Source organism: Pirellula sp. SH-Sr6A (genome assembly GCF_001610875.1).
Classification (GTDB): Bacteria; Planctomycetota; Planctomycetia; order Pirellulales; family Pirellulaceae; genus JBKCUI01.
The window spans coordinates 4,775,006-4,890,348 of record NZ_CP011272.1 but is presented as its reverse complement, the minus strand read 5'-3'; the positions used below and the strand labels follow the sequence as shown (position 1 = coordinate 4,890,348).

Sequence of the window (115,343 nt, the reverse complement as noted above, 5' to 3'; positions counted from 1 at the left end):
GGCGGACGAAATTAGGTCTCTTTCGGTCACGCTGATACGTTGCGTACCATCCGTTTTGGCAAGCGTGACGCAACAGGACCAATCGCATAAGATTGATTCAACTCAAGCCAAAGAGAGGGGGTGATCCGAATCTATGAACGGGTACTAACTCTCACACAAAGGAGCAAGCCATGCCGGTAAATACGTTTGCACTCCACAGCAACTTCAACGGAAATCAAGTTGCTGCAAGCGGTGCACTGATTGAAAACTTCCGTGAATGGATTCGCGGATTGAACATCCCATTGCCGCCCAAGGCTGACCTGTTGAAACAAGTCGCTGAGGCATACGACGCTTACGTTGCACCGATCGACATCCCAGGTGTTCCAAATCTTGTGGAGCCTTGGTTGGATTCGGCACTCAAAGCAATTGTTCTTCAACAGGTCAGCCGAATCTATGACAACTTCGCAGCAAACTAACGTCTGGGATTTCGCTACCAGGACGGGCCAGACGATCGCCCTTGCGACGGTCGTCTGTGTCCTGGGCTGGTTGTATCTCGGAAAGCCTTCCACGGATGACGGAAAGCAAGACGACAAGCCAGTCGTTCTTGAGCCAATCTCAAAGATCCTCGCGAAGTGCTACGAGGCTGATCGAGTATCGAAGATTGCGATACTCAAAGGCATCACTGCCAACACTTTTGCAGACGATCAAGCGAAGCTGGAATGGATCAACAGAGAAAGCGAAACGAAGCGAATTGCTGACTTTCAGGCATATGTTGATCGTTTATCCGAAGCGATCGACACTGGCAAAACGGAAGAACTCGCAAAAGCACTGGAGGCTGGCAAGTGAGCGACTTTAGCGGCTACCCAATTGAACAAGAGGACCGTGCGTTCCTTTCGTCGCTTCCAAATGCAGAAGGAAACGTTCCACTGTTTGGATCATACGAAGAGCAGCGTTTAGACCCTCGCGAATTGATCCCTGTTGAGAACCAAGGCTCTGTTGGGTCGTGTCAAGGACACGCATTATCGAGCTGTATGGAATGGTGTTACGTCATTGCGACCAACGGCCAACGGCAACAGCTCTCGCGTGCGATGGGTTATTACGAGACGCAACGCATTGATGGCATCAACGGAGACCGTGGAAGCACCATTAGCGGCGGCGTAAAGTTGGCGAAGAACGTCGGGCTCTGTGAAGAGCCATTGTGGCCATACACCGGACGCTACCAGCCAACTAGACCGGGCAATTGGCAAGCGATTACAGAGAACGCAGCCAAGTACAAGATCGGGCGCGCGGTGCAGATTCGGACCTACGACGACTTTCGCGCCTTCTCTGGTTCCCTGCAAGGCGGAATCCACATAGGTATTGCCTGGGGTAACTCGATGAGTAAAGCTGTTGTGGAATCCTTCTCTCCTGGAATGGGTGGGCACGCGATAGCTGGGTTGTGCTTGTCGGATCGAGTGGACTCACAAGGGAGGCCTTATGCGTGGATTATGAATTCATGGGGTCAGAACGTTGGCTCGCGTGAGCATCCAGGGTGGCATGAATGGAGTCCGAACGCTATCAGCCAAATGCTTCGTCATCAATGGACGGAAATGATTGGCATCTCCGACATGCCCGCCGCGAAACCTCGCAAGTTTTCAATTGAGGACTGGAAGTCGAAACTGAGGGTTTAACTATGTTCCATCGATCAATGATGTTTGGAATCTATGCGGTCGTGGCGGCTGTTGTGCTTGGATGTCCAGCACCTAAGCCGATCGTGTTAAAGCCAATTCCTGCAGTGGAGGCGGCGATGATTGCGAAGCCAATGCAGTCGGAATCGATCCAGGAAGTGAAAGCCGTGGAGCCCACAATAATCGTGCACTCCGCATCGTTTGACTGTCCTGCATGCGACCGGTGGGTTCGAGTCGAATTACCAGTGTGGAAAACGATCGGGTGGAAAATCCCTGATCCGTTGAAGGATGCGATCGCAGGAAAACGTTATCCGTGGTTCGAGCTCATAGATGGAGACGGTCTCCGCTTCGAAGTCAACACGTATCTGACTAAGAACTCGTATGAAGAAGCCCGGAAGAAAGCACTGGGAAGTAAGTGAGGTCTGAGTGCATGGAATCACCACAGAGGAAATCATTTTCCACTCGCTTGTCTGGGGCATCGGCTTTGCGGCGTCGTTGGGTAGGAGCAGCCGTAAGCGCGGCCGTGTCTCTATCTGGGACGTCGTTAATACTGGTTGCACAAGCGGGTTTATCGCTTTCGGGATTGTTACTCTTTTTTTCGGTAGTGCTACTCGTAGTGGCTCCTTTAATTGGCCTGCACTTGGTCTGGCGGCATTGGTAGGCGCTGTTGGAGAAGAGAGAGACAAGTTTGGGAAGATGGCTTTGACTCGCGCATGGGAAGCTGGCCGAGTCTTCTTCTCGCAGTCAAGCCAGGCGAAGAGCGAAGACGACGGGAGAAAAGGCCAATGACAGACCGCAAAGTCCACGCACAGAAAAAGCCGCTGACAGATGCGGATCTGCAAGCCGCACTTGCAGAATACTCGACAACTTCACAGATTGTTGCTGCATTTGCTCCCATCGTTCACAGCCATCCGATTTCCGATGTTACGAATCTTCAAACGGCACTAGACGGGAAGCAACCGAGCGACGCCGACCTATCAGCGATTGCTGCATTGTCGGGTACAGGCTTCGCGCAGCGTACTGGCTCAAATTCCTGGGCTTTGATTACGACCGTTCCACAAACGAACTTGAACAACACATTCTCTCAGCCTCAGACTGTCCAGAAGTCGCTATCAGTAATATCTGAAGGCTCCAACTTTCAGGGCATCCGAGTGTCGGATGCAACGGCTACGCTTGGGAAAATTGGCCAAGTCATCATGGGATACCCAGGCTACTACGACAATGATCTATTGATTCTGTATGATGGCCAACCCGCAATGTCTTGCAATTCCGGCGCTGTGGTGGCATACAAGAATCTTCGTGTGCAGTCGTCCGGCACATCATCGACCATCGACATGGGGAATAACGCGAACAATGCTCTCGTTTTTAGTACTACCGGGGCGCCAGGTCTCCGTATTAGTGCTTTGACGCAACTTGCCTTCGCGATCAATTTCTCGAATCAGATCACGCTAACCGCATCCGCATTTACGATCACCCCAGCGACCACCGTAAATGGAACATTGGCATGCGGAGCAACATTCTCCGTAGGGACTTACACCGTGGCAACGCTCCCAAACGCCTCCTCTAACGCAGGAAGAGAAGCACAGGTTACTGATAGCAGCGTTACTACGTACAGAAGCAACGTTGCAGGCGGCGGAACTTCTCGGGTGAAGGTATTCTCAAACGGGCTGAATTGGTTGGTTAACTAATGACTACAACACCATACGAATTATTGGCACGATTTAATGCAGATGGAACCATCGCGGGCGTTCATGTTCGCCACCTGCTGACAGTCGGAGAGAAAGCGATTGAGCTTGATCCCGTACCTCTATCCGACACTTCCGATCCTGCCTTCACACAGTTCGCAGAAGCGTTTGCAGCGGCGGCGGTCGCAGAGAGGGACGCATTGCAGGCACAACTCGCGACAGCACAAGCTCGCATTGCAGAGCTAGAGGAAGCATTGCCGTGGAATCCCAGGATCATGGAAGCCAAAGCGTTTGTCGCTCGCATCACAGCGAGTGAGATGCTTACACTGGCTGGCTCGCAAGACGAAACCGTCCAGGGGATAGTCGGTATGCTCACGCAGTGGGTAGCAAATGATTGGCCGATCATTCTGGATTCGCCGGAGATGCAGCAAGCAATCGGCTACTTAGGGCAAGCAGGGATTGTGACATCGGATAGAGTCGCGGAGTTGCTGCGCGATTGCGTGCGGTCTGAAGCTCACGTTGCGGACGGGCAATAGCGGATTGTTCATCCTCACTTGATTTTTGACAGCCTGTCACAGACAAGACGATGCACCGAACACGTCCGCAATTGACTCGCACCCCTCTTTTGTGGGTGCTGGAATCTTTTTCTAAAAAGTGTGCGCATAGTTCTTTACTCTTGCCGATAGTGTGTGTATAATTACAGCATCACCGCAACGGACACCAACCAGGAGACGGCAAAATGATTACTGAAGTGCACAGCGTTACAGCGGAGTATCTTGGACAAGTTGATTTGGGTGCACCGTGCTTTGCGGTCAAAATTGTCGACATCAAGCCAAACGCAACTGTACACAACAAAGTTCTTTTTCGGTCGCGAGTTGCTGGTTCTTTCCAAATCGGGAAGAATTACGAGGTAGAGGCCGTCATAAGCCAAGAGTCGAAGGAAAGTCCAAGGATTTACGAAGTGTTGAAGGTTGCGTAGTGACGAACGAGAGAAAGAACATAACCCAACCACCAGATTGGTGGAGGGTTTTTGAAGAGGAAGCACAAAAGGCAGGTGTAAGCCTATCCGAATGGATTGGCGAGGCGTGCGTGGAGAGGCTTCCGTGGAAGATTCGAAAGAAGCTGAGCGAGCGTCCGCCAGCTAATAGACCGAAGAAATCAGAATAGCGGATGGTTTAGCCGCAAGGGGAGGGGTGATGATGGCTTTTGGTATGCGAGAAGAAGACGGGAAAACGATAGTGCAGGTCAAGGTGCCGGTTTGCGTGAACCTGCAATTGCTCGAAGAGGATGCCGAGCGAATGACGCAGGACGAGCTATGTGGATTGGTAGATGGTGTCATTGACCAGTACAGTTCGGAAAACAACATTATGGAGTCAAGGTTGCGCCCGCGTGGCTGGATGCAGGCTGTGACTGTCCGGTACGAAATAACGCGACATTGGGACGATCTTCCGGTCGACGAAATGGAGCTTATGAGCGTCGATGTCGGTCTTTTTGAAAAGACCGGATTGGAAGACGACGAATAAGACAGATGTTTTGATCAATGCGGGAAGAAAAGGGAAAAGAGGTTTTTATGCGATTAGCTAACGATCCGCCGAATAGCAGCCGGAAGGTTGTTTTGCGATTTGAAGATAATGGTGAGCAAGACTGCTTTGGTTTTTATTGTGCTGAAACAAATGCTTGGTACAAGACGGACACGAAAGATAGGTGTCATCCGTCGCATTGGTGCGAGGCTTCGTTTGCGATTTATCAGGTTGTTGAAGACACAGGACGAGTTGTCTTCGACGAATGCACAATGGAAGAAGCATTGCACTTTGCAGACGCGATCAAAAGACGATGCAAAACGCAAATTGTAGCGATGGTTTAGAAGTGCGGAGTAGCCAGCCGCTAGTGGAAATACCAAATGTGAGAGAGGGCAACGGTGAGCACGCAAGTGAGCCCCTTTTCAGCGACGAGACCGATAAGTTGCTGACGGAGCTGGGATCGGAACGCAGCGATCGCAGATGACGAAAAATGGTTATTGGGAGGCACGAAACAACCGACGATTCGGGGCCGCATTGCGATGTAAAGCAATGCGGTACAGGTCGAGGATGCCAAATGGTTTCGGAGGCGTGACAGGTCGGAGAGACGGCCAAACGGATCGGCGGCGTGAAAACTGGAGGCATCTGGTGATTAGCGTAGGGAGTCCTAGTTTGGCGGGGAGTTGATCGCTCCGTCGAATGAAGCAGGTTCGAATCCTGCCCGATCCACTTACAATTCGATGCACCGACAACAGAGGCTTTAGCAGCCGCAGGGATTCGAAACATGTCCGCAAATACCGAAGAAAAAGTACACGTCGAATGCGAAAAGAAAACTGTGCTGGAAGTACGAGTTCGACGCCCGCTAGGTGTTGCTAGGGTGGTACTGGACGGATTGATGCCTACCAGGGAGGGAGAGTCTGGAGGTCGCGTCTTTGTGGATAGTGAATACGGCGACTGGTCTTACGCTTGGTACTCCATCGGTAAGCAATCTCTTGCCAAGTTCTTAGCTACTTGCGACTACGACTACATAGGTCGCAAGTTTCTTGGTGGGAAGTTCTATGTCCGAGACGACGAAGGAACAGTGAGCGAACTTCGCAAAGTTGTCTTACAGATGCGGCGGCAAGGCGATCTGTCAAAAGACAAGTCGCGGCATGAATGGGAGTTGATCGAGCAACTCGAAGATGGGTACATCGACTGGCGTGGATACGTTGACGAAAGCAATTTGTGTGAGGCGTGGGAGTACGGAGTAACAAAACCAGATCCGCAATTCATGGCGTTTTGGAATCAGCTTTGGGTTCCGCATATTGTTCCGGCTTTGCTGGACATAGATGCCAAATAGCAAGTCATTGCGGCACATTCAGAATTTTGGAAGTGATGGAGGGAAAGTACACATGAAGATGTTGTCGAGCATTAAAAATCCTCGCAAATTGAAGAAGCGATGGAAAAAATTAGTAACAAAAAGCTGCTTAAATAATCTTGGGGAGCAACGTCAGCAATTTATGAGTTGGCGTCTTCGTTGGAATCCACCGAGTGGTTGGATCGTGTCAGTCGTGGCGAATCGACGACAATTCGATAGGATGCAAAAATGTTTGGTTAGTGCGGCCTAGATAACGGCAAGGGGAAACGAATGTCAGAATTGAACGACACTAGCAAGTATCAAGTAACTCTCACCGGAAGGGAAATTTACTGGCTTACTCGCTTAGCAAACGAGGAGCTTGTTCGAATGCAAAATCTTTCTGTGGAGGACGGGAACCCTATGCTAGACGCTAAGCGCCACAGGAGGTGGGGACCGATTTCTGATGTGTTCATAAAACTAAGCCAGATTAGTGAAGTTGATGAAGTAAAGGGGGAGTGATGGCGTCTAACTACTTGGTTATGGCGAATTCTGCACAAGGATCCGTTCCCTTACGCATCTTCAAGTTCTACGTCGATGCAAAAAGATACGCAGAAAACGCATGGGACTTCGATGCTTCAGACGCAACAGAAGAGACCTACCGCGACGCTTACGAGGCATGTCGTGACATTAGGGCTTCTGTAGTCACGTGTATCAAAGGAATCGACATCCTGCGTTTCGACGATGGAATCGTTTCTTCATGTTGCTGGAGCACTGGAATGCACTTGCGTACGTCGAAAGAATCAACAGCGGTCCCAACCACCGCATCGGAGGAATGATGGATGCCGTGTTGCATAACATCACGCTCAAGTCAGCTAACTTTCGCATTCCTGATGGTGAATACGAAGGTATATGGGGAGGTTATGGAGTTGAGTTCAGGACTGATGTAGGGATTTTTGCAGCGCGATGCAACATGGGAGTCAGAGGAAACGCTGTCCCCTGTGTCGTGTCGGTGATTGACGGAAAGTTTTCAGTAAGAGTCAAAAAAGAATAGCGGTCTTGAACAACGCATCAATTAACAACGTGCACCGAAGTGTGCCGCAATTGGGGAGAGGTTAAATGGGCAGAATACATGTGCTGGATGAAGGATATGTTGAGCTGGTTGAGGGCTGGGGAAGTGATGAATCAATCATCGAAGCAGCTCGAATGTCTACCGGCAAAGGGTTCAACGGGTGGGGGACTGAAGAAAAGCCAGGCGATGAAAAGCTGTTGGCGTTTCTCTACAACAACAAGCACGCAACACCTTTCGAAATGGGCGGTGTAGTGATTGAAGTGAAAGCACCCATTTTTGTGTTCCGTGAATGGCATCGACACAGAACGCAATCCTACAACGAGATGTCCGCAAGATACATTCCGCTCCTAGATGAGAACTATGTTCCGTCACTTGAACGGGTAATGGTCGGAGCCAACACAGCAACTTCCAATAAACAGGCCCAAGGCAACGGGAAGCCATTGACCGCCGAAGATGCTGCTCAGTGGGTTTACGAACTTCAAGCTTTGTATGATCAAGCCCAAATTGTCTATCAGCTAGGGATCAATCTTGGCGTTCCAAAGGAACTTGCGAGGCTCCCTGTCCCGGTCGCTCGTTACTCACGGATGCGAGCATGCGCCAATCTTCGAAACTGGCTTGCTTTCCTCACTCTTCGCCAAGCTCCCGCAGCTCAGTGGGAGATTCGAGAATACGCCAATGCTGTCGGTGAAATCATTGCAGATCGTTTCCCAAGAACTTGGGAGTTGTTCACAAAGGAGAAGCAAGTTGTCTCAAGCAAATAGCATTCAGCACGGCGGAGATCATTACAAGAAGAAGTCGATCGAGCCCTGGGATTTCATCGCTGCCAATGACATTGGATTCCTAGATGGTAATGCAATCAAGTACTTGACTCGATGGAAGGACAAGAACGGAATCGAGGACTTGAGAAAAGCTCGTCACTACATCGACAAGCTAATTGAGATCGAGGAATCGAAACAACAATAGCGGCTGTTAAGACGGCAAGGGAGAAATGATGAGAGATGACAATGCGGCGAAGATCGTAGAGCAACTCGACAAGTGCCAGCCGTGCACTGATGACACTCTCTACCTTCCGGTTGAGTGCGTCGGTGAGATTATTCGGCTTGCTTTGTCGATGCGATCCAGGATCGACGAGCTTGAATCAACTCGCGAAATGGAACAGATAAAGCCGCGTCGCGGAAGAGTGACAGAAGATGGACTGTTGCTGTTGAACGAAGACAAAGACTAGCGGCTGTTAAGACGGCAAGGGAGATGAAATGCAATTAGCGTTTGAAGTAATGATTGTTGCATGTGGTTGTTTGGCAGCGTGGGGAATGTGGAAGGACAGGAATAATGACATCGTTTTGTAGAAAAGCATTTCGACGCTTCTGGCTGTTTGTGCGAATCGTCTGGAGAGAGTCTCCAGCGGGTGGATTGATGGATATTCGAACTGCATGGCGAGTCGCGACGATCATACACGGATAAGCACTAGCGGTTGTGAGATCCGCAATGGAGAAAGCATGAAAGTTGATGTCGACGTATTGGACTTTGTGCGTTGCGAGCTTGCGCAAGGTAGCTGTCCAAAGTGCCACGCTGTACACGATCCGGTTTTGATGCAACGAAGCTGGATGATTCCCGGTGAGCCTCGCGTGTTCGGGATCAAGTGCCCAACGTGCGGATTCCACGTCACAAACGAAGAGATTGCCAGGATAGAGCAAATGATAGCGCCCTTGGTCGCCAATGCTGTCAAGTCATTTGAAGAATGGAGAGCATTTAATGAGTGAGCCTATCAGCATTAGCGGCGTCAACAAAAAGGTAGGACGATGAGCCATACACCACGAATCGAAACCAGAGTCGTCGAAGAGTTCGATCTTTACTGGGTATACAGTTCTGTGAATGGTTGGTGTACTCAATGGCCTGTTCAATCGCCCACAAAAGAGGATGGTGAAGTTCTCGCGGCACAACTTCGAAACCTCATTAGGTCCGTCTATCGTCAAGCCTACAACGACGGCATCGCCGCTTGCCAGGAACAAATCAAGAATGCACTGGGGGTAAAATGAGTTGCAAAAAAAACGCAGCAAGCAATCCGCCTCTCTATCGAGGCTTTGCGTTCGTGGATTCGAGCGGTATCGATTTGAATTCGATCGCAAAAACGGAAGATGAGGTTAAGTGGAACATGCTCGAATCAAGCATGGGTTGGAGATTCGGGCATCCAGATCGGTATTGCAGGGACACAGAATGGGAAAGGCTGTTGACGTATGGAAAGGTTGTCTCGGTAACGGTGAGCGTAAATGAGTAGCTTCAACTGCGAACACTGCGGTGCACCATGCTTAGACTCGCCAGCGGGCTATACCACTGGCTGCGAGCATTACCCGCCAGACGTGCCGAAGATACCCGACATTGTTCGGCAATGCCTCGTTGAGTGGATGGTGCAAACGGTCCAAGAGATTAGCGAAGATGGTTGGGCTGCTGGATGGTACAGCGGAATCGAGCATTTGGCTTGGGATGCTATGCAGGGAAAAGAGATCGATGGTTTGCAGTGGTGCAGCACAAAGCGAGCGTTACGCAAACTAAAGGCAGTATCGGACTATCTAGGTGTGTGGGTGCATTGGGATAAGGAAGTTGGCGAGCCGAGAGCGATTCCGGTTTGGGTGTGGGTCAAGATCCACGAAGCAAAGGGAGGGCGGATCGATGACTGAGCAAGTGCCGAAGATCAAGCCGCTAGTGTGGGTGGATGTTTGTAGCGGACGTAACTCAGTGCATAACGCAACAACCCCATTTGGACTGATCAACCTACATGGCTACGAAGATGGTGCTTTTCTGTTAGTTGATCCTTTTGATTGTGACGATACGGATTTCAAGTCAGTTCTTGAAGCCAAGGCGTGGTGTCAAGCCGAATACGAGCGACGGGTGCGAGAATGTCTGGAGTGAAGATCAAGCCATTGGCATGGGTCAAAGGAAACCCAAACATAAGCGAATGGACAGCGGAAACGCCACTCGGCAAGTTTCGCGTCATAAAGCGATACCAAGACAAGTCTGCCATAGTGTACATGGCACCTTTCGACTGTGGCGTTTGCCCCGATTTTTTAGACATAGAGGACGCCAAGGCATGGTGCCAAGCGGAGTACGAAAGGCGGGTCAGGGAGTGCTTGGAATGAGTGCTCACACAACTTGGACATCGGTACACCCGCCAAAGCTCGTTTTCCTAGTTCAGTGGGACCATATCGAGGGAGAGTACAACGGCAAGCCAGACATTCGACGCATGCAAGTATGGTGTGATGAGAAGTCGCTGGACGTGGAGGTTAAGCATCTCGAACGGCGGAAGGTCAAGTACACGGTCACGAAGTATCTGGCGGAGCGAGAGGAGAACGTGCGGCCATGAAAAAGACCGACGACGAAAGCAAATTATTCACGATACGCAAACGCTTGGAAATGTTGAGCCAACACATGACTATTGTTGCCAACGCGATGGTAGCAGAAATCGGCGACGACGAAGCCAAGCAGCACGCGGAAGAACTCGCTGGAGCTGCTCAAATGGTTTGGCAATGGTCGGTAAAGTTACAGGAGAACGTGCAGAAATGAAAAGCGATTACACTGAATTGGTCAAAGCAAAAACACGCGAAATGCTCGCGAATTCAAAGCACGCTAGATGGGATGCTATATGTAACTACAGCATCAGAACCGCCCAACTCGCATCAGACATGCACAAACTTTTGCGTCATTGCGAACTAAACGGATTTGATCACGGAGCATCAGACGCTTTGGACTATATGGAAAGCCAATTGCGGCAATGTTTCGTCGAGACGTTTGGAATTGAACCGTTTGAACAAGTTCGGAGCAAATGAACGAAGAAACTAAAAAACGCATCATTGAAAAGCTGGAAGAGTGCGATTGCTTCGCTCCCCTAGATTGTGGCTACATTCACTTTTGGCCTGCGTCCGGTGGTGTCGCGATGAGTGCGGCAGTGTTGAGATTCATTGCGGACGAACTTGACCGACGAAACGCGGATTGGGATAAGCAGTTCCGCGTGCAATCCGAGGAAGAAGTGTTCGCGGAAATTACAGAGGACCAAATGTCGTCTGTTTTGAAATCATTGCGGACCAAATAACCGCTAGGGAGAAAAGATGGTGACTACAAGGCAAAAAACGAACGTCGTCGCAAGAATTAGCGAAACAGGCGTCCAGTGCGTGAAGAAGATTCCAGTTATTGAAAAGACGTACTGCGTTCCGCATGAGATTGCGAACAAAGTGAGAATGTCGCTTTTGGATATGAATGAAACAGTCAACAGCCGAAAGCAAGGTAAACACAGTCGAGAGTCATGTTTCTTGACATTTCTTTGGATTGATTTTAAGCATGACGGAACAGCCGAAGTGGTCGTGTCATTTGAAAAGAAAGGAAAGCATCGATCTTTCATTGACTTTCACACCGGAAAGCAAATCCGGCTTGCAATGTACCGAACGACGGATCACAGCAAGGTTTTGCGAATGCTTACGAAGTACGACTTGACCAAATAACCGCCATGATACGCAACGTACCATCCATTCCACAAACCATTGGTTGATACCAAGCAATCCCGTAGAATCGATTGTGAATCATTCTACGCGAGGGAACCTTGGCAACCATTATCAGCACAACGCACACGACAGGAGCGACGGTTTACGCCTTTCCAGGCTCGCAAGCGAACTTTGCGAACTGGGCATCTCTGCGCGTGCTTGCAACGGAAACAGTAGGTGAGTTTGAAGCCAGTGTTGACGATGACACTTATGGTCCTGTTTGGTACTTTTTCGAAGGGTCCACAGCGCCAACTTCTTTCGATGACCATATTGCATCAGTCAATTTGCAATGGGAAATCGATTTGCTTGAACTTCTGAGCAAGACCACTAACGGCGTTACTACATCGGCCGCTGTCGCAACGGATGGAACCATTGCCAAGATTATCATCGGTGATGATTACCTGTTAGCCAACGGCAGAGGGTTCGAATGGACAGTGGACGAGGTGACTGGATTCGTAGCAGGTAGCTGCACCTGCACATTCGGAGGTAAGTACAAAGACAATACTTGGCTTGTCACCGGCACCGTGGTCGACAACGAAGATGGTACGTGGACTCTTCGATTTAATCTTGAAGACACGGACACTGCGAACTTGGAGCCTGGGCAATATCGATGGAGCGTTGGAGTTCAATACAACGGCACAGTGATTACACGTGTTATGTCCGATTGCACGACGGCGCTAGTGGAGAAGCAGACGTGATAGCACAATCAAACAAGGGGGCACTCCCCCCCATAGTCAACGGGTCCTTCCTGGACCCTAAAAAGCCTTGCGGCGGAACCTTCGCCCAAAAAAGTTACAAAAACTCCGTCCGTCCGGTACTTGGCGGTTTGGGGTAGGGGGAAATGGTAGACATTAACACCGTTGCCGATGTTCGGCTGGCAGGTAGGGCTATCAACGACGAATGGCCGGTAACTCCAGAGATTCGAAAGAAGGTTATCGATCGGCTGGTGTACTTGCAGGAGTTTGGCGAGAAGCATTCAGTGCAGGTGGCTGCCGCAAAAGCTTTGCAATCTGCTGATCAAATCAACATCAAAAAGCGTGCGGAAGAACAGAGGAGATTGGACGCTGAGCACACAAGGAAACTTCAACTACTCGACGCTGCCGTCAAGCTCGGACTTGTTAAACCTGTCGGTCCAGGAATTGGAAGCATGGATTCGCAACCATCCGGACGCGAAGTCGGATGATGTTGTTGAGTTAGTCGAGCCTAAGAAGTGGGACGAAAAAGCATACGACCGCGAGCGCAAGGCAAAGCAGCGTGCAGCAGGTCGGGAGGTTTACATTCCGGTCCCAGCGGACTACGAACGCCGCTTGGCGTGCTTAGAAGATCCTGAGCTATTGCTTACCACGTACTTCCCAAGAACGTACAGCGAAGCGTTTACCAGCGACCGTAGGGATATGCTTTGGTCTATTTGGAACGCTGCACGCTTTGGAGGCGACCAAGCGATTGCTGCACCTCGCGGCGAGGGAAAGACGACGCTGGCAATGGATGGTGCGTATTGCTTGATGCTCAAGAGTCTTTCGCCTTTCCCAGTTGTCATCGGAAAAAATCAAGACGCATCGACAAAGGACCTTCGAGAACTGGTCGACCGGATCGCTGACTCCGATGATTTTGCAGCCGACTTTCCAGAGATCGCAGCTCCGATTCTTGCGATAGGTGCTGCCACTGCCAACGCACGATTGCAGACGGTCGGAGGTGAGTACATTCGAATGGTAATCTCTGACAAGTTCTTTTGCTTGCCGACTATTCCCAAGAGATTGCTACCACACTGGCCGGACCATATGGAATCACTTGCCAACGGCCAGGTGATGGGGGCGGTCGGGATAGAAGGCAAGATTCGCGGCATGAAGTTCCGGTCGCGTCGTCCTACGGTCGGGATTATCGATGATGTTGAGGACAAAGATTCGGTTCGTTCCGATGAACAGATCGCCAAGATTGAATCCATCATCGAAGAGGATATTGGTGGGATGGGGGCTTCTGCGGAACGTATCGCACGGGTCTACCTTTGCACAACGCTAAACAGAAAGTGCAACGCATACAAGTACACAGACCGCAAGCAAAAGCCGTCGTTCAACGGTCGCCGCTATCGCAAAATGATTAAGCCACCAGACCGCATCGATTTGGTTGAGCAGTACATCGACATGCGGCAGCAACGTAAAGCGGATGACCCGCAAGCAAGAGAAGCGTTTCGTTTTTGGCGGGACAATCAAAAGGAGATCGAGCACGGTTGCGAAATATCGAACCCGTATAGCTACTCCAAAAAGATTCACGCGGATGGCGAGCCAATGGAGCTTTCCGCCATACAGAGCTATTACAACCGCGTCGCGGACTTCGGTAAGAAAGCAGTAGCGACAGAGATTGACAACGACCCACCGGAAGAAGCGGGACCAGTCGGAAACGGTCTTACTCCCGAAACCGTAGCATCGCGAATGAACGGTTTGTCTAAGCGGCAACTACCTGCGAACACGCAATGCGTGACAGCGGCAATCGACCTTGGCAAGTATTACTGCCATTGGGTTATCTGCGCGTGGTGGCATGGTGCAGGAGGTTGCGTTGTTGATTACGGCTTCAAGTCTGTTCTTGGGACCGACCGCACGCAGGATCGCTACGGCGCGGAGCCGCATATTCTCGCTGCACTTCTTGATTGGCGTGAGGAGTTGCAACAGAAAGCGTTCGTTGACGCTACAGGCGTTCCACGAAGGATAGACCACGTTTTGGTTGACTCCGGAACGTTTACCAATTGCGCTTACGAGTTCTGCCGACAGGTGCGAGGAATCTTCCATCCATCGAAGGGGATTGGAAGCTACAAGAAGAAGAAGGCGGAGACGAACAGGATTTTCGTTGGCGAGAACTTGCACGCAGAGTTTTTGCCAGCGCAGCGGGTTGCGTTGTACGAACTTGACACGGACTACTGGAAGCAGTGGGTACACGAACGGTTCCTTACTCCGCCATTCGATGAAAACCTAATGCTTCGACGCGGTTCGCTATCGCTTTATCAATCCGACAGTCGCCACTCTCTTTATTCGCAACACATTACAGCGGAAGAGTTGGTTACTGAGTTCGTCGAGGGTAAGGGAACCAAGACGTATTGGAATAGCAAGCGAGACGATAACCATTGGCTAGATGCGACTTACATGGCGGCGGCTGCTTCGGAAATCTACGGTATCAAGTTGCTGGCACCATCAGAACAGGAAGTAACGGCGATGGTGAAGGGACCGGAGAAGCCAAGACAGCAGCGGCAAGACACGCACAGGCAGAACAAGAACTTCCGAACACGTCCGGGCGGCTGGATACCTAAGAGGAGATACTAGCGATATGGTGGCGACAATGACAAGGAAGCAACGGCGGCAAATGGAAACAAAAGAGCAAGAGACCGAGCAAACTCAACCTGTAACCCAAGAACAACCAAAGGCACGGCAGAAGTTTGTTCCGCAAGATTGCTCGATGTGCGTTGCACTGCGGGAAGATCCAGAGACTAGCTATTCATTCGTCTACCACACTGCGGGAAACCTTCGCTATTGCAAATGCGGCAATTGTGGTCACACATGGAAGCAAAAAGTCTAACCCGTTTACCAGCTAGCTGGTAAATACGCTATTGCGATGCGTGACCAATCGATATGGCTAGCCTACCGTTGTAGGCATGGCTTTAGACGTCGCAAATCTTCTTAACCAGGTCGAGACAGCAATAGAGCAGTTGCTTACGGGCAACGTGCAGTCTTACGCTATTGGTTCTCGCAACGTTACTAAGCTCGACCTAGATTCTCTGTTTGAGCAACGCCGTATGTTGCAGACTGAACTGGCTAGGCAGTCTGGCGGGGGGATGTTCACGCTTGCGAAGATCGGGCGACCTCGATGAACGTCCTAGATCGCATTATCGGTTACGTTTCTCCAACGGCAGGTCTCAGACGCGCACAAGCTCGAAAAGTATTGCAGCGAAGCTACGCTGGCGCGGAATCGAACCGTCTAACATCAGGCACCAAACCAAAGAACCAATCAGCCGACCAAGAACTGATGGGTCCGTATGGTGCTGACGCCATGCGTGCTTGGGCTCGCTCGATGGTTCGAAATAATGCTTACGCATGGAACGTTGTTGATACCATTGTTTCAAACGTCATCGGTGACGGAATCACGCTCCAAAGCGTGTACGAAACCAAGGATGGCGAAGACGTAGAAGACGTTAACGAGTCGCGGGAAAAGCTATGGGCTGAATGGTGCGAAGTCGCAGACATCAACGGGCAGTTGACCTTTGCGGAAATCCAGGTAATCGCACAGCGAGAGATTGTCGAGGCTGGCGAAGTTCTCATTCGGAAGATTCGGACTCCCGGCAAAGAGTATCGCGGAATTACCCGCCCTGTTCCGTTGGCATTGGAGTTGATCGAAGCCGACCGTCTATCCTTAGAGCGCGACACGTACAAGTCGTCGATGGCGCGTGCGGAAGGAAACCGAGTAGTACGTGGAATCGAGGTTGATCAGAAAGGTAGACCTGTAGCGTACTGGATCTACCAGCAACACCCGAACAGCCCGTACAGCGTTGGTAACCAAGTTCCTGAGCGAGTTCCAGCGGATGAAGTGATTCATCTTTTCCGACTGGACAGAATCGGTCAAACTCGCGGCGTTAGTTGGTTTGCTCCTGTGATGTCTCCAATGCGAGACCTGGGAATCTACATCGACAACGAACTGCAAGCATCTGCTGTCGCGTCTTGCTTTGGAGTAGTGGTTAAGACAAACACTCCGAGCCGTGGATTACAGAATCCCACTGGCGATGAGTCGACGGACAACAACGGAAACACGCTTGAATATCTTGAGCCAGGGATGGTAACAAGGATCGGCGTTGAAGAGTCCATCGAAGTTATCAACCCATCGCGACCTAACAGCGCAGCGGAGCCGTGGATTTCTCTGATGCTTCGCGGTATTGCTGCTGGCACTGGCACCAATTACGAAGCGGTTGCAAAAGACTTCTCGAACACTTCGTACAGTTCCAGCCGAACTAGCAAGCTGGAAGATCGCACTCGATACAAGCGATGGCAAAACTACATGGTTTGGCATCTTTGCCAACCAGTCTGGGACGAGTTCTGCAACAAGGCTGCCGTTGTGAACGCAGAGAACTTTCCTACGTCATCCGAACTACTAGAAGACCGCCGTGGTGTTGCTCCAGTTGAATGGCAATTGCCTGAGCAAGAATGGGTCGATCCGGCAGCAGAGCAAACAGCCGCGCAGCAATCCATCGATCGTTACATGTCGACTTACCAAGACGAGCTTGGCTCGCGTGGTCGGTCCTGGCGTGCGACCTTCTACCAAGCGAGCAAGGAAAAGAAACTTCGCATGAAGCTCGGTTTGCTGACTTCGGAGGAGCAGACCGCGCAGATGATGGCCGCTCAAACCGGAGCATCGGGGCCAGCGGATGAAGTGCGAGCAGAAGAAGACGCAGAGGGAGCGACCGGCGAATGGATGGGACTCTCTCGCTTGCAATGGAACAGAAACCGCAAGGCCCTCCAAGATGTGCTCAATGGCCTCTCGGACGGATCAATGTCTCCAGCCCTTGCGAGAGCACAACTCAGCATGATCGGACTGACGGAAAAGAACATCGAGGCGATCGTCGCAGATGCCTCGGATGGAACGGTAGACAACCCAATTCCTGCGGAGGATGTCGCCAGTGAATAAATCCGCATTGATCAAAAGACGCAAAGACTTGGACGCGAGAAAGCCTGTTGTGTTCGCCGGTGGCTCTGTCATCAAGAGGCAGTTCCAGTCACTCACCGATGGTCTCGCCGTGATCGCCACGGAGAACCCTGTTGAGCATTTGCATCCAGAAAACAAGAAGCCGATCGTCCATGTCCTTGAAATGGCTGGTTGCGAGATGCGGCCAGGGAATCACTCGATCCCGATCGTTGACTCGCACGACGATACGACCGTTCACAACGTCTTCGGATCGCTCAAAGATATTTCGATCGTAGGGTCTGAGTTCCAAGCGCGTCCACTATTCGCGAGCGATCCAGAGTCGCAAAAGATCGCGACGCGATACGAAGAGGGACACCTTACCGACTTCTCGATTACCGCCGAGACGCTGGAAGCCTTTGAGCTTTCTCCTGGGCGTACTTACACGACACAAGCGGGCACTCTTGTTGAAGGCCCTGCGATCATCGTTTCCCGTTGGCGACCAATGAACGCAACGTTATGCGTTACAGGCGCTGACAACTATTCCTATGTCAAACGGTCTTTTGCAGACCAAAGGAGAGAACTTATGGACGGTAGCCAGATGGCGAAGTTGTCCTCTATGGGTCTGCCAGAAGGCGTTACCGACCCAACCGAAATCCTTTCTTGGTTGATGACCAAGATGGAGATGGAACCAGTTGAACAGGCTGCACCTGTTGAAAACATGTCGACGGAAAACCCTGTAGTAGAAAACATGCAGCAAGCAGAGGCTGCACCTGCCGAATCGCCTGTTGCACCTGTTGAGAAGGTCGAGAACAGCATGGGAAATCAGAAAATCGAACGCAGCAAGCAAGACGCAGAGTTGCAAATCAAACGTGCACTCGATGCCGATGCTGCACGCCGAAAAGAAATTCAAGCCGCCGTCAAGCTCGCAAGGATTGAGCGTTCCTTTGCAGACGAGCTTTGCGATGGCTTTGTAAGTGTTTCTGACGCTCGAAAAAGGATCATTGAACGTATGGCAACTGAACCATTAGGAACGTCGGTCGGTGCTGACGTTCGGATCACTGAGAGCGCAGACGACAAGTTCGCCAGTGCCGTAAGTGCCGGGATCATCATGCGAAGCCATAACAAGGCTTCCAAGAAGTTGAAACTGGAAGGAGGTCAAGATTTCGTCAACAAGCCATTGGACGAAATCGCACGCGAATGTTTGCTTCGAAGCGGAGCAAAGATCGAGCGAATGTCGAGGAAGGATGTTGTTCTGGCCGCGATGGGTAACCCTCGCGTTCTCAAGAATCACAACATCCTGATGCGGTCCGCGTACCACACCACTGGCAGCTTCCCGAACATCCTCTTGGATGCAATCAATAAGTCGCTTCTGGCTGAGTACGAAGAAGCACCATACACCTGGAGCATGTGGGCGCGTCAAGCTGCTTCTGTTCCAGACTTGAAGACTATTTACCGTACTCGGATAAGCGAATTCCCGAACCTGGAAATGGTTCCGGAAAACGCGAAGTACCCAGAAAACCGAATGAGCGATTCGAAAGAGTCGTACCAGATCAGCAAGTACGGTGCAGAGTTTACGGTCTCTTGGGAAACAATCATCAATGATGATTTGGACGCCATCAGCCGAACGACCGCGAAAATGGGTGTTGCTGCACGACGCACGCAAAACGCGTTGGTCTATAGCGTTCTGACCTCGAACCCAACAATGGGCGACGGTAACGCACTGTTCAGCTCCAGCCATGCTTCTGGCGATAACACGTCTGGAAGTGCAGCGGCTCCAGCCGTGGCGACACTCAACGCAGGGTTCCTCAAAATGCGAAAGCAAACTGGTCTCAACACCAGTGCTATTCTCAACATCGAGCCTCGCTACTTGATTGTGCCGGTCAACTACGAAGCGACAGCAATGCAGCTTCTTGGCTCGTTCTCCGACCCTGTTGTAGGTGGTAGTGCTGCTGGTAACAGCAATACGCTGAACATCTACGGACCAGGCGGACAACGTAAGAACCTAACGCTTGTTGCCGAGCCTCTTTTGGACGCTGCAAGCTCCACGAATTGGTACTTGGCTGCCGATCCTTCGCAGGTCGATACCGTCGAAATCACCTTCCTGCAAGGTGAGGAAAGCCCAGTGATCGACACAGAGGAAGACTTCGACACCGACACCTACAAGTACAGGATTCGCCAGACGATGGGTGCGAAGGCGATCGATTGGCGTGGGTTGTTCCGCAACTCTGCGTGACCTGTCTAGTGGCAAAAAATAACCTCGCTGCATAGGTGGCGAGGTCTTTCCGATACAAAACAAAATCCGACAAGGAACAAAAACAAATGGCTGGTATTAAAGATTTCCAGGAATGGAGCGACGATTTCAACGGAACTGTCGCTACGTTCCCAACTTCGGCAGATCCTGCATCTCCGTGGCTCGTTGATGACGTTTCGTCGTCTGGAACCCCAACCTACACCAAGGGTACTTCGGAAGCCGTTCTTACTCTCGTTAGTACGAACGAAGCCGAAGTGGTTGCCCTTCACTTTGGGGACGCACTTGACTTCGACATCGATCTGATTCAGTCAATCGAGATGCGCGTCAAGATTGGCGCAGCGACTTTCACCAGCGGTTCCATTCTTACTTTTGGTCTTGGATCTGCTAGAAGCGACACGGCAAACGATGTTGCTGCCAACGCTTGGTTTCGCATGGAAGGTGCAAACAGCACAACCGTTGTTTACTGCGAGACCGACGATGGAACTCGCGACGTTGACGACATCTCCAGCGGAGTTACTCTCGGAACCACGTACAAGCGGTTCTATATCGACTTCACAGGTGGAAAGTCGAGCGTCAAGTTCTACATCGACGGTGCTCGCGTTGCAGCTTCGCAGGTCTTTGACATGTCTGGTTACTCTGCTGGATTGCAACCGATCATTCAGTTGCAGAAAGCAGCAAACACAAACGTGGACTCCGTGACGATTGATTACGTGTCAGTCATTTGCAAGCGATCCTAGTCTCCATGACGCTCCATGACGTGATGCAAGAAGATGCGGTTGCAGTTTTCTGCAACCTAGACGACTTCGCCGAAACTCTTGTTTATCACAAGAGAGACGGCGGGGCTCGTACTATTCGCGCAGTCGTGGACCGTCAGAGCTATGCGGGAGTCAATGAAGACGGTGGCGCTTACGTTCTTCCGTTGTTCGAGATCCATGTCGCCAATAACGCGGAGACTGGTATCACTTCGGAGGAGCTTAACCTAGGCGGAGACTTTTTCGAGTTCTCCGACCGAATCGGAAAAGATCCTGCTAGACGCGCGATCGTTCGTCTTGTCTCGCATGACGAAGGGATGCTGATACTGGAATGTCGATAGGTCAAACAACCGTTGTCGAGAGCATTGCGGAAACGCTTTACCTGCGTCTAACGCCGATGGTAAACAACACGATCTATAACACGAAGGTCAGAGAGGTCATTCGTCCGAGACGACTAGAGGACCGAACGATTAAGGACCGTCAGATCGTTATGACTGACGCCTCGCACGATCGAGTTCCCGAACTGGACCACGAAGGCAATCCACCGGCACAGGCTTGGCGAATCACTTTCAACCTTTACCTCCATGTGCAAAACGACGAAAGCAAGTGTGAACCAATCGATAAGGTCATTCACACGTTTGCAGCAGACGTCAAAAAAGCGGTCTGCGCAGTCGATAGCCGTTGGCACACATTCGGCGATAAGGCAATCGATGCAACATGGCAAAGCATGGAAGCAATCCAAGCAGACGGTTCCTTTGATGGGGTCAACCTGCCAATCTCGATTACCTATCGAGTTTCCGAAAACGACCCATATCAAGTGAGGTCTTAGTATGGAAATCAAGATCGATGAAGGCTCCGTTCAGAGGTTGCGGGACTTGTTCGGCAACCTAGGAAAGGACATGCGAAAGGAAGTCCACAAGGCGATCAACCAGACCGCTAAGCAGGTGCGGATACAGGCTTCACGTGCACTAAGAAAAGAACTCGCTGTTCCGTCGAAGATCCTGAAAAAGGCGATCAAGTCGAGACGGGAAGCGAGCGTGGATAGCTTGCGTGCAACGATTCTTTTGCTGTATGGGTTTCCGATACCGCTCAAATACTTTGGGGCGCGAAAGGTGAACACGCGAAAAGGCGGAGTCAGTTTCCGAATCGATCCAAAGTTCAACAGCCGTTCGGTTCAGCGAGACTTGTTCATCGTCGACAAGTACAAGGGCCACGTTTTCAAGCGTGAAGGAAAGCCTAGAGGCAGGATCATTCGAATGAATGGACCAGCTCCTGGAGACAGATACGAAAAAGCAGGAATTCCAGCGCTCGCCGAGCGAGTCGCAAGGGAAGAACTGCCAAAGCAAATTCAAAGACGAATCAGATTCCTGATTCTCAAATCACAAGGCAAACTTCGCGGAAACCAACAAGGGAACTAGATAGATGCCAAGGCTAAAAATGAAAAGGGTTTTTGCTGCGAAGATCGAGACAGCAGCAGGCACCGCAGAATCGCTAACCACGTCAGACGCACAGTTCAATGCCTACAACATTGAATCTCCGCAGCCGAACTTTGACGTGCAATCTCGACCCGGGCAAGGTGCATTTGGCAAGAGAGCCTCAGTCGTCGCTGGGAAGATTGGCGTTATCAGCTTCGTCCACGATTGGGAATGGGACGGAACTTCGACTCTGCCTAAATGGGTTGATACCCTCTTTCCTGCGTGTGGGTTGGTTAAGTCCACACTGACATTCACACCACGAACGGAAGCTCCAGGGGCGAACGTCAAGACGCTTACCATTGCGACATACATCGATGGCAAGCTGAAGAAACTTCGAGGCGCATCGGGTACCGCTGTGACGGAATTCCCAACGAACAAGACTCCATTCACAACGTTCACATTCACTGGAATTTGGGTTCCTGTTGAGGACGAGGCATTGATTGCCCCGACGTACCCGACCGTTTCCAAGATGTTCTACAAGAACAGCACGACGACCTTGGATGGCGTTGCGTTGTGCTCTTCAAGCCTGAGCCTGGATTTCGGCAACACAGTCACTCCGCACGAATGCCAAGCCGATGTAGAGGGGTACGCATACGGACTCATCCTAGACCGAACGCCAGTCCTCTCCGGAGATCCAGAAGCCGTGCTCGTTGCGACGCAAGACCGCTACGGCATGTTCGAGTCGATGGCAGAGGAAGCGTTCTCTATGACCATCCCAGGCCCAACGACAAGCTACGTGACCATCGCGGCTCCCAAAGCACAGATCGTGAGCATCCAAGAAGGTGACCGAGGAGGTGTTGAAACCGATGACATACAGCTTCAGTTCAACCAAAACGGCTCGACTCCTGACCAAGAATTTTCAATCGTCTTCACTCCAGCAGCGTAACTATGATTCTAGATCCAACAGAAACCCAGCGCATTTGTCTCCCAGAACACGACCATCTCCCAAAGAGTCAAAAGCCTTTGTTTCTAGCAAAGGCAAAAACGTGTCGGGGACAAGTAGAGCTTGGAAAAGAAATCGACGAACTTTCAGAGATTCTCCGAAGCAGCGATCTGGCGACATGGACAAAAGCATGTGCTGAATGCTTTCTGCGTCATGTTAGCGGGTGGGAAAACGTTGGTGATAAACCGTTAACGCTGGATAACGTATTAGACACGCTTAACACAACGGACATTCGAAACGTACTTGGACGATTGCTGTATAGCGGGTTCGTTTCGGTGGAAGAAAAAAAAAGCTAAGGATCGCGGCGATGATTCGTCGCGGGAGGCTTTGTAGTTTATGCACTCGCACGGAATGCAAAAGCAAAGGAACCCCCGATTCACCAATCGAAATCGAATGCGGTTCGTGTGACGGTCAAGGATGCGACAGTTGCCAAGACGGGTTTGTATCAATTGATGGTTGTCCTGGTGAAATGTGCAGTGACGTTGCGATGGCTGTAAGGCTTGCAGGTCTGTTCGAAAAAGGAATACCGCCAGTATTAGGCGGATCGCTGGACCAATCGGCTTGGTTCCTGGACGCGGTATCAGTTTTCAAAAACGAAGAAGCAGCATTGAGGGCAGAAGACTATGACGACTGAAAGCGTAGGGATTCTGATTTCTGCCGAAGACAAAGCTACCGCAGAACTAAAGAAAGTCGAAAAGGAGTTTGAGAAGTTCCTTAAAATTCGAGACAAGGAACTGGAGGCATTGAAGCTTGAACGTATCGCACTTGAGCAAGGCGAGGAAGCTGCTTATTCGTACAAGCTGCAGCTACAGGGACTGGACGAAGCTACTGCCAATTTGATCGCAAAAGAAAAGGCTCACGTCGAACAACTCAAGAAAATCAAGGCTGAGCAAGACAAAGCCAGCCAGGGACCCACAGGAGCCAAAGGAACAAAGGCAACTGTAGAGTTTCTCGGGTCTGTATCATCACTCGCAGGAGCCGGTCAGGTTGGATCTGTAGCAGGTCAGGTTGGAAGCCTGACAGAGAAGATAAGCCAGTTTTCAGAGGTGTCTAAGCTAGGAGGAGCTGGAGCTTTGGCGTTCAAAGCTGGACTGGTTTCTGCGGCGGCAGCAATAGGATTCGGAATAGGAAAAGCTATTGGAGACCTTGTATTCGAAACTGAAAAGTGGAATAAGGCACTCGAAGATTCCATTGCGTTACAGGACAAGCTTAATCAAAAGCAAAGGATGTTTGCATCCGATAGATTTTCGAGAGATATGCAAGACATCGCTCATATTGAAGATCCGGCTGCGCAGGAGGAAGCCCAGCTCAAGCTGATAGAAAGGTTAGATGACCAAGCTCTGGCGATTGGAAAGACAATCGCCAAAATGGACGAACAAAAGAAAGCGATCAGCACATTTGACGAGGATGGAAATATCTTCTCTTTTGCTACCGGCAAGAGTGCAGCGGAACTGCAGCGAGAAGAAATTGAAAGGAATATTGCGTCGCAAAAGGAATCTTTACAGTTGATTCGTGACCAGCAGATAGAGGTTCAGAAAAACATCGAGTCGCAAAAAGAAGCGAACCGAATCGCTGACGAAAAGGCCGCAAAACTAGAAGAAGAGAAAAGGATTCTTGAGGACCAGAGGAAGCAGCAGGAGTTTGAGCGACAGCAAGAAGAGGCAAGGAAAAGAGCTGCTGACGAAGAGTTCAATCAAACAATGCGACTTGAAGAGAAAACAATTTCTCTGAACAGAGCTTTGGAGATAAGGAGGATCGCACTCGAAGACGGTGCAGAGGCAGCCAGGAGGCAAGCCCTAGAGTTCGAAGGTCTTGACGCAGCCGATGCTGCTCGCATAGCAGCACGCGAACAGGAGCTTCAACGCATGGAGCAACAGAAGCAACAAGTCGTAAAGGAACAGGTTACAGCTAGCGGTCCGCTCCAAGCTGTCCAGTCTCGCACTCTCCTTCGAGGAGGTGGCGAAGGCTTCCAAGTCAAGATAGCTGATAGCACCAAAAAGGCGGCGGACATCCTAGCCGAAATGCGAAAGCTGCAAGCCGACTTGATTGAAGCCACCAAGCAGAACAAGCCAGTCCCCGTTAATCTGGAGCAACGCTAATGGTATCGTCAAAGATTCAAAGCGTTACAGAGGGATGGAGCCGTGGGCCGAGCAATCTTGCGCACACGGATAACTTCCGCAAGACTGAGCTTACGCTGTCACGGCGGCTGCACATCATCACGGATTTCGACGCTACAGACTTGGACGTCTACAGCATCAGCGAGATGCCAAACCGAGGAGATCCATTTCCAGGTACTACGTTTGCGTTTTTCGAGAAGGCAAACCTGGAGAAAGTTTCTCCGATCTACTACCGGATGGACCTGGAGTACCGAGGCGAGTTTGGGGCGCAGAATCCTAGCAATCCAGCGGAAAACCATCCTGTTTTCACTCCTCCGGTTATTGATCTGAATGACGAGGAGTCGGAAGAGGAGATTGACGAGGACTTCTATGGCAACCCGTTAATCAACGCTAACGGGGAAATCATCGAAGGCGTTACGCGACCATTCACCGATCAGGTTTACACTGTCAGTAGGAACCTGTTTACTTTCAGTTCCTACGCACAGGCTTTGTACCGCAACGCAACCAACTCAGACACTTTCCTAGACTGGCCGCCTGGAACGGTCAGGGTAAAGTCGCTGACTGCTAGAGAAGTTTCGCAAGCACCGTACAAGTACTTCCAGGTGCAAGCCCAGTTTGTTTGCCGGAGACCTTACCGAACCATACCAGCCAAGGCATGGTGGAAGCGAGTGAGGCACGAAGGGTATCAAGAGAGAATCGGGGATGTTCCCATTACGTTTTCCGGTGGTGGTGGAACTGGAGCGACTGCGGTGGCGATCGTAAACCCAAGTGAAGGAATCGAGTCTATTCACGTCCTCAATGGTGGGACCGGTTACACGTCCGCGCCTACAGTGGCAATCGGTGGAACAGGAACAGGAGCAACCGCTACCGCTACCGTCACTGATGGAATTGTGACCAGCGTTACCGTTACAGCAGACGGAAGCGGATACAAGTCGAAGATCGTTCGTGCGCTAGACGACAGAGGCGATCCAACAAGCAAGCCAGTTCTTCTCAAACCAGACGGAACGAGACAGCGAGACGTGACGGCAGCGTTTTGGATTGAGATTCCTATATATGGCAGCTTACCATTTAATGCGTTAGGACTACTTTAATAATGGCTGACGAAATCACAACAACATTTTCGCTCACCTACGCAAAAGGTGAATCACGCCTAAGCATCCCAGGAAAGCAACTGCAAGTTGACTCTGCAAGCTATCCAAAGATCAGCAACACGCAAACGGTTGGTACTACGCACGAAGCGTTGGTTCTCGGAGACGTAACGAACTGCGGAGCTGCGTACTTCGTCAATACGGACCCGACCAACTATGTCGACATTGGAGTGGATGTTGGCGGGACTTTCTACGGACTTATTCGTCTGATGCCTGGGGACTTTGCATTCGCTCCACGGCTAGCGACGAACGCTCCATACGCAAAGGCGAATACGGCTTCCGTATCTCTCGACTATACCATTTTCAGTCAGTAGATTCGATGTCTGCGATCACTCTAAAAGAAGCTACCTTCAAGCGAATCATGGATGCAGTCCAGTTCGTAGAGCGTTCGCGAATGGAATCGCCCAATCAGTTTCGCAGCAGTGAAGCCAAGACCTATTTCCGAAACGATACCGGACAAGTTATTCCTGCTTACGGCATCATCCAGGCATCTGGAACAGCAAAGGTAAGCAATGTCAACTATGTTACGGTTGAGAGACCTTTTGACTACGCAGCGGCTCAGTCAATCTATCTAGTCAACGGTCCGCAGGAAGTGAAGGTGGACGGATACGGAACAACGCAACCCGGACCGTACTACAAGATCCTATCCGATGGAGGGACATATTCCGCAGGTGACCGGATCGGATGGAAAGCAAGTTCTTTCGAAGCAACGAACGGTTGCCTTTTCAGCGTCATCGGAACCGATCCTATCGAAGATGATATTGTCCTTTGTTGCCGAGACGACTCATGCGCGTACGGAAAGACATCAGCGTCTATCACGGCTGGCAGTAGCGGTAACGTTTTGATTTGGAAAGCAAACGGAAGCGGTAATTGGTCTGCTGGTTCGAAGACCCATACGGCATACGCACTGGTCAGCAACATAGCCAGCGGAGAGGATGTTATTCTCTTCCCCGTAAACGGCAGGTGGCTGGCGACGGAGATTTGCTAATGGGGAAGATTGGTAAATGCTGCTGCGCGACTACTTGCGAAACCGCATGTCCAGTGCACTCGGCGAAAACATCCTACACAGCGACTACTACCGGGCTTGTTGTTCCGTTTGAGGTTACTCTGGATCAGAGTACCAACCCAACACAAAAGTGCTTTTTTGCTGGGACTGCTTGCCACCGAACTAGCTGGACTGAGAAGAGCACGCACGAAACGGGGTCGAGTTCCTGGGGACCGTTTACATGGCCGTTTCTTACTCCGCAGTACACGATCGTTTTGAGTACATCCGCCACAAACTGCGACGTTGGGTTTCCTAGTTCTCACCCAACGCAAAGACGTTGGCAATCATCAGTTTTGACGAACCAAAAGTTCAGGCTGATCCAGCAGGATAGATACCAGCTATCTATCGACATCATCAACTACGGACCACTTAACCAACTTGCTCTGACAGCCACCTTCAACTTTCGATTCTGTTCAACATGGCAAGCGATGATCGGACTGGCTGCGCGATGGAGATACAGCGATACGCGATGGGATGATCCCACGTTTGACTGGGTGGTAACAAACGGGTCGGACAATGTAGACACCATTCCTTCCTCGCCTTCGTTTCCTTCCGTTCCATATCGTCAGGATGTTATCGGATATGTTCCGGACTTGTCGACATGCAACTGGGACTATGCCACAGACGATTACCTAGTGTCGTGGCCGCAAAAGGAAGTTGGTAGATGGGACAAAATAAACAATGACGGAGGTCCGTGCGAGCTTGATGTCGGTGGAGATGTCGCAGTAAACGTCATCGAGCCTGGATGGGAAACGAGGCTATTCGGGACACCTCCGTCTATATGCGGGGCTATTGCTGGACTTGGGTACAACGCATCGTACACATACGAATCAGACCCGTTTCCGTGCGATGCGATCCCGTCAAGCATCCAGATGAAGAAGTACCCGTCGTACACCGATGTAACCGGCTACACGGACACGTTTACTACCCCTATCGGAGGTTGCGGAACGTGGACAACCGTGCGTGACTACATCACGATTCCAAAGGATTTCTATGTCGCATTGTCGTAACGGGTTTCCCCAGTGCCCTGGATGCAGCATGCCTCTTTTGCTTTGCTTGTGCGGGCAAGCGGCGGAGATCATCGCGCAGATGGAAGAGGATGCCAATACGCTCGCTGAGCTTGGCAGCAGGTTGTGGGCTGAACTTTTCCAATCCGTCTCCACCATCCATGATTTGGAAGCATGGGAAAAGCGAGTTCCAAACTACGACTGCACTTGCCAGTCGTTCTATCTGCACTGGAAGTCGAAGAACCAGCCAGCGGAAGTGAATGGCGAGATCCCGTTCGAATGGAAATGGTCTCTCAAATCGGCAGTCAATCGAAAGCTCGGTCACGCTGACTTGACGCTGGAAGAAGCTAGGCAGTTCTGGTCTAGCGTTTCATCTGCTCGATAGCAACGGCGACTATCGCCACCGCGCAGCCGATTAGCAAGAGTGCGAAACCGAACAGGAAGCGATCAAGTGGTTTCATTTGGCGTTGGTGAACTTAGACGCACCGTAGGCAAAGACGCCGAGTGACAGAATCGCCAATCCTCCGAATCCGTATGTAGCCAGATCTTGTATCAAGTCGGAGTTTGGGTTTCCTTCCATCTGCGAAAAAGTTCTCGCTGCCATGATGCAGAATCCACCGCAAAGCAATCCGCCAACGACGCAGTATCCAGCCGTAATCTTACTCACTCTTCAACTCCTAGGATTCGGGTACTTTTCCAGAATCCTAGTTCGGCTGAGTTCTCGCCGCAACGGGGCGCTATGGAATCGCTTTTTGCCGCCACTGGGAAACGAGCTGGCATGTGGGGGTGTCTGGAGCTATCCGCGGGTCGATGTATCGCTTGGTGGTCCTCGGGCTCGAGTGGTCCATTGCCGCGGTCGGATCACCCCCTTGAGCCTTTACCGCGGATGCGCTGGTGCGTCGCATCGAGTGCAGCTTGTTCTTTGGTCCGTCAGGTAGTCCAGCAAGCTCGAGAATCTTCGAAAATCGTTTGTAAATGTAGGTGCTCGAGCGGTCCCACGGAAAGGCGAGAGGCTCCCGGTGAGAACGCAATACCGCGGTGACGGTCGCCAGTGCCTCCGGTGTCAGCGGGTAGATTCGGTCTCGAGTCTTGCCTTTGCGATTTTCCGCGGGCACGAACACGTAGGAACCGCGAAGATGCTCTCGAGCCATTACCCGGATTGCCCCAGAACGCTCGCCGGTCTCGAGCAAAACAGAAAGAAATCCTGTCCACCACAACTTCGCAGGCACCCCGCTGATGTCGTACTCGAGCTTCTGCACCGCGGAGAATATCCGCTCGAGATCGTCTTGCATCCACCCCATCGGGATCCGCTCTGGCTCTTTCAGAGGTCGCACGTTCGGCCATACATCAACGAACCGGTTCCTGTGGGCGAACCTCCATAACGCGGTGAGCTGTGCTAGATCCTTGTTTCCTGAAGCGATCGACAGCCCTCGCTGGACCACCGCGTAGATGTGCTCCTCAACGGAATCATCGTTAAAGTCCGCAAGGGTCGCACGATGCCCAAGCGTTTTTTCGAAAGCTGCGATTGAGTGTTTGTACAACCGCAGCGTGTGTGGTGATGCTAGTCGTAGTCTCTTTTTGGCGTAAACGTCCAGTAGTTCGGTTAGGAGCATGATTTTTCCTTTCGGGTACGGTGACCCGCAAAACTAGCCCCCGAAAGTGGGGGTGTCAAAAAAATGCTTCCTTTCTTGGAAATTGTGTCCATTCGCGGCGCTTTTGTTTGCTGCGTGTCTCTTGGAGGTGACGCAGATTGGGCGAATCCCTTGTCCTCCGCTTGAAAAGCCAGTGAAAACACTGGCTTTTTTCGTGTGCGTCAGGCATGACGCGGAGCGTCATTGACTGACGCTCGCAACTGGCAAGCGAAAGTGAACCAGGAAGTAACTTGTCGGGTGCAAGTCCCGATGGAGGCCTTGATGACAGGAACTCCTAGTCGACTGCAAGGGTGTCAGGGGCAACTCTGAATCTGAAGGAAGCAGCAGGCAAACTCTCGGTTCGAGGTACACGAACCGTATACGAGGCGACGACCCGGTGGGCGAGAAGGCACGAAGATTCAAAGCCCAATGTCATTCGGACCGAGTCGGCGTATATGCGGCGAATATACGAGAGGAAAGTTACGCGTCTTACCCTGAGAGATCTACGGGGATGCTGCAAAGCTAGTTGCCTCGCAAGAGGTTACGATGTCACCGTAGAAGTCAGCAGAGGCCATAGTAGTCGGAGGCTTTAGCTGACGAAGGGCCGAACAAGTTTAACCGTTTGGTGCAAAGTATTCGTGATGTGAGGTAGACGCAGAGATGACGGCTGAGAAGCCTGAGCGGCGAACAAGAGTATGCGGCGGAACCGCTGAGGGTAATTCGTACGCGCGTCAAACACTTCCGGCATGCAATGAGAACACTGAACATTCAGTCACCGTCACGATGGAGGAGGTGCTAAGCCGCAGCAATATGTTGCAGGCGTTGAGCCGTGTTGTCGGTAATAAAGGAGCCGCAGGCGTTGATGGGGTGACCGTCGATGAACTGCCAGGCTACTGCCGAGAGCATTGGGAACGCCACCGGGAAGAACTGTTCAGCGGAACGTATCGTCCGAGCCCTGTGCGAAAGGTAGAAATACCTAAACCCGGTGGCAAAGGGATGCGCATGCTGGGCATACCGACAGTGCTAGATCGCTTGATCCAGCAAGCTTTACTGCAAGTGCTCACGAGGCTCTACGATCCAATGTTTTCGGATTCTAGCTTTGGGTTTCGCCCAGGCCGGAGTACGCATCAGGCGTTGGATCGTGCCAAGGAACACATTGCTTCAGGGCATCGCTGGGTTGTCGACATGGACTTGGAAAAGTTCTTCGATCGCGTCAATCACGACATCCTGATGAGTCGCCTTGCACGTCAGATCCAAGACAAACGCATCCTGAAACTGATCCGCTTGTATCTGCAAGCTGGCATCATGGAAGGCGGCATCGTGAGTCCACGCAGCGAGGGAACGCCGCAAGGCGGTCCCTTATCACCGCTTCTGTCCAACGTCCTGCTCGATGAGCTGGACAAGGAGCTGGAACGCCGAGGCCACAAATTCGTTCGCTACGCTGATGACTGTAACATTTACGTTCGCAGTCACCGCGCCGGTGAGCGAGTGCTTAATGGTGTCGAACGCTTCCTGAGCGAGAAACTGCGACTGACAGTGAATCGAGCCAAGAGTGCCGTGGACCGCCCCTGGAACCGCAAGTTCCTGGGCTATACGTTCACGCACCATCACCAACCGAAGTTTAAGGTGTCTCCTGAATCGGTCAAACGCTTCAAGGGTCGCCTACGCGAGGAACTCCGCAAGGCACGAGGTCGCAATGTGCGTACGGTGCTTGCTCAGTTGCAGCCGGTCCTGATCGGTTGGGTGTCGTACTACCGGAAGAGTGAAGTGAAGAAAACGTTCGAGGAACTTGATAGCTGGTTACGCAGGAAGTTACGCGCCATCTACTGGCGCCAATGGAAGCGTCCGCCCAAACGAGCCCGCGAACTGACTCGCCTTGGCATTGACCGCGTGCGAGCGTGGGTCTGTGCTGGCAATGGTCATGGCCCCTGGTGGAATGCTGGCGCTAGCCACATGAATCAGGCCCTGCCTACTCGCCACCTCACGCAACTTGGGCTGATAAGCCTCGTCCAGAAAGGCACTGAGCTGAATCGTCGTTAGACCTGAACCGCCGTATACGGAACCGTACGTACGGTGGTGTGGGAGGACGGCGGGAGTAATCCCGCCTCCTACCCGATTTTCATTTAGAAGGGGCGCGCCACGGCGCCACGCTCGCGAAGGGAAATACCTGAGGTTTGGGTTGGCAGGTGCCTGGATCGCGTGTTTTTCCAGTTCCCTGGGTGCTGCTCGTTCTCCCTGTCTTAATCTGCCTCCTCCCGTCGCGGGCTTTGCGCCGTGGCGCGTATTTTCTTCGGTTCGGAGTGGAAAAGGGGCGCGCCACGGCGCCACGCTCGCGAAGGGAAATACCTGAGGTTTGGGTTGGCAGGTGCCTAGATCGAGTGTTTTGCCGACTCCCAGGGTGCTGCTCGTTCTCCCTGTCCTAATCTGCCCCCTCCCGTCGCGGGCTTTGCGCCGTGGCACGCATTTTCTTCGGTTTTGGAGTGGAAAAGGGGCGCGCCAAGGCGCCACGCTCGCGAAGGGAAATACCTGAGGTTTGGGTTGGCAGGTGGCTGGATCGCGTGTTTTTCTAGTTCCCTAGGTGCTGCTCGCTCTCCCTGTCCTAATCTTCCCCGCCCGTCGCGGGCTTTGCGCCGTGGCGCGCATTTTCTTCGGTTTTGGCGCGGAGAAGGGGGAGGTGTTACATCTCTCCTAATTTCGACAATCGCTAATCCTTAGCTCGTTTCTTCGCCCCACGCGATCGGAACGACTTGCGCAACTAGAACGAGTGGCGCGACTCGGCGTATGAGTATCAACAATCCACTCAGTTCCCGTTCGATCTTGGCTACCTCTCGAACCGAAAACGAAAGAGGACCGGTGTCACCCCAAGCGACAGGATTGTTGCAGGCGTCATCGGTGTTCATGGATCGAACGACACCTTGCCTTCTGGTCGGGGTGGTTACTGAGGGAATGAGTATGAGACGAGAGACAACTCGCGGCGGAAGGGGATGGATCTATGCGATTCTCGTTGCGATTTGCCTGTTGTTATTGTTCTACGTAGGCGGGATCGTCGCGCAGCGTCGCGGCGTCTCCTATCGGGACCCGCGTACGACAGTGCTCACGGTTTCGACGATGCCAAAATCGCCGAAGCGAATCGCCACGGACAATATTCCGTTGGAAATTGAGCCTCTCGAACAGGTGCTCGCCTCTCAGGCTTGGACCGACTACCGTCGAGAATACACCCATTCGATCGCATTGCTTGAGCCACCCGCCGGCGTACGGCTTATGGCGCCTGTTCGCCATCCGAGCGAAGATTTGCTCCCATCGCCGAGTTATGGTAGAGATCCCGTGCAAATCGCCACCGACGCCGCCCAAGATGTCGAGGTCCGCACCTCCCTCGTTTCCACGGCACGCGACAACTGGTCCGTATCCATTCACCGCGTTCCCCCATCTGTCGAACATATCGATGCACCGTCCGGCCGAAGGACTTGGCCGCAATCTCCGCAACTTCGAAATCTGCTCCTCGAAACCTTCACCGTCGTGGAAGCCGAGCAGTCGAACGAAGCTCGCGTCGCCTTGAATCAGATTGCCGAAGCGCTCGAAGCATTGGCCGAAGTTGAAATCAAAGACGGGCGTTCGCGAGGGCATCTCGAGTTCTTGCGAGACTGCGGACTTCGCTGTTCCGAGATTTCCAATCAAGTCGCTGCGGAGAATGGGCTGCTTTCCAGTGCGCTCCTCCGCGTGGCCTACGCGATCGAACGGCGGGCTTCGATTTGGATGGCGGTACATGATTGTGTCGCGCGAGGAGAACAACTTGTGTCGCTCCGACAGCACGAAGTCAGTTCGCAATCGGTCCAAGAGAGAATTGCAACGCTCGAGTCCGTCCTCCAACGAACGGGTGACGCGGCAAATTGGAAACAGTATTTGCTGTTGGATCGTGTGCGCGACATGGCTACCGCTGGAATACGCGGAGATGATGAGCAAGTCACGTTGGCGCGAGAGTTTTTGGCACGCGTATTGAATCCGAATACCATGGACGAGCAGCGGGCGATCCTCACGTCACCCGAAGTGCATGATTTGGCCGACTTGATGCACCCGCTTACGATCCGACCCGTCGATTACGTTCGGTTGATGCAAGACGTAGAGACTTTGGAAGCCGATCCGACACACCGTAGCAGCCTGAGCTTGGCCGAGGCCATCCAGTCGCTTCGGTTCTCCGAGCATCCCGAGCAAGCCGCGATCAGTCACGCTCTGGCAGCGCATTATCGGAACGCGAACATCCGAATCGCCGTCTCCGAAGAATTCGCGAATCGGATGCTGCCGAAGCAGTCGTTCACCCAGAAGCCAGTCAGGCAGACCATACTCGGCGCTGACACACGTGGGGCGAGCCAGATTTCGACGAAGCTGCGAGTCGATTTTGTTGAAGATCCTTCGGCTTGGAAAGTTGCCCTGCAATTGGACGGCGACATTTCTAGCAACACCCGCTCCAGTCGAAATGGTGCGACCTTCTACAACACTTCCCTCGCGAACGTGCAGTCGTCACGCGAAATTCGAATCCACTCGGCCGGTTTCCAAGTGGACGGAAAACCTGCGAGCGTTAAGTCGAATGATTCCCTGAAGAAGTTCTCCACCGAGTGGGATAACCTACCCATCTTGGGAGATGTTGTTCGCAATATCGCCCACCAGGAATTCGTGGAATCTCGCCCGATCGCCACGCGGATCATGCAGAGCACCATCGCCAAAGAGACAGACCGCGAGTTTGACAAGCAACTCAACAGCAAACTGCAGGAGTCCCAAGCCCAGCTCGAGACTCGGCTCTTTGGTCCGCTACAGGTATTGAGTTTGCAACCGATGATTATGGACATGCAGTCGACCGATAGCAGATTGATCGTTCGATACCGCGTCGCAAGCGAGCATCAGATCGGTGCGCACACCGCCCGACCTATCGCTCCCGCTGACAGTTTGATTTCTATGCAAGTCCATCAGTCAGCATTCAACAATGTGGCGAGTCAGATTGCCACGGCTGACCGGGATTGGACCGCCCAGGATTTATCCGATCAGATCGCAGAACTCCTTCAGCAACCGCGATATGTTATCGATTCGGAGCAAGCCAAGGACGTTCGTATTCGATTCCATGCTAACAATCCCATCACAGTTGAATTCGAGCACAACAAACTGTGGTTGAGCCTTCGCATCGACTCTTTGGAAGAACCCGGCCGAATCCATCTTAAGAACTTTATCGTGCGGGCGTCCTACGCACCGAAGATCAGTGGATTGAACGCGGAGCTGGAGCGAGATGGTGTCATCAGCATCGATGGCCACAAGCTCGCGTCCCGCGATCGATTGGCGTTGCGAGTCATCTTCGACCGCATCTTGTCGAATCGGCAATCGGTGCCCATGGTGGCCGAGTCGCTGCTTCGCGACGAACGGGTGGCTGGGTTGGCGGTTTCCCAGTTCGAGATGCGCGATGGATGGCTAGCCATTGCGATCAGCGAGGAACAATCTCCCCACGTCGCGGTCTTGCAGCAGGCGATGTTGTCGCGCTAAGCTAGCTTTCCAGATTGCGCAGATTCACTTGAATCCCTCTGGGAGACCTGTTATTTGTCGGGCGAAGAGACTTGCTCGGGCGAACTCGACCGACCGGGCGAAAAAGGTGCTCGCGCGTTCACAAGTCTTCAGAGGAACGGAATCCCTGGATTTGAACTGTTGGGGCCAAATCTTATCGACGCTCTCACCTCCAACCTCGCCCCTTGGCCGAGGGGGGAGGCGGTGCGCCCTGACGTTGTGCTTGGGTGGGGTTGTCGTCTTGACGTCGATGGGTTGCCGATCGCTTCGGGATCGTTCGGCAAACCAGAAGCTGGTCCAGGCCCGTCAATTATCGCTGCGGGGTACCGATGCGATTCAACGGCAGCGGTACCAGGATGCCGAGTTGCTGTTCTCGGAGGCGCTCAAGCAGTCGACGCTCGACGAAAGGGCCCACTGGGGATACGCGTCCACATTGTGGGAGCGAGGGGACAAAGCAAAAGCGATTCAGCATATGGAGGAGTCTCTTCGCTTGTCCGGAAGCAATCCCGAATACGCCGTCAAGCTCGGAGAAATGTACCTGGAGGTTGGAGACCATCTAAAAGCCAGGAGCACCGCGGAGTCGGTGTTGGCCGCCAATCGCAACCACTCGGCCGCTTGGGCGTTGTTGGGAGACACGCACACTGCAGAAAAAAGATGGGCGACCGCGATGGAGTGTTATCACCATGCGTTGCTGATCCAGGCGGACTATCCCAAAGTGCAGTTGGCCTTGGCCGAGGTCTATCGCAATATTGGAAAGCCCGAACGATCGCTTGCCGTTCTCGATCGGATGGTCGATTTGCACGACACAGCAAGACACGACCCAGTAGCCCTTCTCCATCGCGGTCTGGCTCTTTCGGATCTCCAACGTCACGAGGAGGCGTCGGATGCTTTGGCCAAGGCCTCGGAACGATTGCCGCCTCAGGAGGTGGACAAGCACTTGCAAATCGTGCGCGCTCAGCATCGGATCGGCGAGCTGGTTTCGGCTCGGCTCACACTCGGTCGGATTCGCGAGAATCACGCATCCAATGCGGAGGTGCAGCGGTTGCAGTCCATGCTCGATATGTCGTTCGCGCACTTGAGCGACCCCGTTCGACCGTTGCAGGAGCCGAGTATGGAATCGGTTTCGCCGGGCATCATTCTCGCGCAGCCGGGGATGATTGCCTCGCAATCGATGGGGGCTCCCACCTACGCATCCGAGCCACCCCTTCTCGCACAGCCAGTCGGAACGCAAGACTCCTGGCTTCGTCGTTAGACTCTCCTAGAACGTTCGGTTAGGATAGAAAGATCGACGTTTCTTCCTTGCTCTAAAGCGACACCCGTGGACAAAACAGCAGAATCTCTCTCATCCCTTCTTCAAGGTATGTTTCGGCCCGAGATCCAAGCCATGAGCCCCTACATACCGGGGGAGCAACCGCAAACGGGGAAGGCGATCAAACTCAATACCAACGAGAATCCCTATCCTCCTTCGCATCGCGTGCTCGAAGCGATCCAGTCCGCGGCAGGGCGGCTCGAACGCTATCCCGATCCCTTGGGAACCGCATTCCGGCGGGCGGCGGCCGACGTTCACGGAATCGACCCGGACATGATCCTTTGCGGCAATGGGAGCGACGATTGTTTGACCGTGCTGACGCGTGCGTTCGTTGGCTCCTCCGATAAACTAAGACTCCCTTACCCGAGCTACATCCTCTACCGCACTTTGGCGGAACTCCAAGCGGCTCAATTCGAAGAAGTCCCTTTCGCGGAAGACTTTCAGCTGAGCGACGCATTCAAAACGGTAGCACCCGACGTCAAGCTTATTTACCTTCCCAATCCGAATAGCCCTACTGGAACCATGGTGGATCACGAGTCGATCCTGGATCTAGTGGATCGGGCACCTTGCCCCGTGGTTATCGATGAAGCGTACGTCGATTTTGCTCCGACCCATGCGATCGGATTGGTACATCGAAATCCCAAGATCATCGTAACGCGAACCTTGAGCAAATCGTATGCGCTGGCAGGGCTTCGATTCGGTTACCTCATCGCGCATCCCGAGATTGTTGCCTCGCTGAGAAAAGTAAAGGATTCGTACAATACGGATATGCTCTCCTTGGCGGGCGCGACCGCCGCAATATCGGATCAAGCTTGGTTGCGCGACAACGTCGCAAAGATTTGTGGCACCCGAGGCAGGATGGAAACGGAACTGCGAGCGATGGGGTTCGATGTCTTGCCATCGCATGCAAACTTCGTATGGTGCACGCGTTCGGATCGACCCGTGAAGCCGATCTACGAAGCGCTCAAGCAGCGAGGGATCTTGGTCCGGTACATGAACTATCCAGGATGGAGCGATGGATTACGAATGAGTGTTGGCACCGATGAACAAATCGATGCACTGTTTGTTGTCTTGAAGGATCTCTTAAAATCCGGTTAGGCGACTATCGCTAGAAGAGACGGTAGACAGATCGAGCGAACCCTCGGCTTAGGTCGGGCAGTTCGTCTCAAGCAGAGGAACTGACCCAGTTGGGAGCAGGTTCCAGGATGGGCAGGCATGCTGCAAGCGAGGGTTGCTTCAATCCCCACACCGCAACCGCAGTCCGATCGGGTTGTTTGGTTTTGCGAAGTATGTTGCGCATGTGCTCTTTAGTTGTTTCGATACCAATTCCGAGGGTCAAGCTGACCTCGCGATTGCTAAGTCCCAATCCGAGCAACGCAACGATCTGTGTTTCTCGCTTTGTCAAGAAAGGGAACTTGGGAATCGCTGGCCACTCGGTGCGGGTCATGGAGGAACGAAACTGCACCAAAACCGATCGCTCAGGTGGGCGTCCCTGTTCGAGAGATTGCAGCGACTCAATGAATTCGGATCCCGGACTATCGCGGAAGACGACATCGTAGCACTCGTAGGCGACAGCGCGCGCCACGAGGGTCGACGAACGGTATTCGGCGAAAAGGAGCATTCGCAAATCCTTCATCTGGCACCGAATGTCGAACGCGTCCGCCATGAAATCGACATTTTCCAAGCGAGAGTCGGCGACAAGAACGTCGAAATGTTCCTCTGCCAATGCTTGTCGGAGTTCTGTTCGCGAGGAGACAAACCGGTCGATGCGGCAGTGAGAGTGTTGCCGGCATAGCGAATCGATACCACGCTGCGCGATAGCGCTACTGTCCGCACAAAGAATTCGAAAGGGCATGCAACGTCGATATAGCGATTAGCGTCTAGAGGAGGATCCGCCCCTGGTTCGATGCCGTCGTGGATCCACGGCGCGGGCGGAAGATCGATTTCCAGACCGCGAACCGAAGCCGGTCGAATGGAATGATACCATAGACGCGGAAAATCATCGCGCATTTGGTTCGCACTATTCCCTCTCGAACATTCGAGAACCAAAAGAAAAAGGGCCTGCCCCGACTGTCTATTCGACAACCGAGGCAGGCCCTTTTCTAACCGTGAAAGGTGGGCCTAACCTTGTAGAAAGGTCTGTCCGCTGCGTTTGATCGAGTCAAACTTGGACGCCGCTAAGATCACGGTACCTCCATGTTCAGGAATCCGAACCGGGTCAACTCTCCCAGTCCAGACCGTATCCCGGTTCCACCGGGACCCCTTTGAGCATCTGCTCATGATCTTCTTCAGATGCACATGCCGTGCCAAGTTCGACGGCCGACCGAGATTCTCCTACTCCTGTTGCTCCAGTGCTACACTGGGTTTGTCCAGGGCGCCCAAACCTCCCAACCGGACCGGATCCTCGACCAGGGGTTTCCAAATAGCGTGCTCCGTTTGTAAAAATTGCAATGCTGGCATTGCAACAATTACAATCTCGCCGCGAATTGCTCCCCCAGACTGACCTACCATGGCCCTCTTTGACAAAACCATGACACCAAAACGACAGCTCCACCAGACCGTCTACTGCTGGGCAATCAGCTTGTTCGTCACCCAGATCGCTCTCTGCCAAGAGCCCGCGGCGACGGAGACAACTCCACCAGCGGCCTCCGAAGTCGATGAATCGAAGTTCCTCACCAAGACACGGCAATTGACCCTCGACGGTCTCCGTTCTGGAGAGGGATACTTCAGTCAAGATGGCCGTTGGATGGTCTTTCAGAGCGAGCGAGAAAAAGAAAATCCGTTCTACCAAATCTATTTGATGGATCGCGAAACAGGGGATGTGGAAAGGGTCTCGCCTGGATTCGGAAAGACGACCTGTGCGTGGATTCATCCCGATGGCGAACGCGTTTTGTTCGCATCCACTCAGTTCGACCCCAATTCGCTGCAGAAGCAAAAGGATGAGTTGGAGTTTCGAGCTTCGGGACAAACGAGGCGTTACAGTTGGGACTACGATCCCGCGTTCGAGTTGGTGGAGTGGAACAGGAAGACCGGTGCCTACAAGCAACTGACCGATGCGACGGGGTACGACGCGGAGGCCTCCTACTCCCCGGATGGTTCGTTGATTGCGTTCAGTTCCAACCGCCGCGCCTTCGAAGGTGCATTGACCGATCGAGAAAAAGCGATCTTCGCCAATGATCCCTCCGCTGCATTGGATCTTTATGTCATGAAGAGCGATGGGTCCGATGTCCGTCGGATCACCGACGTGTTTGGCTACGACGGAGGTCCCTTCTTCTCCCCCGACGGCAAGCGGATTTGTTGGCGTCGATTCTCCGAAGACGGAGCGACCGCCGAGATCTACTCGGCGAACGTCGACGGGACCGACATCCAACGGCTTACCACACTGGGGGCGATGAGCTGGGCTCCCTTCTACCATCCTTCCGGCGAATACTTGATCTTCACGACAAACCTTCAAGGCTTCGCCAACTTTGAACTCTATATCGTCGATGCAGCGGGTAAGCAGGCTCCGCAACGAATCACTTCCACCGATGGATTTGACGGTCTGCCTGTATTCACCCCGGACGGCAAGCAGATCGCATGGACATCCAATCGCTCCAGCGATAAGAGGTCTCAAATCTACATTGCGGATTGGAATCACGATGCCGCTCGCAAAGCCATGGGGCTGGATAAATCGAACGTCCTACCTGGAAACGAACTGGCTGAGCCAACCCCGATCCAACTGGATTCGGTTCGGACTGCTGCACGAGAAGCGGCGGGAGCAACGGAAATCGATTATCGCGCACAAGACGTCGCCAGGCATGTGGATTTTCTTTGTCGGCCCGAACTCGGAGGTCGTTTGACGGGTACGCAAGGCGAGAGGCTCGCGACGGCGTACGTGGCTAGCTATCTCGATTCTCTCGGTCTCGCACCCGGTGGGGCCAAGGGGGATTTCTTTCAAGAGTTTCCGTTTACGGCCGGGGTTGAATTGGCGCAATCCAATGCGCTCCAATCCGGCTCGACCAACTGGAAATTGAACGAAGACTGGCGGCCCTTGGTCTTTTCGAAGAGCACACAGATCGAGCCTACGGAAGTAATCTTCGCCGGATATGGGATCGTAGCACCTCGCGATGGGGAACAAGCCGAGTACGACTCCTATGTCCATCTCGACGTCGAGAACAAATGGGTCATGGTCCTTCGTCAAATGCCGAGCGATATCACACCAGAACGCCGCCAGCATCTCGCTCGCTATAGCTCTCTTCGATTCAAAGCGATGGCGGCGCGCGATCGAGGAGCCAAGGGAATTATTGTCGTGAGCGGACCCAATAGTGGCGTTCGCCAACAGCTCGTACCCCTTCAAGTCGATGGCAGTTTGTCCGGTACGAGCATCGCCGCCATCAGCGTAACCGATGCCGTTGCGGAAAAATGGTTCGAAAAGAGCGAGGACAAGTTGCTTGATCTGCAAAAGGAATTGGATCGAGGAGAGATGATGATGGGATTCGCTCTTCCCGAAGTTCTCGTGAGTTGTACGATCGAGATCCAACAGGTCAAACGCACGGGCCGAAATGCCTTGGGACTTCTTATGGCAGGGGATGCCCCGGCGAAAAGCATCGTGATAGTCGGCGCACACATCGACCACCTTGGCGTCGGCTCGAGTGGCTCCAGCTTGGCCCTCGATAACGAGAAAGGTGGCATGCATCGCGGAGCCGATGACAATGCTTCGGGTGTAGCGGCCATGCTCGAAATCGCGCAGTCGATGGTCACCCAAAAGAAGTCAGGCAAACTCAAACTTGAGCACGATGTCCTCTTCGCAGCATGGTCGGGGGAAGAGATGGGGCTGCTCGGTTCAGCCTACTTCTCCGATCACTTCTTTGAACTCTATCCACACATGACCGAGTCGGGGGCTGGCAAGCTCTATCCAGCGGTGATTGCATGCTTCAATCTCGATATGGTGGGTCGGCTTCGCGATAACTTGGTCCTGCAAGGAATCGGATCGTCCGATTTGTGGCCGAAAGAAATTGAAAAACGCAATGCGGTCGTCGGCCTCCCACTGACGCTGCAAAACGACAGCTACCTCCCAACGGACGCGAGCACCTTCTTCCTCGATGGTGTGCCCATCCTTTCTGCGTTCACCGGGTCGCACAGCGAGTACCATACGCCACGCGATACGCCGGAGCTTCTTAATTACGAAGGAGCTGCGTCGACCGCCAAGTTGATGGGTCTCATCGCACGCTCGGTAGCTACACAAGTCGATGCACCGAAGTACCAGGAGCAGGCCGCGCCGGAAAACCAAGGCGCCCGCGCGGTGATGACGGCGTATTTGGGAACCATTCCCGACTACGCGCAAGGGGACATCAAGGGGGTCATGCTTTCAGGGGTCGCCAAGGACGGTCCTGCTTCCAAAGCGGGCGTTCAAGGAAAGGATATCATCGTCGAACTGGCTGGACGCAAGGTCGAGAATATCTACGACTACACCTATGCCATCGAAGCGATCAAGGCGGGGCAAGAAACCGAGATCCTCGTGAAGCGAGGGGAGCAAACGCTCCGTTTGAAGGTAACACCGCAATCTCGTCAGTAAGTATTCCGACTGGCGACTTGTCTGTTCGCGTGGCAGGCTCTTATGGCGTGCTGGTATCGATGGACACTCGGCACGCCGACAGAAAGAGCAAAAACCATCCGATCAGGAACATCATTCCGCCCATGGGAACGATGCTCCAGTGTCCGATGGTATCGGCGAGAGCGATGGCATACAGACCTCCGCTAAAAAAGAGGATGCCTGCCAAGAACATCCCGCATGCAGCGCGGGCCAAGGAGGATCGAGCGGGCAATGGAGAGAGCCCGATCGCAAGTATGGCCAAGGCATGAGCGATCTGGTAACGGACGCCGATCTCGCATTGATCTAGTTTCTTCGCCACGATATCCGGTTCAAAGCCTTGCGATTGGAGTTGATCCGGAAGGCCGTGCGCGCCGAGAGCGCCGATCGCCACTGCGATGAAACCGAAGCAAGCGGCGAGGATAACAATCCACTTTGGACCTGTCATGGTGCGTTCTTTCAATCCAATCCGAGCGACAGGCCGTCGTTTCGGCTCTCGGTCGCCCCTTGAAGTGTCCCTTTTTCGTGATCGATCAAGATTCCTTGATAGCCACCCATCGAGGTACGGCTTAACTCCACGTTATGTCCCATCGCTCGGAGTTTGTCGATCGTCTCTGCGGGAAGGCCCGATTCGACATGCACGGTTCCCCCTTTGGGTTCTTCCGGGGTACCTGTTGGGGTCGCGCTCCCCTCGTGACGGATGCGCGAGGCGTCCCCCGCCATTTGAATGTTCATTCCAAAATCGATCCAATTCACAAGAACTTGCGTTTGTCCCTGCGGTTGCATGTCGCCCCCCATCACACCAAAGACAAAGATTGGTTTGCTTTCAGTGGTGACCATGGATGGGATGATGGTGTGGAAGGGACGTTTGCCCGGTTCCAATCGGTTGGCATGATCGGCGGAGAGGGAGAAGAGATTACCTCGATTTTGCAATGCGAAACCGAGTTCACCTGGAACCATTTGGCTTCCGAATCCATGGTAGTTGCTTTGGATCAGCGAACAGCAGTTGCGATCGCTATCGACCACACAAAGGTAAACGGTATCCCCGTCTCGGAGTTTCGGATCCCCAGCTGGAACCTGCATCGCTGCATGTTGGAGATCGATACGGGCCGCTTGCTTTTCCGCATAAGTGTCCGAATTCAATGCGTCGACCGGTACCTTTTCAAACGCCATGTCAGCGTAGAACTTGGCGCGGTCCGCATACGCTAATTTCTTTGCTTCGATGAACAAGTGGCTGTACTGGGGTGAGCCCCAGCCCATCTGCTTGATATCGAATCGCTTGAGAACGTTAAGGATCTGAAGAACCGACAGGCCCTGCCCGTTGGGTGGAATCTGCCAAACGTCGTAGCCGCGATAGTTTGTCGAGACCGGTTGGACCCATTCGTTGGTATGTTGGGTGAAATCTTCTTTGGCAAAGTATCCGCCTTGTTCCCGGCTGTATTGGACGATTTGGTCGGCAATCGAGCCTGTGTAATAGCTCATCCAACCCTCCGACGCGAGCTTGCGATAGCTGGCGGCGAGTCGGGGGTTGCGAAAGACTTCACCCACTTCGGGGGCTTTCCCGTCGGCGCGGAGATAGGTCGCTGCGGAGGAATCGTGTTTTTTCAAGTTAGAAACGGCGCGGGACCAGTACCCTCCAATCACCGGCGAGACGGCGAAGCCCTCTTCTGCCAAGTGGATGGCAGGTGCGAGGACATCGGCGATGGGGAGTTTGCCGAAGCGTTGATGCAGATCGCTCCATCCCGCCACACAACCGGGAACACTCCACGAAAGAGGGCCGTAGAGAGGGATCTCCTTCAAGTTCTTCGAACGAAAAACGTCTCGATCCAGTCCCTGGGGGCTCCGGCCGCTCGCATTGAGTCCGTGCACGGAACCGGAGCGGGAGTCCCAGACAATCGAATAAAGATCTCCGCCGATTCCGCAGCTCATCGGTTCGACGACTCCGAGAACGGCATTGGCTGCGATCGCGGCATCTACGGCACTACCACCGCGTCGCAGGATTTCAATGGCCGCCTGGGTTGCCCGTGGATCGCTCGTACAGGCCATCCCTTTTTTGGCGGTGACTACCGATCGGCTCTGGTGAATCGGCCCAAAAGGACGGTCATATGTTCCAATAACCGCGGGGACCGATTCGGAGCGAGGGGTCTGTGCCACAAGTCCTGGGGGCGCGAAAAGCCAACCTGAAAGCACGAGCGATAGCAAGCGGAACTTCATATGGATCATCCTCCAACATTTGAAGACATGTCGAATCCTACCGGCGGCCGGGGTGCGTCTGGACAGCCCGGTCAATCCGTTTAAGAATACTCGCTTCTCCGCGTACCAATCTCCTAAGAAACGGGAATCCGATGGCAAAAAAGAGTATCTCCGCAGTAGACTGCAAAGGCAAAGTCGTTTTGATGCGAGTCGATTTCAACGTCCCGCAGGACGATTCGGGAGCTATTACGGATGATCGCCGGATCCGTATGGCGCTGCCGTCGATCGAATCGGTTGTCCATCGAGGTGGCAAGCTCGTGTTGATGAGCCACTTGGGGCGCCCCAAAGGAAAGGGACCCGAGCCTGAATTCACGTTAAAGCCAGCGGCCGATCGCTTGGCAGAAATGCTCGGAAAGCCGGTTGTCTTTGCGGGCGATACAGTTGGCCCGGAAGCGGAAGCGGCCATTTCCAACATGAAGGATGGAGATGTCGTCTGCTTGGAAAACGTCCGTTTCAATCCAGGTGAAAAGACCGGCGATCCGGAGTTCGCTGGAAGACTAGCCGGCTGGGCCGATATCTATTGCAATGACGCGTTTGGCACTTGCCATCGTGAAGAGGCATCGATGGTCGCGGTCCCTCTAGCCATGGGAAGCAAGCCGAAGGTGGTTGGATTCTTGGTCGAAAAAGAAATCAAATATCTGAGCGACACAATCGCAAATCCCGCTCGTCCTTTCGTCGCGATTCTCGGCGGAGCGAAGGTAAGCGATAAGATCAACGTCATTAGCAACTTGCTCGGCGTCTGCGACAAAGTCATCATCGGTGGTGCGATGGCTTACACGTTCTCGCTCGCACAAGGTGGAGCGACCGGCAAGAGCTTGGTAGAAAAAGATAAGGTCGAGTTGGCCAAAGAATTGATCGCCAAAGGTGGGAATAAGTTGGTTCTTCCCGTCGATACCCACTGCGGTGATGATTTCAATAGTCAGTGCAATAAGCAAGTCGTCGAGGCGGGAAAGATTCCCGATGGATGGGAAGGGCTCGATATCGGTCCTAAGTCTGCCGAGATGTTTGCTGCGATCGTTCGCTCCGCAAAAACAGTCGTGTGGAACGGACCGATGGGCGTATTCGAAATGCCTCCTTTCGATCAAGGAACGGTGGCCGTGGCCAAGGCGGTTGCCGATAGCGACGCAGTGAGCATCATCGGCGGAGGGGACAGCGCTGCGGCCATCGAGCAGCTTGGATTCGCAGACACGGTGACGCACGTCAGCACCGGCGGTGGCGCGAGCCTTCAAATGCTTGAAGGTGAGAAGTTCAAGGCGGTTGAAATCCTGGATGAAGCCTAATCGCCATACGGATGAATGGCCTAGTGTCCGCGTAACTCGCGCGGACACTCCTCTGGCTCTGCTCGACCGCTTGTGCGCTGTGTCGTACTGGCGGTTTGCGGACCTCCGAGGAAGACGGGCACAGTTAGCGCAACGTGGTGAGTACGTTCCATGCACCCGGTGGAGCTCAACGCTCTCGATCAACGATTCGCGGTATAGAGTTCCGCGTAGGCGAGCGACCATTGCTCGACGAGTTCTTTGAATTTGTCCAGGTCTACTTCTCCGAGCGGTTGATAGAAGCTGCGGGTAAGAAGCTCTCGATTAGCGATTGTCCCTTTGGCTTGCAAGTCCAGCACGTAGAACTCGTTCAGGGGACGCACTGCCATCTCAAATCTGCTATAGCGATTTTCTCTCTGGCCTTTGCGCAAAACCAAATCGTCTCGCATGCAGGCGGCGCCCCAGCCGGACTCTCCGAAGACGGTTTGGAATCGGAATCCAGGGAAGAGATCGATCACCTTGCGCATCACCTGTTCGATCCGTTCGGAGAGAACCAGACGATACTTGCTGTGCAGACCCTTTAAGACCTCTTGTTCGGCCTTCTTTCGATCCGCTTCGCTCATCGATTGGCTCGCGCGGTTGGCACCGCGCGCTGCGGCTTGTTTGAGTCGCTCCTCAAAATCGCTCATGATTGCACTCAGGGTTAGGCAACAGGGCCGTTGGGTGCATCGCTCGATTGCGTCGACTCGCTCGAAGGTTGACTTGGAGTCGCGCTGGAGTCAGGAGCCGTGGAGGCGGGCGGCGTCGGCTCGGTTCCTTTTTGCTCTGGTACGATCTCGGACTCCGGCTTGGACTTCTTCATGAACTGCATCAAATCGGAGAACGAACGCAGCGGCTCCTTGCCTTGTTGCATCGCATCGGTGATCGGCGTGACAGGCTTTGGAGGATCGACTCGCTGTGCCCGCCTCGGTGCAGAGTTTTGTTCGTAATCGCGATCGCGGCCACGACCTCGATCGTTTCGATTGCGATCGTTACCTCCGCGTGGAGCGCCTCCGGTGCCTCGATCGTTGCGACCGCCTCCTCTGGGGCTGCCACGATCGCCTGCGGGTCGGTCCCCGCGGCCTCGTTCTCCACCCTCGGCGCGTGGCGCGTCGGAGCGAGCACGATTGTCCCCGCGATTCGGCGTACCTCGGCGTTCACCCCGTCCCTCTTCGGCTCGGCCTTGCGATCCTGCTTGCTCACGGCGCGAAGGTGTACCGGGTGGGATGGCCGTTAATGCGACCCGCTTTCGTTTTTCGTCGATGCTCAGCACCCAGACGGTGAGCAAGTCACCCATTTGGACATACTGATGTGGATCCTCGACGTAGTTCGGAGTGATCCGACTGATATGAATCAATCCGCTGCAATCGGGGCCCAGATCGACGAATACGCCGAAGTCGGTCACGCCAACCACGAGCGCTTGAACCATATCCCCTGGCTTGAGAGTGTCCAGCTTCGGGAATTTGCTGACGAGTGGTACCGGGAAGGTGTACTCTCGATCGTCTTCGAACGGTGAGTGCAAGGAATGCGCCACCCTTCGCATCTTTTCTCGCCCGACTTGCCAGCTGCGAGCCAACCGTTCGATGTCGATCGCGAGCGTTTCGCGAACGCGAGGGGATGACTCGATCGGCGGCATGGCGACCGCAGGTCCGGCTGGAGCTGTGTTGGATTCGTCGTTCGAACCGGCAGGTGCCGCCGACTCGGTATCGACGGCTTCGGTGGGAGCCGAGCCAACGGTGGACGCATCGGCAGCGTCCAATTCTTGAGCTTCGTCGGAGGCCCCGTTGGAATCCGCGGTTTCGCTGGGAGCTTCGGAAACGGCAGCCGTTGTGGAATCACCTTCGCTGCTTGTTTCCTCGGATGCGGAGGTATTCGCCTCCTCCGAGTGCTCTCCAGAATCCGGATTCGCTTCCATTCCGAACGGTTCGGGTTCGGCATCGAGCGATGCTCCGAATTCGGCCTGCTGTTTGGCGAATGCCTCGTCTGCGGCCGCGGATGCTTCCGCGATGGCTTGGTAGTTCGGTTTAACCCAACCTTCCGGTGCTGCAGGGGGAGCCGGCAAACTCGCATGCTCCATCAACCGTTCCGCAAGTCGGTAGTCGTCGGGGTGGATCGTTGTGGCGTCCAATGTCTTATCGCTTCCGTACACACGCAGGAAGCCAATTGCCTGGCGAGCCTGCATGTCGGTCAGATGCTCTTTGAGTACTGCCAAGAGCGATTCGCGATTGGTGATTCGATCTTCGCGGCAAGCAGCCGAAACCGCTTTGGCCGCAGCCAAATTCATCCCCGGCGCCCGTTGGAGTACTTCTGGTTCCGTGGTGAATATGTCCAGACCGGATCGCGAAATAGCCGAAGAGACCGCATCGCGGAGAGCCAATTCTAATTCGGATTGAGGTAGTTCTCGCTGGTAGGACCCCAGTCGCAATCGCGAAGGGTCCACCTTGAGAACCTGTTGCAACGGATCTTGCAAACGTCGAGCTAACCACACCGCAGCGCGGTGACGGCGGGAGATGCTAGGAAGCTCTACCAAGCAAATGCGCGAGTTGCAGTAGCCATCGGCGCCGGCTCGATCGACCATGGTCCAATACAGCGACCCTTCGCTCGATTGCCGTAACAACTCTGCAATAGGCTGGATCAAATAGCGGCGGGCGGGACCATTCGACAGGGATATCAGGGTCACCCGATGCTCGTGCACCCATTGTCCGAGTGTGACAACGTTTTGTGCCACAATATCCGCACGGTTGCTGTTGCAAGGAATCTCGCCGGTGAAAACGATCTGTCCTTCCGCATCGACGATTGCTGCGGCAGCCATCTTGGGACCGACTGCATCGATCATCAAGATTCGGTGCCCGCGAATGGGGCGTTGCAGCAACGAGGATTCCAGGTGGGCGACCGCAGATTCCGTTAGTTCCTCATTCGCATACTCTTCCAGGATCGCCATGACATCTTGATGCACCCGAGGCAACAAGAACGTATGCAGGGCGGACTCGGCGACTTCTAAGAGGAAGCTGTGCATCGGATGCCGTCCGGGACAAAGCGCCTCGCGGCACATTTGAACCAGCGGTTTCTTGTCGTAATCGATATTCAGCTGGATGATTTGGGAACGCAATCCGCGCGCCAGCATCAAGATCTGATACGGAGTGATATTGCCGACAGGTTTCTTGAGTCGAGCGTAGGACTCGAGGATGCTCCGAAGCCAACGCCGACGTCGTTGTCGAGGAGAAAGCTGCTTTTCGGAAAGACTCTTGGTCTTGATCGGCTTGGAGGGTTTCTTGCCCTGATTGAAGTCGGCGATCAAGGGAGCGACCGACGAATCGAGGGAAGGCTCGAGATCGGCGGTCTCGTTTTCGGCGGACGCCGCCTCCGCCCCGTCCGAATTCTCTGCGTGGGATTTTTCAGACGCTTGGAGTTGCTCCGTTGTGGATTCCGGAGCTGTCTCGTTGCTCGAGGCATCGGTACCGGAGGCATCGGAGATTGAAGTCCCGGCACCTGCTGTACTGGTACTCGCCGGTCCGGTGCTCATGGCTTCGGCTGGAACGGAGCCATGGTCTTCGGATGCTTCGAGGCGCTTTTCCGCGTCGCTTCCCTTGGGAGGCTCTGGCAGAACCTTGACCGACGCGCCGCCTTTGCGAAGAACATACTGTTGCAGTTCTCGCATGAGCCGAAGGTCCTCGCTCAGCAGGTGGGTCATCCAGAGCTTGGTTTGCTCAATGATCTCCGCGGTTTGTTCGGCGGGAATCGATGCGGTCTGCGCCACCCAGGCCTGAAAGTCGGCAGGAGGCTCGGACTGCATCGTCAAAATGGCCTGCCCGACCAGTTGGGCGGCGGGGCATTTCTCTGCGATGCTGCGGGCATTCTTCCGAGCGCGAATATGACGGATGGTCGTGTCGATCTCGGCAATCGAACTCGCCTTGTTAACAACCTCGGCGATGGTTTCGCTCCAAAGCGAATCCTTTTCCAAGGCCGCGATGACCTTGCTCCGATGGTTTTCAAGCCGTTCAAATTGTTGCAACGTTCGCTTCAAGGTCGATAGCGTTCGTTCATCCATGTTCCCCAACTCATCGGGACGATAGTTCGCCAAATAGTTGGGTTCGTAGCCTTGAAGGAGCAATTCGCTAGGGAAACGAAGTTGTTCTTCCGGACGGCGCACGCGGCGCGCGATCTCTTGGAGGTGTTTCATATGTCGTAGTCAATTGACGTTATCTCGAATTGCCGCAATGATTTGCGGCAAAAGTGCACGGTGGGAATCTATGGGAGTTCCACCGGCTTGTCAAGCTTTCTAAGGGATTGTGGAAGAATCGATGCCGGTTGCGACCCCTGCGTTAAATTCAGCCCTCGCAACAATTTGCCCTCACGAGAACCCTGGATCGGGTTTATCTTAGATTCGTTCGAATTTCATCCGCCGGCCGATTCTTTCGGCCCACCCTCAACATTTCCTTGTCCTATGTCTCAAACTTGGTCGCCGACCTCGTGGAAGAATTTTCCGGCCGCACAACAACCGCTTTATCCTGATTCGGGTCAACTTTCTGCGGTTGTGAAGCAAATCAAAACCTTGCCACCCTTGGTGACCAGTTGGGAGATCGATCGTCTTCACCAAGACATCGCCTTGGCACAGCGTGGGCAAGCTTGGCTTTTGCAAGGGGGGGACTGCGCGGAAACGTTCGAGCAATGCCAAACCGAGCCGATTGCCAGCAAACTCAAGTTGCTGTTGCAGATGAGCTTGGCCATCGTTTTTGGGGCTCGCAAGAGGATCATTCGGGTCGGACGGATGGCAGGGCAATACGCCAAGCCTCGCTCGAGCGATACCGAGTCCCAGGGGGGCGTCACACTTCCGTGTTATCGCGGCGATATTGTTAATGGATACTCGTTCACGCCGGAAGCGAGGATACCTGACCCGCTGAGGCTGCTTCGCGGATACGAGCGTTCGGCGTTGACCCTCAATTTTGTCCGAGCGCTGAGCGAAGGTGGTTTTGCGGATTTGCATCATCCAGAGAACTGGAATCTTCTTTTTGTCAACACGGCGAAGGGAGAGGCTGCGGAGCGGTACAAAGAGTTGGTTCGCTCCCTCGGGGACTCCATCCGCTTCATGGAAACCATCCTGCATGAATCGACCCCGGAGTTGAAGCGAGTGGATTTCTACACCTCGCACGAGGCGCTTCATCTGGATTACGAAACCGCGTTGACTCGGGAAAGTGTGCGTGGCATCGGTTTTTACAATATGGGGACCCACTTTCCATGGATCGGAGAGCGCACACGACAGCTGGGCGGCGCCCACCTGGAATATTTCCGCGGTATTCGAAATCCCGTTGCGGTGAAAATCGGAGGATCGATCCAACCGGAAGAGCTGATCGAGATGATCGACAAGCTTAACCCGGAAAACAAACCGGGGCGCCTTACCTTGATCCACCGCATGGGTAGGAACAAAATTGAATCCCAACTCCCACCGCTGATCGATGCGGTGCTTCGGGAACAAAAAACCGTTCTTTGGGTGTGCGATCCGATGCACGGTAATACCGTGAGCACCGCCGGCGGTCGCAAGACCCGTCGCTTCGACGACATTGTGGATGAACTGCGTCTTTCGTTTGCAATCCACCGAGCTTGCGGCTCCACGCTGGGAGGCGCTCACTTGGAGCTGACCGGCGAAGATGTCACCGAATGCGTCGGAGGTTCACGCGGGCTGACAGAATCCGATCTCGAGTCGGCATACCAAACTCAACTCGATCCGCGATTGAACTACGAGCAAGCTCTCGAGATCGCCTTCGAAATCTCCAACCAACTTTCGCAGCAGCGGTTCTGATCCCTCCAGGAACCAGCGCGGAACGATAACCCAACCTCTCTGGAACCCTCGCGATGCCAACCAAATCCCCTTCTTCGTCCCAGTCGAACTCTTCTCGCAAGACAAACGGGGTTTCTACCTTTTTGCGATGGGGGATCGTTTCCGGGGGGGGAGTGGGGCTAGGTTTGATCGCCTACTTTGCTTTTCCATCGCGGATGGGCCCTGAACAAGGTGATGCACCGAACGAAGGCGGGGGGAGCAAAATGGTGCGCCAGCGAGACCAACTAGAGGCCATACAAGCCGCCTCCTTTTTTCCTACGATTGAGAATGCGGACCCAGCTCCCGATACTGCTCCCACGGGGATGCGTTGGATACCAGGGGGCGAGTTCTCCATGGGGTGTGAATCCAAGAACGAATCGCTTTGTGGAACGCCTGGGACCACGATGGACACGGTCCCCATCCACCGCGTCTATGTCGATGGATTTTGGATGGATGAAACGGAAGTGACCAACGCGCAGTTTCGCGCCTTCGTCGACGCGACCGGTTACGTCACCATTGCAGAACGAAAGCCAACGCCCGAGGAACTGCCGGGAGTCCCGGAGGAGTTGCTCGTCGCGGGTTCTGCGGTCTTTCAGCCCACGGACGGGACCGTTCCTTTGGACCAATTCCTGCAGTGGTGGAAATATGTTCCCGGCGCTTGCTGGAAGCATCCCCTTGGGCCGGAGTCCAACCTCGATGGGCTCGACGCGTATCCAGTCGTGCATATCGCGTTCGAAGATGCCGAGGCCTATGCGAAATGGGCTGGAAAGCGACTCCCTACCGAAGCGGAGTGGGAGTTCGCCGCGCGCGGTGGAAAAGCAGGTGATCTGTATCCGTGGGGAAACGCGGCGCGCGTCCAAGATCGCTACTTCGCGAACTACTACCAAGGCGCGTTTCCCGTTCGGGACGGTGATGCCGCTTCAGATGGCTTTGCTGGAATCGCGCCGGTCAAGCAATACGAGCCGAACGCATACGGCCTGTACGACATGAGCGGGAACGTATGGGAATGGATTGGCGATTGGTACCGCGAGGATTACTACAGCACTCTCAAGGCGACCGGGAAGGTCGCCGTGAACCCATTGGGTCCTGAAGACTCGTTTGACCCGCAGGAACCCGGCCAACAGAAACGCGTTCATCGGGGTGGCTCGTTCTTGTGCAGCGATTCTTACTGCAATCGCTATCTGCTAGGTACGCGAGGAAAAGGAGAAATCCGCTCGACTAGCAATCACGTCGGATTCCGATGCGTCCAAGTGCCGAACAAATGATGGGACGGTGAATTGGGTGAGAAAGGGGCGGGGGGACGAGGTTGACAAGGTTGACAAGGTTGACGGGGTGGAACAACGGGGGTTAGGCAGGGAGAGTCCCTTTGCAGGTTGGGAATTGAGAGCAGCCCCAAAAGGGACCTCGCGATGAATTTCTTCGCCTCATGGGTCGGGTGCAATTCGGACACTGCGGGGGGGCGTTCCCGCCATGTTGGCCATCGCGTGCCGCGATACGACGCGCCGTCAGTCGCTCCTGGAACCCTCCCGACTTCTCAAAGGCTTTGCCCTGCGACTCGATCTGGCTCTTCAGCATATTGAGAGCTCGGCCAATAATGACGAGCATGGCATTTGCAACAACCACCGGATCGTTGGAGTCGAGCCAGTCTGCATACTTTCGTCGTTGTAGCCGGGCATGTTTCGCCGATTCGTGAACGACATCTTTCGCGAAAACGGGATCGTCTAACGAAATCGCGTTGATCGCCTTCGCATCAGACGTGTAAGCCGACCATGGGAGATCCCCGTGATCAAGAATAAATATCTCAAAGTCGCCCCGTAACTCGCTAAGGCTGGCTCGAGCGACATCGGTGAGCTTCATTTCCGTATCTTTTGATGTCGAGGACCTTTCAGATCCCTCGATTATATTCTGGCGGCCGCTTCGAGCGGCCTGCGTCATTTGATCGTACTGTCTGCCTTTGGGATCATAAAACTTCGCTTCCAATTCCCGGTAATCATGCGAGAAGAACCGCCGACAGAATCGAAGCGTCTCCAATTGAATAATGGTCGCGAGCGTAAATGTATGCAGTCGGCGAAAGCCGCCATGCGGATCCAACAATTCGGGCATAGTTGGTGGTCTCCTTCGACCAATACATTACATCGCTATTTCCCGTCTGTCACCCCCGTCACCCCCGTCACCCTCGTCAACCTCGTCACCCCCGTCACCCCCGTCAACCTTGTCCCACCACCCACCACCGCCATCCTCATTTCCCACCTAACGTTTCGATTGTGGATCTGGGCGTTTGGCAGCTCGTCCGTTGGGTTTGCTGGGATCGTAGGCGGGATTGGGAATCGAATGCTTTGCACCAACACCCTTCTGCCACATGCGCAATTCCTGCAGCATCTGGGCCGCTTTCACGGGCTCCTGCCCCGCGAGATCGACTTGCTCCCCGATGTCTTTCGAAAGATCAAACAACTCGGTGCGCCCGTCTTCGAACCACTCGATGAGCTTCCAGTTTTCATGGCGCATGGCTGCACCCGGTGCACCTCCTTGATTGCCATAATGCGGGTAATGCCAATAGAGCGAGCGCTTCGGCATCGTCTCGCCACGGAACAAGGGGACGAGACTGGAGCCATCGAGAATCTGGTTCTCTTCGGGCTGGGCTCCGGCGACCTCCAACAAAGTGGGCAAAAAGTCCGGGCTGCTCACCGGGGTTGTGTTCACACTCCCCGGTTGAATCCTCGTAGGCCAGCGGATCAATAACGGTTCACGGATACCACCTTCATAGAGCCAGCCCTTCCCTCCTCGGAGCGGGGAGTTGGAGGTAGGCCACCCCTCACTCGTCGAGAGTCCCCCGTTATCACTGGTGAAGATGACGAGCGTATTGTCTCGCAAACCCAACTCATCGAGTTTGGTCAGAACCTTGCCGACAGCTTGGTCCATCGCTTCGACCATCGCGGCATAGACCGCATGGTCTTGAACCAACCGGACATCTCTCTCGAATTCGCGGCCCCACTTTTCCTCAAGCCCCAGTCGTTTGCGTTTGTCTTCGTACTTTGTTTTGAGATCCTCCCGAGCCATCAAAGGGGTATGGACCGAATAGAAGGAGAAGTACGCCAAGAAGGGGCGGTCTTTGTTGGCCTCGATGAAGCTCGCCGTCTCCGTCGCCAACCGATCTGGCAAATGCTCCCCCTCAGGCCCATCGGACAATCGAGGATTACCATAGGGTGAAAAATACTTGTTGCCCCCGTAGGGCCCCCCTCGATCGATGCCACCGCGATTGATATCGAAGCCTTGGTCTTCCGGCCACCAGCCTTCAGGACCTAAATGCCACTTGCCGGCGAAGAAGGTAGCATAGCCAGCTCCCTTCAGCGATTTTGCCAATGTGGGTGATGAGAGATCCAGACGATCCGAATAAGGTGCAGGGAGTTGTTTCGTGTTGCGTTTCCAATCGTTGGGGCGCAACGGAGCCCCAATGTAATCGGTAATCCCGGTGCGCTGAGGCCATTGACCGGTCAAGATGCTGGCGCGCGTCGGCGAACAAACGGGGCAAGCTGCATAAGCGTCCGTGAAGAGCATCCCTTCCTTGGCCAAACGATCTAGATGAGGCGTTTCGTAAAACGTGCTACCGTAACATCCGAGATCCCGCTGACCTAAATCGTCCACCAGGAAAAAGACGATATTCGGCTTGTCGGCAACTGGCTCGGCGGCATGGATCGATGTTATCGAGCAAACCAATGCACCGATGAAGACGAAGAAGCGATTCATGATGAACTTCACAGAGAGGGAGGTGCTATCCAAGTAGGGGAATGCCGGATCCGCGAGTCAGGCACTACCGGAGTGCTGGTCCAGACGTTTGTCCAAATCTACTGCACGATCCATATGTTACGAAATTCGACGGGGTTACCGTGTTCCTGGAGGAAAATGGGGCCGAGAGGTCCTGTCAAGGGAGCGGTTTCAGGTGCCGAAGTCGTGAAATCCTTTTTCAACTCCACATCGTCGTGGATGATGACCCCGTTGAGACGCACGGTGATGCGTGGCCATGCCGTCCGCTTACCCGATGCATCCCATTTCGAGGCTTGAAAATCCACGTCGTACGTTTGCCAAGCCAACGGGGGGAAGCACATGTTCCATCGCGGTTTCGCAATGGAATAGATACCGCCGCACTCGTTGTCCTGAGGTTCAAGACCAAACGAATCCAGAATCTGAGTCTCCCAACGACCGCTGTGGTAGACGCCGCTATTTCCCCGCTTCTGACCGCGAGCAAACGGCTTGTACGGAGTCCGAAACTCAAGGTGCAGATGGTAGTTTCCAAATGTCCTTTTCGTCGTTGTTCCCGTGGCATGGAGCAAACCATTCTTCATTTGGCCACCCAACCATGCGTCTGTCGATGTGCCGTCGAACAACACGACTGCGTCGGGAGGTGGCGCTTTGCCTAGTGTCGGACTGCTTCGCTCCACTCGCGCGAGGGAATGTTCGACGCCATTTGGGGGCGTCACGAGCCATTGTTTGCCATTCCATTTCAGGGTAAACCCACTGATGGAATCCAATCGCCGCAATTCGTTTCCGTCAATTTGTACGGAGAGTTTGATTCGATCTTTGCCTGGCTCCCATCCCGCGCTGGGGAGTCCACCCGGCAGAACATGAACATCAAACTTTCCGTCCCCGAGCGCTACGACTTGAGCTCCCATCGCATCGCTTGCGTATTCTCCTTGAACACGGAAGTCAGGGTCCTCTTTCCAAGCGACAACAGGATCTGTCCAGACTTTATCTTCACCCAAAACAAATGCGTTGAGCGAACCAAACCACGACACCAGGAGAGGAAAGACGATGAGGGAATTCGAGATCGGTTTCATAGAGAGGTCGCATCGCGTGGTGAAGGGAGGAACGGGAGTGCGTGAATCGCAGGGGTTAGGACCAAAGTTGTTCGCCATACTGCCACCCCGCGCGGGCTGGTTCTTTAACGAACGCATTCAACTCGGGATGATTCGTGATTTTCCCTGATTTTGCGTCCCACTCGATGCGAGTATTGAACCGTTGGGCGAGCACTCCAAGTAGGACGATCTCCGTGAGTTTGGCGCCATAAGAAAAATGAGAACCTGGCTCGGGGCCTTCCCCTTTGATCGCTCTTAGCCATTCGCGAAACGGTCCTCCTGCGACTCGAGCAATCGTCGACGTGGGTGGGTTCTTTAACCAAGTTTGATGCAGTTCTTCGTCGGCGAGGGTCGGCACTCCTGCATGGGTTCCGCACCCTAATAATCCCTTGCTTCCCACCATCCAGCAGGCCTGTCCCTTGTGGGTTGCATTCTCCGCCCCGAACTTGTCGATTCGCCCCACATTCTTCCAATCTTGAGGCCCGTCAAACCAATCGAGTGTTACCGGACCGCGCCGATCCTTGGCGGGGAAATGGAAACGAATATGACTTCCCGATGGGATCACTCCGTCGAGCGAATCCTTTCGATCTAAACACTCGACTGCGGTTGGAGGGTCCAAGTCGAGGGCCCATACGGGCGTGTCGAGTGTATGGCAGCCCCAATCGCCGAGCATGCCGAGACCGAAGTCATAAAACGATCGCCACTTCAGTGGGTGGTACTCACTGCTGAAGGGACGCTCTGCGACGGGGCCTAACCACAAATCCCAAGCAAGCCCCTTGGGAATGGGTGCCGACGGAGGGGGCATCGTCGAAGGGTTTGCAAAGTGCTGACCACCCATTTGCGGGCCGCTGTTGCGACAAAAGACTTGGGAGACTTCACCAATAAGTCCGGCGCGGTACGCCTCCACCGACTGACGAATTCCATCCCCTGCATGTCCTTGATTCCCCATCTGAGTTACGACTTGGTAACGTTCTTTTGCCTTGACCAAAGTACGGGCTTGCCAAATGTTGTGCGTGAGGGGTTTTTGCGTGTAGACATGAATCCCCCGTTCCATCGCTGCCAACGTTGCGGGAAAATGCGTATGGTCGGGCGTCGATACGACGACCGCATCGATCTCCTTCCCCATCTTGTCGAACATGACCCGAAAGTCTTCAAAGAAAGGTTGTGTGGTACGCCAACTTTTTAAATTCTCGGCGCAATGATCGCTGTCCACATCGCAAAACGCGACCAAGTTCTCGTCGCTGCAGCCTTGTTTGTAAGGTTGTTGTGCGATCCAGCCTCCTGAACCTATGAAGGCCACATTCACTTTGCTATTCGCGGATTTCCCTTCCTTACCACTAGCAAAAGTTGGAAATACAGCGCTCGCAGCACAGGCAGACGCCGTCCCTGACAAAAAATTTCTTCGTTTCATGACTCGTTGTCGCTGGCAGGTAGGAGAGGTGAGATTCGCAGTGGAAACACAGCTTATAGGAGCGACATGACGTTTTCTTGCACGTTCTCGAAGCGTGTCCCGTCAAAACGCGCATAATGCTCTCTTCACGCTCTTGGTGTGTTCCTCGGTCCGATCGAGAGAAGTCCAACGCGAAACGGTACTGCACGGGGGATTCCGGCAGCGCAATAGGGAACAGCATGCTGGGAGGATGATAGAATGCCAGGCTCGGAAACGAGGAACAAACGACGAGTTGTTACGGCAAGTGTGGGGCAGTGATGAAGAGAACGGTCAAGCTATGGCTCGCATTGATTGTGTTCGCAGCGTTCTCTTACAACATCGCCATAGCAACGGAATTACAGCATCCGAACATCGTATTGATCCTGGCTGATGATCTGGGATACGGCGACGTGCAATGCCTCAATCCGCAGAGAGGAAAGATCCAAACACCCAACTTGGATCGCCTCGCTACACAAGGAATGGTATTCACCGATGCGCACAGCGGATCATCCGTCTGCACGCCAACACGCTACGGGCTCCTGACGGGTAGGTATGCTTGGCGCACGCGATTGCAGAAAGGTGTACTCGACGGAGGAAATGACGAACCTCTTATTGCAGAAGACCGATTCACCTTGGGGGCAATGTTAAGTGGCCATGGATACGTTGCCGCATGCATCGGCAAATGGCACTTGGGTTTTCAGTCCGACGCCCGAACGGTCCAAGGAGGGAAGGCGATGGGACAAAACGGACTCCCTGTGGGAGCGAAGATTCTAGGTGGTCCCATCACACGAGGCTTCGATACATTCTGGGGCTGTTCCAACGCGAGAACGATGTCGTCCCTGATCGAGGGTGATCGTGTTATCGAGATGATCGAGACGGTCGATATGTTGCCACGATTGGGACAGCGAGCGGTCCAATTCATCGAATCGCACATCGCGTCTTCGAGCAAGGAGTCGCCATTTTTCCTTTATCTTCCTCTCACCTCGCCCCATACACCCATCGTACCAAGCGATCGTTGGCGAGGTAAAAGTGGTTTGGGTGACTACGGGGACTTTGTCATGCAAACCGATGCCATCGTAGCTGATGTGCTCAAGGCACTGGATGAGCAAGGGATCGCGGACAATACGCTTGTGCTGTTCTCTTCGGATAACGGTTGCTCTCCCGCAGCGGATACCGAAAAGTTGGAGGCGGCAGGGCACTTCGCCAGCGAGCGCTATCGAGGGTACAAGGCGGATATCTGGGATGGAGGGCATCGCGTTCCGCTATTCGTTCGCTGGCCAGGCAAAGTGAAGCCAGGAACACAAAGCGATCAACTGATTTGCCTTACCGACGTAATCGCGACATGTGCAGAAATCATTGGGCATAAGCTGCCTGATACCGCCGGTGAGGATAGCGTAAGTTTCTTACCAACACTGCTTGGTAAGGAAACGCCAGTGGTTCGGGAATCGATCGTCCACCATAGCATTCAAGGGAAATTTGCAATCCGCGATAAGCGTTGGAAGTTGTGTTTGTGCAACGGGAGCGGTGGTTGGTCGAAAGGGAAAACCACCTCTCCACAACTCTACGATATGCAAACCGATCCAGAGGAATCCAATAACATGGCTCAGCACGAACCCGATGTGGTTGCGAGATTGTCGGAGTTGTTAAAACGCTTCATCGAGCGTGGTCGCAGTACGCCAGGGACGGAGCAAGCCAACGATGTCAAGGTGAACGCCCCCTATGGAACGCTCGATTAGATATGCAGATTGCCGTTCGGATTTCATCTCACGATTGATTCCTTCCCAATATCCCTCCCAACTCCATAAAGTAGAGATCCAATACGATGAGACTTTTCCTCTCCTTCCTGGTGCTCTTGATTGCATGTTGCACAACGGCTGTCGCCGGCGATGCGAAGCGTCCGAATATTCTTTTCATCCTCGTCGATGATCAGTCCCCATGGGATCTCCAATGCTACAACCAGGGTTCAGCGCTGGATTCACCGAACATCGATCGGCTCGCACGCGAGGGGATCGTTCTCGACGGTGCCTACCACATGGGAGCGAACATGGGAGCCGTTTGTACCCCATCACGCCACATGATCATGAGCGGGCGCAAGGTTTGGCATTTGCCAACTGCTCCGCAGGCCGTGCAAAAAGGACTTTGTCCTCCCGATTTGGAACAGCAGACCATTCCCGCCGTCTTCAACCGCAACGGATATGCGACCATGCGGACATGCAAACAAGGGAACAGCTACGAGGCAGCCAACAAACTCTTCACCGTGCGTCACGATGCCACCAAGCGAGGTGGAACACCCGAGACGGGTAGCGCTTGGCACGGCGATAGAGTGATGGACTATCTCACCGAGCGCGAATCGACCAAGGAGACGAAGCCCTTTTTGATCTACTACGGTTTCTCGCACCCACACGATGAACGAGATGGTACACCGAAGTTGCTGGCCAAATATGGAGCGACCAATCACACAGATAAATCCACGCCGCCACCTGCGAACCCCAAACAACCAAAGCTTCCACCAAACTATCTGCCCGCTCATCCCTTTCCACATGGCCATCCCAAATTGCGTGACGAGGTTGCCGTGAGTGGCGTATGGGAGCGACGCGACGAGCAGACGATCCGCAATGAACTGGGACGCGAATTCGCTTGCAGTGAAAACATCGATATCCAGATTGGACGTGTTTTATCCAAGCTCGAAGCGATGGGTGAACTCGACAATACCTATGTCATCTATACCGCAGATCACGGTATGGCCATCGGTCGGCATGGCTTGCAAGGAAAACAAAATCTCTACGAACATACTTGGCGAGTCCCTCTCATCGTAAAGGGACCGGGGATCCAAGCTGGCAGCCGCGCCGAAGGAAACGTTTACCTGCACGATGTGCTTGCGACCCTTTGCGACTTGGCAGGCATTCCCGCTCCCCAAACCAACGAAGGCACGAGCTTCAAGCCCGTGCTTCTAGGACAACAAAAAACCATTCGCGATACGCTTTATGGTGTTTACTGCGGTGGAACCAAGCCTGGAATGCGAGCGGTCAAGAAAGGGGACTGGAAACTGATTCAATACGACGTTTTGAACGGTAAAGTCAGAGAGTCTCAGCTCTTTCATCTGAAAGATAACCCGCAGGAGTTCCTCATCGAGCATCACGATCCCAAAGTGAAGACGCTGACGGGGGCGAATCCGTTGCCTCATCAAGTGAATCTCGCTTCGGATCCAAAATACGCCGACAAGCTAGCAGAAATGCAATCGCTGCTCCTCGACGAGATGCGGCGACTGAACGATCCTTGGCGACTCTGGAATCAACCGGATGATGGGATTACCTCGCGATGAAAAAGGACCTTGCTGGTCTGGTTTTTTACTTGGTAGTGTTTTCGCTATCGATCCTTGGAATTCAAAGTTGTACCAGCTATGAACCACCGCACTATCTCGCTAACCGAGCGATATTAGAGCGAAAGGACTGGCCGGAATTTCTCCAAGAGTTGAATAGTCAGGATCTCGATACGACGGCGTTTGCTACGCAGCTGACAGTGTATGCGATCTATCACGATGAGTATGTTTTTCAATGCGACGACTGCGATGCCTTTTTTGAATTGATCAAGGATCGTTGGAAACTCGAGAGGATTGATAAGAACTTGCTGTATGTCCACCGTTTCCAGACCAGAATCCCCAAGGAATGTCTTTCCGATGACAATGAATACTTTGCAAATCCAAATCGTCGCGAAGGAGATAAGGGGATGCAGATCGTGATTTGTCGCTCACCAAGCCGTGGAACGCTCGCAGGTCATTACTACTACAATTTCTGAGAGTCGCTTGGTTGTGTTTTCAGCATGAAAGTTAGGGGGCTGTGAATGAGATCGGTCATGTTGAGTTGCTTGTTCGCAGTGTTGTGTCTTCTTTCCTTCGGCGGGCGGATTTACAGCGCTGATCGCCCCAACGTCTTATTCATCGCAATCGATGACTTACGATGCGATCTTGGATCGATGGATGTTCCTTACGCAAAGACACCGCAGCTCGATGCGTTTGCGCAGACGGCAAGGGTTTTTACTCGGCACTATGTTCAAGTGCCAACGTGCGGCGCCTCGCGATGCGCACTGCTTCGAGGGCGATATCCGACCGTCCCTTCCCAGATCAACAATGGTGGGATTGCTCAGACTCACAAGGAGTGGGGGCATCAAAGTTTGCCGACCACCTTTCGCAGAGCAGGGTACAAGACATTAGCACTGGGCAAGATCACGCATCACCCCGGTGGACGAACCGGAAAAGAATGGCGAGATGGTCCGGAAGAGCTCCCAGGAGCTTGGGATCACGCTTGGATCCCAGATGGACCATGGGAGAGCCCGGAAGCCATCATGCACGGATATGCCGATGGCGCGCGACGCCGACCAGGTAAGTCTTTGCCTTGGGAATCCCAGGACGGTCCAGATGAATCCTACCCAGATGCTTGGGTGGCAAAGGAAGCGATCCAAACGCTCGAGGATCTATCCAAACAACAGGAGCCATGGTTCTTTGGAGTCGGTTTTTTTAAACCTCATTTGCCATTCGCTGCACCGAAGCGTTGGTACGATCTCCATGCCGATGGCATACCCGATTTGAATCCATTGGCAGCAATGAAGCCGAAATGGCCTTCGACGTGGCATAAGAGCGGGGAGCTGCGAGGCAATTATGGGCACGAGCCAGGTCGCGATCCTGACACCGATGCCGAATATGCGAGGCTGCTACGACGCGCCTACGCAGCTTGCGTGAGTTACATGGATGCCCAAGTAGGGAAGGTGTTAAAAGAACTGGAGCGATTGGGACTCGATGACAACACCATTGTCGTGATCTGGAGCGATCATGGATTTCTGTTGGGTGAACACGCTATTTGGGGGAAGCATTGTCTTTACGAAAACGCCTTGCGATCCCCACTTATGATTCGTCATCCTGACATCAAGCAACCGGGGAAGCATTGCGACGCGATTGTCGAGACAATCGATGTGTTCCCGACCTTAACGGAACTTTGCAGTTTGGAGGCTCCAGCCACTCTCGACGGTCGCAGTTTGGTGCCGCAGCTTGCAGATCCAAGCATGAAGACGACCAAGCCTGCTGTCGGATTTTGGGGTGGTGGACAGCGCACTGTTCGAACGGATCGATGGCGAATGATCGTAAGCAAGCCCAACGGAGAAAAGGCTCCACAAGTGGAACTGTTCGACTACGAAACGGATCCGGAAGAAACGAACAACCATGCAGACGCTAACCCCGCTGTTGTTGCAGAACTTCTTCAACTTCTCAGCCAAGCTCCTTAGAGCCTATCCTTCGTGATAGCTGCTTTGACTACAATCGTTCAGCGTTTGTATTGCAGCCAAGTGACTTGGTCTCAAATCATTTCCTAAAGTGCAGTTAGCTCAACATGCTTACACATATACGCCTTGGCGTTGCCAAGTGCGAATGCCTGTCTTAGCCCCGGTAGGGACGGCAGAGAATAGCCCAGCCTTTCAAGGCTGGGTGGGCCCGCGTCGCCCAAGTCCCGGTAGGGACGAAAGAAATCCCATCGCGATAGACGGGTGTCGCGATGAATTGCGTGTTACCGATTCGTTAACATGAACTGCCCATTCCATCGACCGCGTTCGCAACAGGTACCGTATCGAGGCGATGGCATTGCTACGCGGTAGTGCATTATTATTCGTCCGAATACACAACGCGTTCTTTCGTCCCTGCCGGGACTGAAGAGCCTTTGGGATCCTTACCCAGCACTGAAGTGCTGGGCTATTGTCTGCCGTCCCTATCGGGACTGAGAGCCTGTCCGAAACCTCATTGCACTGGGGGTCCCCGCATGTACGGTTGCACATCAACCCAGGGGAAACCGCAGAATTGGGGAAAGCGGTCAGAGAACAAACAGGGGCATTGCTAGAATGAAATGTTCAGCGTCTTGAGAAAGCAGGAACACTAATCTCCACTGATTCACACTAATCAAAATCCGCGACAACCTTGTTGATATTCCTTATTAGTGTTGATTAGCGACGATTAGTGTTCTGCTCCCATGCAATCCGAGGAGTTGATTGGTCGCGAAGCCATGGGTTGTCGATCACATGTCCGGCAGCACACGATTACCTGGAAACCACTGTGAGATGACGAAAGAATTGCCTGGTTCCTTCCAAGCTATCCTGTAATTGTCCAGGATGCGGATCTCGGGAAAGTCGTTATCGTCGTGATTTACCTGAGGATGTTAAAGACTTTCAAGGACTAGTCTTCCCCACCGGGCAAGTACCTATCCCGGTGGGCAACACTCGCGGCCCCCAGTATTGGTGCATTCCACGAGCAATTGAATCTTGATCGGTTCCTAGTCAAACTCTCGAGCTTGGCTCGAAATGGATACGCAATCACACCTTGGCGTTGCCAAGTGCGAATGTCTGTCTTAGTCCCGGTAGGGACGGCAGAGAATAGCCCAGCCTTTCAAGGCTGGGTGGGCCCGCGTCGCCCAAGTCCCGGTAGGGACGAAAGAAATCCCAACGAGGCAAACGGGTGTCGCGATGAATTGCGTGTTATCGATTCGTTAACATGACCTGCCCATTCCATCGACCGCGTTTGCAACAGGGACCGGATCGAGACGGTGGCATTGCTACGCGGTAGTACATTATTACTCGTCCGAACACACAACGCGTTCTTTCGTCCCTGCCGGGACTGAAGAGCCTTTGGGATCCTTACCCAGCCCTGAATTGCTGGGCTAGTGTCTGCCGTCCCTATCGGGACTAAGAGCCTGTCCGAAACCTCATAACACTGGGAGTCCCCGCATGTACGGTTGCTCATCAACCCAGGGGAAACCGCAGAAATGGGTCAAGCGGTCAGAGAACAAACATGGACATTGCTAGAATGTGAATTTCAGCGTCTTGAGAACGCAGGAACACTAATTTCCACTCATTCGCACTAATCAAAACCAAGACAATCCTGTTGCCTTTTTTTAGTGTTGATTAGCGACGATTAGTGTTCTGCTCTCATGTAATCCGAGGAGTGGATTGGTCGCGAAGTCATAGGTTATCGACCACATGTCCGGCAGCACACGATTGCCTGGAAATCAATGTGAGATGTCGAAAGAATTGCCTGGTTCCTTCCTCGCTAACCTGTAATTGTCCAGGATGGGGATCTCGGGAAAGTCGTTGTCGTCGTGCTCTACCTGAGGATGTTAAAGACTTTTAAGCGCGATTTCCTAACCCAGCACTGAAGTGCTGGGTTAGTGTCTGTCGTCCCTATCGGGACTTCTTACATCTGGGGAACTCAAAACCCACCGTTGAAACGCTCGGCTATTCTCTGCCGTCACCGTCCAGAACTAAAACCAGACTTCTCGTCTAGTAGTTTTCTCGCTTCGAAGAATCGACGTTTTTTATCTTCCGCTTGGAGGGCTTGAACAAGCTCACGAGACTCTTTGGGGCTGATCACGCCAGGTGTTGTCGTTTTCTTTCCGGTATAGATCTCGACCATATCGGCGAGCGAGAATGAATCGTTGCGCTGTGTATCGAAGGGGAGTCCCGCATTCTCCGACGACTTCAAATTCTCCAATGGATTGCGAGCCCACGCGTAGCGGAAGTAAATCGGTTCGGGAACCAGTTCGCTGGAAAGGACGATAGTGGAACGCTCCCAATTCGGTTCTCCCTTCCCTTCGTTCTTGTCCAACCACACCGCCTTGGCAGGCTGAAAGCGACCATCCTTACCGGCGATCGCGAACCCTTGAATCGGACCATCGTGAAAGGGGATCGCCCAAGTATCGAGCTTCAAGGTTATCTTCCCCGGCTCAATCTTGCACTCCTGCAATTGCGGTGGAAGCCATCGTATCGACTTGCCGTACTGCGTCGCTAACGCCCATTTCGCAATCCGCTCGCCGACCGGAACTTTGATCTGTGGATGGTACCAAGCGCGATGTTGATCGAAGCTACTGGCATACCCAATATTCTTGTCACCCTGGTCGCGAAGCTTGAGGAAGGTTTGGTAGTGGACTTCGCGAATGTAGACACCTTCATCCACCATAGGTGGTAGAAAGTTCTCTAGTGTTTGCGGCTGATCTTGCGTTTCCTGGGTAATGATACCGAACGGCATGTTGGGATCATTCAATACGGAACGCCATGCCTTGATCATTTCAGGAAAGACAGCGGCATACAGTTTGTGTCCGTTGGGTTGCAAAGCGTCGTTGTAGCCTTGATGCCAAATGGCCCCTTTGACGGGCAGTCCTGCGATGGTCGAAATCGTACCCGCAAAAAGATTCCCCGGTCGATTCATGTCGACTGCTGGGCCCGGAAGCAACTCATTCGGCCGTTTGCGATTCTTGGGGATAGGTTTCCCCTGCGCTTTTAAGTTCGCTTCCCGTTCATCAAATTGCTTGATCCGTCGTTCCAGATCCTTCTGCGGATCGAACTCAGCCACTCGCGTGTCCCAATCCAACAAGGTGCTTTGCAGTTCAGGCGAATTGATCTTCGTCAGTACCTCAATCGGTGTCCAAGCTGCCAGAGTGGTACCTCCTCGAGAGACATCCATGATCCCGATCGGTACCCGGGTCGCCATGTGGATCCGACGACCAAACACGTATCCGATTCCAGACATGTCGCGCACAGACTCAGGGGTACATACATCCCAATATCCTTGTCGAAAGTGCTGGCTGAAGAAGTCATTCCATTGGTACTGACGTGGAAAAGATGTCTTCGTTTCTGGTCCGTTCAATTGGGGGACTGTGAAGAGTCGAATCTGGTCGAAGTTGGCAGAGAGGATTTCGAGCGGTCCCTCCTCCACTTTATGGAGTTCGAACTCCATATTGCTTTGGCCACCGAGAAGCCAGACATCACCGACGAGAATATTGGTCAGTTCGATCTTTGCATCTTTGCCCTGGACCACGATCGATCGTGGATTGGTGCTGGCTGGCATGGGAGAGAACTCCACTTTCCAAGTCCGGTCGGCCGCTGCCTTGATCACCCGCGACTCCTCGCCCAAGGTCACAGTGACTTGTTCGCCAGGTGAAGCCCATCCCCAAACGGGAATCGGCCTATCTCGTTGAACCACCATGTTGGATTGAAAGAGGTTGTGAACACAAAGGCCATCGGAAATGTCCGGCGTATCGATTCGGTCTTCACCTGGAACCAATGGATTCTCATCGATTGCCTTGGTCGACACGAGGACGTTTCGCTTTGCAGGTACTTCGTTGACCGTATAAAAGGCGTTGCGGTGCAGCAGTTCTTCGCTGTCTCGCGAACGCAATCGGACCAAGTCGAACTCGTACACAAACCCCTGCTCCAGTTCTTCCAGCGAGATCTTGGCAGAAAGACCATCGGGTGCGAGCACGACCTTCTTGACTGCAGGAGACTTTTTCTCGATCTCCGGTCCTCCATAGGCTCCATGGTAAGGATGGGTGAAGGCCGAAATAGAATACGATGCTGGAGAACTGCCAGTCACGGGTTCGACAGGCTTCGTAAATGTGATTTGAAAGCCATCCGGTTCGATGGTAATGCGGTTGATCTCGAACGGCATTTTGCCGCTCCATTCCACACGTTCGAGCGCAAACGGCTTAATGCCTCGCACGGGCCACCCGCGATTGGTTCCCCCGGAAACCAGATTTCCTTCCGGCGTAAACTCCACATTGAGAATGCCGGTCGAGATTCCTTCGCGAAACGGATAGCAAGCTCCTTGCCAAACGCCGTTCACCTGCTCGGTGGTCGCACGCATCAAGATGGATTGCGTGTAATCACCGAGGAACATTTGGTTCTCAAAAGGACCAAACTTCCCACCGGTTCGATCGACGCTGAATGCCGTGATCGATCGACCCATTCGTACGTACGGAAAGATGACAGCGTAGGGCGTTAGTTGCTTGATCCGTTTCTTTTCCAAGACAATTCGGCTTCCCGGTTTCGGCATCTCCGGAATCGGCCCTAACTCGGGCGAGTAGGGATACCAATGGAAGCTAGCGGGGTGCCCGTGGAAGCTTTGCGGAGCAACCGCCTTCAAGCTACAGGAGCAGTTCCAAGGTCCTTGGCTTTCCACGTAGAAGAGTGCGTCATGTTCATCGAACCCAATACCACCAGGGCTACGAAGCCCGCTTGCAAACGCGGTCGTCTTGCCATCGGGCGCTACCTTCATGATGAATCCACGATTCCAAGCGTGGGAATGATAGGACGCCGATAGCCCCAGCGCCACAAACTGATTCCCCTCACGATCCACCTGGGAGCCAAATGCGTACTCGTGATAATTCGCATATCCCCAATCGTCCGACAAAGTCTCGAACCGATCGGCAACGCCATCTCCGTTTGTGTCGCGAACTCGAGTCAACTCGCAACTTTGTGTTACTCGAAGGGAATCCTTTTCCCAAGCGAGTCCAAAGATCTCGTCTAGCCCAGTCGCGAAGCGATGATAGGTTGGATTGGGCTTTTTGGCGTCGATCCCGTCCAGAAAGTAAATCTCTCCATGACGAGTTCCTACCGCTATTCGACCATCGGGAAGAGTAGCAAAAGCGCCGGCTTCAATGACCGCATCTTTGGGCATTGGAATGTTAACGATGGGATAGTACTCGCGCTCTCGCTCTTCGGTTCCCCAGCGTTCGCCGACATCCTCTGCCAGGAGAGAGTGCGGCATGAATATACAAACTATGAATACGGCCAAGGGGATGATTGGAGCGAACCAACAACAAGCATTGGCGATCCAGCATTTACTTTTTGATCGGTTCATACTGAATCTCCAGTGTTGACTTGCCTTGTGGGATTTTCAATCGAAGCAACAGTTCTTGACGCGAGAGCTGGCTTGAGTCACCTCTCATCACTGTTTCGACCTCCGGTATGGTGATTCGGATTTGTTCATTTCGAAACACAGAATCCGACTCCCGTTCGAGGGGACCTGCCCATACCCGGAACCAAATGGTTTGGGGACTCTCCGATTCAAATTGCATGACTCGGTGGAGGACGAGTTTGTCTTCGTTCGAGATAGCATGAGAGCGATCGTCGATGCGGATATTCCCGCTTCGATACTGAAACGTTGGTATAAAAGCTTCGTCGAGAAAATAACCGCGGAATTGGTAACCGACATTTTTCGGGTAGAGAGGATCCGGGTTCGTTGGTGTTTCTTTGCTCATCAACGGCAGCGACGGCCAAGACGCTTTCGCATCGGAAAGAGATGCAAACGAAACATCTTGCGCGAATGCAATCGGTTCGCTTGCTGGATTGAAGTCACCAGAACCTTGTCCACTCCAGTTCACGTTCACGAAGTCACCAGTCCAGATGGCGGATAGCGTCCCGGTTTCTGCATTGAATGCGTAGTGGATTTTCTCCGGTAGCCCGACTGCAATACCCCGAAAGCCCGCAATTCGGCTTCGTCCTCGGTGAATCTGCGCGACATCGTTGACTTGCAGCTTCGTGTTCTGCGCTCGCACTCCACTCGGGTCGGCAGCGGATGTACCCAGGGAAAGGTAATACCAGATTGCCTCGATCTGTCGGTCGGTGTCTCCATCCAAAATATGGGTGTAGATCGCTTTCCCATCAGGCCAAGCGGTAGGCATAACCGTGCGAGGTCGAAAGGATCCTGGATTCTTTACATACCGATAAAACCACTCTGGCTGCAGACGCTCGTAACTGGTCAACAGATCGATCCCTTGATTGACATTGGCGGCTTTACCGTTGAATCGGTGGCAGGCAACGCAATTGGCTCCCTTGTCTCCCAGCAGTTCGCACCCTGCAGCCCGGACGATTTTTTCCTTTTCCCGCTCCGATTCCTCGCGGTTCTCCGGCTTCGGTATTTTCAGTTCCGGGCCATCCAACATATCGACTCGCCGGAAAAGACCAGGCAGGTGAGAGAGATTGCGATCTCCGTACTGTGGCATTCGAGTGCTCATGTAGGAACGAACGCTTTCGCCGTCGAAGAGAACCTTCTTCATCCACGCTGGTTGAAGCTTGGCTCCTACCAAGGTAAGAGGTGGTGGAATGCGTCCATCGTCCCCTAAATTCAGTTCACTCCCTTTGAAGAATCCATTGTGCGCATCGTGAACACCGCCGTAGCCATCGCGAACATGGCAATCGATGCAGCGGAATGCAGTGAGATTCTTTGCGATCGCAATCTGCTCCGTATCGACTGGCCCTTTATCGCGAAGTGCCGCCACCATCGCAGTCCGTTGTTCGGATGTCAGGCCGAATAGAGGAATCTGTTTCATTGTACTTCCATCACGGCTTGTCGATAAACATCCTTCCGATAGATCGGCCGACTGGAGCGATCCCACTAAATCACTGGGTTCCATGTTTGGCAAAGCATGGCATGCCGTGCAACGGAGGGACTGGAAGTATTCCTTCCCTGCGGTGACGAGGGATGCAGAGGGTACCAACAACGCATCCGATTCCTCCTTTTCAGCGGTGAGATAACTCGCGATCGCCATCGCCTCGTCTTCGGTCAGCTTCATGTCAGGCATGCGGCCCGAGCTTCGGACGAGCAAGGGCTGAAACAGAAATGCTTGCAGCGATTTCAAACTGTATTTCTGGGCGACATGCCCGAGCGGGAACGCATTGGGTTTGATCTTTTTCCTTGCTGCGAGCACTGGATCTTCTTCCTCGTCTTCCTCTTCCTCCGGGAGATTGCGATTTGGGTTCTCCGCAAGTTCGGCATCTTGAGGGCCATGGCATGCGACACACCCAACGGAATGGAAGAGCGATTTGCCGGATTCCTTGTCCGGATTTGCGGTCGAGGCCTTAGCGGCTATGGGTTTGGATTGAGCGACCAGAAAATGGGTGAGCGCTTCCGCAATTTTTCGTCGATCCGATTCTGGTTTCGACGCCAGCAGATCCGGCATCGTCGTCCCAGGATGTGCCGATCGAGGTGACTCCAAAAAGCGACGCAGATACTCGGGTCGGATCCGGCCTCCGACTTGCGATAAGTCCGGGGCGGTCTTCTCCGGTAGTGAACTATCCGGTGCACCCGAGTGGCAAGCGGCACAGCGGAGTTCGGAAATCAGAACACTTCCCGCTTGGGATTGGGTTAAGGGATGGTGCCCCGGCAGCGAAGGGTCCCCTGCCCGTACCAAGGCGCTCATGCATGCGTAGGTGCACGCGATCCACATCCAAAGTCTCATGATGGTTGCTTGACGTATTTGTTAGAGATCATGGAATTGGAATCTTTACTTGTAATAGGAAACGGGGCGAGGTTGCACGCCCAACTCTTTGTAATTGAATCCGCTCTCCAGGGGCTGGTAGGAACCTACGATGTCGACGCTGCGAGTCGCGGAAATGGAATTTTCCATTTGGAGTCCCCAGTAGATTGCATTGACGATCAAGCGGCGAAGTCCGTCATTTTTCAAGTCCATGCCGCTCCCCATGGTGCAATGGAAAACCCTCGCATTGTTTCCCGTGCTCGTCTTCCAGGGTTTAACCCATGCGACGGGAAGAGGTTCTAGTTTCTCATTGGGAGCGTCTTCGGGTTTGCGGCCCATCAAGGGTTGTCCCCAAACGAGAGCTGAGCAAGCTGTGGGCAGGCTCGTTCCTTCTTTGTAGGTGCGGTAAACATCCGAATCCCCCCAAATTTCTGAGACACCCGTGAGAATGGGATGTTGCGAGTGGTCTTTATCGAAGAAGCCACGCGTGGAGTCGGCATGCCATCGTCCATGGTGATTGAGAAAGGTACCACCGAGGATATCCTCTCCCCATCGGACTTGCTTTCCATCGATCTTGTAAGGGAGTGGACCGCGAAATCCGTGATTGGCCGTACGCAATGCGATGAATGGTTTTCCCGAATCAACATACTCAACGATATGCTGAAGCTCGCTTGGCGGTAGTGTTAGGAGTCGAGTGAAGAAGATAACTAGATCCGCGGTCGCTAGGTGTTCCAAGCCAGGGATGCGATGTTCCTGGAAACCGGACTCTTTTCCTTTTTCGGGATAGACAGGCAAGGTCGGGTCGACTTCACCGCGATCATTGACTCCAAAGAGTACGGTGCAGTCGAAACCGTGATGCGAAGAAAGGATCTTCGCCAGCATCGGCATGGACTGCTCGCATCGGTACTCTTGCTCCGCTGCAATAAGCACGATGCGTTTTCCCTTGCCTGGGCCATTGGAACCCGGATAGGTTAGCCAAAGATCGGAATCGGTGGCTGGTTGCGCGGACGCGAGCGTGGGAAGAAGCAGGCATGTAATAAGGCTGCAGGCATGGACGAACGAAGGGGTTTTCATCGGATGAAGAGTGTGAGTGATGGGTTACGGCGAACTGGGAGAGGCGGCGCGAACCCCCCAGAGATTCTCGAGTAACGAGTACATGGCGGGGTCATGCTTTTGAAGTTCCTCTCGCGTGAACGGGAAGAAGTCATTGCGAGAAAAATAGGCTTCGGTGGTTTCGGCAAAGTACTCCATGGCGTTGTTCATTCCGTACGCGCGTTCGAACGTGTTGGGAGAATCATTCCCGAAGGATCGCTCAACGCGTTCGTAGATACCGAGCTTCTTGGCATGCAGGAATGCATTTTGGATCTCTTCGTTTTGAAATCCCTTTGGAAGGAATCGAAAGTGATACGCATGCGCCAGTTCGTGCAAGGCAAAGTTTGGCATTCGCTTCATCTCTGCTTCGAAGTTCTGGACACCCGAAAACTCGACTCCAAGCGCCATCGCGGGATCCCGACCGTTCTCTCGCAGCCAGCTTGCTCCGGGGTGGAATTCCGCACCGCTCCGGCCGGGTTTGTAGGAGGGGGAAATATATAGCGGTACTTTTTTCAACTCGACGACGGCAGGGGGCGGGAGGTCTCGAACGATTTCGTCCAGCATCTTTTTCAGGCCCGCGAGTGCCTTCTCGGTGGCATTGGCTTCGGACTCCAGCAATCGTTTGGCAACGTGAACTTTCCAACCCGCGACGTCACGCGTCTCTCGTTCGATGGTACCCGACGTGGCAGGATTCGCTGGAAGCTGGGACGAACTAAGCCCAGCTGCGCAGGCGAGCATCAGGTAAAAGGCAGCGCATCGAATGGAAAATCGGATCATGGAGCATCCCGTGTTCTGGTATTTCGGCTCGCGTGGGAAGCTTGACTAGCAATCATCCATCGCGTGAGATTATCTTACTTGGACGCTCCGGCGGGCTCTTGGACTGCTGCGCGTCAAGCTTTGTTAAAACGCGCACAATCGCGAAAGCAATTCGGCCACATCGTTACCTGGGTTGCGACACCCAGGCTACGCGTTGTTGCTGCGTTGAAAATTCCGTGCCTGCTTTGGGCAGTTCCTCCGGATTCGCCCGTACAAAATCGCCCGTACAAAATAGACAGTGCAAAACCTGACCATGCGATCGACTATCGTGAAAGCGAATACAGGGCAAACGAATACCCCTCTATCGAACACCGTTCCATCCAATCCGTTTTCCACTCGTTGCTTTCAGCCGGGAGTCATCCCTTATCATTTCGGCGCTCGAGGATCGTTGGGAGAGCTCATGCGTCGAGCGGATCAGCCAGGCTATTGTTGGCTGATTGTCGGGCCGCATGGGACTGGAAAATCGACGTTGCTGCATCAGTTGCATCGGGAGGCTGTGGAGAGTATACGCTCGGACACGGCGGTGCTTCATTGTTTGCGAGGGCGCCGAGCCACGACCTATCGAGAAACGCAGGATTGGCCATTGGTCGGGAGTGCCGAGTGGATGTTCGTGGATGGATTCGAACAGTTACCCTTGTGGCGTCGCATTCGGATGGTTGCGCAAGTTCGTCGACGCGGGGTCCGTTGTATTGCGACCTCTCATCGGATGCATTTCGGGTTTCAGTCATTATGGAATACGGTGGTTGATCCTACGGTGGAGCACTATGTGCTCACACAATTGCTTTCCGAACATCCCAGAGCGACTCTCGAGGCTGCTCTTTCGTCGGAGGAGTGGAGGGAGTCGCGACTTCGGCATGGGCCGAATGTGCGCGAGTCTTTGTTCGATATGTACGATTGGTGGCAAAAACATGAAACTGGTTATTCAGAACGCACGAGTGATCCTTCGCGATCGAATTCTTGACAACGCGGCTGTCGTTTGCGATGGAGGGCGCATCACCGCTGTTCTCGGTGAAGGCGACGGAGTTGTACCTTCGACGGATGGCAAACGCATCGATTTGGGGGGGCGTTACCTTTCCCCGGGGTTCATCGATATCCATGTGCATGGGGGATTGGGTGCGGATTTCATGGATGGTAGTCAGGAAGCGATTGAGCTATCATGCTCTGCTCACCTTCAGCACGGTGTGACCACTCTGTTTCCCACCACGACGACAGCCAGTGACGAACAAATATTGCGCACGATCGATGCCGTGAAGGGGGCGAGGGAAACGCCCACAGGCAAATGGCCATTGCCTAGGATCGAAGGCATTCATCTTTATGGTCCCTATTTTGCGACCGAGAAGTCGGGTTGCCACAACAAGGAAGCGTGTCGAGTTCCGATGCCTGCTGAGTTCGAACGCTATTTTCAAACCGGGCTCATTCGCATTGCGACCTGCGCGGCGGAGTTGGAGGGTTCGGGAGCTTTTTATCGAGCGGCGAGAGATAGGGGGTGCTTGGTGACTTGCGGACACTCCAACTCGAGTTGGAGCGAGATGGAGCAGGCCTTTGAATCAGGCATGCGGCATGTCGATCACTTTTGGTGTGCGATGAGTTCGGTGCAGTCGGTTCGCGCAAGGCTGGGAACGCCGATGCAAGGGAGCATGTTGGAGTTCGTTTTGGGGACGCCGGAGATGAGTACCGAGGTGATTGCCGACGGTTGGCATTTGAGCCCCGAGTTGTTGCGGTTTGCTTGGAGAATGAAAGGGGTGGACCGACTCTGCTTGGTGAGCGATTGCAACCGCGCGCTCGATATGCCTCCCGGGCGATATTTGTTTGGAGATGCTGAGGATGGTGGTTGGATTCTCAGCGACGGGATGGTGGGGAGAGGGCTCGACGGCGGGTTGGCCAGCTCGGTAGTGGCCCTCGACAACATGGTTCGCCACATGCATACCGCAGTGGGTGTCCCTTTGGTGGACGCCGTTCGCATGGCGTCCCTTACCCCTGCCGAAAGGACTGGAATTGCCGAGGAGGTGGGGGAGATCGCGGCAGGAAAGCGAGCAGATTTTGTTGTTTTGACGAACCAATTGCAGGTCGATCAGGTCCTGGTCGGTGGAAAGATTGCCCTGACAAATTAGCGGTGGTTTGCTAAATTCAGGGGCTAGGCATTTCCTCGTACCTTTTCGACTGGAATCGATTTTCCCATGGCCCTTCAAATCTATATCAACGGCAAGTTCTATGACAAAGAAGACGCAAAGATTAGCGTCTACGACCATGGTCTCTTGTACGGTGACGGTGTGTTTGAGGGGATGCGTAGTTATTCGGGGAAGGTCTTTCGACTGCGGGAACATTTAGACCGCTTATACGAGTCCGCTCGCGCGATCTGTTTGGAGATCCCCATTTCGAAAGAGGAGATGGAAAAGGCGACCTACGCGACGCTGCAGAAAAACAATCTTGTCGATGCCTACATTCGGTTGGTGGTGACACGCGGTGCGGGATCACTCGGATTGGACCCCAACAAGACCAGCGATCCTCAAGTCATCATCATTGCGGACTCCATCTCCCTCTATCCCGCGGAGTTCTATGAGAATGGTTTGAAGATCATCACCGCTTCCACCATCCGCAATCACCCTGCCGCATTGAGCCCACGCATCAAGTCCCTCAATTACTTGAACAATATCATGGCCAAGATCGAGGGATTGCAAGCGGGGTGCATCGAAGCCCTCATGCTGAATCACAAAGGGGAAGTGGCGGAGTGCACGGGCGATAACATTTTCATTGTGAAAAAGGGAGTGTTGATGACGCCACCGAAGGATGCAGGGATTCTCGAGGGGATCACGCGGAACGCCATTCTCGATCTTGCAAAGGAGCTTGGAATCGTCGCGTTCGAGCAAACAATGACCCGCCATGATCTCTTCGTAGCGGACGAGTGTTTCCTAACCGGGAGCGCCGCCGAAGTGATTCCGGTTGTCACGATCGATGGCAGACCGGTTGGGACCGGAGCGGTGGGAGTTGTGACGAAGCGACTCCTTGACGCATTCAAAAAATTAGTACACGGCAAGTAACCGATCCCAGGGAGGCACCGATTAGGCCTTCGTTCTGGAAAGAGAAGGCTGATATCAATGGATGACACGACGACGGGTGGATCCCGAACGAAGGTACGGACCGAAAACAGGTTCTCCACGCAGCAGTGGGGAATTCTCTTAGTTCTCGCTGCCATTCAGTTTACACACATCCTGGACTTCGTGATTGTGATGCCCCTCGGCGACCAGTTGCGACGGCAGTTGCATATCAATCCGCAGCAGTTTGGGATGATTGTGTCCGCGTACGGAATCGCAGCGATGGTAACTGGAATCTTGAGTTCCGCCATCGTGGATTCCTTTGATCGAAAGCGAGTACTCGTCGTCTCGTTTGGCTGCTTCGTCGCGGCGACGTTCTATTGCGGGTTAGCGCCCGGGTACGAGCATCTTCTCGCAGCGCGCAGTTTGACCGGAATGTTCGGAGGTCTCGCTGCCTCCAGCGTGATGGCGATCATCGGGGATGTATTCGCGGATCGTCAGCGTGGCAAGGCGATCGGTGTGGTGACTTCCTCGTTTGCCGTCGCATCGATCGTTGGTTTGCCGATCGGATTGGGGCTGGCCATTTTCTTTCGACAATGGAATGCACCCTTCTTAGGGATCGGTGCGCTAGCGGTTATCGTCTGGGTGGTGGCATGGGTTTTTCTCCCGTCGTTAACATCCCATCGCACCGAAGTCCGGCATGCGCCTCTTTCGCAGTTTGTAAAAGTTGTTAGGGAGCCGAACCATGCTTGGGCTTTCGCGATGATGCTTACAACGGTGCTCGGCACGTTTACAATTGTTCCGTTTATTGCACCATACCTGCAGGCGAATTGCGGTCGGACGGCCGAAGATCTGCCCATCATTTATTCCGTGGCCGGCATGTTTACGTTGGTGTCGCTCAACATCATTGGTTGGGCGACGGACCGATTCGGCGCCAAACCATTGTTTTTGTTTTGTGCGATCGGCGCGGTTTTCATGACGTTGATGATCACCCACCTCCCTCGTGTTTCGCTGGTGGGAGCGGTGGCCGCGACGAGTTGCTTTATGGTGCTCGCGAGCGGCCGGAGTGTCCCCGCCCAAGCGATGATGCTGCAAGCTTCGAATCCCAAACTGCGAGGTGCCTTTATGAACCTCAATTCGGCCGTAACGCATTTCGGGACTGCGATCGGGCCGGCCATCACGGGCTCTATCGTGGGGGAGGCTACCGAGGGAGGACCATTGACCCATTTCGGTTTGGCTGGCGGCATCGCCGCGATGTTTGGATGCGCTGCCGTCGCATTCTCATTCCGGCTCAAACGGTTCTCCGAGCCAGTAGAAATCGCGAGTCAACCGTTTCCCGCCGAAATCAAACCCCTACCCGAATAATAATGCGCCCACCGAATGGCTCGATATTCGAAGTCTTCTTGAGGTCCAACTCGGAATTGAACTTGCACAATTCCGTTTCATAACACAAATTTCCTATAGCCCTTTCCTACGCTCTACCCACGCACTGCGACCAGTCGTATTGCGCCCATTCGTATTGTGCCCACACGCATTGTTCGTTGAGTTGCAACCACGACCTGAAGGCGCCGGAGGAGAAAAACGGTGAACGGATTGGAACGGATCGCTTTGGAATTCGGGCGACAAAAAGAACTTGCAGCTCGCACGGTCGAACAGGACGACGAGTTGGATAATGGCGAGCTGGCTTTGGCCGCAACGGTGTACGCCACCCCGTCAGATCGTCGAATGTTCGACACATTTGGAATTCCCAAGGATTGGCCTTGGTCTCTGGATGCCTGGGAACCTACCCCCAACGACCGAATCGCGGAGCTTGCCAAAGCAGGGGCGCTGATCGCAGCGGAAATGGACCGCATTTTGCGTGCCCGTGGAGAGTCCTAGGCCTGGGAGGCGGCTGCGAAACGCCTCATCAGCCTTGCCCGTCGCTTGCCTGGGACCGAACCGGCTCGCTACATGGCGCCTTCTGAAGTACGCCGTCTAAGACTCCACAAAGACTCGAATCCAATGAGTCCCAGTACGCCGCACAGAAGCCATCGCCAGCTGCTCTGGCTCGATTCCAGTTCCACGGCTCGCAATTGTCTTTGAAGCCCCTCGTTTCGCTCTCCATCCCCCGGCTCCGACAGTGGAACGCCGGTCTGCGCTATGCGTTGTAGGTCGTGTTGTGCAACTTCGGATTCGGATTCGGCGATGTTCACCGCGATCTCGCTTTGACTCTCCCCAGGACCCACGAGGCGAAACAGACCTGGCTCCTTGGGGAACCACTCGACCTCGCTGTTGGATCGCGGCACTTCGGTGCTACCGTTTGTCACATTCTCCAGTATCGTTTCGGCTGGGACACGGATCGATTCACCTACCCGCATTTGATTCGCATAGCTCGCGACTGGGAGCGAAGCTTCGATGCGGTTCACGATGATCGGCACGAATTTGCTCGATAAAGCTAATTGGCTTTCGATTGGCTGCCAGCCAGTAGCAAAAATGGTCCAGCTTCCTGCTCCGACTTTCTGTTCGAATACGGCGGGCATGCGATTGTCGAACGAAGCCAGAACTTGCCACTTGTCAGGTTCTGAAAGCTCGACATCGCGATGTCTCCAGATACGGATCTTGGTAAAGTCATTGAACTTGGGATCTGACAGCGATCGAAAAAGATAACTTGAAAACTGAATTCTTTCGAGCATCGCGTACTGCTTCACATTCGCCTCGGTGATCTGGCCAATGTTCGCACCAAATACTTGCTGATAGATGCCCCCCAAGTCGTTAGCGGACTCGGTTGCAGGTTGGTCCCAAACCCAAACCACATGCCCTCCCGATTCCGCGAATGCCCTCAACTTCTTCAGGTCTTGAACACTTGTCTGCGCCGAAGCAAACGCCAGAACGGTATCCTTCCACTGCTCTTCGTCGACCCCATCGGTCGAGATGACCTGTTTCAAAATGACGTCGTACTTGGCATTTCCTAAGGGAACTTGCTGGAGAAAGAAACCCAACGACTCGATCGGCTCGCTTCGAGATGGCTCGATGGCGAGGACAGACTTCGCAATCCTCTTCTTAGGCGCGAAATAAAATCGATTGTCAAATGGGACGCTGTCCCCTTGAAGCTCCAGGCAGACGGCGTTTTCTGGTATGGAGTTCAGTCTTACGATTTGCGATTTCCCGCGTAGCACTGTCGACTCGAGCGGTGGGCTTCCCGCGAGGAGTTTGGATTGGGAATCGAGCCACATCAATTGGAACCGTTCGTTCTCGCTGTCGCGCCCGTTTGCGACCCGGGCTCGAAATGTGGCCGCGTTTGCCCCGGGAATGAGGGAAGCGACTTCGGACAGCTCTGGATCTGATTTCGCTTCGTCCTCAAGCAGAATCGCTCGCGCGTTGCTGGCTTGCTTCGGGCTCTGCGGAAGGATCACCGGATGAAATTGCGCGCCGGCCGGCCAAGCGATCGAGGCGAGTTCGTCGAGCTTCATCGACTGTTGAAAGTCGGAGATGACTACGAGATCGATCCGCTCGGGGGGAGATTCCGAGTCTTCGTCGCTATCGACCTGCGAAGCGTCGAGCGCGGATTGGATCGCTTGCCCAAGTCGTGCGGTAAACCAAGTCGGTTGAAGGCGATCGATCGCTTGGAGTGCCAAGGGCTGGCGCTGTCCCTCACGGGTGTCCATTGACTCGCTTACGGAAACGAGTGGCTCGGTTCGTTCGTGAAAAGCATAGACTGCGACGACATCGCCCGGAGCGGATTTGCGAATCCACTCCGAGGCTCTTGCTTTGGCTTCACTCCACATCCCATCCCGGCGCATGCTGGCGCTGGCATCGACGAGGATCACGCGTCTTACGCCAGACTGCAACGCATTGCCCGCTGTAGGGGTATCCCAATACGGGCGTGAGAACGCCGCAGCCACCAGAAGCAATGCGGCGGCTCGCAATAGAAGGAGCACCCAATGGTCGATGCGGGAGCTTCGCGTCAAGCGTGGAGGAGCGGGGGCCAGAAACATCAAGCTGCTGAAGGTGACTTTTTCCTTCGGTCGCCTTCGGACCAAATGAAAGATAACAGGAGCGACCACCGCCAATGCCGCCAGTGCATAAAGAGGGGAGAGGAAGTTCATCGGCTTCCTCCACGCGAGGCCACCGCGCGCGAGGGGATCGCTCCACCACCGCCTGCTCTCTGTTGTCGTTGGAGCAATTCCCACAGCGCCAGTTCAATCGACTCCTCTGTTTCGAGCGAGTACCACCCGATTCCCAACGTACCCGCCATCTCGCCCCATTGCTTTTGATGCTGCTCGAATCGGGCGGCGTACTGCTTTTGGGCTTGAGCCGCGTCGACGAAGATCTCACGGCCCGATTCCAGGTCCTGCACCATCACGGGTTTATCGAACGACCATCGCTTTTCGGAGGGATCCAGCGTTTGCAGTAGCACGATCTCATGGCGCCGCGCTCCGAGGAATCCCAAGGCTTGTCGGAGAGGTTCAGGGGGGACCAAAAAATCGGAGATGATGACGATGAGGCTTCGGTGGCGAACAATCTCCGCCAGATGCTTCAGGGGTGCCTCCAAGTCGGTCGCAGCTCCTGCCGATTCGCGGCTGAGCATGGTCAGAATGCGTTTCAATTGCCCGGTGCGGTAGCGCGCTGGGAGCACATCTGCAATGGTTTGATCGAAGGTGATCAACCCGACGGCATCGCGCTGCTGATTCCAATAATAGGCCAGGGTGGCCGCTAGCGTTCGTGCGTAATCGAGTTTGGAATAGCCCACCGTTCCATGACGCATCGAATGGCTTTGATCGACGACCAAGTAACAACGTCGATTGGTCTCGTCTTCAAACTTCTTGATGTAATAGCGATCGCTGCGGGCGAAGAGTTTCCAGTCGATGGTCCGAGGGTCGTCCCCTACGCTAAAGGGACGATACTCGCTGAACTCCACCGAAAATCCGTGTCGCGGCGAACGATGCAACCCGCTGTGAAATCCATCGACGATTCGCTTGGCTCGCCACTGCAGATTATCCATCCGCATGATGGCTGCCATGTCGATCCAGCCCACCGATGTTTCCTGTTTCATTGCATCGCTTTCGTTAGGCGCAGAAGTCGTAGACGCGAATCGACCAATCTACAGGTAGCGCCAGGCGAAAGCAACGAAATGCACGAGCGATGCGACCGTACTAGAAGGATTCAACCCAAGGAGGAATCAACCGGCGAGCACACTGCGGCCTCGTTCTTTAGCAACCACGATATGATCGAGGACTCGGATGCCGATCAGTTCTCCCGCTTGACTCAATCGATCCGTCACCGCGCGATCTTCTCGACTCGGGGTGGGATCGCCGGAGGGATGGTTATGGACCAAGAGGATAGCCGAAGCGCTATCTCGAATCGCTGCGCGAAAGACTTCGCGAGGGTGGACGAGGCTGGCATCCAGCGTGCCGGTGGTGATGTGATGGGTTCGGATCGGTCCAAGCTGGGTATCGAGGGTCACGATGTGAAACTCTTCCTGTTTCCCGTCGATCGCCAATCGATGGAATGCTTTCATGCAGTATTGAATGGCATCCTCCGATCCGCGAATTCGAACAGGGGCTTTGGTGTTCTGATCGCGCAGCATCGCAATGCGCCGCCCCAACTCAACTCCCGCCATGATCTGGGCGTAGCTGTCCTTGCGAATCGCCTTGCTGATCAGACGCAACTCGGACACGCTTGCATCGGGCAATCCCGATAAAGCGGTCTCTGCAAATTGATTGGCAATGCGTCGCCCCGCTTGGACGGCCGAATCGCCAGGGACTCCGACGCGTATCAAGATCGCGAGGAGTTGGGCATCGGTCAGCGAACTTGGCCCGTGAAGCATCAACTGTTCTCGAGGGCGGTCTTGCTCGGGGGATTGTTTCACTTGATCCCCGTACACCTGCTGATTCACCCACTGATCTGGATCCAACGGCTTGGATTTTGACCAGCGATAAACCTCTTGGCGTTCCTCTTGGAATCGGTCCAAATGCCCGGCTTGTGCCAGCTGTTTGAGGACTCGGGTCACATAGGCTGGTGTCGCGTCGCTGCATTGCAGCTTTGCCGTGGTGGGGGAGAACTCATCCAATTGCTGGATGACATAGAGAATGGAACGAAGACGGCGTGTTCTGTCGTGATTCACCCGAGTGGTCCTTGCAGAAAAAGGCGTGCGCAGAGGGCTCCCCGCAGCAAGGTCTATGCGTGAACCGATGGGTAGGGGCTAGAGGCGAGCGTGCGGTGGAGCCATACCCAAGAAACGATCGATCCACGCCATCATAGCGAACGTGGACGACAGGTGGTGGATTTGGCAGGGGTTAGCCTTCAAAGATCCCGTCGCCGAAGTGTTTTTTGTCCTCGTGCTTGGAGCTGGAGGTTGGCGGCCGCTCTAACATATGGGGCTTCGGGACGCTGTGACCGCCCATCGAACCTTCATTTCCTTCAGGCCCGCTATCGGCATACTCGTCGTCGTACCTGGATTTGTACCCGGGCAATTTGGCACGCTCCAGTTCGAGCATGTATTCGCCGATGACCGAGCTTTGAATGAGATCCCTGCAAGCTTGGTTAATGGGGTGAGCGATGTCCGCGTAGAGTTTGTTAGGGTTCCCCCCTTCGACGTCGCGCAAATCCTGCGGGCCACGAAGCCGTGCGCCGCATTGGTTGCAGTACTGGCTGCGCAGATGGTTCTTATTTCCGCAACGACCGCATCGAGCGGACATTTTCCGGCTCGGCATCGCGACGAACGGTCCGTTGGTTCCTTCGATAATCTTCAAATCTCGGATAACGAAGCATTGATCGATCGTGATCGAGCAGAAGGCTCGGAGCCGGTCCTCGGAATCCTCCATCAACTTGATTCGAACCTCGGTGATTTCCATCGTTTCCCGCACTCCATTCTCGACCAACAACGACTCGCTATGGGGATCGCCCCGCTGCGATCTGCGTGAACCCCTTTGGATGTGGCTGGCACCATGGTCGCACTGCGTAAGCGCGCACGGCACACTGACTCTGCAATTCCCTAGCTACTCTCTCGGCTTGTTCCCAGCTTCGGCACAAGCAAAATCGGGCTGAACCGCTCCCGGATAAGGCTTGACCGAACTGATCATAACGATCAATCCATCTACCCGCACGCGAAATCCAGTCAGTGACCTGATTCGCTGGGTACTCCAATGCATTGTAAAGCTCTTTACCGGCTTCCTCGGCATTATTGCATGATAGCGCCTTGATAAGCTTTGCGGGCGAACGCTGTTCTCTCCCTATTACGCGTACTTTCGAAAAAACCTCCGCAGTTCCGCAGCCCACCGGGGGATGGGCGAGCACGATCGACCAATCGGATAGATTCCCGGCCAAAGGTTTGACTTTCTCTCCCCGACCGTGGCAGTGGGCTAACCAACAATCGTTCTGATTGGCCCCTTCCAAAAAGAAATTGATGTCGCTCCCAAGCTCCCTCGCGCATTGCAGCAACCGATCCCACGCGCGAGGCATGGAATCAAGCGATGGGGCTAAGGCCAGCAGCGCAAGACAGAGGGCTGCTGCCGCATCGGCACTTCCCCCTCCCAGGCCCGCCATCGAGGGAATCCGCTTGTGGAGATGGATCGATCCACCGAGACTCTTGGAGGCATCGTGATCCTGGGTGAACGGCTCGACACTTAGTCGATCGACGAGCAATCGCATGGCTCGAACGACTAGATTGCGTTCGTCGCCAGGAACATTCCATGCCGGATCGGTATCGGATAGTGGATGCCCATCTTCGAAGGACACTTCAAGCCGGAATTTTCCCGATCGATCAGGCAGGAAGGTAAGTTCGTCGCAAAGGGAGACGGCGAGCATGACGGTGTCCAGGTCGTGGTAACCATCGGATCGCTTCCCGAGCACTTCGAGAAAGAGATTGATCTTGCACGGCACGGTGACTTTGTAGCCACCGGCGCGGGATTCGACACGCATACTCAGAAGATTCCGTTACTTGGTGGTCGGGTAACCGGCGTCGGTCCATCCTCGCCATCCCCCGTCCACGCTGGTCACATCGGTATAGCCCATCTTAGCCAAGTTATCGGCGGCCAAAGCGGATCGAAACCCTCCACCGCAGTAAAGGAGAATCGGTGCGTGGATGTCAGGAATCGTCGCTTCGATGTCTCTTTCAATAATTCCTTTCCCCAGATGCACAGCTCCTGGGATATGTCCCGCGGCGAATTCGCTTTCTTCTCGCACGTCGATCAAGTGAAAGGACTCCTGGGCATCGATCTTTCGTTTGAGCTGGTCGATGGTGCATTCGCGAACGCTCGAGCGGATACTCTCCACCAATGCGAGAAACCGGGGTGCATGCTGCTTGGCCATAAGATCGACGCTGCTCCGAGGGGGTTTGGTAAGGACGCTAAACCGTAACAGACGCCATTCGACCGAAACTTGAATTTTTTCGCAACAGGCTGAAGAACCGGGCCATCCGCTGCCGATACCTCTTTTACGGGTCTCGTGTCTCATGTCGTATCACTACGACGCGAGAGGTCGCTCGAGGTGTCCCCTTTGGAGGTCAACATGGGTCGTTCCTACGCCGCTTGCTTGGGTTGCTTAGCGCTCGCAAGCTGTATTGGCTATGGACTGCTGATGTCGGCTCCTGCAGAGGATATCTTGGTTCGGGGGATTTCCATGCTTTTTGTCTTCGCGGTGATTGGCTGGGTCGTTGGAAAAACGGCCGAGACAATCGTCCGGCAGAGCATCGAGTGGAACTACCGGGCTACGATCGAGCGGCTGCGTCAACGAAATTCAGGTGTGTCCGGCGAGTAAATCGCATGGAATGGGTAATTCAGCGAAGGCAGAGAATTGGGTCACCAAATCTTTGGTTAACTGACGTAGAACTCGCCAAGGCAACTCGGTAGAGTCCCCATCCGCGAGACGCACCACGACGAATTGACGTTCGCGACGACCTTGAACGCTTCCCGGCAGGATGCTCGGTTGTGTTCCCCAGCAATCGGTTGGGCAATTGGTCTTACGAATCAAACGAGACAGACTCGAAAGCGTCTCGATAACTTGCCATAGCAATCACGGAGGATCGGATGGCGACCACTGTAGCATCGAATATCGACATTGCGGACGTTTGGAATAAATTCAAAGCGGATCCAAGCAATGTGGATTTGAGAAATATTCTCATCGAACGCTACATGCCTCTCGTACGTTTCAACGGCGAACGTCTCCGAGCCAAACTTCCCGAGGGAGTCGAGCTGGACGATCTGATCAGCGCTGGTATCTTTGGTCTCATGGATGCCATCGATGCCTTTGACATGGAACGAGGCGTGAAGTTCGAAACCTATTGCGTCCCCCGAATCCGCGGTGCGATGCTCGATGAACTCCGAACAATGGACTGGGTTCCACGGTTGGTTCGGAGCAAAGCGAGCAAGCTGAACGAAGCCACCAAATTGCTCGAAGCCAAATATGGCCGTGCTCCTACCACGCACGAGCTGTCGGCCTACATGGGAATCTCCATCGACGAGCTTGAAAAGATGAAGAGCGATGCGGCCGCAGTCGGCTTGGTGTCTCTCAACAAGAAGTGGTACGAAACCGACAGCTACAAGGATGTCCGCGAAATCGACGTCCTCGAAGATAAACGGAGCGAAGACCCCACTCGCCGCATCAGCAAGAGCGATTTGATGCGATTGGTGACCAAGGGGCTCAATCGCAATGAGCGTCTCATCATCATCCTCTACTACTACGAGGAATTGACGATGAAAGAAATCGGTGCGACGCTCGATCTGAGCGAAAGCCGCGTTAGCCAAATGCACACCAGCATCGTTCAGCGATTGCAGGAACAATTGGGCCGCCGACGCGTGGAGATGGGCTAACACCCGGGGGCTGCTGCCCGGAAAGCACGACCAGCAAAAAGCATCTTAGAGCCGTGGAAACATCTCCGCGGTTCTTTTTTTAGTAATCCCAGGTGCAGCAGTTGGTTATTAACCTTGGACGACTGGATTGCTAAGGACCCCGACGGATTCGATCTCGATCTCGACCACGTCCCCGTCACGCAGAAAACGAGGGGGAGTGCGGGCCATGCCGACTCCAGGGGGAGTACCGGTATAGATGACGTCGCCTGGGTCCAGCGTCATGACCTGGGAGATATACGCGACCAATTGGGCGGGGTGGAAGATGAGTTCGCGGGTCGTCGAGTCTTGCATCGTTTCGCCATTGATGCGGCATTGGATGCGAAGACAGCTCGTGTCGGGAACTTCATCCGCCGTCACGATCGAAGGTCCAAGAGGCGCGAACGTGTCGAAGGACTTTCCAAGGAACCACTGCTTGCCAGGTTTCCCTTTTTGCCAATCGCGCGCTGAAACATCGTGCCCGACCGAATAACCGAAAATGCCTGCCGTCGCATCGGCTTCGGTCACCGATTTCATGGTATGTCCGATCACGAGCACAAGTTCGGCCTCGAAGTCCACTTCGTGGCTGACAGGGGGCAAGACAATCGGGGAATCTGGGCCGATCATCGCGGTCGGCATCTTGCAGAAAACAATCGGCTCATCGGGGATGGGAGCCTTGGTCTCGATAGCATGGTCTCGGTAGTTGAGTCCGATACACAGGATCTTGCGAGGGGTATCGAGGGGGCAAAGGATGCGCAGCGGTTGCTCGCTTGTCCCCAGTTTCTTCGCCAGGCTTTGGATACGTGGAAGGTAAGTCTTCCACTTGGAAATCAATTCGACGGTCGAGAGAGGAAGCGTGGGATCGGCGAGCGTGAGGTCTTGGATTCCGTACTGAACCTGCAAACCCCAGCCGATGGACTCATCGGGCCGGGCGAAACGAACAAGCCGCATAACTAACCATCCATCTCTACGACAAAACGAAACCCAAACTACTCACTTGCCAAAGTTCCTACCCAAAGTCCCTACTTAGGAGCGACCATCGCAATCATCTTCTTGCCTTGTTGCAACGGTGGTTGCTCGATTTTGGAGTACTCCGCGAGCTCTTGCAGAACGCTCTCCATGACGCGACGACCTTCATCCACGTGCGCCATTTCGCGACCGCGGAAAATAACCGAAACCTGCACCTTGTCTTTGTGCTTTAAGAATCCGATGGCTTGGCGGACCTTGGTTTCCACGTCGTGGTCCCCCGTCTTGGGTCTCAAACGAATTTCTTTGGTCTTCGTTTGGTGGGTCTTCCCCCCCGCTTTCTTGCTCTTCTCGTATTTGTATTTGCCGAAGTCCATGATTCGGCACACGGGTGGCTTCTCGTTGGGAGCCACTTCGACAAGATCCAAACCAGCGTCGCGAGCCCGATTGAGTGCTTCGTCGGTCGGGATCACCCCATACTGGGTGCCGTCGGGACCGATAACCCGCACTGGAGAAATACGGATCTGATTGTTGACTCGCGTTTGAATACGTTCTCTTTCGATTGCAAAAACCCTCGCACCAGGACATGAAAATGGGATCGCAGGATTCCTTGGAGAACCGAGCGACCGGGAAGCCGATGCGGTCTTTTTTGCCGCACCGGCGCAGATTGCCTAAAGTATCTCCAAACATCGTGGCTGCGGTCAACAGAACTTTAGAGATTTTACGAGTTGTTCGGATATTCTGGCCTTTATCTGGACGGCTGGTTTAATCGCAAAGGGCTTGGCGCCTCCCCCTCGTCGAATGCTGCCAAGAGGTCTTGCAAGCCGCCAAAAGCCGGCTAAAACTACGCATCTGCAGCCCAAATTGCAGAGTGCCATTGCCCTTGTAGCTCAGTTGGTAGAGCAGATGACTCTTAATCATCGGGTCCAAGGTTCGAGTCCTTGCGGGGGCACTCCAAACATCTAATCAGGCCGGGATTTCCCGGCCTTTTTCGTTTTTAGGCGGAGTGGTGGGGGTGATAGTAGGTTGTTTCTCGCCAAGGCGCAACGGCGCAGAGGAGTGAGAAAGAGCGGGATGCTTCGCGTCACCTCCCGTTGCGAGCTTTGTGCCGTCGCGAGCAACCTTCTTCTGTCTTTCCGATTTGCGACTCCCCAAAAGTCGGTGCGTGCAAAGCGGTTATTCGCCAAAGTAGGATAAACCGCGGAGAGGCGAGGAGGGGAGGGTGGGGGCGATAGTGGGTTGTTTCTCGCCAAGGCGCAACGGCGCAGAGGAGTGAGAAAGAGCGGGATGCTTCGCGTTACCTCCCGTTGCGAGCTTTGTGCCGTCGCGAGCAACCTTCTTCTGTCTTTCCGATTTGCGACTCCCCAAAAGTCGGTGCGTGCAAAGCGGTTATTCGCCAAAGTAGGATAAACTGCGGAGAGGCGAGGGTGGTGGTGATTGGAGCAGGCTGATTCTCGCAAGGCGCAAAGGGGGCTAGCCAAAGAGCATGCTCCTCCTTCTGTTCCTTTAATCGGAGCGTACGGGACTAGGTCTTCACGACGATGTGCTTCGAAGTCGCCTCGGCTGTCTTAGGCAATCGAATGCTGAGAACACCATTGACGTACCGAGCGTCCACTTTGCTTTCCTGTAGGTGGCACGGGAGCAGGACCGAACGAGAGAATCTCCCAGATCGACGCTCAACTCGATGGTAGGTTTCTCCCGATTCCTCTTTCTCCTCCTTCCGTTCTCCGCTGATGGTAAGCTGGCTTCCATTGACTTGAATGTCGATGTCCTTTGCATCAATTCCAGGAAGGTCCATTCGTAGCAAGATTTCGCCATCCTTCTCGGTCATATCGAGGGGAGGGGCAAATAAAGGAACCCCCACTCCATTGCCTTGATCGGCCCAGAATCGTTCCAGCACATCTTCCAAGTCTTGGAATGGGGCTAACCATCTTCGGTATGGACGAGTTGCCATCTCACCGGTTTTTCGAGTGCACATCATTCCCGCCATTGTATGGATCTCCTCATTGTGAATCATGTTCAAGAAACTGTTCGTGCGATGCGCTATGCATAACGACGTTCTTGATCGCGATTATTTCTGTTCCTTAAGATCCAGCCATCGGGGCGGTCTTGATTCCTCAATAGTGGAAAATACTAATCGGCTTAAGTTGCAAGTCCGGTGCCCGAAGGTAGGAATGGGCGAGCGGACCGCGCTGCGATGATCGACTGCTATTATCCATTTTCAAGAACCCATTGAGCAGCGAACCGATTGAGTTCCGCACCAGTGGAGAGATTCAATTTCGTTTTCAATTTTTCTCGGTACGTGTCGATCGTGTGAACGCTTAAAAAGAGTTTCTCAGCAATGTTGCCCGTGGTGTTGCCATGTCCAATAAGCGTGAGGACTTCCATTTCGCGATTCGACAGCGATTCGAGCGGGGACTTTCCGATAACGGTCATTCCTCCGATGCGGCTTTTCAGGATGCGAGCTGTCATTTCGGGGCTGAGATAGGTTTTTCCATCTAGCACGCGTCGTATGGCTGTGATCAGCGTTTCGCCTGCATTCTGTTTGTTGACATATCCCATCGCACCCACTTGAAGGGAGCGTTCTGCATAAAGCGATTCGTCATACATGGACGATACCAGGATCCTAGTCGTCGGATTGCGTTCCCGTAATCGCTTGATCAAGTCGATACCGCTTCCTGTTTTGAGGGAGATATCCACGATGATGAGATCGGGGGATCGTTCTCGGGCGAGAAACAATGCCGGTTCGACATCGTCCGCTTCTCCGCGGACGGTCAGTCCGGGTTCATGGGAGATTTGGGTTGCGATTCCGTCTCGCATGACCGGGTGATCGTCGACGATCAAAACCCTGGCAGGAGGAGCGGACTCATCTTTCAATACGCTGCTTGTCATTTGCATCATGATTCCTCGGAATTCGACAACAAACCAACGTCCCACCATTTTCGACGGGACAAATAGAAAGGGTGCCTCCAATCAATCCGGCCCGATAACGCATGGTTTTGATCCCCATTCCACTCGCTTGGAGGTTGGTATCGAATCCTTTTCCATCGTCGGCAATTTCAAGGGTGTGTTGGGATTCATCGGTGGTCAGTTTGATAAGGATATGTTCTGGTTGGGAGTGTTTGAGAGCGTTGGTGACCGCTTCTTGAGCAATCCGATACAAATGAGTGGCATCGATGCTGATTGTCTTTCCTGGGGTGTCGCAAGCAAAAGCGCAGTGGATGCCCTCGATTTCGTCCGTCCTGGCTGCCAACTCTCGAAGGGAGTCAACAAGGGCGGTGGGGGTATGCGGCAACGAAACCAATCCCGTCGAGATCTCACGAACTTCGCGGTGAGCTCGGCTGATGCTCGAAAAGATTTTCTCTGCAAGACTTTTGCATGAAGCTGTGAAGGATGTGGGAAGTGCGTCGTGGTGGCGGTCAAGGTAACGCAGGAGTGTTTGCGTAACCAACCCTGCGGCAGCCAATTCTTGTTGTACGCTATCGTGCAAGTCCTGGCGTATCCGCCGCTGTTCTTCATCTGCGATGGCGAGAATGTCATGTTGAAGACTTTTTCGCTCGCTGATATCTCGAATGATCCCTGTGAAGAGGTGAAGGTGGTCCATTTCGCTTACCGCGAGGTCAATGGGAAAGGTGGTGCCATCTTTCCGCTTTGCAATGGCTTCACGACCAGTTCCGATGACGTGCGGCACACCGGTTTGCAAGTATCGCCTTATGTAGGTGTCATGTTGCTCGCTATACGGATCGGGCATAAGAATTTTGACGTTCTTTCCAATCAACTCCTCACGTTGGTATCCAAACATTTTCTCGGTGGCCGCGTTGATACTCGTGATGAAGCCTTGACTGTCAATGCAAACGATCGAGTCGGACGCTGCATCGAGGATCGATTGAAGGCGTTCGTCTCGATCATGCAGGATTGCTTCAGCCTCTTGCCGGTCGATGATGTCGGCTGCCTGCCTAGCTAGAAGATCGAGGAGAGTGAGATTTCGTTCGTCGGGGGTGTGTGGGAGCTGGTAGTAAGTGGTGAAAACGCCGAGGTGCCGTTCGGTTCGACTCGTTAGTGGCGTTGCTACAAGCGAACGAATTCCGGCCTCTCTTTGCTCCTGGATGGCTTCGGGGCTGAAACGGGCAGGGTTCTCCTCGATATCGCTGATGATGACTCGGTTTCCGTGTTGGAGTGCTTCTCGATGCGCGACACCATCGCGGGTGAGCGGATTCCAGAACTCTTTGCAACTTGGGTGGAAACCGCGATGAGCCGCAACGGTGAGTGTACAGGACTTCTCATGAAAGAGCTGGATATTGCCAAAACTAGCGGAGTTGATGGAGATCGCCGCATCGACAATGGCATCGAGAACGGACGCGGCATCTCGGCCTCTCACGAACATTGCCCCGATTCCTTGAAGCTTGGTCATGGCTTGGAGATCGGCAGCAATTCTGCTGTCATCGAGTTTGCGTTTGCTGATGTCTTTCGCCAAAACAACGACTTCGGCCACTCCTTTCGATTGACCATTCAGACGGGCCGCAATTTGGCGAACCCAAACCGGCTCTCCCGCGACTCTTTGAAATTGCAACTCGCACTCATAGGACGAAATGTCTCTCGATTGCAGTTTTCGGAACTGAATCTCATTGGCTTCCCGATCCTCCATGGCGATGAATTCGCTCAAATGGCGGTGAAGCAGCCCTCCTCGGACTGGCCCAGGAGAGCGAGGAAGCTTGGATTGCATCGTTTGATTCGACCAAACTGATCCAGAATCGAAATTCCGATAGGTGTATGTTTGAAGACACTCTGGAACCGCTCTGCATATTCGGAATCCTGTTCGTCAATCGGTCTCTGATTTTCGAGGCCGTCTAGGTAAAGGAAGAGGAGTTTGGGGCCTGCCTCAGGCTGGATCCATCGAGCATTCAGCAAAAAGGTTCGCACTCCGCAATGTGGAATTGGGAGCTTGACCTCCCAGTCGTCCACTTCTGGCTGTTGGGAAAGTCGCTCCTCTAGCAAGTGATGCAGGGAGGGAATGTCCCATTGCAGGCTTCCAAGCTCGAAGATTACTCGGCCGCGGATATCGGGCAAGGTGAGGCGAACGAGACGAAGGAACGATGGATTTGCCATTTGTACCTGGAAGGTCTCATCGAGGATTAGAATAGCCTCGCGAGCCTTGTCGATCATCGCTTCAACTAGATTCGCCTTCAACAGCCAGGGGGTTCCTGGCAAGGCCGGTCCTTCACTTCGCATAGGCCGGTTAATATTGCCACTTTCCTGAGGCATTCGGTATCCCAGACATGAAGGAGAGAAATCGTCGACGGCGCCGTCAAGCGATTTTAACTTCCCTTGCGTCCACCGAGCCGGAACGGGCGAAAGAAAAATTCTTGCAATCGTAGAGTGACACGAGCCTCGTCGTTCGACGGGAGGCCGGGAATGGTGGATTCCGCTATTCCCCGAAGGCACTTGCCGGGATTCGCGGCCTACTAGAACTGCGTGCGCAAACGGAGCCGCGTGAAGCTAAATAGGACCACACGAGAACCGGTGTGCTGCGCCACAAGGTTTCGCTCATCACATGGACGGAGTCTCTCGCCAAGGCGCCACGCTCGCCATGGAGGAAGTAAGAGAGCATGGGCCGCATTGAGAATGCCGCGGCCCTTCCAGATGGCGAGAAAGACTTTCAGGCTGGGGAGAAGGAGTCGCTCGATGAATTTCAGCTTCAAGCGGTTTCACCTTCCAGTACCTATCCTCCAATCACTTTCGATTCCGTCCATGGTCTTCCGATAGTTCATGCGTTGATCGCGATGCAGGAAGCGGTTCAAAGAATGGTCAGTGGCCTCGACGCCCAAGCCAATCTTAACTACCAGCAATCCCAGACTTTCACCGCAGAGATCGCGGAGAGACGCGGAGGGAAGACAGGTGGGTATCGATGAAATCCCAGACCAGATAATCGATGCGGGGAAGAAAATTCCTACTGGGCTCCGCCCTGGGTGGTTCGTTGGACGGGACGTTACCACTCTACGTCACTATTCCCTCTTTCACGGCCACCCCGATATTTGCCTCCTTGACGCGTGGTTCCCACATCAGTTCGCTTTCCACATCGCGTTTTAATTCATAATCCGTTTTCATAATTGACTCCCTCGGTTTGATTGGTTCGCAAAAATACGTTCGACAAGTGGTTGTCTATCCCATTTGGTAGGAAACGGGTGCGAATAGGATCGCGGCCAGTGCAGCTTTTTCGGGCATTTGATCTTCTGAAAGGACCTCTACGGTATGACGATGGCGGAGGGTCTGAACGGCTGCATCATTCGCAAGGTCCTCATCGCCTTGTTGGGGGCTTTCGTGGAGAATCCACTCGCCACCTGGCGCGGGGGGGCAACCGCGTATGGATCGATCGCGATTCACAAAGAGAGTCTCGATATTGCCCTTGGTGGCGCAATGCAGGATCTCAAACGTGTTCGAAATGGCTTTGCCGGACGATGGATGCGCATGGAATTCTGCGACTTTGGCATTCACACTCTGACGGATGTCAGGTTCCACAAGATTCCACGCTCGATCGCGAATCTCATCGTCGCTCCACTGCTTTGGGTTGCCTACGATACCGAGATCCGATAGGTGTGCGTACGTGTTTTTTTCTCTGTAAAGCGGATGCAAATAACCGACTGCAGCCAAGAGGAGTGGCGCCGATTCGCCGCGGAGCACGGAGTGAAGGGCTTGATCGATCTGTCGGAAGAATAGACTTAATTCGTCTTTTGCATCATCGATACCTGTGCCATGCCCTTCGAAAATGGCACCCCATCCGATTCCGGGCTTGGGCCTAGTGTGAAGGGTGAGGGCCTTGTCTCGATCATGATTTTGCATCGCCTCTTTTATATTTGGAGGGAGCCCTTCCACCTTGATTTCTCGAACCGAATGGCGAGTACCTTCTAGCAAACGAACCTGATTCTGGCTGAGAGCTAAGACGAAGTATCGCCGGTCCTCGTGTAGCGACGCGAGAAGTGGAGTAATGAGAAAGAGGTCTCCTACCTCCAAACGCTCTTCGAAAGGCCAAGGCAAACGGTAGGCATTGAGAAAGTCTTTGTTTCCGAAAACTGCGAGACCATCGCTCGTGTGCTTCCAGAATTCTTCATCCCTTCGTAACAATTCGATGGCATCCAATAATCTTCTTGCCTCTGCAGCCTTCATTCCCGTAGCAATTAATTTCTCCTGCGCTTGATGGACGGCATTGCGAAACCGTATGACGTCCATTTGCGATCCCCCGCGATGCGTAGGTATATACAGCGAAATGTTAGGGCCAGGGTGTTTCTCTAGAAGATGTCGCAGCTCTCGTTCTTGAAAAGTGTCCATTGCTTTATTACTCTCCAAAGGGTTGATGTGATTGGATCTCACCACTCTTTTTGTTGTTGAAATTCGAAGCTTCAAACAGGTCCAAACGCTCGGTTGTAGTTTCTTCTAGGAATGATTGAACTCGAACGGAGGCATAGGTTGTCTTCGATTTGCGAGTTCTGATTCACCAGGTAAAGAAAGACCAAGAGCCGCTCCAGGTCGGAGGGCTGGAACGGAGTCCTCAAGATCGATAGGACCATGGGGTGTCGATGGAGTTGCGATTCGGAACGATGATCTAAGAGAAGGAGAACGGGAGTGTCTCGCATTTTGCGGGAATGAAACATCACATCCAGCACGCCATCGGTTCCACCCCATCGCAATCCCGCAGCCACAACCAGTACGTCCGGAATCGATTGCCGCAGTGATTCGAGACACCCTACCCCATCCTGGACTGCCGTTACGTCGTGACCGGAACTGACAAGGAAATGTTCTAAGTATTTCAATTTCGCTGCGCGCTGGTCGGCGAGAATTAACTTCATTGCATGCCTCTTGTTTCGATGGATTGCAGCTATGGCTTGTCGCCGGTCCATACCTCCATGGATGCAGCGATCCGCTCCAATCAATAACCGAAGCCCATTATCGGAGAGGCATCAAAGGCTCCCATCGAGTGTTTGACAATTCGTCGGTGGTGGAATCCATGAAGTCCGAGCGGCGATGAGCGCGGCGCGAGATCGGTTGCTCACCACGGAAAGCCTATCACCCGTCCGAACGAAGTGGTGGGCCGTAGCCGCCGCCGCCGGGGGTTAGGATGCGGATGGAGTCTCCCGCTTCAATGTCGATTTGGGCGTTGCTACCAAGGCGGCTCGACTCCCCGTTCGCACGAATCCACCAATTCTCCCCTGGCTTTCCAGCAGACCCGCCCGCAAGGCCTTGAGGGGGATACTCCCCGCGTCGGCTCGTGACCAAGCAGACGGTCAACGGAACGAGGGCTTGCACCTCCCGCTCGATTCCCTCTCCGCCCGGTTGCTGACCCGCTCCACCGCTTCCACGGCGCACTCGAAAACGAACCAATCGCACCGGATATCGCTTTTCCAAGATCTCGACATCGGTCAGTCTCGTGTTCGTCATATGCGTGTGAACGGCGCTCTCCCCTGCATGCGTCGCGGTCGCCCCCGCCCCTCCTCCGATCGTTTCGTAATAACCAAACGACTGATTTCCAAAGAGAAAGTTATTCATTGTGCCTTGGCTCAAGGCCGCTAAGCCGAGGGCGCCGAGCAAGCAATCGACGACCCGCTGACTGGTCTCGACGTTCCCCCCCGCGACTGCCGGCCAATAGTCTCCTTCCAAGGACGGAAGGAGCTCCCCGTCCGCCGGGCCTCGCAAGCGATCCGGCAGCTCGCGACGAGATGGATTGAGAATTCCGGGAGGGATGAACAAGTCGATGCACCGCATGACTCCCGAGTTCAACGGAAGATCGTCCGCGATCGCACAACGAATCACATAAATCGTCGCGGCCGTGACGATGGCGGGGTTGGCGTTGAGGTTTCCCCGCGACTCGGGACCTGTTCCGGAGAAGTCGATACGTAAACGCCAATGTTGATCCCGGTCTCTCGTCTTCGTAATACTCACGGCGATCGGTGTTCCATCGTCCATCCAATCCAAAAACCGCATCGGTTGCTCCGGCAGGCTAGCAATCCATTGCTCTGTTTTTTGCTGCGAGGCGGCTTGGATATCCTCCATGACGCTTTCCATCATGCGAACGCCATAGCGGCGGGCTAACTCTTGAAGCGCTTCGCATCCGTATTGATTCGCGGCTTGTTGCGCTGCAATGTCGGCCAAATTCTCTTCCACATTTCGGGATGGGTATTCGGCCTCACGGAGCAAGCGTTCAACATCCCCGCTGCGATCTGTCCCGCCGTCGGCGATGCGCATCGGTGGGATGAGAACTCCTTCATGCGCCAAACAGGTCGCGTTGGGAGCCATCGAACCGGGGGCGATACCGCCGATCTCGGCATGGTGGGCTCGGCAAGCGACAAAAAAATCTGGCTCCGCATTTTCTTCATCCCGATTTGCGAATACGGGAGTAATGACGGTTACGTCTGGCAAATGGGAACCACCTCGATACGGATCATTGGTTATAAAGCAGTCGCCGGCTTTCATATCGCGAAACTGATCGCACACAGCTTGAACGGTCGCGCTCATGGCCCCAAGGTGGACAGGGACGTGCGGCGCGTTGGCAATGAGATCACCTGAACGATGGAATACGGCGCAGCTAAAGTCCTTGCGATCCTTGACGTTGACGCTGATCGCTGTTTGTTCGAGAACGGTTCCCATCTGCGTTGCAATCGCGCTCAAGCGTTGCGCAAAGACTTCTCTTTGGACGGGGTCGACGATTCGCTCGGTTCGAGCCTGTGGAATTGCCGAGGACGGAAGGGCGTTCTCAGGGCTGTCGACGGACTGTTTGCGGATAAGGAGCGTTCGATCCCCTAGCACAGTCCCTCTCCAGCCTGGGTCGATACACGTCGTGCTCCCTGAGGAAACAACGATCAGCGGCCCTATATACGTCGCTCCGATCTCCATCTCCTCGCGATCAAGCCATAGGGAGGTGGAGCGAATCCAGGTATTACCCTCCTCCATCGATTGGGGGGCGGGTTCGCGAAGGGGTTTCGAGGCAATCGATGCGTGCATTACCGCGATCTCCACCTCGCGATTGGGGCGATCGTACCCAAATCGCTTGCGATGTTCCTCCCGGAAGAGCTGCTCCAATCGGTGAGGGGACCAATGCTCTGCGGTCCATCGCAAGGCAATGGTTCCTTCGGTTCCTGCAAACCTCGCTTCTATACGAAGTTGGGTAGTCCACTGGTCGCTGGCCCGAAACTCCGGGGCAATCAGCACGCTTTGAATCTTTTCGAACCAACCGGCATCCAGATTCTTAACCAATTGATACACCGGAGTGGATTGTGTTTGTTGTTTGGTTGCCAATCCCATACCAACGGCGCTCAGCAAACCTGCTTGCGGCGGATCCAGGATCGTGGTCATCCCGAGCTGCTCGGCAATTTGGCAAATATGCTGACCCGCGGCGCCCCCAAAGCAAACCAGCGCATGCTCGCGCGGATCGGCTCCTTGTGAGATGGAAATGGTGCGCACCGCGCTCGCCATATGTTCGTTGGCGATGGTTCGAAAGCCTTCGATCAATATCCATTCGCTCATGGGGGACTCAGGACGCGTAGCATTGAGAGATTGGAGAACGTCTTGCAATGCGCGTTGGGCTGCTGGGACATCGAGCGGGAAGGGGAAAGACTCCGGTCGGATCCGCTGGGCGAGGACGTTCAAATCGGTAACCGTCAATGGCCCGCCGCGGCCGTAGCAAGCGGGGCCGGGTTGGGATCCTGCGCTTTGCGGACCGACTCGCAACTGAACGCCATCGAACCAACAGATGCTCCCACCACCTGCGGCCACCGTGTGGATTCGGAGTGTAGGGGTCATCATTCGGACGCCCGCTTTGACGGTTTCGAATTCCAAGTCGAGTTCACCATCGACTCGGCATACATCCGTGCTGGTCCCCCCCATATCCAATCCAACGAGTTGGGGGAACCCAAGCGATTTGCCGAGGGATTGGAGGGCCACCGCACCGCCAGCGGGGCCAGAAAGAACGCTGTCCTTTCCGCGGTACTCGTCCGCCCGCACCAATCCGCCCGCGCTGGTCATGATAAGAAGATCGTCGGCGTCGGCCTGTTGAAATTGCTCGCGAACGCGATGCAAATACGTTTGGATGATCGGAGTGAGGTACGCATCCAGCACGGTCGTTTCTCCTCGCGACACCGCTTTGATCATCGGCGCTACCTCATGGCTCAACACCGTATGGTGAAAGCCGATCTCCTCCGCCAAGCGATAGATGGCCCGCTCGTGCTCCGGTTGCAAATAGGCATGGATGAAACAGACTGCGAGGGTCCGATAGCCTTCGTCGTAAGCTCGCTTCAGCTGCGCGCGGGCCTGCTCCAAGTCCATAGCGATGCTCACGTTTCCCGCGGCATCTAGTCGTTCCTCGATCTCCATCACGCGATCGTAGAGAACGGGTCTCTTGCAAACCGACAATTCAAAGAGAGACGGACGTTCTTGGTAGCCGATGGCCAGTAGATCTGCAAAACCCTTTGTGGTGACAAACAATGTCCGCTCACCTGTTCGGGTCAAAAGTGCGTTGGTGCCTCGAGTGGTTCCCAGCCGAATCGATAGGGGCGGGAGAGACTGCGTGGGAGCGATTCCCAGCAAAAGTCGAGTCGCCAGGATGGGGGCTTCCATACCGCTGCGGATTTCGACGGAATGCGATTGTGGCAGTAGAGGCGGAGAACACGAGAACGTTCCATTGCGGTATTCGGAACAAGTCGATTCACCACATGCGTGTCCCTTCGTGTCAAAGAAGCAAAGCGTTGCACCTAACCAGAACGCATTCGGATCGTCGTTGCGGCCCGATACCGTAAACTTCCCATCGGGATCTCGGTTCGCAATCACGCCTTGCACTACACCGTGGCTCAGCACTTTGATCGATTTGCGCTGTCCATCGGGAAAGCGAACGATGCAGTCAGTAAAGGTGCCGCCGACATCGCACCAAACTTGTATTTTGGCAAGATTCATTACAAGTACTCGCTCCAAAGGCTATCGCTCACCATCAAGCCCATTCGAGTCAGGGCGATACGGTCCTCCACGCGTTGCATCCAGCCTTGGTCGACGTGGCGTTCGATCAAACGATCGATCTCCGCATTCGTTTCCGCGGGCCCTTGGTTTTTCCAAGATTCCCATGGAACTCCACATAACTGTCTCATGCCGAAAACGAAACGTTCTCGAAGTTGCTGGTCCATGTTCAAGTCTTCCGCCTCGTCAACCGGCAGCCTGTTCGATTCCAGCCGTTTGATGTATTCGAGGGTGCTTCGATGATTGACACTTCGGCGATTCCCCACGTAGCGGGCAGCGCCAGGACCGAAAGCCCACCACGGTCGACCTTGCCAGTAGGTTTGGTTGTGCACGCATTGGTCCCCCGGTCGGCAGAAGTTTGAGACTTCGTAATGGACAAATCCCGCGGCCGTGAGTCGGTCGATGGCGTCCTCGTACATGCGCAATTCGCAATCTTCCGAGATGGGAGTGAGTGCTCCCTTTTCACGGAGACTCCAGAATTTGGCTCCTTTCTCGTACGTCAGGCCATAAGTGGAGACATGCCCGACGCCCGCAGCGATCAATGTGTCGAGATCGCTGCACCAGTCATCGATGGATTCGTCGGGAGCACCGAAGATGAGGTCGACGGAAACGCGAGCAAAGTGCTCTTGCGCAATCTCGATTGCATGGAGCAGTTGAGCGGGCGTATGGTCGCGTTCCAGTTGCTGCAGTTTGTGGGATTGAAAGGATTGGCCGCCGATGCTGATGCGATCGATCCCATGCTGAACACAGATCTCGCAGAACGCAGGTGTGATGTCCAGCGGATTGGATTCGATCGAGAACTCCGACGCGGGCGAGACGATGGAGGAAGCGATATCGGTAGCGGGTGCGATCGGTAGCCAAGCCTGCAGAAGCTCAAGCAATCGCGACAGCAATGGCAAGGGGAGGATCGACGGCGTTCCACCTCCTAGGAAAAGGGTTTGGACCGAGCGAGGAACCTGCAACCCCGTTAGCTCTCGCTCGAGAGCCACGAGAAAGCGTTCGTACAAGTCGCTTCGGTTGGCGAGGAGCGAAAAGTTGCAGTAGCCGCACCGGTGGCGGCAAAACGGGATGTGCACATACGCCGCGGTGGGAAGCTCATCCCCTTCCTGCCAGCCCCAAGTCTGAAGCGAGTCGTTCACTACTTCACAGAAAGCATTCTCTCGAGAGCGATCAACGACCATCGCGACACATCCTCTTTGACCTGGATTTCGTTCACGATGGTTCCTGCAACGAGATTCTCAAGGCTCCAGCAAAGGTGTGGTAAATCGATTCGATACATCGTGGCACACATGCAGACCAGCGGTGAGAGGAAGTGGATTTCTTGCTCGGGATGTTCTTTTTTCAGCCGATTGACCAGGTGCAGTTCGGTGCCGATCGCCCATTTGGTGCCTGCGGGGGCCTTGCGAACGGTTTCGATGATCTTGCTTGTAGAGCCGGAGATATCCGCGATGTCGTTCACTTCCTGAGGGCATTCCGGGTGGACGAGGATTTGGATTCCCTCGATCCGTTTGCGGAAGGAATGAACGTGCTCCGCTTGGAACATTTGGTGCACCGAACAATGTCCCTTCCAAAGGATGACGCGGGAGTTTTCGATCGTATCTTTGCTGTTTCCACCCAAGGAATCTTCGTGTGGATTCCAGACCGGCATTTGGTCGTTGGTGATTCCCATTTTGAGGGATGTGTTTCGTCCCAGATGCTGATCCGGAAAAAAGAAGACGCGCTTGCGTCGTTGGAAGGCCCACTCCAGAACCGCTTTCGCATTGCTACTAGTGCAGACAATCCCGCCATGTTTGCCGCAAAACGCTTTCAGACTTGCGGCGCTATTGATGTAGGTGACGGGAGTGAGGTCTTCGGTATCGATGACCTCGCCGAGTTGGTCCCAAGCTGCTTCGACCTGGCGGATGGCCGCCATGTCCGCCATGGAGCAGCCCGCCGCCATGTCGGGTAGTACGACTCGAACGCGGGCGCCTCCCCGTTCGGCAATTTTCTCGGGCCGATTCGCGAGAATATCTGCGGTTTCGGCCATGAAGTGGACACCGCAAAAGACGATCGAGCGGCACTCGGCGCTGTCGGCCGCCAGTTTGCTCAACTGGTACGAGTCACCGGTCAAATCGGCGTGATCGATGACTTCGTCCTGCTGGTAATGGTGCCCCAGAATCAACAAACTGGATCCCAGCGTTTCCTTCGCGGCGCGAATGCGCTCGCTCAGGTGTTCGTTGCTCAGCTCTCGGTAAGGAGCAAAGGGAAGGGGCTCGGTTGCGATCGTCATTATTTATTACAAACCACAGGTAGGGGGGCTGAACCCGCTCGGATCGCTGCTGACGGCGAACTCGAACAAGAGACCAGTATAGGGAACTTTAAAAATTATCGCAGATCCGTTTCAGTTTCCCAGTCGGACAATCCGATAAGCCGAAATCACAGCCCTGCGCATCTAGGCCAAAACTATGTCGACGGATACTCAACAACGGCATTCGACCACCAATCCTGCCAAAGTAGACTTTTGGAAGAGTCTGCTCCGCATCGACGCGAGCGTGGCGGTGACATTGGCCTCGAAAGACCTTCAGGTCGACCGCATTCTCAGTCTCGTCCCGGGAATGATGATCCAGTTCGACAAAGGCTGCGATGCGCCCCTGCTCGTGGAAGTCGACAATCAGAAGATTGCCGAGGGGGAAGTGGTCAAGGTAGGGGATAAGTTCGGTCTTCGCATCACGGAAATTCTGACTAGCGACGAACGCTGGATTCCTTTGGTGAAGGACAAGACAACACCAAAGACTGATGTACACTAGAGGGTCTCGCCTCGGAGTTTGCTTCTCGTCACCCTCTTCATTGATTCTGATGATCCCTTCACCCATATTCGTCGCTGGACATCGTGGAATGGTGGGGGCCGCGGTCTGCCGTCGTTTAAGCCTCGAGCCGGGCGTCCAAGTCTTGACGCGTCCCAGGTCCGAGTTGGACTTGTGCGATGAAGGGGCCGTCGCTCGTTTTTTTGAGCAAGAAAAGCCCGCGACCGTGATCTTTGCATCGGCGAAAGTAGGGGGGATTCATGCCAACAAGACGTTCCCAGTCGAATTTCTCACCGATAACCTGCGCCAGGAGTTGGCGACGATTCACGCCAGTTATCGCAATGGGGTGAAACGCTTCCTATTCCTGGGCAGCACCTGTATTTACCCCCGGCTGGCGAAGCAGCCTATTCGAGAGGATGAACTCCTCAGCAGTGCATTGGAGCCGACCAACGAGGCTTATGCGCTCGCCAAAATCGCCGGATTAAAGCTCTGTCAGTATTTTCGCCAGCAATACGGGGTGCTTTACCACTCCGCGATGCCGACCAATCTGTATGGCCCTGGGGACAATTACCACCCCGATCACAGCCATGTTTTGCCCGGACTCATCCGCCGGTTTCATGAAGCGAAGCTCGCGGGGTCACCCTCGGTAACCATATGGGGAACCGGGAGACCGCTTCGTGAGTTTCTCCATGTCGACGATTTGGCCGACGCGATCATCCATCTGTGCAAACTGGAGAATCCCCCCGACTGGGTCAACGTCGGCACCAGCGTCGACGTTAGCATCCTCCAGCTGGCCAAACAGGTTGCCGAGGCCGTCGGTTATCAAGGAGAGATCCATACCGACCCATCGAAGCCGGATGGGACGCCGAGGAAGTTGACCGATACGTCGCTGATCCGTTCCACGGGCTGGGCGCCGAAGATCTCGCTCCACGAAGGTTTGCAAAGGACTTACCAAGATTTTCTTGCTGAATCGCAAGCCGGCACGATGCGATCTATCTGAAATCGATCGCGGTGGTTCGCCCAAATTGTGGACTAATCTTGCGATAGGATCTTCGCATCGGGTGTCGCAGGCGTGGGCTCGTTTGCACGTCCCTTGTCCTGGGATCTTGCCATTCTTCGCAAGTATTGGAAGCAGTCATATCCCCACAACCCTGCGACGACTAAGGCGGCGATCATCCCGAAGAACGGGGGATTCTTTTGCATGCCGTTCATGGAAAAGATGATGGCGGCGCACGCAATCGCCAGGGAAACGATGGACACCTTGAAAAGGATTGCGGAGTTGTTTCGCTTCTTGTCGCTATGGGAAATCGCCCGGCGGGCGTTCATGTTGGCAAGTTCGCGAAGTGCGTCCAATTCGTTTTTTTTCTCGGGCGCGGTATTCCGGGGTGTGAACTCGCCAGGGGAAAGCAATCGCCGAGTTGTCGTGACCGCCTGATCTTCCTCTGCGAGTACTGGTTCTCGAACGGCTCCTGTGAGGATCTCCATGCGAGAACGTTGCGCTTGTTTACCGGACAGTGACGGCATTTCGATGGCCGCGTCGGCTCCCGTTTTCACCCGCAGTAGAAGCTTCTGCATGTAGGCTTCGATGGATTCGTCATCAACGGTCTCATCCAGTTCCTGCTCCGGCAAATCCAATTGCGTGGATGGAGGGGGTAAGGAATCCGTGACGTCCCCCACCGATGCTTCCTCGATCCCACTGCTGCCGTACTTGGCGAGGATTGTATCTGCATCCAAGCTCGGTGGCGCGTCGCGCTCCGACAGGTAGTCTGCCTCGTTCGACTCGGGGGAATTCCAAGGCAAGCGAGTCTGAGAGAAACCATCCTTCGGAACAACCGATTCATCGGCTAGATTGTCATCGAAGTGATTCGTGGGACGCCATTCGGAACGGGGAAACTCCTCGTCGGTGTTCGGTTCATCGATTTGTTCATTTTCGCTTGGTTCGTACTGCGACAGAACCGAGTTGGGGAAAAGAGGGGAGTCTTCTTCCGCGACCGACGATTCGGGCTGACTCGCTTCCGCAATCAGGCGTCGCAACCGTTCCGAAAGGTCGTCGACGTTCATTTGGGATTCGAGTTCCTGTTGCTCTTCCAGAGACTCGTAGCGGCTCGATCCAGGATTAAACGACGGCTCTTCTGGCAAGGCTGGGAGTTCGTTGGAACTCAAATCTTGGTAGGAGGGATAAGAGAAGGAAACGTCGGTATCGTGCACCGCTTCCTCTCCGTCCACGGTGTAACCATCCCCCATGTCTTGGTATTCTGGGACGATTTGGTTATCGGAAACGGACGCCTGATTTTCTTCGTCATATATGGGGCCGGGAGTCGCAGGATTCGACTCGATCGAAAATGAGACATCGTCCGAGAAGAAATTAACGGGTTGGTGATCCTCCCAACCCGACTCCACGGGACTTGGTACGGGACTTGGTACGACTTCTTCTTGGCGATCGTAGGCAGGCTCCATGTTATGGGATGACTGCGGAGAAGCCCAAGAATTCGGGACGGGAGGTTGAAAGTTCTGGATTTGGCCAAGAACGTAGTCGTAGTTCTCCTGAGTGATCGCAGCGATGGCATCCAAACGTTGCGCGTTGTCGTCCGCGGTTGAAGAGAGCCGATCGACTCGATTCGAGATTTCCTCAAGCTGCCCTTCCAGCTGCTGAAGACTGGCGAGCAAAAGGGGATTGCCCCTCTCCGGGTCTTGCTGACTACTCGGTTGTTGGGACGCGAGACGTTCCTGGACTCCGGTTGCAAGCGATTCCATTTGATGACCGAGCGTCGTCATTTGGTTTTCGAGACTTGCAAGGTTGTCGGTGAGCGATTGATTCCAAGTGGAGTCCCGATGCTCCAGTTGCGACTGAAGCGACTGTTGCAACTGGGTGGTGAGTTGTTGGCTCAGGTTCTGGATTTCGGCTTGGTAACGAGTGACCCATTCGTTTGCGTTCTGCGCTACGTTGGATTGCACAGACTCGAGAGTGTGGTGGAGATGATCGAGCGAAGCCTCGATCGCTTGGATTCTCGATTCGTATTGCTCTTCAATGCGTCCCATGCGCTCGATCGCTTGTTGGGTCGCAGCAACCACGTTCGATGGATTCTCTGCAGCGCGATGGACTACAGGATGAGAAACCGACTTGGGAGGTGCTGAGACGGGAGTGCGGTCGAGAAAATCCTCTGGTCGCATGACGGAGGCCAGCGATTTGGAGCATCGGGCTGGAACCACCACGATCCGCCAGTTTCCGATATTGAGCTCGGTGGGTTCATCGATCAGCCACTCACGTACAAACCTACCAGCGATCTGCGTCGGGTAGGGCGCTTTGAGCAGGGTAAATCGCTTCCCAAACGTGAGAGTCGCATGGCAAAGCGCAGCGGGCTCAGGAAGACAGATGGTCGATTCAGGGTGCGATCCGATTGTGCACTTGGGAGTCCGAATAACGGTCCGGCCTTCGATTCCTGACTCTGTATCTCTCCAAAGAATCTCCCCTAGGTTCCGGTCTGCAGCATCGACCGACGAACTTCGTGTTGCTTGAGGTGTCATCTGCATGGGAGTGAACGGGAAAGGGGAAGAACCGACGGACCCATCCGGGTGTATCGACCGCATACCCAGGAGCATCTCCAGGAAATCTAGCCCCAAGGACAGGTTTTTAGGGAATCGTCCAGGTTTCCGGCCGCGAAAAAGAAGTGGGAGTGTCCAGTCAAGAGTCCCGATGGGGGAATTCTGGTAAAAAGCGTACAAATTGGGAGGAGGGGATGTTTTTGCGTAAAGTCTTTTGCGGTAGTAGTTTACGGGTTCCGGTGGCCAGAATTTTGCCATGTTGGGGGCAAGATTTGTGCCCGTAGAGCGAAATTCTGAACACTTTTGAAAATGCTTCGTACTATATTTTTACGACTTCCCTCCCCCCCCGGGGCCTAATCATGGCTCCGAGCGACGAGGGATGCTGGCCAATCGATCCTTTTTCTGCGGAGGACTAAAGCAATGTCTCGAAAGGAAGCGCTCAACAAATTGCGAGACGTATTGCTCTTGCGACGCGAAGCTCTCCGGAAAGCTCTCGATGGCGACTTGAGCATGCTCCAGTCTCTCTCCCAAGATGGTGGGGATGTGATGGACGCGGCCATGGACACCGCCCAGGACGAGATTAGCAGTCAGTTGGTGGAAGTCGAAAGTCGCGAGCTAACGCAGATCGAAGAGGCATTATCGCGGATTCGAGACGGTCACTATGGCGAATGCGAGGGTTGCGAGAAGCCGATTCCTTTGGCACGATTGCAGGCTGTCCCCTATGCCACTTCTTGTATCGATTGCGCGCGGAAGCAAGAGAAGTTTTCTCCTCGCATGTACGGCGAACACTTGAGCTAGGCCCCGTTGCGTGTCGCAAGTTCTATACGTTGTTGACGCATTCACCGATTGTCCATTCCAAGGCAATCCCGCAGCGGTATGCCTATTAACTTCGCCCGCATCGGACGATTGGATGCAGGCGGTTGCTCGCGAGATGAATCTGGCCGAGACCGCCTTTGTGGCATCGCGTGCAAATGGGTTTGAATTGCGATGGTTCACGCCCACCACCGAGGTGGATTTGTGCGGGCATGCCACGTTGGCGAGCGCATTTGTACTTTGGCATGTTGGTGAATTGACCGTGAACGATCCGGCTCACTTCCATACTCGAAGTGGAATCCTCACATGCCGCCGACAAGGATCCGTGGTTGCCATGGACTTCCCCGCCACTCCGATTGTTCCCACGGCGATCGTCGACAGCGAGCTCCAGCAGACGATCGAAAGAGGACTTGGGTGCAACGCCCAGTTTATTGGTTTCAATGGAACGGACTATCTGGTGGAGCTGTCGTCCTACGAGCAACTTCAGAGTCTGCGACCAGATTTTTCGTCATGGAAAGGGATTGAAGCCCGTGGGTTTATTGTTACAACGCGATGCACCGAAGTAGGCCAGTTGTCCGGAGTCGACTTTGTGTCCCGTTTTTTTGCACCTAGGGTGGGAGTTCCCGAGGATCCTGTCACGGGGTCGGCCCACTGTACATTGGGGCCTTACTGGGGAGAGAAGCTTGGGAAAGGGGAGTTGCGTGGTTACCAAGCCAGCGAGCGAGGCGGTCACGTGACGGTCCGCTGGAACGGAGACCGAGTCCAATTGTTAGGCGAAGCAGTATTGATGAGCCGAGTAGAGCTCTTTTCGCATCCTTACTGACTCCAGGTCGGCGTTCGCAAACGCAGGGTTTGCGACTGACATCCTTAAAGAATGGCGAGGGGATTTCGGGGGTGCTCGAGAGTCCCGCGGGTTACACCGACTCGATTGGTCGCTCTCAATCGTTTCCAAACCTCGGCTCCATCCAACGTCCCGGCGAGCAGGCGTCGGTATAAATCGAGAAGTTCAGCCACATCCTTTTTCGGCGCGTCGCGCAGGATCTCGATTCGGAAATGTCGAACTCCAACCCGGATAAGAGTCGGCACTGCTTCAGCCCCGCTTTGGGCTTGTCCGTTGAACAGAGTATTTCGACAACCGACGTCTGCGTGCAGCACGTGCTCAGCACCAATGCGATCCCGCAGCTTTACATCATGTCGATCGCAGGGTCGACCGCAGTTGGTTTTATTGGTTCCGGGGGAAAGAACCGTGCAGAAGACACAGTGCTCCATATGGAACATAGGCATGTGTTGATGGATGACTACTTCGGCCCAATCGCTCGGCACGGCGTTGATCAGTTCGTGGAGCTGCTCTCGATTCAAGTCATACGAAGCGGTGAAACGTGACGCACCTTGGTTTCTCAGCCACTGCGCGGTGAGGGGATTGGTGACGTTCAGGCTGAAGTCGCATACGGCAGGGATGCGATGATCCCGGGCAAACTGCAATGCAGCCAGATTTCGAACGAGCCATCCATCCGCATTTCTCTTTTCTAACGCACGAAAGAGCGGATATTCGCCAGGCTTTTGAATGCGAAGGGTCGTCAAGTAAATCGTCGCTCCCGCGTTGCGAGCTCGCGCAACGGCTTGCTCGTACTCGCGTATATCATGGAAATCGACGTACACAAATTTCTGACCTTCTTCCAACACGGCGTCGAGTTGCTGCAGCGATCGGACTAGTACCCGCAGCTCGATCGTTTCCGATGCTGCCGGCGAAACCTGTCGTTCCTGTTCGATCCGGTCGATCATGCGAGCAGCTAAACCAGTCGGTGCGATCGTGCGCGGAGGGACCGCCAGCAACTCGCGCTCCAGGCACTGAACCAACTCCTTGCGCATTTCTCCCAACACGCTGAGCGGCAACATGGGCGTTCCCGTCAAGTGGGCTGTGAAGTCCCCTATTTCAAACGGAGTCGTTCCCAATCGACCTAGCTGTTCACGGATATTGTCGGAAGTCGTAGGATGCTTTCTTGCTTCCTCAGGTGCAAACGGATGTTCAAAAACAACCCTGTGCGCCGGAGATTTTTCGACCCACGCTTCCATGCGTGTCGCCTTGCCCACGGCTACATCGATCGACAACCCAATTTTCAGCTTGCGGCGAGGATGTTTCGTGTCGAACGACGCGCGCAACCGCTTTGTCAATTGCGGAGAGTCTGTTTGCCACAGGGCGATTCCTTCCGCCAAGTTGGCGTCTTGGAGAAGCCCTCGTTGGAAGGACAATTCCACTCGGCCTTGGGCTGGACCCTCCGCCAATTTGCCATCGGCAAAGACCTGGAAGATCCGCCCTCCCAGTTCCTTGCCCGAGATTCTGTCGCCGTCGAATACGATGCCGTCGCCTGCCATGAGTGGGACATCCAAATGCACGATCACGTTTTGACCTCGCATTCGAAGGACACGACCTGCTTTGACGCCTTTCTTGGCGCTACTGAGGCCGGGAACAAGGCGTTTGTGGTCGCAGCCTTCCAGCCAACCAGGGCTAAAGCCTCGGGAAAAGCTGAGTTCCATTTCTCGTTGGCTTTCCTGCGACCATTTCACATCGCGTCCCGCGATGGCTTCATCGATGGCACGACGGTAGTGGCCGACAATATTCGCAACGTATTCTGGAGTCTTCAATCGACCTTCTATTTTCAGCGAGCATACACCTGCATCGATCAGTTCCGGGATATGGGCATAGCCGGCCAAGTCCTGCGGAGAAAGAAGGTAGCGATTGTCACCCAGATCGACCTGCTTGCCATCGCACAGAAGGTCGTAATGGAGTCGGCATGCTTGGGCGCACTGTCCGCGGTTCGCGCTGCGTCCCCCCAACGACTCGCTGGTCAAGCATTGCCCGCTATACGCGACGCAAAGGGCCCCATGCACAAAAGATTCGACTGGCATTTTGGTAGCAGACGTGATCTTGCGAATTTCTCGAATGCTTAGCTCTCGAGCCAACACAACGCGAGAAATCCCAAGATCCTCGATGGCCGCGATGTTCTCCGCCGACACCATGGTCATCTGCGTACTAGCATGGACAGCAAGTTCGGGGCATATCTCTCGGATCAATCGGACCACGCCGATGTCCTGAACCAATACAGCATCGACACCCGCCTCGGCAATCATCGCGACATGACGCTCGAGATGGGGGAGCTCGTCGGTAAAGACCAAGGTGTTCAAGGTGACGTAACCGACCACGCCGCGACGATGGAGTGTTTCCATTACGAGCGGCAACTCGTCCGAATGAAAGTTGGCTGCTCGGGCTCTCGCATTGAAACCGACGTCCAGTCCGAAATAGACAGCGTCGGCTCCGTTTTCAATCGCAGCGTGGATGCATTCCCAGTTTCCTGCGGGAGCCAGCAGCTCGGGCGCTGGCTTTCCGATGGACTGATTTTGTGACATGGTGATTAACGTTTTGGGGTGGTGGGTAGAGGGCGGAAAGTGGTCTTCATTTTCTGAGCAAGCTTATTTTCGATGACTGGCTGATCGGGTATTTCGATCCGCATGGTCATTTTTTGATTCAGTTCGCTGGAATAGACATAGCCGCGTTCGTTATCGAATAGCAGTACACCTTCGATTTTTTGTTCTGGGATAGAAATCTTCGCTTTGAAGTTGTTCTCTCCTGCAAAATTCATCGTGGTTACGATGGAGAACTGATGCAATCTGGTTCGATCTACATTTGTGGTGCCAACATAGACATACTGGTTGGTCGCTTCCAACGTTCCGACTTCCGTTTTCGTTTTATGTGTTTGGGTCCAAATATGGCCTGGTTTGATGGGCTCCTCAGGGAATACAGGAGACCCTTTTTCGATCGAGTCCTTTAAGACCGACTCCATCGATGCTCCCATAGGGATGTTACGAAATCCCTGGAGGGCGGCGGCTGGAATTTCGACCTGGGTGATTTTGCCATTGGGTGACATCTGGTTAGAGCAAGCCACATCGATCATCGGGCGAAACATCTGACCGATCTGTTTGGCAAAACCGGTTTCCTCTTCGGCTGGTTTGGCGGTGTCCATTTCCACATCCCCCGCTCCTGGGATGTTCATCGAAAGCTTGGCATGCGTAAGGGTTGTCGCCACTTGGGCTGATTTGTCGGGCTGTACCGAGAGGACTTCCCAGCGTTGTTGCAAAGTCAGTTTTTGTGTAACCGGGGCCGACGAGTTGGGAATGCCCTGTTCCAGCTCTTGCACGACTTCGGAGATTAGTTGGATACCAGGCTCGAGTTTCCAACGGAAAAGGGTTTCCTGGGAGAACGCGTGCGAGGGAAGCAACAGGATTGCGAGCATGGCGCCGAGTCGGGAAAAACAGCGCAGGGGGAAATGGCTTGATCGCATCGAACGGGAATCCTTTTTGCGGAAACAGACAGAGCGATCATTTAGTTTATGTCAAAGGCTCCAAAAGACCAAATGGCAGAGGGGAGGGCGATGTCATTCCCTTCGCGATCGAAGGGGTTAGGGGTACACTGAAGACCGAGGACAGGGAATTCGGTCGGAGAGCAGGTCCAAATTGCCTGAATCCATTTAGCGGCCGGTCTTGTCTAGCTGTCGGTCTTTTTCCACAAATTGAGGAAACACGAGATGCTCTCCAACGCCGCGCAGGACCGAGACGTTTCCTGTGAAATTCGATTTTTAGTCCGATGCGGTCGCAGTCCAGTGATGTACTCCTTGTTCGCGGGTGCAGCTGCATTGGAGCGCGGGCATTGGGTTGTCTGTCGAACTCCGCGCGGGATCGAATTGGGAGAAGTGCTCGCGGAAATCAGGCAGAATCTCGCCGATGAACAGGCTCCATGGGAGGATGCCAAATGGATTCGCGGAGCGCGCGAGGAAGACCGATTTCTTCTTCGCCAGTTGGAGGAGCTTAGCCAAGCGGCTTGCGGGGAATGCCAGCGTATTCTGGATACAAGGCAATCGGAGGATGTGTTGATCGATGTCGAGCCTCTTCTAGATGGAAAAACGCTTTACTTTCACTTTCTCGGTAGCCCGTCCGAGGAGACGGAATCGGTGATCGGAGAGCTTGCAGAGGCATACCAAGGGAGTGTTGCCAAAAGTCGATTTGCAAAGCTTGTCGAGACCGGCTGCGGCCCTGGCTGCGGTACGCCCGAAAAGAGTGGCTGCGGTTCCGGAGGGGGATGCGCGGTCTGCGCCATTGCAGGTGGGTGCACGAGCCAGAAAAAACGTTGAGTCGCTCGACTAGCTGGGTGTCGGCTCCGTTTTGCCGTGTGAGACCCATGTTCGCATCGCTTCACCCTGCTCGGACCACCATGTCTCGCTCCCTTCGCGATTCCAATGAAGAGATTCGCAAAGGGCTCGCAGTTCTTCGCTCACAGCACGAATGCTCTTGGGGCGTCTCTCTGGCAAAGGAGAAGCGCATGCGAGGAGGAGATCGATGAGTGATTGCAGTTCAGAGGATCCCAACGACCGCAACAGCGAGGGGTTTTGAATCATCGCGATGATACCTTCTTTCGAGACACCCAGGGGAGGGATCTTGGCAGTCAGCATGTACATCCCGAGGACTCCAAAGGAGAACGTGTCGATTTTTGGATCCGCGCTCCATGGGCTCTCCAGTCGTTCGGGGGCGATAAAGCCGGGAGTGCCCATGACGGCACGCGTTGCAGTAACGTCGCGACTGATGGTCTCACTAATGCTCTTGGCAAGCCCAAAGTCGACGACCTTCACCAAGTCGGCGATCGGGGCTTGGCAGATCATGACATTCTGCGGCTTGATATCTCGGTGCACCAATTGCAGGTTGTGCGCTTCCTGCAGTGCCAAGCTCACTTGCCTGAGAAAGTGCAAGGTTCGTTCGATGGGGAGATTTGGTTCGAACGATAAGAGTTGGGAAAGGGTGACCCCATCGACCAATTCCATGGCGCAGAAAAGGAGTCCATCTCGTGAAACTCCAAAGTCATAGATGGCAACCGCGTTCTGGTGGTTGAGGAGGGACGCGAGCTTCACTTCTCTTTCGAATCGGCGAACGGTTCCAGAGCTGATCGCACCGGGCTTGATCAGTTTGATCGCTGCCTTTCGACCTAGAATGTGATGCTCTCCTTCGTAAACAACTCCGAGTCCGCCTTCCCCAATTTTCGATTTCAATCGATAGGCACCCACAGTTTTGTTCGTTAGATCATGCGTACGGAAGTATCGCATCAGAGAGAAACCGACGAGTATCAAAGCGGCGACGAGCGGAATGGTGGATAGGAATCGAAACGCTTGATCGATATACACGAGATTCCCATAGGCTCTCTCACGCGGTGTCTCCATGACGATCCCCACATCGGCCTTTTCGATCCAGCGCCATGCACCCACGACGTTTCGGCCTCGGTAGTCGCGGTATCCTTCAAAATTGTGACCATCCGTTTGATTGGCGACTCCCATGGCTGCGAGTGTCGCAGGCCATACCGATGGGTCGGATGTTGGGGTTTCTCCGTTCATCAAGTTCACGCCTGGGTCTCTCGCATAGAGAACCGATCCACCTCGCACTAGACCGGGCGACTGAACTTTTTGAAACGTGGCTACCATATCCGAATCCAAAACACGGGTCGCGATACCCCCTTCTTTCGTGAGTAGGTAGCAGTTGCTGTCGGAGAAGATCACATCCTCCAGGATCTCTCGGAGTTCGTCTAAGAGGGAATCGCTTCGGATCATCATCGCGCCGATCGCTCTCGAATTATCGGACGGGCTGAAGATCGGAACAAAGAACATCACATAGCTAAGATTTGTCTCGATCGGATAGTCTTTGCTCACCGTCTCTGCCTTAGGTCTAGGCATTTGGACATGGGTGGTGTTTGTATCGAGTATCTTGCTGACGGTGATCTTGCCTGTGGAGGAGGCCGTCTCTCCTAGCTGAACGGCTTCGTTTTGATATTGCCAGTCTGCAATCAATTGAAACGATTGATTCCAAATGGCGTACTTCATCCGAGGGGTTGATCGAAGGGGAGGAAGCTCGGCTTCCGGTTTGAGCGAAAGATTGGGAGGAGTGAGTTGGTTGAAGATCACCGATAGTTTTCGCTGTTCGTCGGCATTTCGAAGCGCGGTTTCCAGTTCGATCGGATCGGTGATGGAATGCGTCAGGGCGTTGAGTCGCGCAACGAGTTCTTGAATGTCGTCACGCATAGCCCAAGACAAAGCTTGTTGTTCGTGCCATCGCGTCCATTGCAAAACGCGACGGACTTTTTGATCGGCAACCACCATCGCGGCGCGTTCGTATTCGGTGCGCACTTTTTCATGAAGGTGTTTGTGGATATACGAGCCGATCGCAAAGAGAATCGCGGTCGATGCAATCGCAACAACCAAGGGTACCCAGCCACCGTAAAGGAATCGATTGACGCGAATCCAGCTTACGGTGTAACTCCCTCGCGTGGCGGTGGACGCATGTTGCGTGGATTCCCGATTGCCGATGATGGTTCGGCTCGAATGGTTCGCCAGCAGGAGAGAAACCTCATCGGCAATGCTCTTGTCCTCCAACTCCAGCGAATGAAGTTGGCGAGCCTGTTCCTCAGGGGATCGATCAACTAGATCGAAAAAGACTTTTTTGGCCTCGGCGTACTTTTTGGAGTCCATGAATCGGTTACCCTTCAAGCCGCTTTCGAAGCCATGCTCGGCACATCCGCCATTCGTTCTCAATGGTTCGTGTTGATAGACCGAGGACTTCGGCAACTTCGGGTACCGTCATTCCGCCAAAGAATCGCATCTCGACAATCCGGGCTTGCCGCTCGTCGAGCTTCTGCAGTTCTTCGATCAATTCATCGATGGCAAGGACATCCTCTTCGTTGGAGACCGAAAGCTTGAGATCCTCGTCGAACAGGACGCGAACAAACTCCCCACCTCGTTTGAGTCGTTTGCGAGATCGGGCGTGGTCTACCAAGATCCGCCGCATCATGGTGGCTGCGAGCGCCAAAAAGTGCCCACGGCTTTGGTATTGATCTCCGTCCTGTTTGGAAAGTTTCAAATACGCTTCGTGGACGAGCACGGTCGGAGAGAGGGTAACCGTCGAGGACTCCAGCTGCAGATAGCTAGCTGCTAACCGCTTCATTTGCTCGTAAGTTGTTGCTGTGAGATCATCCGCCCGGCGTGACTCGGTCATTCTCGGTTCCTCAAACGGGTGATGCGACGCCGATCCAATGATACCAAAGGAACACTGGATGTGGTTGGCATCAATTGTTAATTGTCGCAACATTATCGCCCTCTAAGGGGGGGCTGTCGCTCTATGCCCGTTTGGGTCATTCGTTTGATTTCGGTGGGTTTCTCGCCCTTGCGACCAGATTCGTGAGTCGCACAGGGGAGTTCTAAAGGATGCCGTAGGTCTTGAGAGTTTTCGCCAGAGCATCCCATTGGTTGGGTTCCAATTCGGTCATCGGGAGTCGCAGCTCGCCGGTATCGCGCCCCAATAGCTTCATCGCACCCTTGACCGGGATGGGATTGGTAGCGAGCGAGAGCATGTCTCGACAGAGGGGGAATAGCTTATGGTGAAGCGTCTTGGCGAGAGCGAAATCCCCTGCCAACGCCGCTTGCACCAACGCGATCATGTCCTTGGGAACGATATTCCCTGCGACCGAAATGACCCCTTCGGCACCGATGCTCATCATAGGTAATGTCAACGAGTCGTCGCCGCTGAGCACGGTCAAGTTGGTCGTATTAAGGATTTGCGAACACTGGTCGAGCGATCCGGTCGCTTCCTTCACCATCGTGATGTTGGGCAATTCGGCCAGTTTGGCGATGGTTTCTGGCTCGATATTCTTCGCGGATCGTCCCGGAATGTTGTAGACGCAATGCTGGATTCCAACGTCTTCTGCAATCGCTTTGAAATGCTCGTAGAAGCCTCGCTGCGTTGGCTTGTTGTAATAAGGAGCGACCTGGAGTGACGCGTCGGCCCCTTCCTTCGCGGCTCGGCGCGTGAGTCGCAATGCTTCGGATGTGCAGTTGCTACCCGTTCCCGCCATCACTTTGCAGCGACCCGCCGAGAGCTGGATGACCTCGCCGATCACTCGTTCGTGTTCATCGTGGCTCAACGTCGGCGATTCGCCGGTCGTACCGACGGGGACCAGAAAATGGGTACCCGATGCGATTTGGTATTCGATCTGTTGCTTGAGGGTCTCGACGTCGAGTTTGCCGTCGCGGAATGGTGTTACGATCGCTACGCCTACCCCAGCAAATGAACTCCCCTTCCGATCCGCCATCTTCAATCACTTTCCTATTTGGGACCTACAAGCCGTTCAGAACGGCCACCAGTGTAAACCGCGCGCCGTACTTTCCCAAGCCTTCGGACCGTCGAAGTCGTCGACTTTATGGGATTCAGACGCGGTCTTGCCGGCGGTCGCGCGATCTTTTCTTGGTGCACTCATCGCAGACGCCGTGGATGATAAACCGATGCTCCTTGGCCCGAAAACGGAATTGCTTGGCGACTTCGTCTCGGATTCGAAGGGTATCTTCGCTCGTAAACTCGATCAGCTTTCGGCATTTGGTGCAATAGAGATGGTCGTGCTGAGGGTAGCCATAGTCATGTTCGTAAACGCTGCGACCGTCGAGCTCAAAACACTGCAGCAGCCCTGCATCCACAAACTCCCTCAAGGTCCGG

At 54.0% G+C, this 115,343-nt stretch carries 105 protein-coding genes, 1 tRNA gene and 1 pseudogene (2 of these 107 running past the window's edge); 66 read left to right on the top strand and 41 right to left on the bottom strand.

Features of this window, described 5'->3' with window-relative positions:
• From VN12_RS26240 to VN12_RS18740, 19 genes and pseudogenes are all read left to right on the top strand, one after another.
• Positions 1–124, top strand: partial view of a MerR family DNA-binding transcriptional regulator gene (locus tag VN12_RS26240; RefSeq protein ID WP_146678266.1) — the end only. It extends 137 nt beyond the left edge of the window; the window shows 124 of its 261 coding nt (coding positions 138–261); its start codon lies off the left edge, out of view; its stop codon occupies positions 122–124.
• 46 nt (positions 125–170) lie between these two features.
• Positions 171–455, top strand: coding sequence for a hypothetical protein (locus VN12_RS18820; protein ID WP_146678265.1), 285 nt, complete (start codon positions 171–173; stop codon positions 453–455).
• Positions 433–825: a hypothetical protein gene (locus VN12_RS18815; RefSeq protein WP_146675252.1), complete on the top strand. Its 393-nt coding sequence runs from the start codon at positions 433–435 to the stop codon at positions 823–825. The genes VN12_RS18820 and VN12_RS18815 overlap by 23 nt, the downstream gene beginning before the upstream one ends.
• On the top strand, positions 822–1,649 hold the full coding sequence (locus VN12_RS18810; RefSeq protein WP_168164149.1) for a C1 family peptidase: 828 nt from the start codon (positions 822–824) through the stop codon (positions 1,647–1,649). The genes VN12_RS18815 and VN12_RS18810 overlap by 4 nt, the downstream gene beginning before the upstream one ends.
• Before the next feature lie 2 nt (positions 1,650–1,651).
• Positions 1,652–2,065, top strand: a complete 414-nt coding sequence (locus VN12_RS18805) for a hypothetical protein (protein ID WP_146675254.1) — start codon at positions 1,652–1,654, stop codon at positions 2,063–2,065.
• Positions 2,066–2,431: 366 nt separating this feature from the next.
• Positions 2,432–3,334, top strand: coding sequence for a hypothetical protein (locus VN12_RS18800; RefSeq protein ID WP_146675255.1), 903 nt, complete (start codon positions 2,432–2,434; stop codon positions 3,332–3,334).
• A complete protein-coding gene (locus VN12_RS18795) occupies positions 3,334–3,867 on the top strand; it encodes a hypothetical protein (protein WP_146675256.1) in 534 nt (177 codons plus the stop codon). The genes VN12_RS18800 and VN12_RS18795 overlap by 1 nt, the downstream gene beginning before the upstream one ends.
• 203 nt (positions 3,868–4,070) lie before the next feature.
• Entirely contained in the window at positions 4,071–4,310 is a 240-nt protein-coding gene (locus VN12_RS18790) for a hypothetical protein (protein WP_146675257.1), read from the top strand.
• 217 nt (positions 4,311–4,527) lie between these two features.
• Entirely contained in the window at positions 4,528–4,854 is a 327-nt protein-coding gene (locus VN12_RS18785; RefSeq protein ID WP_146675258.1) for a hypothetical protein, read from the top strand.
• Between the two features lie 17 nt (positions 4,855–4,871).
• Positions 4,872–5,195, top strand: coding sequence for a hypothetical protein (locus VN12_RS18780; RefSeq protein WP_146675259.1), 324 nt, complete (start codon positions 4,872–4,874; stop codon positions 5,193–5,195).
• A gap of 314 nt (positions 5,196–5,509) precedes the next feature.
• Positions 5,510–5,577: pseudogene (locus tag VN12_RS25930) on the top strand.
• Between the two features lie 55 nt (positions 5,578–5,632).
• A complete protein-coding gene (locus tag VN12_RS18775) occupies positions 5,633–6,187 on the top strand; it encodes a hypothetical protein (protein WP_146675262.1) in 555 nt (184 codons plus the stop codon).
• 754 nt (positions 6,188–6,941) lie between these two features.
• On the top strand, positions 6,942–7,235 hold the full coding sequence (locus VN12_RS18770) for a hypothetical protein (RefSeq protein ID WP_146678264.1): 294 nt from the start codon (positions 6,942–6,944) through the stop codon (positions 7,233–7,235).
• A gap of 65 nt (positions 7,236–7,300) precedes the next feature.
• On the top strand, positions 7,301–8,014 hold the full coding sequence (gene thyX / locus VN12_RS18765; RefSeq protein ID WP_146678263.1) for an FAD-dependent thymidylate synthase: 714 nt from the start codon (positions 7,301–7,303) through the stop codon (positions 8,012–8,014).
• On the top strand, positions 7,998–8,216 hold the full coding sequence (locus VN12_RS18760) for a DUF3310 domain-containing protein (RefSeq protein WP_205855088.1): 219 nt from the start codon (positions 7,998–8,000) through the stop codon (positions 8,214–8,216). The genes thyX and VN12_RS18760 overlap by 17 nt, the downstream gene beginning before the upstream one ends.
• Before the next feature lie 25 nt (positions 8,217–8,241).
• A complete protein-coding gene (locus tag VN12_RS18755; protein WP_146678261.1) occupies positions 8,242–8,478 on the top strand; it encodes a hypothetical protein in 237 nt (78 codons plus the stop codon).
• 574 nt (positions 8,479–9,052) lie between these two features.
• Positions 9,053–9,289, top strand: a complete 237-nt coding sequence (locus VN12_RS18750) for a hypothetical protein (RefSeq protein WP_146675267.1) — start codon at positions 9,053–9,055, stop codon at positions 9,287–9,289.
• A complete protein-coding gene (locus VN12_RS18745; protein ID WP_146675268.1) occupies positions 9,286–9,528 on the top strand; it encodes a hypothetical protein in 243 nt (80 codons plus the stop codon). The genes VN12_RS18750 and VN12_RS18745 overlap by 4 nt, the downstream gene beginning before the upstream one ends.
• A complete protein-coding gene (locus VN12_RS18740) occupies positions 9,521–9,928 on the top strand; it encodes a hypothetical protein (RefSeq protein WP_146675269.1) in 408 nt (135 codons plus the stop codon). The genes VN12_RS18745 and VN12_RS18740 overlap by 8 nt, the downstream gene beginning before the upstream one ends.
• Before the next feature lie 158 nt (positions 9,929–10,086).
• Here VN12_RS18740 and VN12_RS18735 read toward each other — a convergent pair whose 3' ends face one another.
• On the bottom strand, positions 10,087–10,323 hold the full coding sequence (locus VN12_RS18735; RefSeq protein WP_146678260.1) for a hypothetical protein: 237 nt from the start codon (positions 10,321–10,323) through the stop codon (positions 10,087–10,089).
• A gap of 60 nt (positions 10,324–10,383) precedes the next feature.
• Here VN12_RS18735 and VN12_RS18730 point away from each other — a divergent pair, with 60 nt between their 5' ends.
• The 21 genes from VN12_RS18730 (at position 10,384) to VN12_RS18625 (ending at position 28,560) form a co-directional block, all read left to right on the top strand.
• A complete protein-coding gene (locus tag VN12_RS18730; RefSeq protein ID WP_146678259.1) occupies positions 10,384–10,611 on the top strand; it encodes a hypothetical protein in 228 nt (75 codons plus the stop codon).
• Positions 10,608–10,811: a hypothetical protein gene (locus tag VN12_RS18725; protein ID WP_146678258.1), complete on the top strand. Its 204-nt coding sequence runs from the start codon at positions 10,608–10,610 to the stop codon at positions 10,809–10,811. Before VN12_RS18730 ends, VN12_RS18725 begins: the two co-directional genes overlap by 4 nt.
• Positions 10,812–11,070: 259 nt before the next feature.
• On the top strand, positions 11,071–11,337 hold the full coding sequence (locus VN12_RS18720) for a hypothetical protein (protein ID WP_146675273.1): 267 nt from the start codon (positions 11,071–11,073) through the stop codon (positions 11,335–11,337).
• 16 nt (positions 11,338–11,353) lie between these two features.
• Positions 11,354–11,743: a hypothetical protein gene (locus VN12_RS18715; RefSeq protein ID WP_146678257.1), complete on the top strand. Its 390-nt coding sequence runs from the start codon at positions 11,354–11,356 to the stop codon at positions 11,741–11,743.
• Positions 11,744–11,841: 98 nt separating this feature from the next.
• On the top strand, positions 11,842–12,480 hold the full coding sequence (locus VN12_RS18710) for a hypothetical protein (protein ID WP_146678256.1): 639 nt from the start codon (positions 11,842–11,844) through the stop codon (positions 12,478–12,480).
• 143 nt (positions 12,481–12,623) lie between these two features.
• Positions 12,624–12,965 carry a hypothetical protein gene (locus VN12_RS18705; RefSeq protein WP_146675275.1) on the top strand — a complete coding sequence of 114 codons (342 nt, stop codon included), beginning with the start codon at positions 12,624–12,626 and terminating at the stop codon, positions 12,963–12,965.
• On the top strand, positions 12,922–15,090 hold the full coding sequence (locus tag VN12_RS18700; RefSeq protein WP_146675276.1) for a terminase gpA endonuclease subunit: 2,169 nt from the start codon (positions 12,922–12,924) through the stop codon (positions 15,088–15,090). Before VN12_RS18705 ends, VN12_RS18700 begins: the two co-directional genes overlap by 44 nt.
• A 541-nt stretch (positions 15,091–15,631) precedes the next feature.
• Positions 15,632–17,440 (top strand): phage portal protein, encoded by a 1,809-nt coding sequence (locus tag VN12_RS18690; protein ID WP_146675278.1) that lies wholly within the window; start codon positions 15,632–15,634, stop codon positions 17,438–17,440.
• Positions 17,433–19,670 carry a hypothetical protein gene (locus VN12_RS18685; protein ID WP_146675279.1) on the top strand — a complete coding sequence of 746 codons (2,238 nt, stop codon included), beginning with the start codon at positions 17,433–17,435 and terminating at the stop codon, positions 19,668–19,670. The genes VN12_RS18690 and VN12_RS18685 overlap by 8 nt, the downstream gene beginning before the upstream one ends.
• Positions 19,671–19,756: 86 nt before the next feature.
• A complete protein-coding gene (locus tag VN12_RS18680) occupies positions 19,757–20,425 on the top strand; it encodes a hypothetical protein (protein WP_146675280.1) in 669 nt (222 codons plus the stop codon).
• Positions 20,426–20,430: 5 nt separating this feature from the next.
• The gene (locus VN12_RS18675; RefSeq protein WP_146675281.1) at positions 20,431–20,781 is read left to right on the top strand and encodes a hypothetical protein; all 351 of its coding nucleotides are present in this window, start codon (positions 20,431–20,433) and stop codon (positions 20,779–20,781) included.
• Positions 20,772–21,269 carry a hypothetical protein gene (locus VN12_RS18670; RefSeq protein WP_146675282.1) on the top strand — a complete coding sequence of 166 codons (498 nt, stop codon included), beginning with the start codon at positions 20,772–20,774 and terminating at the stop codon, positions 21,267–21,269. The genes VN12_RS18675 and VN12_RS18670 overlap by 10 nt, the downstream gene beginning before the upstream one ends.
• A gap of 1 nt (position 21,270) precedes the next feature.
• Positions 21,271–21,858 carry a hypothetical protein gene (locus tag VN12_RS18665; protein WP_146678255.1) on the top strand — a complete coding sequence of 196 codons (588 nt, stop codon included), beginning with the start codon at positions 21,271–21,273 and terminating at the stop codon, positions 21,856–21,858.
• 4 nt (positions 21,859–21,862) lie between these two features.
• Entirely contained in the window at positions 21,863–22,801 is a 939-nt protein-coding gene (locus VN12_RS18660; protein WP_146678254.1) for a hypothetical protein, read from the top strand.
• Positions 22,802–22,803: 2 nt separating this feature from the next.
• Entirely contained in the window at positions 22,804–23,154 is a 351-nt protein-coding gene (locus VN12_RS18655; protein ID WP_146678253.1) for a hypothetical protein, read from the top strand.
• A 447-nt stretch (positions 23,155–23,601) separates the two neighbouring features.
• On the top strand, positions 23,602–24,957 hold the full coding sequence (locus tag VN12_RS18650; protein WP_146678252.1) for a hypothetical protein: 1,356 nt from the start codon (positions 23,602–23,604) through the stop codon (positions 24,955–24,957).
• Complete coding sequence (locus VN12_RS18645) at positions 24,957–26,066, top strand: hypothetical protein (protein ID WP_146678251.1); 1,110 nt, start codon at positions 24,957–24,959, stop codon at positions 26,064–26,066. Before VN12_RS18650 ends, VN12_RS18645 begins: the two co-directional genes overlap by 1 nt.
• Positions 26,067–26,068: 2 nt before the next feature.
• A complete protein-coding gene (locus VN12_RS18640; protein ID WP_146678250.1) occupies positions 26,069–26,437 on the top strand; it encodes a hypothetical protein in 369 nt (122 codons plus the stop codon).
• Between the two features lie 5 nt (positions 26,438–26,442).
• Positions 26,443–27,111, top strand: a complete 669-nt coding sequence (locus VN12_RS18635) for a hypothetical protein (protein ID WP_146678249.1) — start codon at positions 26,443–26,445, stop codon at positions 27,109–27,111.
• A gap of 350 nt (positions 27,112–27,461) precedes the next feature.
• Positions 27,462–28,178, top strand: coding sequence for a hypothetical protein (locus tag VN12_RS18630; RefSeq protein ID WP_146678248.1), 717 nt, complete (start codon positions 27,462–27,464; stop codon positions 28,176–28,178).
• Positions 28,179–28,206: 28 nt separating this feature from the next.
• The gene (locus VN12_RS18625) at positions 28,207–28,560 is read left to right on the top strand and encodes a hypothetical protein (RefSeq protein WP_146678247.1); all 354 of its coding nucleotides are present in this window, start codon (positions 28,207–28,209) and stop codon (positions 28,558–28,560) included.
• Positions 28,561–28,632: 72 nt separating this feature from the next.
• On the opposite strand, the gene VN12_RS18620 is transcribed toward VN12_RS18625, so the two are convergent.
• Positions 28,633–28,842, bottom strand: a complete 210-nt coding sequence (locus VN12_RS18620) for a hypothetical protein (protein WP_146678246.1) — start codon at positions 28,840–28,842, stop codon at positions 28,633–28,635.
• A gap of 70 nt (positions 28,843–28,912) precedes the next feature.
• Positions 28,913–29,788 (bottom strand): tyrosine-type recombinase/integrase, encoded by an 876-nt coding sequence (locus VN12_RS18615; RefSeq protein ID WP_146678245.1) that lies wholly within the window; start codon positions 29,786–29,788, stop codon positions 28,913–28,915.
• Positions 29,789–30,589: 801 nt separating this feature from the next.
• Here VN12_RS18615 and ltrA point away from each other — a divergent pair.
• Complete coding sequence (ltrA, locus tag VN12_RS18610) at positions 30,590–31,846, top strand: group II intron reverse transcriptase/maturase (protein ID WP_205855087.1); 1,257 nt, start codon at positions 30,590–30,592, stop codon at positions 31,844–31,846.
• Positions 31,847–32,517: 671 nt separating this feature from the next.
• Here ltrA and VN12_RS18605 read toward each other — a convergent pair.
• The gene (locus VN12_RS18605) at positions 32,518–32,706 is read right to left on the bottom strand and encodes a hypothetical protein (RefSeq protein WP_146678244.1); all 189 of its coding nucleotides are present in this window, start codon (positions 32,704–32,706) and stop codon (positions 32,518–32,520) included.
• Between the two features lie 52 nt (positions 32,707–32,758).
• On the opposite strand from VN12_RS18605, the gene VN12_RS18600 reads away from it, so the two are divergent.
• From VN12_RS18600 to hisC, 3 genes are all read left to right on the top strand, one after another.
• Positions 32,759–35,329, top strand: a complete 2,571-nt coding sequence (locus VN12_RS18600) for a hypothetical protein (RefSeq protein ID WP_146678243.1) — start codon at positions 32,759–32,761, stop codon at positions 35,327–35,329.
• 268 nt (positions 35,330–35,597) lie between these two features.
• Positions 35,598–36,599, top strand: coding sequence for a tetratricopeptide repeat protein (locus VN12_RS18595; protein WP_146678242.1), 1,002 nt, complete (start codon positions 35,598–35,600; stop codon positions 36,597–36,599).
• A gap of 108 nt (positions 36,600–36,707) precedes the next feature.
• Positions 36,708–37,754: a histidinol-phosphate transaminase gene (gene hisC, locus VN12_RS18590; protein WP_146679988.1), complete on the top strand. Its 1,047-nt coding sequence runs from the start codon at positions 36,708–36,710 to the stop codon at positions 37,752–37,754.
• Positions 37,755–37,821: 67 nt separating this feature from the next.
• Here hisC and VN12_RS18585 read toward each other — a convergent pair whose 3' ends face one another.
• On the bottom strand, positions 37,822–38,511 hold the full coding sequence (locus tag VN12_RS18585) for a response regulator transcription factor (protein ID WP_146678241.1): 690 nt from the start codon (positions 38,509–38,511) through the stop codon (positions 37,822–37,824).
• Between the two features lie 675 nt (positions 38,512–39,186).
• On the opposite strand from VN12_RS18585, the gene VN12_RS18580 reads away from it, so the two are divergent.
• Positions 39,187–42,210 carry a M20/M25/M40 family metallo-hydrolase gene (locus VN12_RS18580; protein WP_168164495.1) on the top strand — a complete coding sequence of 1,008 codons (3,024 nt, stop codon included), beginning with the start codon at positions 39,187–39,189 and terminating at the stop codon, positions 42,208–42,210.
• Positions 42,211–42,250: 40 nt separating this feature from the next.
• Here VN12_RS18580 and VN12_RS18575 read toward each other — a convergent pair whose 3' ends face one another.
• Entirely contained in the window at positions 42,251–42,673 is a 423-nt protein-coding gene (locus VN12_RS18575) for a DUF423 domain-containing protein (protein WP_146678239.1), read from the bottom strand.
• Between the two features lie 11 nt (positions 42,674–42,684).
• Positions 42,685–44,439 (bottom strand): gamma-glutamyltransferase, encoded by a 1,755-nt coding sequence (gene ggt, locus VN12_RS18570; protein ID WP_146678238.1) that lies wholly within the window; start codon positions 44,437–44,439, stop codon positions 42,685–42,687.
• 131 nt (positions 44,440–44,570) lie between these two features.
• On the opposite strand from ggt, the gene VN12_RS18565 reads away from it, so the two are divergent.
• Positions 44,571–45,758, top strand: a complete 1,188-nt coding sequence (locus tag VN12_RS18565; protein ID WP_146678237.1) for a phosphoglycerate kinase — start codon at positions 44,571–44,573, stop codon at positions 45,756–45,758.
• 179 nt (positions 45,759–45,937) lie between these two features.
• Here VN12_RS18565 and VN12_RS18560 read toward each other — a convergent pair whose 3' ends face one another.
• Positions 45,938–46,423, bottom strand: coding sequence for a hypothetical protein (locus VN12_RS18560; RefSeq protein WP_240491190.1), 486 nt, complete (start codon positions 46,421–46,423; stop codon positions 45,938–45,940).
• Positions 46,424–46,437: 14 nt separating this feature from the next.
• Entirely contained in the window at positions 46,438–49,953 is a 3,516-nt protein-coding gene (locus VN12_RS18555) for a S1 RNA-binding domain-containing protein (RefSeq protein ID WP_146678235.1), read from the bottom strand.
• Between the two features lie 264 nt (positions 49,954–50,217).
• Between VN12_RS18555 and VN12_RS18550 the strand changes: the two genes are divergently transcribed.
• Positions 50,218–51,570 (top strand): class II 3-deoxy-7-phosphoheptulonate synthase, encoded by a 1,353-nt coding sequence (locus tag VN12_RS18550; RefSeq protein ID WP_146678234.1) that lies wholly within the window; start codon positions 50,218–50,220, stop codon positions 51,568–51,570.
• Between the two features lie 53 nt (positions 51,571–51,623).
• Positions 51,624–52,853 carry a formylglycine-generating enzyme family protein gene (locus tag VN12_RS18545; RefSeq protein ID WP_205855086.1) on the top strand — a complete coding sequence of 410 codons (1,230 nt, stop codon included), beginning with the start codon at positions 51,624–51,626 and terminating at the stop codon, positions 52,851–52,853.
• An 82-nt stretch (positions 52,854–52,935) separates the two neighbouring features.
• Here VN12_RS18545 and VN12_RS26235 read toward each other — a convergent pair whose 3' ends face one another.
• From VN12_RS26235 to VN12_RS18520, 4 genes are all read right to left on the bottom strand, one after another.
• The gene (locus VN12_RS26235; RefSeq protein ID WP_146678233.1) at positions 52,936–53,691 is read right to left on the bottom strand and encodes a four helix bundle suffix domain-containing protein; all 756 of its coding nucleotides are present in this window, start codon (positions 53,689–53,691) and stop codon (positions 52,936–52,938) included.
• A gap of 147 nt (positions 53,692–53,838) precedes the next feature.
• Entirely contained in the window at positions 53,839–55,332 is a 1,494-nt protein-coding gene (locus tag VN12_RS18530; protein ID WP_146678232.1) for a sulfatase, read from the bottom strand.
• 98 nt (positions 55,333–55,430) lie between these two features.
• Positions 55,431–56,420 (bottom strand): DUF1080 domain-containing protein, encoded by a 990-nt coding sequence (locus VN12_RS18525; protein WP_168164494.1) that lies wholly within the window; start codon positions 56,418–56,420, stop codon positions 55,431–55,433.
• 55 nt (positions 56,421–56,475) lie between these two features.
• The gene (locus VN12_RS18520; protein WP_146678230.1) at positions 56,476–57,849 is read right to left on the bottom strand and encodes a Gfo/Idh/MocA family protein; all 1,374 of its coding nucleotides are present in this window, start codon (positions 57,847–57,849) and stop codon (positions 56,476–56,478) included.
• A gap of 296 nt (positions 57,850–58,145) precedes the next feature.
• Here VN12_RS18520 and VN12_RS18515 point away from each other — a divergent pair, with 296 nt between their 5' ends.
• From VN12_RS18515 to VN12_RS18500, 4 genes are all read left to right on the top strand, one after another.
• Positions 58,146–59,603: a sulfatase family protein gene (locus VN12_RS18515; RefSeq protein ID WP_146678229.1), complete on the top strand. Its 1,458-nt coding sequence runs from the start codon at positions 58,146–58,148 to the stop codon at positions 59,601–59,603.
• Between the two features lie 86 nt (positions 59,604–59,689).
• Positions 59,690–61,189 (top strand): sulfatase-like hydrolase/transferase, encoded by a 1,500-nt coding sequence (locus VN12_RS18510; protein WP_146678228.1) that lies wholly within the window; start codon positions 59,690–59,692, stop codon positions 61,187–61,189.
• A complete protein-coding gene (locus VN12_RS18505; RefSeq protein ID WP_146678227.1) occupies positions 61,186–61,662 on the top strand; it encodes a hypothetical protein in 477 nt (158 codons plus the stop codon). Before VN12_RS18510 ends, VN12_RS18505 begins: the two co-directional genes overlap by 4 nt.
• A 45-nt stretch (positions 61,663–61,707) precedes the next feature.
• On the top strand, positions 61,708–63,141 hold the full coding sequence (locus VN12_RS18500; protein WP_146678226.1) for a sulfatase: 1,434 nt from the start codon (positions 61,708–61,710) through the stop codon (positions 63,139–63,141).
• A gap of 2,005 nt (positions 63,142–65,146) precedes the next feature.
• Here VN12_RS18500 and VN12_RS18495 read toward each other — a convergent pair.
• The 4 genes from VN12_RS18495 to VN12_RS18480 form a co-directional block, all read right to left on the bottom strand.
• Complete coding sequence (locus tag VN12_RS18495) at positions 65,147–68,440, bottom strand: sialate O-acetylesterase (RefSeq protein WP_205855085.1); 3,294 nt, start codon at positions 68,438–68,440, stop codon at positions 65,147–65,149.
• Between the two features lie 73 nt (positions 68,441–68,513).
• Positions 68,514–70,913: a c-type cytochrome gene (locus VN12_RS18490; RefSeq protein WP_146678224.1), complete on the bottom strand. Its 2,400-nt coding sequence runs from the start codon at positions 70,911–70,913 to the stop codon at positions 68,514–68,516.
• A 45-nt stretch (positions 70,914–70,958) separates the two neighbouring features.
• On the bottom strand, positions 70,959–72,005 hold the full coding sequence (locus tag VN12_RS18485; RefSeq protein ID WP_146678223.1) for a ThuA domain-containing protein: 1,047 nt from the start codon (positions 72,003–72,005) through the stop codon (positions 70,959–70,961).
• A 24-nt stretch (positions 72,006–72,029) separates the two neighbouring features.
• Complete coding sequence (locus VN12_RS18480; protein ID WP_146678222.1) at positions 72,030–72,800, bottom strand: hypothetical protein; 771 nt, start codon at positions 72,798–72,800, stop codon at positions 72,030–72,032.
• A 292-nt stretch (positions 72,801–73,092) separates the two neighbouring features.
• Between VN12_RS18480 and VN12_RS18475 the strand changes: the two genes are divergently transcribed.
• The 5 genes from VN12_RS18475 (at position 73,093) to VN12_RS18455 (ending at position 77,749) form a co-directional block, all read left to right on the top strand.
• On the top strand, positions 73,093–73,800 hold the full coding sequence (locus VN12_RS18475; RefSeq protein WP_146678221.1) for an ATP-binding protein: 708 nt from the start codon (positions 73,093–73,095) through the stop codon (positions 73,798–73,800).
• Positions 73,748–74,950, top strand: a complete 1,203-nt coding sequence (nagA, locus tag VN12_RS18470) for an N-acetylglucosamine-6-phosphate deacetylase (RefSeq protein ID WP_146678220.1) — start codon at positions 73,748–73,750, stop codon at positions 74,948–74,950. The genes VN12_RS18475 and nagA overlap by 53 nt, the downstream gene beginning before the upstream one ends.
• A gap of 66 nt (positions 74,951–75,016) precedes the next feature.
• Complete coding sequence (gene ilvE, locus VN12_RS18465; protein ID WP_146678219.1) at positions 75,017–75,877, top strand: branched-chain-amino-acid transaminase; 861 nt, start codon at positions 75,017–75,019, stop codon at positions 75,875–75,877.
• Positions 75,878–75,934: 57 nt separating this feature from the next.
• On the top strand, positions 75,935–77,236 hold the full coding sequence (locus tag VN12_RS18460) for an MFS transporter (protein ID WP_146678218.1): 1,302 nt from the start codon (positions 75,935–75,937) through the stop codon (positions 77,234–77,236).
• 219 nt (positions 77,237–77,455) lie between these two features.
• A complete protein-coding gene (locus VN12_RS18455) occupies positions 77,456–77,749 on the top strand; it encodes a hypothetical protein (RefSeq protein WP_146678217.1) in 294 nt (97 codons plus the stop codon).
• Positions 77,750–77,817: 68 nt separating this feature from the next.
• On the opposite strand, the gene VN12_RS18450 is transcribed toward VN12_RS18455, so the two are convergent.
• From VN12_RS18450 to VN12_RS18425, 6 genes are all read right to left on the bottom strand, one after another.
• A complete protein-coding gene (locus VN12_RS18450) occupies positions 77,818–79,956 on the bottom strand; it encodes a BatA domain-containing protein (RefSeq protein ID WP_146678216.1) in 2,139 nt (712 codons plus the stop codon).
• Positions 79,953–80,903 carry a DUF58 domain-containing protein gene (locus tag VN12_RS18445; RefSeq protein ID WP_205855084.1) on the bottom strand — a complete coding sequence of 317 codons (951 nt, stop codon included), beginning with the start codon at positions 80,901–80,903 and terminating at the stop codon, positions 79,953–79,955. The genes VN12_RS18450 and VN12_RS18445 overlap by 4 nt, the downstream gene beginning before the upstream one ends.
• A 126-nt stretch (positions 80,904–81,029) precedes the next feature.
• Positions 81,030–81,974, bottom strand: a complete 945-nt coding sequence (radC, locus tag VN12_RS18440) for a RadC family protein (RefSeq protein ID WP_146678215.1) — start codon at positions 81,972–81,974, stop codon at positions 81,030–81,032.
• Between the two features lie 172 nt (positions 81,975–82,146).
• Entirely contained in the window at positions 82,147–82,704 is a 558-nt protein-coding gene (locus VN12_RS18435) for a septation protein SpoVG family protein (RefSeq protein ID WP_146678214.1), read from the bottom strand.
• Positions 82,705–82,741: 37 nt separating this feature from the next.
• A complete protein-coding gene (ispE, locus tag VN12_RS18430) occupies positions 82,742–83,770 on the bottom strand; it encodes a 4-(cytidine 5'-diphospho)-2-C-methyl-D-erythritol kinase (protein ID WP_146678213.1) in 1,029 nt (342 codons plus the stop codon).
• A 15-nt stretch (positions 83,771–83,785) separates the two neighbouring features.
• Entirely contained in the window at positions 83,786–84,304 is a 519-nt protein-coding gene (locus tag VN12_RS18425; protein ID WP_205855083.1) for a rhodanese-like domain-containing protein, read from the bottom strand.
• A 54-nt stretch (positions 84,305–84,358) separates the two neighbouring features.
• Between VN12_RS18425 and VN12_RS18420 the strand changes: the two genes are divergently transcribed.
• The gene (locus VN12_RS18420; RefSeq protein ID WP_146678211.1) at positions 84,359–84,607 is read left to right on the top strand and encodes a hypothetical protein; all 249 of its coding nucleotides are present in this window, start codon (positions 84,359–84,361) and stop codon (positions 84,605–84,607) included.
• A gap of 269 nt (positions 84,608–84,876) precedes the next feature.
• On the top strand, positions 84,877–85,659 hold the full coding sequence (locus VN12_RS18410) for a FliA/WhiG family RNA polymerase sigma factor (RefSeq protein ID WP_146678209.1): 783 nt from the start codon (positions 84,877–84,879) through the stop codon (positions 85,657–85,659).
• A gap of 108 nt (positions 85,660–85,767) precedes the next feature.
• Here the strand turns inward: VN12_RS18410 and VN12_RS18405 are convergent, their stop codons facing one another.
• The gene (locus VN12_RS18405) at positions 85,768–86,625 is read right to left on the bottom strand and encodes a fumarylacetoacetate hydrolase family protein (protein WP_146678208.1); all 858 of its coding nucleotides are present in this window, start codon (positions 86,623–86,625) and stop codon (positions 85,768–85,770) included.
• A gap of 71 nt (positions 86,626–86,696) precedes the next feature.
• Positions 86,697–87,188 (bottom strand): translation initiation factor IF-3, encoded by a 492-nt coding sequence (gene infC / locus VN12_RS18400; protein WP_256388148.1) that lies wholly within the window; start codon positions 87,186–87,188, stop codon positions 86,697–86,699.
• A gap of 331 nt (positions 87,189–87,519) precedes the next feature.
• On the opposite strand from infC, the gene VN12_RS18395 reads away from it, so the two are divergent.
• Positions 87,520–87,592, top strand: a tRNA-Lys gene (locus VN12_RS18395).
• A 573-nt stretch (positions 87,593–88,165) separates the two neighbouring features.
• Here VN12_RS18395 and VN12_RS18390 read toward each other — a convergent pair.
• From VN12_RS18390 to VN12_RS18375, 4 genes are all read right to left on the bottom strand, one after another.
• Entirely contained in the window at positions 88,166–88,657 is a 492-nt protein-coding gene (locus VN12_RS18390) for an Hsp20/alpha crystallin family protein (protein WP_146678206.1), read from the bottom strand.
• A gap of 194 nt (positions 88,658–88,851) precedes the next feature.
• On the bottom strand, positions 88,852–89,532 hold the full coding sequence (locus VN12_RS18385; protein ID WP_146678205.1) for a response regulator transcription factor: 681 nt from the start codon (positions 89,530–89,532) through the stop codon (positions 88,852–88,854).
• Positions 89,507–91,363: a PAS domain S-box protein gene (locus VN12_RS18380; protein WP_146678204.1), complete on the bottom strand. Its 1,857-nt coding sequence runs from the start codon at positions 91,361–91,363 to the stop codon at positions 89,507–89,509. Before VN12_RS18380 ends, VN12_RS18385 begins: the two co-directional genes overlap by 26 nt.
• Positions 91,300–91,902: a PAS domain-containing protein gene (locus tag VN12_RS18375; protein WP_146678203.1), complete on the bottom strand. Its 603-nt coding sequence runs from the start codon at positions 91,900–91,902 to the stop codon at positions 91,300–91,302. The genes VN12_RS18380 and VN12_RS18375 overlap by 64 nt, the downstream gene beginning before the upstream one ends.
• A 344-nt stretch (positions 91,903–92,246) precedes the next feature.
• Here VN12_RS18375 and VN12_RS18370 point away from each other — a divergent pair, with 344 nt between their 5' ends.
• The gene (locus VN12_RS18370; protein WP_146678202.1) at positions 92,247–92,549 is read left to right on the top strand and encodes a hypothetical protein; all 303 of its coding nucleotides are present in this window, start codon (positions 92,247–92,249) and stop codon (positions 92,547–92,549) included.
• A 250-nt stretch (positions 92,550–92,799) separates the two neighbouring features.
• On the opposite strand, the gene VN12_RS18365 is transcribed toward VN12_RS18370, so the two are convergent.
• From VN12_RS18365 to nadA, 5 genes are all read right to left on the bottom strand, one after another.
• Positions 92,800–93,963 carry a hypothetical protein gene (locus VN12_RS18365; protein WP_146678201.1) on the bottom strand — a complete coding sequence of 388 codons (1,164 nt, stop codon included), beginning with the start codon at positions 93,961–93,963 and terminating at the stop codon, positions 92,800–92,802.
• Positions 93,964–94,034: 71 nt separating this feature from the next.
• The gene (locus tag VN12_RS18360; RefSeq protein ID WP_146678200.1) at positions 94,035–94,481 is read right to left on the bottom strand and encodes a hypothetical protein; all 447 of its coding nucleotides are present in this window, start codon (positions 94,479–94,481) and stop codon (positions 94,035–94,037) included.
• Between the two features lie 217 nt (positions 94,482–94,698).
• A complete protein-coding gene (locus VN12_RS18355; protein ID WP_146678199.1) occupies positions 94,699–98,574 on the bottom strand; it encodes a hydantoinase B/oxoprolinase family protein in 3,876 nt (1,291 codons plus the stop codon).
• Positions 98,574–99,812, bottom strand: a complete 1,239-nt coding sequence (gene hemW, locus VN12_RS18350) for a radical SAM family heme chaperone HemW (protein ID WP_146678198.1) — start codon at positions 99,810–99,812, stop codon at positions 98,574–98,576. The genes VN12_RS18355 and hemW overlap by 1 nt, the downstream gene beginning before the upstream one ends.
• Positions 99,770–100,900 carry a quinolinate synthase NadA gene (gene nadA / locus VN12_RS18345; protein WP_146678197.1) on the bottom strand — a complete coding sequence of 377 codons (1,131 nt, stop codon included), beginning with the start codon at positions 100,898–100,900 and terminating at the stop codon, positions 99,770–99,772. The genes hemW and nadA overlap by 43 nt, the downstream gene beginning before the upstream one ends.
• Before the next feature lie 175 nt (positions 100,901–101,075).
• On the opposite strand from nadA, the gene VN12_RS18340 reads away from it, so the two are divergent.
• Together VN12_RS18340 and VN12_RS18335 are read left to right on the top strand one after the other, a co-directional pair.
• Entirely contained in the window at positions 101,076–101,417 is a 342-nt protein-coding gene (locus VN12_RS18340) for a FliM/FliN family flagellar motor switch protein (protein WP_146678196.1), read from the top strand.
• A gap of 52 nt (positions 101,418–101,469) precedes the next feature.
• On the top strand, positions 101,470–102,414 hold the full coding sequence (locus VN12_RS18335) for a GDP-L-fucose synthase (RefSeq protein ID WP_315850191.1): 945 nt from the start codon (positions 101,470–101,472) through the stop codon (positions 102,412–102,414).
• 32 nt (positions 102,415–102,446) lie between these two features.
• On the opposite strand, the gene VN12_RS18330 is transcribed toward VN12_RS18335, so the two are convergent.
• On the bottom strand, positions 102,447–104,945 hold the full coding sequence (locus VN12_RS18330) for a hypothetical protein (RefSeq protein ID WP_146678194.1): 2,499 nt from the start codon (positions 104,943–104,945) through the stop codon (positions 102,447–102,449).
• A 432-nt stretch (positions 104,946–105,377) separates the two neighbouring features.
• Between VN12_RS18330 and VN12_RS18325 the strand changes: the two genes are divergently transcribed.
• Together VN12_RS18325 and VN12_RS18320 are read left to right on the top strand one after the other, a co-directional pair.
• A complete protein-coding gene (locus VN12_RS18325; protein ID WP_146678193.1) occupies positions 105,378–105,755 on the top strand; it encodes a TraR/DksA family transcriptional regulator in 378 nt (125 codons plus the stop codon).
• 10 nt (positions 105,756–105,765) lie between these two features.
• Entirely contained in the window at positions 105,766–106,593 is an 828-nt protein-coding gene (locus tag VN12_RS18320) for a PhzF family phenazine biosynthesis protein (protein WP_146678192.1), read from the top strand.
• Positions 106,594–106,637: 44 nt separating this feature from the next.
• Here the strand turns inward: VN12_RS18320 and VN12_RS18315 are convergent, their stop codons facing one another.
• Both VN12_RS18315 and VN12_RS18310 read right to left on the bottom strand, forming a co-directional pair.
• Positions 106,638–109,175 (bottom strand): DUF3656 domain-containing protein, encoded by a 2,538-nt coding sequence (locus VN12_RS18315; RefSeq protein WP_146678191.1) that lies wholly within the window; start codon positions 109,173–109,175, stop codon positions 106,638–106,640.
• A gap of 5 nt (positions 109,176–109,180) precedes the next feature.
• On the bottom strand, positions 109,181–110,107 hold the full coding sequence (locus VN12_RS18310; RefSeq protein WP_146678190.1) for a DUF6263 family protein: 927 nt from the start codon (positions 110,105–110,107) through the stop codon (positions 109,181–109,183).
• A gap of 243 nt (positions 110,108–110,350) precedes the next feature.
• On the opposite strand from VN12_RS18310, the gene VN12_RS18305 reads away from it, so the two are divergent.
• Positions 110,351–110,953, top strand: a complete 603-nt coding sequence (locus VN12_RS18305; protein ID WP_146678189.1) for a hypothetical protein — start codon at positions 110,351–110,353, stop codon at positions 110,951–110,953.
• A 9-nt stretch (positions 110,954–110,962) separates the two neighbouring features.
• Here the strand turns inward: VN12_RS18305 and VN12_RS18300 are convergent, their stop codons facing one another.
• The 4 genes from VN12_RS18300 to VN12_RS18285 form a co-directional block, all read right to left on the bottom strand.
• Positions 110,963–113,329, bottom strand: a complete 2,367-nt coding sequence (locus VN12_RS18300; RefSeq protein ID WP_146678188.1) for a serine/threonine-protein kinase — start codon at positions 113,327–113,329, stop codon at positions 110,963–110,965.
• A 7-nt stretch (positions 113,330–113,336) separates the two neighbouring features.
• Positions 113,337–113,852 (bottom strand): ECF-type sigma factor, encoded by a 516-nt coding sequence (locus VN12_RS18295; RefSeq protein WP_168164492.1) that lies wholly within the window; start codon positions 113,850–113,852, stop codon positions 113,337–113,339.
• Positions 113,853–114,054: 202 nt separating this feature from the next.
• Positions 114,055–114,945 (bottom strand): 4-hydroxy-tetrahydrodipicolinate synthase, encoded by an 891-nt coding sequence (gene dapA / locus VN12_RS18290; protein WP_146678186.1) that lies wholly within the window; start codon positions 114,943–114,945, stop codon positions 114,055–114,057.
• A 115-nt stretch (positions 114,946–115,060) separates the two neighbouring features.
• Positions 115,061–115,343: the end of a Fur family transcriptional regulator gene (locus tag VN12_RS18285; protein ID WP_315850173.1), read on the bottom strand. Its footprint extends 344 nt past the window's final position; only the last 283 of its 627 coding nucleotides appear in the window; the start codon falls outside the window, past its right edge; its stop codon occupies positions 115,061–115,063.

Excerpts from the sequence above, each read along its gene's own strand:
- VN12_RS18820 (WP_146678265.1), top strand. The coding sequence starts at position 171 with ATGCCGGTAAATACGTTTGCACTCCACAGCAACTTCAACGGAAATCAA.
- VN12_RS18815 (WP_146675252.1), top strand. The coding sequence starts at position 433 with ATGACAACTTCGCAGCAAACTAACGTCTGGGATTTCGCTACCAGGACG.
- VN12_RS18805 (WP_146675254.1), top strand. The coding sequence starts at position 1,652 with ATGTTCCATCGATCAATGATGTTTGGAATCTATGCGGTCGTGGCGGCT.
- VN12_RS18800 (WP_146675255.1), top strand. The coding sequence starts at position 2,432 with ATGACAGACCGCAAAGTCCACGCACAGAAAAAGCCGCTGACAGATGCG.
- VN12_RS18795 (WP_146675256.1), top strand. The coding sequence starts at position 3,334 with ATGACTACAACACCATACGAATTATTGGCACGATTTAATGCAGATGGA.
- VN12_RS18790 (WP_146675257.1), top strand. The coding sequence starts at position 4,071 with ATGATTACTGAAGTGCACAGCGTTACAGCGGAGTATCTTGGACAAGTT.
- VN12_RS18785 (WP_146675258.1), top strand. The coding sequence starts at position 4,528 with ATGATGGCTTTTGGTATGCGAGAAGAAGACGGGAAAACGATAGTGCAG.
- VN12_RS18780 (WP_146675259.1), top strand. The coding sequence starts at position 4,872 with ATGCGGGAAGAAAAGGGAAAAGAGGTTTTTATGCGATTAGCTAACGAT.
- VN12_RS18775 (WP_146675262.1), top strand. The coding sequence starts at position 5,633 with ATGTCCGCAAATACCGAAGAAAAAGTACACGTCGAATGCGAAAAGAAA.
- VN12_RS18770 (WP_146678264.1), top strand. The coding sequence starts at position 6,942 with ATGTTGCTGGAGCACTGGAATGCACTTGCGTACGTCGAAAGAATCAAC.
- thyX (WP_146678263.1), top strand. The coding sequence starts at position 7,301 with ATGGGCAGAATACATGTGCTGGATGAAGGATATGTTGAGCTGGTTGAG.
- VN12_RS18755 (WP_146678261.1), top strand. The coding sequence starts at position 8,242 with ATGATGAGAGATGACAATGCGGCGAAGATCGTAGAGCAACTCGACAAG.
- VN12_RS18750 (WP_146675267.1), top strand. The coding sequence starts at position 9,053 with ATGAGCCATACACCACGAATCGAAACCAGAGTCGTCGAAGAGTTCGAT.
- VN12_RS18745 (WP_146675268.1), top strand. The coding sequence starts at position 9,286 with ATGAGTTGCAAAAAAAACGCAGCAAGCAATCCGCCTCTCTATCGAGGC.
- VN12_RS18740 (WP_146675269.1), top strand. The coding sequence starts at position 9,521 with ATGAGTAGCTTCAACTGCGAACACTGCGGTGCACCATGCTTAGACTCG.
- VN12_RS18735 (WP_146678260.1), bottom strand. The coding sequence starts at position 10,323 with ATGTCTAAAAAATCGGGGCAAACGCCACAGTCGAAAGGTGCCATGTAC.
- VN12_RS18730 (WP_146678259.1), top strand. The coding sequence starts at position 10,384 with ATGAGTGCTCACACAACTTGGACATCGGTACACCCGCCAAAGCTCGTT.
- VN12_RS18725 (WP_146678258.1), top strand. The coding sequence starts at position 10,608 with ATGAAAAAGACCGACGACGAAAGCAAATTATTCACGATACGCAAACGC.
- VN12_RS18720 (WP_146675273.1), top strand. The coding sequence starts at position 11,071 with ATGAACGAAGAAACTAAAAAACGCATCATTGAAAAGCTGGAAGAGTGC.
- VN12_RS18715 (WP_146678257.1), top strand. The coding sequence starts at position 11,354 with ATGGTGACTACAAGGCAAAAAACGAACGTCGTCGCAAGAATTAGCGAA.
- VN12_RS18705 (WP_146675275.1), top strand. The coding sequence starts at position 12,624 with ATGGTAGACATTAACACCGTTGCCGATGTTCGGCTGGCAGGTAGGGCT.
- VN12_RS18690 (WP_146675278.1), top strand. The coding sequence starts at position 15,632 with ATGAACGTCCTAGATCGCATTATCGGTTACGTTTCTCCAACGGCAGGT.
- VN12_RS18680 (WP_146675280.1), top strand. The coding sequence starts at position 19,757 with ATGGCTGGTATTAAAGATTTCCAGGAATGGAGCGACGATTTCAACGGA.
- VN12_RS18675 (WP_146675281.1), top strand. The coding sequence starts at position 20,431 with ATGACGCTCCATGACGTGATGCAAGAAGATGCGGTTGCAGTTTTCTGC.
- VN12_RS18670 (WP_146675282.1), top strand. The coding sequence starts at position 20,772 with ATGTCGATAGGTCAAACAACCGTTGTCGAGAGCATTGCGGAAACGCTT.
- VN12_RS18665 (WP_146678255.1), top strand. The coding sequence starts at position 21,271 with ATGGAAATCAAGATCGATGAAGGCTCCGTTCAGAGGTTGCGGGACTTG.
- VN12_RS18660 (WP_146678254.1), top strand. The coding sequence starts at position 21,863 with ATGCCAAGGCTAAAAATGAAAAGGGTTTTTGCTGCGAAGATCGAGACA.
- VN12_RS18655 (WP_146678253.1), top strand. The coding sequence starts at position 22,804 with ATGATTCTAGATCCAACAGAAACCCAGCGCATTTGTCTCCCAGAACAC.
- VN12_RS18645 (WP_146678251.1), top strand. The coding sequence starts at position 24,957 with ATGGTATCGTCAAAGATTCAAAGCGTTACAGAGGGATGGAGCCGTGGG.
- VN12_RS18640 (WP_146678250.1), top strand. The coding sequence starts at position 26,069 with ATGGCTGACGAAATCACAACAACATTTTCGCTCACCTACGCAAAAGGT.
- VN12_RS18635 (WP_146678249.1), top strand. The coding sequence starts at position 26,443 with ATGTCTGCGATCACTCTAAAAGAAGCTACCTTCAAGCGAATCATGGAT.
- VN12_RS18625 (WP_146678247.1), top strand. The coding sequence starts at position 28,207 with ATGCCTCTTTTGCTTTGCTTGTGCGGGCAAGCGGCGGAGATCATCGCG.
- VN12_RS18615 (WP_146678245.1), bottom strand. The coding sequence starts at position 29,788 with ATGCTCCTAACCGAACTACTGGACGTTTACGCCAAAAAGAGACTACGA.
- ltrA (WP_205855087.1), top strand. The coding sequence starts at position 30,590 with ATGGAGGAGGTGCTAAGCCGCAGCAATATGTTGCAGGCGTTGAGCCGT.
- VN12_RS18605 (WP_146678244.1), bottom strand. The coding sequence starts at position 32,706 with ATGAACACCGATGACGCCTGCAACAATCCTGTCGCTTGGGGTGACACC.
- VN12_RS18600 (WP_146678243.1), top strand. The coding sequence starts at position 32,759 with ATGAGACGAGAGACAACTCGCGGCGGAAGGGGATGGATCTATGCGATT.
- VN12_RS18595 (WP_146678242.1), top strand. The coding sequence starts at position 35,598 with ATGGGTTGCCGATCGCTTCGGGATCGTTCGGCAAACCAGAAGCTGGTC.
- hisC (WP_146679988.1), top strand. The coding sequence starts at position 36,708 with ATGTTTCGGCCCGAGATCCAAGCCATGAGCCCCTACATACCGGGGGAG.
- VN12_RS18585 (WP_146678241.1), bottom strand. The coding sequence starts at position 38,511 with ATGCCCTTTCGAATTCTTTGTGCGGACAGTAGCGCTATCGCGCAGCGT.
- VN12_RS18580 (WP_168164495.1), top strand. The coding sequence starts at position 39,187 with ATGACACCAAAACGACAGCTCCACCAGACCGTCTACTGCTGGGCAATC.
- VN12_RS18575 (WP_146678239.1), bottom strand. The coding sequence starts at position 42,673 with ATGACAGGTCCAAAGTGGATTGTTATCCTCGCCGCTTGCTTCGGTTTC.
- ggt (WP_146678238.1), bottom strand. The coding sequence starts at position 44,439 with ATGAAGTTCCGCTTGCTATCGCTCGTGCTTTCAGGTTGGCTTTTCGCG.
- VN12_RS18565 (WP_146678237.1), top strand. The coding sequence starts at position 44,571 with ATGGCAAAAAAGAGTATCTCCGCAGTAGACTGCAAAGGCAAAGTCGTT.
- VN12_RS18560 (WP_240491190.1), bottom strand. The coding sequence starts at position 46,423 with ATGAGCGATTTTGAGGAGCGACTCAAACAAGCCGCAGCGCGCGGTGCC.
- VN12_RS18555 (WP_146678235.1), bottom strand. The coding sequence starts at position 49,953 with ATGAAACACCTCCAAGAGATCGCGCGCCGCGTGCGCCGTCCGGAAGAA.
- VN12_RS18550 (WP_146678234.1), top strand. The coding sequence starts at position 50,218 with ATGTCTCAAACTTGGTCGCCGACCTCGTGGAAGAATTTTCCGGCCGCA.
- VN12_RS18545 (WP_205855086.1), top strand. The coding sequence starts at position 51,624 with ATGCCAACCAAATCCCCTTCTTCGTCCCAGTCGAACTCTTCTCGCAAG.
- VN12_RS26235 (WP_146678233.1), bottom strand. The coding sequence starts at position 53,691 with ATGCCCGAATTGTTGGATCCGCATGGCGGCTTTCGCCGACTGCATACA.
- VN12_RS18530 (WP_146678232.1), bottom strand. The coding sequence starts at position 55,332 with ATGAATCGCTTCTTCGTCTTCATCGGTGCATTGGTTTGCTCGATAACA.
- VN12_RS18525 (WP_168164494.1), bottom strand. The coding sequence starts at position 56,420 with ATGAAACCGATCTCGAATTCCCTCATCGTCTTTCCTCTCCTGGTGTCG.
- VN12_RS18520 (WP_146678230.1), bottom strand. The coding sequence starts at position 57,849 with ATGAAACGAAGAAATTTTTTGTCAGGGACGGCGTCTGCCTGTGCTGCG.
- VN12_RS18515 (WP_146678229.1), top strand. The coding sequence starts at position 58,146 with ATGAAGAGAACGGTCAAGCTATGGCTCGCATTGATTGTGTTCGCAGCG.
- VN12_RS18510 (WP_146678228.1), top strand. The coding sequence starts at position 59,690 with ATGAGACTTTTCCTCTCCTTCCTGGTGCTCTTGATTGCATGTTGCACA.
- VN12_RS18505 (WP_146678227.1), top strand. The coding sequence starts at position 61,186 with ATGAAAAAGGACCTTGCTGGTCTGGTTTTTTACTTGGTAGTGTTTTCG.
- VN12_RS18500 (WP_146678226.1), top strand. The coding sequence starts at position 61,708 with ATGAGATCGGTCATGTTGAGTTGCTTGTTCGCAGTGTTGTGTCTTCTT.
- VN12_RS18495 (WP_205855085.1), bottom strand. The coding sequence starts at position 68,440 with ATGCCGCACTCTCTCCTGGCAGAGGATGTCGGCGAACGCTGGGGAACC.
- VN12_RS18490 (WP_146678224.1), bottom strand. The coding sequence starts at position 70,913 with ATGAGACTTTGGATGTGGATCGCGTGCACCTACGCATGCATGAGCGCC.
- VN12_RS18485 (WP_146678223.1), bottom strand. The coding sequence starts at position 72,005 with ATGAAAACCCCTTCGTTCGTCCATGCCTGCAGCCTTATTACATGCCTG.
- VN12_RS18480 (WP_146678222.1), bottom strand. The coding sequence starts at position 72,800 with ATGATCCGATTTTCCATTCGATGCGCTGCCTTTTACCTGATGCTCGCC.
- VN12_RS18475 (WP_146678221.1), top strand. The coding sequence starts at position 73,093 with ATGCGATCGACTATCGTGAAAGCGAATACAGGGCAAACGAATACCCCT.
- nagA (WP_146678220.1), top strand. The coding sequence starts at position 73,748 with ATGAAACTGGTTATTCAGAACGCACGAGTGATCCTTCGCGATCGAATT.
- ilvE (WP_146678219.1), top strand. The coding sequence starts at position 75,017 with ATGGCCCTTCAAATCTATATCAACGGCAAGTTCTATGACAAAGAAGAC.
- VN12_RS18460 (WP_146678218.1), top strand. The coding sequence starts at position 75,935 with ATGGATGACACGACGACGGGTGGATCCCGAACGAAGGTACGGACCGAA.
- VN12_RS18450 (WP_146678216.1), bottom strand. The coding sequence starts at position 79,956 with ATGAACTTCCTCTCCCCTCTTTATGCACTGGCGGCATTGGCGGTGGTC.
- VN12_RS18445 (WP_205855084.1), bottom strand. The coding sequence starts at position 80,903 with ATGAAACAGGAAACATCGGTGGGCTGGATCGACATGGCAGCCATCATG.
- VN12_RS18435 (WP_146678214.1), bottom strand. The coding sequence starts at position 82,704 with ATGGAAATCACCGAGGTTCGAATCAAGTTGATGGAGGATTCCGAGGAC.
- ispE (WP_146678213.1), bottom strand. The coding sequence starts at position 83,770 with ATGCGTGTCGAATCCCGCGCCGGTGGCTACAAAGTCACCGTGCCGTGC.
- VN12_RS18425 (WP_205855083.1), bottom strand. The coding sequence starts at position 84,304 with ATGAGACACGAGACCCGTAAAAGAGGTATCGGCAGCGGATGGCCCGGT.
- VN12_RS18420 (WP_146678211.1), top strand. The coding sequence starts at position 84,359 with ATGGGTCGTTCCTACGCCGCTTGCTTGGGTTGCTTAGCGCTCGCAAGC.
- VN12_RS18410 (WP_146678209.1), top strand. The coding sequence starts at position 84,877 with ATGGCGACCACTGTAGCATCGAATATCGACATTGCGGACGTTTGGAAT.
- VN12_RS18405 (WP_146678208.1), bottom strand. The coding sequence starts at position 86,625 with ATGCGGCTTGTTCGTTTCGCCCGGCCCGATGAGTCCATCGGCTGGGGT.
- VN12_RS18390 (WP_146678206.1), bottom strand. The coding sequence starts at position 88,657 with ATGATTCACAATGAGGAGATCCATACAATGGCGGGAATGATGTGCACT.
- VN12_RS18385 (WP_146678205.1), bottom strand. The coding sequence starts at position 89,532 with ATGACAAGCAGCGTATTGAAAGATGAGTCCGCTCCTCCTGCCAGGGTT.
- VN12_RS18380 (WP_146678204.1), bottom strand. The coding sequence starts at position 91,363 with ATGCAATCCAAGCTTCCTCGCTCTCCTGGGCCAGTCCGAGGAGGGCTG.
- VN12_RS18375 (WP_146678203.1), bottom strand. The coding sequence starts at position 91,902 with ATGCCTCAGGAAAGTGGCAATATTAACCGGCCTATGCGAAGTGAAGGA.
- VN12_RS18370 (WP_146678202.1), top strand. The coding sequence starts at position 92,247 with ATGGGCCGCATTGAGAATGCCGCGGCCCTTCCAGATGGCGAGAAAGAC.
- VN12_RS18365 (WP_146678201.1), bottom strand. The coding sequence starts at position 93,963 with ATGGACACTTTTCAAGAACGAGAGCTGCGACATCTTCTAGAGAAACAC.
- VN12_RS18360 (WP_146678200.1), bottom strand. The coding sequence starts at position 94,481 with ATGAAGTTAATTCTCGCCGACCAGCGCGCAGCGAAATTGAAATACTTA.
- VN12_RS18355 (WP_146678199.1), bottom strand. The coding sequence starts at position 98,574 with ATGAATCTTGCCAAAATACAAGTTTGGTGCGATGTCGGCGGCACCTTT.
- hemW (WP_146678198.1), bottom strand. The coding sequence starts at position 99,812 with ATGGTCGTTGATCGCTCTCGAGAGAATGCTTTCTGTGAAGTAGTGAAC.
- nadA (WP_146678197.1), bottom strand. The coding sequence starts at position 100,900 with ATGACGATCGCAACCGAGCCCCTTCCCTTTGCTCCTTACCGAGAGCTG.
- VN12_RS18340 (WP_146678196.1), top strand. The coding sequence starts at position 101,076 with ATGTCGACGGATACTCAACAACGGCATTCGACCACCAATCCTGCCAAA.
- VN12_RS18330 (WP_146678194.1), bottom strand. The coding sequence starts at position 104,945 with ATGCAGATGACACCTCAAGCAACACGAAGTTCGTCGGTCGATGCTGCA.
- VN12_RS18325 (WP_146678193.1), top strand. The coding sequence starts at position 105,378 with ATGTCTCGAAAGGAAGCGCTCAACAAATTGCGAGACGTATTGCTCTTG.
- VN12_RS18315 (WP_146678191.1), bottom strand. The coding sequence starts at position 109,175 with ATGTCACAAAATCAGTCCATCGGAAAGCCAGCGCCCGAGCTGCTGGCT.
- VN12_RS18310 (WP_146678190.1), bottom strand. The coding sequence starts at position 110,107 with ATGCGATCAAGCCATTTCCCCCTGCGCTGTTTTTCCCGACTCGGCGCC.
- VN12_RS18305 (WP_146678189.1), top strand. The coding sequence starts at position 110,351 with ATGCTCTCCAACGCCGCGCAGGACCGAGACGTTTCCTGTGAAATTCGA.
- VN12_RS18300 (WP_146678188.1), bottom strand. The coding sequence starts at position 113,329 with ATGGACTCCAAAAAGTACGCCGAGGCCAAAAAAGTCTTTTTCGATCTA.
- VN12_RS18295 (WP_168164492.1), bottom strand. The coding sequence starts at position 113,852 with ATGACCGAGTCACGCCGGGCGGATGATCTCACAGCAACAACTTACGAG.
- dapA (WP_146678186.1), bottom strand. The coding sequence starts at position 114,945 with ATGGCGGATCGGAAGGGGAGTTCATTTGCTGGGGTAGGCGTAGCGATC.